At 61.5% G+C, this 115,343-nt stretch carries 97 protein-coding genes and 3 tRNA genes (2 of these 100 cut by a window edge); 76 read left to right on the plus strand and 24 right to left on the minus strand.

What is annotated here, in order from left to right; translation table 11 throughout:
* The 3 genes in view from smc to ffh are tightly spaced (at most 10 nt apart) and all read left to right on the plus strand, a layout consistent with a single transcriptional unit that may run on beyond the window.
* On the plus strand, positions 1 to 1,732 hold the final stretch of the coding sequence (smc, locus tag KTF55_RS05695; RefSeq protein ID WP_217107859.1) for a chromosome segregation protein SMC. Its footprint begins 1,805 nt before the window's first position; only the last 1,732 of its 3,537 coding nucleotides appear in the window; its start codon lies beyond the left edge, outside the window; the stop codon is at positions 1,730 to 1,732.
* A complete protein-coding gene (ftsY, locus tag KTF55_RS05700) occupies positions 1,732 to 2,649 on the plus strand; it encodes a signal recognition particle-docking protein FtsY (protein ID WP_117769597.1) in 918 nt (305 codons plus the stop codon). The genes smc and ftsY overlap by 1 nt, the downstream gene beginning before the upstream one ends.
* Before the next feature lie 10 nt (positions 2,650 to 2,659).
* Entirely contained in the window at positions 2,660 to 4,135 is a 1,476-nt protein-coding gene (ffh, locus tag KTF55_RS05705; protein ID WP_217107860.1) for a signal recognition particle protein, read from the plus strand.
* A gap of 120 nt (positions 4,136 to 4,255) precedes the next feature.
* Here ffh and KTF55_RS05710 read toward each other — a convergent pair whose 3' ends face one another.
* On the minus strand, positions 4,256 to 5,020 hold the full coding sequence (locus KTF55_RS05710) for a DUF134 domain-containing protein (protein WP_217107861.1): 765 nt from the start codon (positions 5,018 to 5,020) through the stop codon (positions 4,256 to 4,258).
* A 166-nt stretch (positions 5,021 to 5,186) separates the two neighbouring features.
* Between KTF55_RS05710 and thyA the strand changes: the two genes are divergently transcribed.
* The 4 genes from thyA (at position 5,187) to KTF55_RS05730 (ending at position 9,065) form a co-directional block, all read left to right on the plus strand.
* A complete protein-coding gene (gene thyA / locus KTF55_RS05715; protein WP_217107862.1) occupies positions 5,187 to 6,035 on the plus strand; it encodes a thymidylate synthase in 849 nt (282 codons plus the stop codon).
* Between the two features lie 9 nt (positions 6,036 to 6,044).
* Positions 6,045 to 6,563: a dihydrofolate reductase gene (locus tag KTF55_RS05720; RefSeq protein WP_217107863.1), complete on the plus strand. Its 519-nt coding sequence runs from the start codon at positions 6,045 to 6,047 to the stop codon at positions 6,561 to 6,563.
* Between the two features lie 109 nt (positions 6,564 to 6,672).
* Positions 6,673 to 7,587, plus strand: a complete 915-nt coding sequence (locus KTF55_RS05725; protein WP_055286414.1) for an RNA methyltransferase — start codon at positions 6,673 to 6,675, stop codon at positions 7,585 to 7,587.
* Between the two features lie 125 nt (positions 7,588 to 7,712).
* A complete protein-coding gene (locus KTF55_RS05730; RefSeq protein WP_217107864.1) occupies positions 7,713 to 9,065 on the plus strand; it encodes an MATE family efflux transporter in 1,353 nt (450 codons plus the stop codon).
* Positions 9,066 to 9,147: 82 nt separating this feature from the next.
* Here the strand turns inward: KTF55_RS05730 and KTF55_RS05735 are convergent, their stop codons facing one another.
* On the minus strand, positions 9,148 to 9,633 hold the full coding sequence (locus KTF55_RS05735) for a cob(I)yrinic acid a,c-diamide adenosyltransferase (RefSeq protein ID WP_217107865.1): 486 nt from the start codon (positions 9,631 to 9,633) through the stop codon (positions 9,148 to 9,150).
* A gap of 92 nt (positions 9,634 to 9,725) precedes the next feature.
* Here KTF55_RS05735 and ftsH point away from each other — a divergent pair, with 92 nt between their 5' ends.
* Positions 9,726 to 11,618, plus strand: coding sequence for an ATP-dependent zinc metalloprotease FtsH (gene ftsH, locus KTF55_RS05740; protein WP_195520463.1), 1,893 nt, complete (start codon positions 9,726 to 9,728; stop codon positions 11,616 to 11,618).
* 77 nt (positions 11,619 to 11,695) lie between these two features.
* The gene (locus tag KTF55_RS05745) at positions 11,696 to 12,151 is read left to right on the plus strand and encodes a DUF523 domain-containing protein (protein WP_217107866.1); all 456 of its coding nucleotides are present in this window, start codon (positions 11,696 to 11,698) and stop codon (positions 12,149 to 12,151) included.
* Between the two features lie 48 nt (positions 12,152 to 12,199).
* Here the strand turns inward: KTF55_RS05745 and KTF55_RS05750 are convergent, their stop codons facing one another.
* The gene (locus tag KTF55_RS05750) at positions 12,200 to 13,282 is read right to left on the minus strand and encodes an iron-containing alcohol dehydrogenase family protein (protein ID WP_217107867.1); all 1,083 of its coding nucleotides are present in this window, start codon (positions 13,280 to 13,282) and stop codon (positions 12,200 to 12,202) included.
* Positions 13,283 to 13,792: 510 nt separating this feature from the next.
* On the opposite strand from KTF55_RS05750, the gene ileS reads away from it, so the two are divergent.
* The 11 genes from ileS (at position 13,793) to KTF55_RS05805 (ending at position 26,387) form a co-directional block, all read left to right on the plus strand.
* Positions 13,793 to 16,570 carry an isoleucine--tRNA ligase gene (gene ileS, locus KTF55_RS05755; RefSeq protein WP_217107893.1) on the plus strand — a complete coding sequence of 926 codons (2,778 nt, stop codon included), beginning with the start codon at positions 13,793 to 13,795 and terminating at the stop codon, positions 16,568 to 16,570.
* Positions 16,571 to 17,015: 445 nt separating this feature from the next.
* The gene (lspA, locus tag KTF55_RS05760) at positions 17,016 to 17,543 is read left to right on the plus strand and encodes a signal peptidase II (RefSeq protein ID WP_367303217.1); all 528 of its coding nucleotides are present in this window, start codon (positions 17,016 to 17,018) and stop codon (positions 17,541 to 17,543) included.
* Positions 17,543 to 18,556 (plus strand): RluA family pseudouridine synthase, encoded by a 1,014-nt coding sequence (locus KTF55_RS05765; RefSeq protein WP_195234984.1) that lies wholly within the window; start codon positions 17,543 to 17,545, stop codon positions 18,554 to 18,556. Before lspA ends, KTF55_RS05765 begins: the two co-directional genes overlap by 1 nt.
* Positions 18,557 to 18,638: 82 nt before the next feature.
* Positions 18,639 to 19,934 carry a glycosyltransferase family 2 protein gene (locus KTF55_RS05770; protein ID WP_195234985.1) on the plus strand — a complete coding sequence of 432 codons (1,296 nt, stop codon included), beginning with the start codon at positions 18,639 to 18,641 and terminating at the stop codon, positions 19,932 to 19,934.
* A gap of 81 nt (positions 19,935 to 20,015) precedes the next feature.
* A complete protein-coding gene (locus KTF55_RS05775) occupies positions 20,016 to 20,438 on the plus strand; it encodes a prepilin peptidase (RefSeq protein WP_217107868.1) in 423 nt (140 codons plus the stop codon).
* A 31-nt stretch (positions 20,439 to 20,469) separates the two neighbouring features.
* Positions 20,470 to 21,717, plus strand: coding sequence for a deoxyguanosinetriphosphate triphosphohydrolase family protein (locus KTF55_RS05780; RefSeq protein WP_217107869.1), 1,248 nt, complete (start codon positions 20,470 to 20,472; stop codon positions 21,715 to 21,717).
* Between the two features lie 60 nt (positions 21,718 to 21,777).
* Positions 21,778 to 23,127 carry a replication-associated recombination protein A gene (locus KTF55_RS05785; protein WP_152068063.1) on the plus strand — a complete coding sequence of 450 codons (1,350 nt, stop codon included), beginning with the start codon at positions 21,778 to 21,780 and terminating at the stop codon, positions 23,125 to 23,127.
* 100 nt (positions 23,128 to 23,227) lie between these two features.
* Entirely contained in the window at positions 23,228 to 23,815 is a 588-nt protein-coding gene (locus KTF55_RS05790) for a hypothetical protein (protein WP_217107870.1), read from the plus strand.
* Complete coding sequence (locus KTF55_RS05795) at positions 23,808 to 24,185, plus strand: hypothetical protein (protein WP_022094590.1); 378 nt, start codon at positions 23,808 to 23,810, stop codon at positions 24,183 to 24,185. Before KTF55_RS05790 ends, KTF55_RS05795 begins: the two co-directional genes overlap by 8 nt.
* A 1-nt stretch (position 24,186) precedes the next feature.
* On the plus strand, positions 24,187 to 24,978 hold the full coding sequence (locus tag KTF55_RS05800; protein ID WP_022094589.1) for an RNA polymerase sigma factor SigF: 792 nt from the start codon (positions 24,187 to 24,189) through the stop codon (positions 24,976 to 24,978).
* Positions 24,975 to 26,387 (plus strand): AI-2E family transporter, encoded by a 1,413-nt coding sequence (locus KTF55_RS05805; protein ID WP_217107871.1) that lies wholly within the window; start codon positions 24,975 to 24,977, stop codon positions 26,385 to 26,387. The genes KTF55_RS05800 and KTF55_RS05805 overlap by 4 nt, the downstream gene beginning before the upstream one ends.
* 6 nt (positions 26,388 to 26,393) lie before the next feature.
* On the opposite strand, the gene KTF55_RS05810 is transcribed toward KTF55_RS05805, so the two are convergent.
* Positions 26,394 to 26,633: a hypothetical protein gene (locus KTF55_RS05810; RefSeq protein WP_118237448.1), complete on the minus strand. Its 240-nt coding sequence runs from the start codon at positions 26,631 to 26,633 to the stop codon at positions 26,394 to 26,396.
* Between the two features lie 194 nt (positions 26,634 to 26,827).
* Between KTF55_RS05810 and alaS the strand changes: the two genes are divergently transcribed.
* From alaS to KTF55_RS05880, 14 genes are all read left to right on the plus strand, one after another.
* Positions 26,828 to 29,485, plus strand: a complete 2,658-nt coding sequence (gene alaS, locus KTF55_RS05815; RefSeq protein ID WP_217107872.1) for an alanine--tRNA ligase — start codon at positions 26,828 to 26,830, stop codon at positions 29,483 to 29,485.
* Between the two features lie 17 nt (positions 29,486 to 29,502).
* Positions 29,503 to 29,931 carry a Holliday junction resolvase RuvX gene (gene ruvX / locus KTF55_RS05820; protein ID WP_035138185.1) on the plus strand — a complete coding sequence of 143 codons (429 nt, stop codon included), beginning with the start codon at positions 29,503 to 29,505 and terminating at the stop codon, positions 29,929 to 29,931.
* Positions 29,924 to 31,357 carry an endolytic transglycosylase MltG gene (gene mltG, locus KTF55_RS05825; RefSeq protein WP_226790719.1) on the plus strand — a complete coding sequence of 478 codons (1,434 nt, stop codon included), beginning with the start codon at positions 29,924 to 29,926 and terminating at the stop codon, positions 31,355 to 31,357. The genes ruvX and mltG overlap by 8 nt, the downstream gene beginning before the upstream one ends.
* Before the next feature lies 1 nt (position 31,358).
* A complete protein-coding gene (locus tag KTF55_RS05830; protein WP_117786909.1) occupies positions 31,359 to 31,856 on the plus strand; it encodes a YqeG family HAD IIIA-type phosphatase in 498 nt (165 codons plus the stop codon).
* An 8-nt stretch (positions 31,857 to 31,864) separates the two neighbouring features.
* Entirely contained in the window at positions 31,865 to 32,398 is a 534-nt protein-coding gene (locus KTF55_RS05835; RefSeq protein ID WP_217107873.1) for a shikimate kinase, read from the plus strand.
* On the plus strand, positions 32,395 to 33,504 hold the full coding sequence (locus KTF55_RS05840; RefSeq protein ID WP_217107874.1) for a hypothetical protein: 1,110 nt from the start codon (positions 32,395 to 32,397) through the stop codon (positions 33,502 to 33,504). The genes KTF55_RS05835 and KTF55_RS05840 overlap by 4 nt, the downstream gene beginning before the upstream one ends.
* Positions 33,505 to 33,636: 132 nt before the next feature.
* Positions 33,637 to 34,767 carry a Xaa-Pro peptidase family protein gene (locus KTF55_RS05845; protein WP_217107875.1) on the plus strand — a complete coding sequence of 377 codons (1,131 nt, stop codon included), beginning with the start codon at positions 33,637 to 33,639 and terminating at the stop codon, positions 34,765 to 34,767.
* A gap of 159 nt (positions 34,768 to 34,926) precedes the next feature.
* A complete protein-coding gene (gene efp / locus KTF55_RS05850) occupies positions 34,927 to 35,490 on the plus strand; it encodes an elongation factor P (RefSeq protein WP_006233983.1) in 564 nt (187 codons plus the stop codon).
* Positions 35,491 to 35,514: 24 nt separating this feature from the next.
* On the plus strand, positions 35,515 to 35,877 hold the full coding sequence (locus tag KTF55_RS05855) for an Asp23/Gls24 family envelope stress response protein (protein WP_006233982.1): 363 nt from the start codon (positions 35,515 to 35,517) through the stop codon (positions 35,875 to 35,877).
* Positions 35,878 to 35,880: 3 nt separating this feature from the next.
* Positions 35,881 to 36,465 carry a transcription antitermination factor NusB gene (nusB, locus tag KTF55_RS05860; protein WP_217107876.1) on the plus strand — a complete coding sequence of 195 codons (585 nt, stop codon included), beginning with the start codon at positions 35,881 to 35,883 and terminating at the stop codon, positions 36,463 to 36,465.
* Positions 36,466 to 36,467: 2 nt separating this feature from the next.
* Positions 36,468 to 36,707 carry an exodeoxyribonuclease VII small subunit gene (locus tag KTF55_RS05865; RefSeq protein WP_006233978.1) on the plus strand — a complete coding sequence of 80 codons (240 nt, stop codon included), beginning with the start codon at positions 36,468 to 36,470 and terminating at the stop codon, positions 36,705 to 36,707.
* 35 nt (positions 36,708 to 36,742) lie between these two features.
* On the plus strand, positions 36,743 to 37,546 hold the full coding sequence (locus tag KTF55_RS05870; RefSeq protein ID WP_217107896.1) for a TlyA family RNA methyltransferase: 804 nt from the start codon (positions 36,743 to 36,745) through the stop codon (positions 37,544 to 37,546).
* Entirely contained in the window at positions 37,543 to 38,403 is an 861-nt protein-coding gene (locus KTF55_RS05875; RefSeq protein ID WP_217107877.1) for an NAD(+)/NADH kinase, read from the plus strand. Before KTF55_RS05870 ends, KTF55_RS05875 begins: the two co-directional genes overlap by 4 nt.
* Positions 38,393 to 40,021, plus strand: coding sequence for a DNA repair protein RecN (locus KTF55_RS05880; RefSeq protein ID WP_217107878.1), 1,629 nt, complete (start codon positions 38,393 to 38,395; stop codon positions 40,019 to 40,021). Before KTF55_RS05875 ends, KTF55_RS05880 begins: the two co-directional genes overlap by 11 nt.
* Positions 40,022 to 40,080: 59 nt before the next feature.
* On the opposite strand, the gene KTF55_RS05885 is transcribed toward KTF55_RS05880, so the two are convergent.
* On the minus strand, positions 40,081 to 40,938 hold the full coding sequence (locus tag KTF55_RS05885; protein WP_226790721.1) for a MurR/RpiR family transcriptional regulator: 858 nt from the start codon (positions 40,936 to 40,938) through the stop codon (positions 40,081 to 40,083).
* A gap of 272 nt (positions 40,939 to 41,210) precedes the next feature.
* On the opposite strand from KTF55_RS05885, the gene KTF55_RS05890 reads away from it, so the two are divergent.
* The 10 genes from KTF55_RS05890 (at position 41,211) to KTF55_RS05935 (ending at position 52,041) form a co-directional block, all read left to right on the plus strand.
* A complete protein-coding gene (locus KTF55_RS05890; protein ID WP_217107879.1) occupies positions 41,211 to 43,214 on the plus strand; it encodes a fructose-specific PTS transporter subunit EIIC in 2,004 nt (667 codons plus the stop codon).
* A 548-nt stretch (positions 43,215 to 43,762) separates the two neighbouring features.
* Positions 43,763 to 44,026: an HPr family phosphocarrier protein gene (locus tag KTF55_RS05895; protein WP_022094575.1), complete on the plus strand. Its 264-nt coding sequence runs from the start codon at positions 43,763 to 43,765 to the stop codon at positions 44,024 to 44,026.
* A 133-nt stretch (positions 44,027 to 44,159) separates the two neighbouring features.
* Positions 44,160 to 45,863 carry a phosphoenolpyruvate--protein phosphotransferase gene (gene ptsP, locus KTF55_RS05900; RefSeq protein WP_035138206.1) on the plus strand — a complete coding sequence of 568 codons (1,704 nt, stop codon included), beginning with the start codon at positions 44,160 to 44,162 and terminating at the stop codon, positions 45,861 to 45,863.
* Between the two features lie 74 nt (positions 45,864 to 45,937).
* Positions 45,938 to 46,870: a 1-phosphofructokinase family hexose kinase gene (locus tag KTF55_RS05905; RefSeq protein WP_006233969.1), complete on the plus strand. Its 933-nt coding sequence runs from the start codon at positions 45,938 to 45,940 to the stop codon at positions 46,868 to 46,870.
* A gap of 189 nt (positions 46,871 to 47,059) precedes the next feature.
* Positions 47,060 to 47,992, plus strand: a complete 933-nt coding sequence (locus KTF55_RS05910) for a 1-phosphofructokinase family hexose kinase (protein ID WP_217107880.1) — start codon at positions 47,060 to 47,062, stop codon at positions 47,990 to 47,992.
* Positions 47,993 to 48,157: 165 nt separating this feature from the next.
* A complete protein-coding gene (locus KTF55_RS05915) occupies positions 48,158 to 49,552 on the plus strand; it encodes a CCA tRNA nucleotidyltransferase (protein ID WP_217107881.1) in 1,395 nt (464 codons plus the stop codon).
* Positions 49,553 to 49,679: 127 nt separating this feature from the next.
* Positions 49,680 to 49,756 (plus strand) — tRNA-Glu (locus KTF55_RS05920).
* A gap of 22 nt (positions 49,757 to 49,778) precedes the next feature.
* Positions 49,779 to 49,855 (plus strand) — tRNA-Glu (locus KTF55_RS05925).
* Between the two features lie 150 nt (positions 49,856 to 50,005).
* Positions 50,006 to 51,313 (plus strand): lysylphosphatidylglycerol synthase transmembrane domain-containing protein, encoded by a 1,308-nt coding sequence (locus tag KTF55_RS05930; RefSeq protein ID WP_217108446.1) that lies wholly within the window; start codon positions 50,006 to 50,008, stop codon positions 51,311 to 51,313.
* A gap of 116 nt (positions 51,314 to 51,429) precedes the next feature.
* Positions 51,430 to 52,041 (plus strand): TetR/AcrR family transcriptional regulator, encoded by a 612-nt coding sequence (locus tag KTF55_RS05935; RefSeq protein WP_217108445.1) that lies wholly within the window; start codon positions 51,430 to 51,432, stop codon positions 52,039 to 52,041.
* Between the two features lie 188 nt (positions 52,042 to 52,229).
* Here KTF55_RS05935 and KTF55_RS05940 read toward each other — a convergent pair whose 3' ends face one another.
* The 6 genes from KTF55_RS05940 to KTF55_RS05965 form a co-directional block, all read right to left on the minus strand.
* Positions 52,230 to 53,663 carry a radical SAM protein gene (locus KTF55_RS05940; RefSeq protein WP_217108444.1) on the minus strand — a complete coding sequence of 478 codons (1,434 nt, stop codon included), beginning with the start codon at positions 53,661 to 53,663 and terminating at the stop codon, positions 52,230 to 52,232.
* 188 nt (positions 53,664 to 53,851) lie between these two features.
* Positions 53,852 to 55,054 carry an ABC transporter ATP-binding protein gene (locus KTF55_RS05945; protein WP_226790735.1) on the minus strand — a complete coding sequence of 401 codons (1,203 nt, stop codon included), beginning with the start codon at positions 55,052 to 55,054 and terminating at the stop codon, positions 53,852 to 53,854.
* A 12-nt stretch (positions 55,055 to 55,066) separates the two neighbouring features.
* The gene (locus KTF55_RS05950; protein WP_217108442.1) at positions 55,067 to 56,089 is read right to left on the minus strand and encodes an iron ABC transporter permease; all 1,023 of its coding nucleotides are present in this window, start codon (positions 56,087 to 56,089) and stop codon (positions 55,067 to 55,069) included.
* A 22-nt stretch (positions 56,090 to 56,111) separates the two neighbouring features.
* Positions 56,112 to 57,683, minus strand: coding sequence for an ABC transporter substrate-binding protein (locus tag KTF55_RS05955; RefSeq protein WP_217108441.1), 1,572 nt, complete (start codon positions 57,681 to 57,683; stop codon positions 56,112 to 56,114).
* 4 nt (positions 57,684 to 57,687) lie between these two features.
* Complete coding sequence (locus KTF55_RS05960) at positions 57,688 to 58,221, minus strand: hypothetical protein (RefSeq protein ID WP_217108440.1); 534 nt, start codon at positions 58,219 to 58,221, stop codon at positions 57,688 to 57,690.
* Positions 58,222 to 58,365: 144 nt separating this feature from the next.
* Positions 58,366 to 59,292: a sirohydrochlorin cobaltochelatase gene (locus KTF55_RS05965; RefSeq protein ID WP_022094564.1), complete on the minus strand. Its 927-nt coding sequence runs from the start codon at positions 59,290 to 59,292 to the stop codon at positions 58,366 to 58,368.
* A gap of 458 nt (positions 59,293 to 59,750) precedes the next feature.
* On the opposite strand from KTF55_RS05965, the gene cobM reads away from it, so the two are divergent.
* From cobM to cobK, 17 genes are read left to right on the plus strand one after another with little or no spacing between them, the layout of a single operon-like run.
* The gene (cobM, locus tag KTF55_RS05970; RefSeq protein ID WP_217108439.1) at positions 59,751 to 60,542 is read left to right on the plus strand and encodes a precorrin-4 C(11)-methyltransferase; all 792 of its coding nucleotides are present in this window, start codon (positions 59,751 to 59,753) and stop codon (positions 60,540 to 60,542) included.
* A gap of 1 nt (position 60,543) precedes the next feature.
* Positions 60,544 to 61,728, plus strand: a complete 1,185-nt coding sequence (gene cbiD, locus KTF55_RS05975) for a cobalt-precorrin-5B (C(1))-methyltransferase CbiD (RefSeq protein ID WP_217108438.1) — start codon at positions 60,544 to 60,546, stop codon at positions 61,726 to 61,728.
* Positions 61,721 to 61,954, plus strand: a complete 234-nt coding sequence (locus KTF55_RS05980; protein ID WP_217108437.1) for a hypothetical protein — start codon at positions 61,721 to 61,723, stop codon at positions 61,952 to 61,954. The genes cbiD and KTF55_RS05980 overlap by 8 nt, the downstream gene beginning before the upstream one ends.
* Positions 61,955 to 63,088 (plus strand): cobalt-precorrin 5A hydrolase, encoded by a 1,134-nt coding sequence (locus KTF55_RS05985; protein ID WP_217108436.1) that lies wholly within the window; start codon positions 61,955 to 61,957, stop codon positions 63,086 to 63,088. It abuts the gene before it with no gap.
* Positions 63,088 to 63,831, plus strand: coding sequence for a precorrin-3B C(17)-methyltransferase (gene cobJ, locus KTF55_RS05990; protein WP_217108435.1), 744 nt, complete (start codon positions 63,088 to 63,090; stop codon positions 63,829 to 63,831). Before KTF55_RS05985 ends, cobJ begins: the two co-directional genes overlap by 1 nt.
* A complete protein-coding gene (gene cbiE, locus KTF55_RS05995) occupies positions 63,819 to 65,066 on the plus strand; it encodes a precorrin-6y C5,15-methyltransferase (decarboxylating) subunit CbiE (RefSeq protein WP_217108434.1) in 1,248 nt (415 codons plus the stop codon). The genes cobJ and cbiE overlap by 13 nt, the downstream gene beginning before the upstream one ends.
* On the plus strand, positions 65,063 to 66,445 hold the full coding sequence (locus KTF55_RS06000) for a cobyrinate a,c-diamide synthase (protein ID WP_226790734.1): 1,383 nt from the start codon (positions 65,063 to 65,065) through the stop codon (positions 66,443 to 66,445). The genes cbiE and KTF55_RS06000 overlap by 4 nt, the downstream gene beginning before the upstream one ends.
* Positions 66,438 to 67,580, plus strand: coding sequence for a nicotinate-nucleotide--dimethylbenzimidazole phosphoribosyltransferase (gene cobT, locus KTF55_RS06005; RefSeq protein ID WP_217108433.1), 1,143 nt, complete (start codon positions 66,438 to 66,440; stop codon positions 67,578 to 67,580). The genes KTF55_RS06000 and cobT overlap by 8 nt, the downstream gene beginning before the upstream one ends.
* Before the next feature lie 2 nt (positions 67,581 to 67,582).
* Positions 67,583 to 68,125, plus strand: a complete 543-nt coding sequence (locus tag KTF55_RS06010; RefSeq protein WP_217108537.1) for a bifunctional adenosylcobinamide kinase/adenosylcobinamide-phosphate guanylyltransferase — start codon at positions 67,583 to 67,585, stop codon at positions 68,123 to 68,125.
* Positions 68,122 to 68,889: an adenosylcobinamide-GDP ribazoletransferase gene (gene cobS, locus KTF55_RS06015; protein ID WP_217108431.1), complete on the plus strand. Its 768-nt coding sequence runs from the start codon at positions 68,122 to 68,124 to the stop codon at positions 68,887 to 68,889. The genes KTF55_RS06010 and cobS overlap by 4 nt, the downstream gene beginning before the upstream one ends.
* Before the next feature lie 41 nt (positions 68,890 to 68,930).
* A complete protein-coding gene (locus KTF55_RS06020; protein ID WP_371814744.1) occupies positions 68,931 to 69,887 on the plus strand; it encodes a histidine phosphatase family protein in 957 nt (318 codons plus the stop codon).
* Positions 69,887 to 70,861 (plus strand): adenosylcobinamide-phosphate synthase CbiB, encoded by a 975-nt coding sequence (cbiB, locus tag KTF55_RS06025; RefSeq protein WP_217108429.1) that lies wholly within the window; start codon positions 69,887 to 69,889, stop codon positions 70,859 to 70,861. Before KTF55_RS06020 ends, cbiB begins: the two co-directional genes overlap by 1 nt.
* A complete protein-coding gene (locus tag KTF55_RS06030) occupies positions 70,858 to 72,081 on the plus strand; it encodes a histidinol-phosphate transaminase (protein ID WP_217108428.1) in 1,224 nt (407 codons plus the stop codon). The genes cbiB and KTF55_RS06030 overlap by 4 nt, the downstream gene beginning before the upstream one ends.
* The gene (locus KTF55_RS06035) at positions 72,074 to 73,573 is read left to right on the plus strand and encodes a cobyric acid synthase (RefSeq protein ID WP_226790730.1); all 1,500 of its coding nucleotides are present in this window, start codon (positions 72,074 to 72,076) and stop codon (positions 73,571 to 73,573) included. Before KTF55_RS06030 ends, KTF55_RS06035 begins: the two co-directional genes overlap by 8 nt.
* On the plus strand, positions 73,570 to 74,085 hold the full coding sequence (locus tag KTF55_RS06040; RefSeq protein WP_217108426.1) for a cob(I)yrinic acid a,c-diamide adenosyltransferase: 516 nt from the start codon (positions 73,570 to 73,572) through the stop codon (positions 74,083 to 74,085). Before KTF55_RS06035 ends, KTF55_RS06040 begins: the two co-directional genes overlap by 4 nt.
* Positions 74,086 to 74,727 carry a precorrin-8X methylmutase gene (locus KTF55_RS06045; RefSeq protein WP_015538672.1) on the plus strand — a complete coding sequence of 214 codons (642 nt, stop codon included), beginning with the start codon at positions 74,086 to 74,088 and terminating at the stop codon, positions 74,725 to 74,727.
* Entirely contained in the window at positions 74,724 to 75,497 is a 774-nt protein-coding gene (cobK, locus tag KTF55_RS06050) for a precorrin-6A reductase (RefSeq protein WP_217108425.1), read from the plus strand. Before KTF55_RS06045 ends, cobK begins: the two co-directional genes overlap by 4 nt.
* 211 nt (positions 75,498 to 75,708) lie before the next feature.
* Here cobK and KTF55_RS06055 read toward each other — a convergent pair whose 3' ends face one another.
* The 6 genes from KTF55_RS06055 to metK all read right to left on the minus strand — a co-directional run bounded on the left by KTF55_RS06055 (position 75,709) and on the right by metK (position 84,358).
* Positions 75,709 to 76,923: an ABC transporter permease gene (locus tag KTF55_RS06055; RefSeq protein ID WP_217108424.1), complete on the minus strand. Its 1,215-nt coding sequence runs from the start codon at positions 76,921 to 76,923 to the stop codon at positions 75,709 to 75,711.
* A complete protein-coding gene (locus tag KTF55_RS06060; protein WP_217108423.1) occupies positions 76,920 to 77,693 on the minus strand; it encodes an ABC transporter ATP-binding protein in 774 nt (257 codons plus the stop codon). Before KTF55_RS06060 ends, KTF55_RS06055 begins: the two co-directional genes overlap by 4 nt.
* Entirely contained in the window at positions 77,693 to 79,126 is a 1,434-nt protein-coding gene (locus KTF55_RS06065; protein WP_217108422.1) for an efflux RND transporter periplasmic adaptor subunit, read from the minus strand. The genes KTF55_RS06060 and KTF55_RS06065 overlap by 1 nt, the downstream gene beginning before the upstream one ends.
* A gap of 132 nt (positions 79,127 to 79,258) precedes the next feature.
* Positions 79,259 to 80,974, minus strand: coding sequence for a L,D-transpeptidase (locus KTF55_RS06070; protein WP_217108421.1), 1,716 nt, complete (start codon positions 80,972 to 80,974; stop codon positions 79,259 to 79,261).
* Positions 80,975 to 81,123: 149 nt separating this feature from the next.
* Positions 81,124 to 82,731 carry an L-serine ammonia-lyase, iron-sulfur-dependent, subunit alpha gene (gene sdaAA / locus KTF55_RS06075; RefSeq protein ID WP_217108420.1) on the minus strand — a complete coding sequence of 536 codons (1,608 nt, stop codon included), beginning with the start codon at positions 82,729 to 82,731 and terminating at the stop codon, positions 81,124 to 81,126.
* Between the two features lie 346 nt (positions 82,732 to 83,077).
* Positions 83,078 to 84,358, minus strand: coding sequence for a methionine adenosyltransferase (gene metK / locus KTF55_RS06080; RefSeq protein ID WP_217108419.1), 1,281 nt, complete (start codon positions 84,356 to 84,358; stop codon positions 83,078 to 83,080).
* Between the two features lie 221 nt (positions 84,359 to 84,579).
* Between metK and gltX the strand changes: the two genes are divergently transcribed.
* From gltX to KTF55_RS06105, 5 genes are all read left to right on the plus strand, one after another.
* Positions 84,580 to 86,055 (plus strand): glutamate--tRNA ligase, encoded by a 1,476-nt coding sequence (gene gltX / locus KTF55_RS06085; RefSeq protein ID WP_217108418.1) that lies wholly within the window; start codon positions 84,580 to 84,582, stop codon positions 86,053 to 86,055.
* Positions 86,056 to 86,194: 139 nt separating this feature from the next.
* Positions 86,195 to 88,648, plus strand: a complete 2,454-nt coding sequence (priA, locus tag KTF55_RS06090) for a primosomal protein N' (protein ID WP_217108417.1) — start codon at positions 86,195 to 86,197, stop codon at positions 88,646 to 88,648.
* Positions 88,649 to 88,666: 18 nt separating this feature from the next.
* A complete protein-coding gene (def, locus tag KTF55_RS06095; protein WP_117767144.1) occupies positions 88,667 to 89,203 on the plus strand; it encodes a peptide deformylase in 537 nt (178 codons plus the stop codon).
* 321 nt (positions 89,204 to 89,524) lie between these two features.
* Positions 89,525 to 90,445 (plus strand): methionyl-tRNA formyltransferase, encoded by a 921-nt coding sequence (gene fmt / locus KTF55_RS06100; protein WP_217108416.1) that lies wholly within the window; start codon positions 89,525 to 89,527, stop codon positions 90,443 to 90,445.
* Positions 90,442 to 91,842 carry an RsmB/NOP family class I SAM-dependent RNA methyltransferase gene (locus tag KTF55_RS06105; RefSeq protein WP_217108415.1) on the plus strand — a complete coding sequence of 467 codons (1,401 nt, stop codon included), beginning with the start codon at positions 90,442 to 90,444 and terminating at the stop codon, positions 91,840 to 91,842. The genes fmt and KTF55_RS06105 overlap by 4 nt, the downstream gene beginning before the upstream one ends.
* Positions 91,843 to 91,983: 141 nt before the next feature.
* On the opposite strand, the gene KTF55_RS06110 is transcribed toward KTF55_RS06105, so the two are convergent.
* From KTF55_RS06110 to glgB, 7 genes are all read right to left on the minus strand, one after another.
* Positions 91,984 to 92,220, minus strand: a complete 237-nt coding sequence (locus tag KTF55_RS06110) for an FmdB family zinc ribbon protein (protein ID WP_117797916.1) — start codon at positions 92,218 to 92,220, stop codon at positions 91,984 to 91,986.
* An 88-nt stretch (positions 92,221 to 92,308) separates the two neighbouring features.
* Positions 92,309 to 95,605, minus strand: a complete 3,297-nt coding sequence (locus KTF55_RS06115; RefSeq protein WP_217108414.1) for a 4-alpha-glucanotransferase — start codon at positions 95,603 to 95,605, stop codon at positions 92,309 to 92,311.
* A 430-nt stretch (positions 95,606 to 96,035) separates the two neighbouring features.
* Positions 96,036 to 98,378, minus strand: a complete 2,343-nt coding sequence (glgA, locus tag KTF55_RS10090; RefSeq protein ID WP_217108413.1) for a glycogen synthase GlgA — start codon at positions 98,376 to 98,378, stop codon at positions 96,036 to 96,038.
* Positions 98,379 to 98,468: 90 nt separating this feature from the next.
* Positions 98,469 to 99,596, minus strand: coding sequence for a glucose-1-phosphate adenylyltransferase subunit GlgD (gene glgD / locus KTF55_RS06125; RefSeq protein ID WP_117654712.1), 1,128 nt, complete (start codon positions 99,594 to 99,596; stop codon positions 98,469 to 98,471).
* A gap of 4 nt (positions 99,597 to 99,600) precedes the next feature.
* Complete coding sequence (locus tag KTF55_RS06130; RefSeq protein WP_035138263.1) at positions 99,601 to 100,749, minus strand: glucose-1-phosphate adenylyltransferase; 1,149 nt, start codon at positions 100,747 to 100,749, stop codon at positions 99,601 to 99,603.
* 104 nt (positions 100,750 to 100,853) lie between these two features.
* The gene (locus tag KTF55_RS06135; RefSeq protein ID WP_217108412.1) at positions 100,854 to 103,280 is read right to left on the minus strand and encodes a glycogen/starch/alpha-glucan phosphorylase; all 2,427 of its coding nucleotides are present in this window, start codon (positions 103,278 to 103,280) and stop codon (positions 100,854 to 100,856) included.
* Positions 103,281 to 103,374: 94 nt separating this feature from the next.
* Positions 103,375 to 105,651: a 1,4-alpha-glucan branching protein GlgB gene (gene glgB, locus KTF55_RS06140; RefSeq protein WP_217108449.1), complete on the minus strand. Its 2,277-nt coding sequence runs from the start codon at positions 105,649 to 105,651 to the stop codon at positions 103,375 to 103,377.
* A 331-nt stretch (positions 105,652 to 105,982) separates the two neighbouring features.
* On the opposite strand from glgB, the gene KTF55_RS06145 reads away from it, so the two are divergent.
* The 10 genes from KTF55_RS06145 to KTF55_RS06190 form a co-directional block, all read left to right on the plus strand.
* Entirely contained in the window at positions 105,983 to 106,672 is a 690-nt protein-coding gene (locus KTF55_RS06145; RefSeq protein WP_217108411.1) for an HAD family phosphatase, read from the plus strand.
* Between the two features lie 27 nt (positions 106,673 to 106,699).
* Positions 106,700 to 107,323: a thiamine diphosphokinase gene (locus tag KTF55_RS06150; RefSeq protein ID WP_371814745.1), complete on the plus strand. Its 624-nt coding sequence runs from the start codon at positions 106,700 to 106,702 to the stop codon at positions 107,321 to 107,323.
* Positions 107,324 to 107,394: 71 nt separating this feature from the next.
* Positions 107,395 to 107,470 (plus strand) — tRNA-Ala (locus tag KTF55_RS06155).
* An 800-nt stretch (positions 107,471 to 108,270) separates the two neighbouring features.
* A complete protein-coding gene (gene loaP, locus KTF55_RS06160) occupies positions 108,271 to 108,819 on the plus strand; it encodes an antiterminator LoaP (RefSeq protein WP_226790727.1) in 549 nt (182 codons plus the stop codon).
* 62 nt (positions 108,820 to 108,881) lie between these two features.
* Entirely contained in the window at positions 108,882 to 109,631 is a 750-nt protein-coding gene (locus KTF55_RS06165; RefSeq protein ID WP_226790725.1) for a sugar transferase, read from the plus strand.
* Positions 109,631 to 110,797: a beta 1-4 rhamnosyltransferase Cps2T gene (gene cps2T / locus KTF55_RS06170; RefSeq protein WP_217108408.1), complete on the plus strand. Its 1,167-nt coding sequence runs from the start codon at positions 109,631 to 109,633 to the stop codon at positions 110,795 to 110,797. Before KTF55_RS06165 ends, cps2T begins: the two co-directional genes overlap by 1 nt.
* Before the next feature lie 3 nt (positions 110,798 to 110,800).
* Positions 110,801 to 111,700, plus strand: a complete 900-nt coding sequence (gene rfbA / locus KTF55_RS06175; protein ID WP_217108407.1) for a glucose-1-phosphate thymidylyltransferase RfbA — start codon at positions 110,801 to 110,803, stop codon at positions 111,698 to 111,700.
* 11 nt (positions 111,701 to 111,711) lie between these two features.
* The gene (rfbB, locus tag KTF55_RS06180) at positions 111,712 to 112,731 is read left to right on the plus strand and encodes a dTDP-glucose 4,6-dehydratase (protein ID WP_217108539.1); all 1,020 of its coding nucleotides are present in this window, start codon (positions 111,712 to 111,714) and stop codon (positions 112,729 to 112,731) included.
* 123 nt (positions 112,732 to 112,854) lie between these two features.
* The gene (locus KTF55_RS06185; RefSeq protein WP_217108540.1) at positions 112,855 to 114,336 is read left to right on the plus strand and encodes a sugar nucleotide-binding protein; all 1,482 of its coding nucleotides are present in this window, start codon (positions 112,855 to 112,857) and stop codon (positions 114,334 to 114,336) included.
* Positions 114,333 to 115,343, plus strand: the 5' portion of a protein-coding gene (locus KTF55_RS06190; protein ID WP_148346688.1) for a glycosyltransferase. It continues 102 nt past the right edge of the window; only the first 1,011 of its 1,113 coding nucleotides appear in the window; the start codon lies at positions 114,333 to 114,335; the stop codon falls past the right edge of the window. Before KTF55_RS06185 ends, KTF55_RS06190 begins: the two co-directional genes overlap by 4 nt.

Below are 115,343 nucleotides of genomic sequence, written 5' to 3' on the forward strand. Positions count from 1 at the left end.
GCGCGCAGGCTACGGACCCGTCGTCGAGGCGCTGCTCGGCGGCTATTACGTAGTGGACGATCTTTCTGCCGCGCTTTCGGCGCCGGTCGTTGACGGCGTGACTTACGTGACCCCCGATGGCGCCCGCGTCGCCTGCGGCGGCCTGGTGCGTGTGGGCCTCGATGCCGGCGAGGCGTCGGGTGCTCTGGAGCGTAAGCGTCGCATTCGCGAGCTGGAGGGGCTTGAGCCCGATTTGGCCGCTGTGTTTGAGCATGTGTCGGATCAGGTCGTCGAGGCCAATGCGGCCGTTGAGGAAGCGCGTGCCGCTGAGGGCGATGTCGCCGGTGAGATTGCCCGTCTTGAGGGCGAGCGCCGCTCGCTGCTTTCCGAGATCGGCCGCTTGGAGCAAAGCGCCAACAATGCCGAGGTCGAGCGCGTGCGCATCTCCAAGCGCCGCGAGCAGGCCGCCGAAGCCGTTCGCGCTGCGCGCCCGCGGGTTGATGAGCTCACCCGTTCGCGTGACGAGGCCCGCGCGCAGGCAAGCGATCTGGGCTTGCAGATTGCCGAGGCCAACGACGAACTTGACCGCGTTCGCCGTGACGATTCCGAGGCCGCCGGTAAGCTCGCCGATGCCAAGGTGCGCCTGGCCCAGACGAGCGAGCGCCTGCGTTCGCTGAAGGGCCGCGTGCCCGACCTTGAGCATCGTCTTGAGGGCATCGACCGTCGTATCCGCGGAACACGCCAGGCCTCGCGCTCGCTCGAATTGCTGCGCCTGCGCGTCGATCCCATGCACGAACGCTATTCGGCCCTGCTGGAGCGCGCGTCGGATTGGGCCTCGCGTCTGCGTGACCAGGCTTCGCTCGAGGAGGCTGACTCGGCCTCGCTTAAGAAGACCATTGAGGACGCCAAGGCCGAGGTCTCCCGCGCCAAGGAGCGGGTCGATGCCGCCACCGCGACGCAAAACGAGTTCAAGGTCGCTCGCGGCAAGCTTGAGGTGCAGGTAGAGGCGGCTATCAAGGCCATTACCGCCGATGGCACCACGGTGCTCGAGGAGGCGCTCATGCTTCCTGCGCCCACCGACCGTGACGCTGCCGAGCGTGAGCTCAACCAGCTCGTGCGCCAGATCAACAACCTGGGCCCTGTGAACCAGGTTGCCATGGAGGAGTACGAGCAGCTCAAGCGCCGCGCCGATTACATCGAGGAGCAGCTGGCCGATCTGGAGAGCGCGCGCAAGGCGCTCACCAAGATCACCGTGGCCATTGACCGTAAGATGCGCAAGGCCTTCCTGGTGACCTTCGAGAAGGTCGATGCGAACTTCCGCGAGATCTTCGCCATGCTGTTTCCGGGTGGCCAGGCACATCTGGAGATGACCGACCCTGAGCATCCGGCCGAGACGGGCATCGAGGTCGTGGCGCAGCCGCGTGGCAAGCGCATCACCAAGATGATGCTCATGTCGGGCGGCGAGAAGAGCCTGACGGCGCTCGCCTTGCTCTTTGCTGTCTATCGCACGCGTACGGTGCCGTTCTATGTGCTGGACGAGGTCGAGGCGGCGCTCGATGACGCCAACCTGTCCAAGCTCATCGGCGCACTCGACGTGTTGCGTTCCGATACGCAGCTCTTGGTTATCTCGCATCAGCGCCGTACTATGGAGGACGCTGACGTCCTCTACGGCGTCTCGATGCAAGCCGACGGCGTCAGTCGCGTCGTCTCGCAAAAACTCGATCGCGAAACCGGAAAGGTCGTGAATGCATAATGGGATTCTTCGATGCTCTCTCGCGCGGACTTGAGCGCAGCCGCGAGGCCCTCAACGAGGTCTTCTACTTTGGCGGCGAGGTCGACGAGGATTTTTGGGAGGACCTAGAGGACACCCTCGTCATGGGTGACATGGGTGCCGAGGTCGCGATCCAGGTGTCCGATGACCTGCGCGATGCCGCGGCCAAGAAGAACCTTAAGACCGCCCCGCAGCTCCGTCGCGCCCTGGCCGAGCAGCTCGAGCAGCATTTTGTGCCCGTCGAGCGCGATCCGTTCGCCGACACGCCGAGTTGCGTGCTGTTTGTGGGCATTAACGGTGCCGGCAAGACCACGACGGTCGGCAAGATCGCGAGCGCCATGTCTGCCCGCGGCAAGAACGTCGTGATCGGCTCAGCCGACACCTTCCGCGCCGCCGCCATTGAGCAGCTCGATGTGTGGGGCCAGCGCGCCGGCGTTCCCGTCATCAAGCGCGACCGCGGCTCCGACCCGGCGAGCGTTTGCTACGACGTGCTCGACGAGGCCGACAAGCGCGGCAGCGACCTGGTGCTTATCGACACCGCCGGTCGTCTGCACACGAGCCCCGAGCTCATGCGCGAGCTTGCCAAGGTGGTCAACGTGACGCGTAAGCGCGCCGCCAATATGGCCGCCGGCCCCATGCCCGTCTCGGTCGTCCTCGTAATCGATGCCGCAACAGGCCAAAACGGCCTGAACCAGGCGCTCGAGTTTAACGAGGCGCTGGGCCTGGACGGTATTATCATGACAAAGCTCGACGGCACGGCAAAGGGCGGTATCGCCATGGCCGTGGCCGAGAAGCTCAAGCTTCCCATCCTGCGCATCGGCGTGGGCGAGCAGGTCGATGACCTGCAGGAGTTTAATGCCAAAGATTTCTGCCGCGCCCTGGTGGGCGAGTCCAATTAAGGAGTGACTAGTGTTTGATTCCCTGAGCGATCGCCTCAACGACACATTTGACCGCCTGCGCGGCAAGGGCAAGCTGACCGAGGCCGATATCACCTCGGCCATGCGCGACATTCGCATGGCGCTGCTCGAGGCCGACGTCAACTTCAAGGTCGTCAAGGAGTTCGTCGCCAAGACCAAGGAGCGCTGCATGACCGCCGAGGTCATGGAGTCGCTGTCGCCGGCGCAAAACGTCGTCAAGATCGTGCTCGATGAGCTCACCGATATGCTCGGTTCCACCGAGAGCAAGCTCGTCTTTAGCAACCGCATCCCCAATGTCATCATGCTCGTGGGCCTGCAGGGCTCCGGTAAGACCACGGCGGCCGTAAAGCTGGCATACCTGCTCAAGAAGCAGGGTCGCTCGCCGCTGCTCGCCGCGTGCGACGTCTATCGTCCCGCCGCTGCCGACCAGCTTGCCACGCTCGGTGGCGAGATCGGCGTGCCGGTCTTCCGCGGTGACGGCGCGCACCCGGTCGATATCGCCAAGGGCGCCATCCAGGAGGCCGTTGACCACCTGCGCGACGTGGTCATCGTCGATACCGCCGGTCGCCTGCAGATCGACGAGCAGATGATGCAGGAGGCCGTGGACATCAAGAAGGCCGTCAAGCCCGATCAGGTGCTGATGGTTGTCGATGCCATGACCGGTCAGGATATCGTCAACGTCGTCTCGACCTTCGCCGAGCGCACCGACTTTGACGGCGTGATCATCTCCAAGCTCGACGGCGATGCCCGTGGCGGCGGCGCGCTTTCCGTGCGCCAGGTGACCGGCAAGCCCATCAAGTTCGTGAGCATGGGCGAGAAGCCCGATTCGCTGGAGCCGTTCTATCCCGATCGTATGGCCAAGCGCATTCTTGGCATGGGCGACGTTGTCGGCATTATCGAGAAGGCCCAGGAGGCGGCCGACGCCGAGCAGCTCGAGGCTGCCGAGCGCATGCTGCGCGAGGGCTTCACCATGAACGACATGCTCGATCAGATGAAAGCCGTCAAGAAGATGGGCGGCATGAAGGGGATCCTGGGCATGCTCCCCGGTGGCCAGCGTGCACTCAACCAGATGGGCGGCAACCTGGACGAGGGCATCTTCGATAAGAACGAGGCCATCATCATGTCGATGACCAAGGAGGAGCGCCTGCGTCCCTCCATCATCAACGGTCAGCGCCGCGCGCGTATCGCCAAGGGCGCCGGCGTAACCCCCACCGAGGTCAACAGCCTTATGAAGCAGTGGGGCGAGATGAATAAGATGATGGGCCGCATGCGCACGATGGCCAATCAGGCACAGGCCGGCGGTAAAAAAGGCAAAAAGGGAAAGAAGGGCAAGAGGATGCGCATGCCCAATATCCCTGGCCTGGACGCTATGGGTCTGGGCGGCATGGGCGGCCTTGGTACGGGCGGTCCCAAGTCCGATATGGAGCTGCTGCGCCAGATGGAAGCGCAGATGCGTAATAAGAAATAGGGCTGTAATTCCAGCTTGATATGGCAAAGGCCACTCGGAAGCTACCGGGTGGCCTTTGTTGTTGGCTATGATTGTTGGGCTGCGTTTAGCGTCGTGCCCTGAGCTCGCGGTGCCGTGCCGTTAGTGGCAGCCGCAGCCCTCGTGGCCCTCGTGCCCGTGATGGCCGTGACAGCTGCAGGCCTCGCCATGTTCGTGGGCGTGGTCGTGGTCATGGCCGTGGCAGCCGCACGTGGCCTCGCCGTTCTGTGCGAGCGTGCCGGCGATAAGGGCCTCGACGCAAGCGTCGCAGCTGCCCTGGGTACCTGCGTATACCGTGATGCCGGCTTGGGCAAGCGCGTTGATGGCGCCACCGCCGATACCGCCGCAGATGAGCGTGTCCACGCCGCCGTTGGCGAGCAGGCCCGCAAGGGCACCGTGGCCGGTGCCGCCGGTGCCCACGACCTGCTCGTTGAGCACCTTGCCGTCCTGAATGTCGTAGATCTTGAACTGCTCGCTGCGGCCAAAGTGCATAAAGATGTTGCCGTTGTCGTACGTGGTTGCCACCCTCATGGTGCCGACCTCCTTTGCTGGCCATGCGGCCGTTGTCGTGGAAATGGGGGAGTACGCGATGTTGCCGCCTTCGATGACGAGCGCTCGTCCGTTGACCAGCGCGTTTGCCACCTTACGATGCGCGCGGCTGCAGATTGCCGCTACCGTGGCGCGGGCAATGCCCATGTGCTGGGCGACGGCCTCCTGATTGAGGCCCTCCAGGTCACACAGCCGCAGGACTTCGAGCTCGTCGACCGTCATATCGATGGCGTCTCCGCTGGCAAGGCCGTCGGGGGTAAAGCCGCGGTATTCGGGGATGATCCCAACACGGCGCAGTTTTTCGCGTCTTCCTGCCATACGTGCTCCTTATCTGTCATATGTCAACAATAGGATAGCGAACGTGCAGATTTGCGCAAGGAATTTCTGGCATATGTCAGAAAATGAGGGCTTGTGTTTGGGCTGTGGGGCCGCGTGCGCCTGGGCTACAATGAATCTCGCTTGTAGGCAACTGACAGGAGGGTCAATGAGCAAGGCTGATCAACAGTTTGTAGCCATGTGCCGCGATATTCTGGACCATGGCACCACCACCGAGGGCCAAAAGGTCCGCCCGGTGTGGGAGGACGGCACCCCTGCCTATACCATTAAAAACTTTGGTGTCACGGCACGCTACGACCTGCGTGAGGAGTTTCCGGCGCTTACCCTGCGTCGTACGGCCCTCAAATCTGCCATGGATGAGATCCTATGGATTTATCAAAAGAAGTCCAATAACGTGCATGATCTCAACAGCCACATTTGGGATGAGTGGGCCGACGAGACCGGCTCCATCGGCAAGGCCTACGGGTATCAGATTGGGCAGAAGAGCCATTATGCCGAGGGTGACTTCGATCAGATGGACCGTGTGCTGTACGACCTTAAGCACACGCCGTACAGCCGCCGCATTATGACGAATACCTACGTGTTTAGCGACCTGTCCGAGATGCACCTGTATCCGTGCGCCTACAGCGTGACGTATAACGTGACGCAGCGCCCGCAGGATGATAAACCGACGCTCAACATGATTCTCAACCAGCGCAGCCAGGATATTTTGGCTGCGAACAACTGGAATGTGTGCCAGTATGCCATTTTGCTGATGATGGTTGCGCAGTCGGTCGATATGATCGCTGGCGAGCTGCTGCATGTGATTGCCGATGCTCACATTTACGACCGTCATGTCGATATCGTCCGTGATCTTATCGAGCGTCCGCAGTTTGCCGCGCCTAAGGTAACGCTTAACCCCGATGTACATGACTTCTATGCGTTTACGACCGATGATCTGATCGTCGAGGGCTATGAGCACGGCCCGCAGGTCAAGAACATCCCCATTGCGGTGTAGGTGACGCGCATGACGTGTAAGCTTTCCGCCATTGTCGCCGTGTGTGACGATTGGGGCATTGGGTGCGAGGGTGACATGGTCGTGTCCAATCGCGCCGACATGCGTCATTTTGTGGCGTGCACCAAAGGCTGCCCGGTCATTATGGGACGCAAGACGCTGCTGAGTTTTCCCGGCGGGCGTCCGCTCAAGAACCGTCGTAATATCGTGCTCACGCGCGATGAGGACTTTGCTGCCGAGGGCGTCGACGTGGTGCATAGCGTCGACGAAGCGCTCACCGCGGTAGCCGATGAGCCCGTTGCGTGGGTGATCGGTGGCGGCGAGGTGTATCGGCAGTTTTTGCCGTATTGCGCCGAGGCCGAGGTTACGCATGACCATTGCGTGCATGACGTGGATACGTACTTTCCCGATCTGGATGCCGATCCCGCGTGGGAGATTGCGCGGCGTGGCGGTGTTGCCACGATTGCCTCGGGCGAGGGCGACGAGGGTGTCGATTATGAGTTCGTAACGTATCGTCGCGTTGAGGCGTAAATCGTCCGGCGTGAACGGTATCATCGGATTATTTGAATGCATGGGGCGGCGCTTAGCGTCGCCTCGTTTGGTATAGATGCGCTGTAAAGAAAGGTGCGGGCTGGCTGCTATGACTGATGCCGTTGAGGTGCTGCGAATCGATTCGCTCGAGGACGAGCGGCTTGATGCCTACGTGCGACTGACCGAGCGTGAGCTGCGCTGCGTGCTGGAGCCGCAGAAGGGCATTTTTATCGCCGAGAGTGCCAAGGTCATCGAACGTGCGGTTCGCGCCGGATACGAGCCGGTGAGCTTTCTTTTGGGCGAGCGCTGGCTCGACCAGATGATGCCGCTGTTTGAGCGCCTGGCGGTACGCGAGGGCGCGGGTCCGGTTCCCGTGTTCGTGGCCTCGATGGAGCTCATGGAGCGGCTGACGGGCTTTAACGTGACGCGCGGTGCGCTCGCGGCATTCCGTCGTCCACGCCAGATTCCGGTTGATGAGTTCTTGGGCGGCGTCGTCGAGGCAGCGGGGGAGCGCCCGGTGCGCGTGTGCGTGCTCGAGGGCATTGTCGACCATACCAACGTCGGCGCGATTTTCCGCTCGGCGGCTGCGCTTAACGTCGATGGTATTTTGGTGAGCCCCACTTGCTGTGACCCGCTGTACCGTCGCTCGGCCCGCGTGAGCATGGGCACGGTGTTCCAGGTGCCCTGGACGCGCATTGGCAGCGAGGCGCGCGTATGGCCGCATGATGGGCTGGCGGCGCTGCACGATGCCGGCTTTTCGTGTGCCGCCATGGCGTTGACGGATGATTCGGTGTCGCTGGACGATCCCGCACTGCAGGAAATTGACCGTCTGGCAATCTTTATGGGCACCGAGGGTGCTGGCTTGGGCGCCAAGACTATTGCGGGCTGCGACCGCGCCGTGCGTATTCCAATGGCGCATGGGGTCGATTCGCTCAACGTGGCCGCGGCAAGTGCTGTCGCCTTTTGGCAGCTGTGCCCGCATGTGAGCAACGAATACCACTATCAGCCGGGTTTGTATCACTAGACAGATATTTCGCACCGGGCTCTGGTTCGGGGTGTTTCGGCCGATGCCGGTCGGTGCTAAGCTGGTATTGGTTTTGGTCTTAAATTGCCGTTTTGTTGTTTGATATACGCTGGTGGGGAGGGCGTGTGGCTAAGAAGTCTACGGCTATCGATGTAACGCAGGGTGTCATTTGGCAGCAGCTGCTTTCGCTGTGCGTTCCCATCTTCTTTAGCTCGTTTTTTCAGCAGGCTTACACGCTTATCGGTACCTATATCGTCGGCCAGTTTGGCGGCAAGCTCGCGCTGGGTGGCATTCAGGCCACGATGGTGCTTACGGAGCTCTGCATCGGCTTTTGCGTCGGTGTGGGTGCTGGCTGTGCGGTCATTACGGGTCAGTTTTTTGGCCAGCACGATGACGACCGCCTGAGCCGATCGGTCCATACGGCCATGACGCTCGCGCTGGTGGGCGGCATTGTCATTTCCATTCTGGGCATGGTGTTTGTCGAGCCGATGCTTGTGTTGATGAATACGCCGCATGAGCTGCTGGCCGAGGGTGTGGCGTATGCCCGTTGCTACTTTGCCGCCATGTTTGCAGCGCTGCTGCTCAATATGGGGACGGCGTTGTTGCGCGCCGTGGGCGACACGCGCGGTCCGGCGGTCATTATTGCCTCCGGCTGCTTCGTCAATGTGGCATTCGACATTCTTTTTGTCGCCGTGCTGCACATGGAAGCGCTGGGCTGCGGCATCGCGGTGGCGCTGACTATCTGCACCAATGCCACGATGATTGTGATCCGCATGATGCGCGCTCCGGGAGCGTGGCGTCTTTCGCTCTCAAAGCTCGGTATTGACCCCGGTATCTGCAAGAGCATGCTTTCGTGCGGTTTGCCGCTGGGCGTTCAGTCTGCGGCGTATTCGATCTCCAACGTTTTGATTCAAGTGTCGGTCAACTCGTTTGGAGCCGATGTCACGACCGCTTGGGGCCTTTCCGGCCGCCTGGACGGCATTATCTGGATGGTGACTGAGGCACTCGGCGTGTCGATCACCACGTTCTCGGCGCAGAACTTTGGTGCGCGCAATTACGATCGCATGCGCAAGGGCTACCATACGTCGCTCGTGCTTTCATTTGTACTTATCGGCGGCCTGTCTGCCGTGCTGCTGGTGTTTTCGGGCCCGCTTTCGCGTTTGTTTATCGACGATGCCGCGATTTCGACCTACACCACGACGATTCTTCATTTCATCGCGCCGTTTTACGCGATTTTCTCGATTATCGAAAACGCGTCCGGCTCCATCCGTGGCGCTGGCGTGAGCTTCCAGCCTATGATGCTCACGATCTTCGGCACGGTCGTGCTCCGCGTGGCGTGGGTGTTCGCGATTATGCCGCTCGACCCCTCGCTCGAGCATCTGCTGCTGGTCTACCCCGTAACCTGGGTAATCACCGCCACGATGTTCACCGTCTACCATCACAGCGGCAACTGGCTAGGCCGCGCCACCGCCAAATGAACCCTTGGGGACAGAGGAAAACGGATCATTGCTCTCCGTGTTGATGTCGATGATCTGTTTGCCTCCGTCACCTTCGGATCAATTAGTATTCGATGCCTTGGCGGGCTAGGAGGCCTTCGTCGAAGTAGTGTTTGACGGGGCGCATTTCGGTTACTAGGTCGGCAAGGTCGGCGAGGGGCAGCAAGCCGCGGCCGGTGAGCACGAGCTCCGTGGTGGTCGGTTTCATCGCAATCAACGTTTCGACATCTTCGCGCGTCACAAAGCTCCGTCGCATGGCTTCTCCTAGCTCATCCAAGATCAGCACGTCGACCTGGCTAATCTGCTCGCGCGCCAGCTCCATGATCTGTGCGGCACAGGCTTCGGGCGTGTCGCGGTCGGCTTGTACGATGCGTAGCCCCAATCGAGGTGCTGCGTCATGTTCGGCGCAGTGCAGCTTCTTGGCAAACTGAAGCATGAGCACGTTAAGTCCATAGCCCGTGGCGCGCAGCGCGAGTCCCAGCGCAGCCGTCGTCTTGCCCTTGCCGTCGCCCGTATAGATTTGAACCTTGCCGACTTCCAGTGATGCCATCTCTGTCCTTTCGTGCCCGGCGTCGGTTTATCGCCGTCCGGGTTGGGTATTCTAGAAAACATTATCAACCCCAGTAGATGGAGTTCAAGCAGATGGAGATGGATGACAACAAACGTAGACGGAATATGATCCTCTACGTGCTCATCGCCTTCGTCGTCTACCTCGTGCTCTCGACCGTTCTGTTCCCCAACATCGGTCACACGCAGCAGATTACGAAGACCGATTACTCGACGTTTGTCAAAGCGCTCGATAAGAAGAGTGTCGACAAGGTCGAGTACAACACGGACGATTACACCATTTATTACACCAAGAAGGGCGAGGACGAGAACATCGCCTATAAGACGACCGGTGTGCCGAATGATGCGGGCTTTACCGATCGCGTGCTTGAGTCTGGCGCTTCGCTGGAGTCGGTCGTTCCCGATAAAAACTCGGGTTTGATGACCTACTACCTGCTCACTCTCATTCTTCCCATGGCGATTTTCTTCCTCATCGGTTGGTGGCTTAACCGCCGCATGAAGAAGGCTATGGGCGATGACGGCCCGTCGATGAACTTTGGTGGCGGCGGTTTTGGCGGCGGCGGACTGGGTAAGTCCGGCGCGCGCGTGATCGCCTCCAAGGACGTGGGCGTGACCTTTAAGGACGTCGCCGGCCAGGAAGAGGCCAAGGAGTCTCTCAAGGAGGTCGTCGACTTTCTGGAGAAGCCGCAGCGCTACGAGGAGATCGGCGCCAAGCTGCCGCGCGGTGCTCTCCTTGTTGGCCCTCCGGGTACCGGTAAGACCCTGCTTGCCAAGGCTGTTGCCGGCGAGGCCGGTGTTCCGTTCTTTAGCATTTCGGGCTCTGAGTTCGTTGAGATGTTTGTTGGTCGCGGCGCTGCAAAGGTTCGTGACCTGTTTAAGCAGGCCAAGGAAAAGGCCCCGTGTATCGTCTTTATCGATGAGATCGATACCATCGGTAAGAAGCGCGATGGCGGCGGCTTTAGCGGCAACGACGAGCGCGAGCAGACGCTCAATCAGTTGCTGACCGAGATGGATGGCTTCGATAACCACAAGGGTATCGTTGTCCTTGCCGCAACCAACCGCCCCGACAGTCTCGATCCCGCTCTACTGCGCCCCGGTCGTTTTGACCGCCGCATCCCCGTCGAGTTGCCCGATCTGACCGGCCGTAAGAACATCCTCGAGCTCCACGCCAAGAGTGTGAAGACCGAGCCGCCGATCGATCTGACCGCGATTGCCCGTGCCACGCCCGGTGCCTCGGGCGCCGACCTGGCCAATATCATCAACGAGGGCGCCCTGCGCGCCGTTCGCGAAGGTCGCAAGCGTGCAACCCAGGACGACTTCGAGGAGTCGGTGGAGGTCGTTATTGCCGGTCAACAGCGTAAGTCCACGGTGCTTTCCGACCACGAGAAGCAGGTCGTTTCCTACCATGAGATCGGCCATGCCATTGTTGCCGCTCGCCAGAAGGGCTCTGCGCCTGTCACGAAGATCACCATCGTGCCACGCACGAGCGGTGCTCTGGGCTACACCATGCAGGTCGAGGAGGATGAGCGCTTCCTGACCACACGCCAGGAGGTCCTGGACAAGCTCGCCGTCTACTGCGGTGGCCGTGCGGCCGAGGAGCTCATCTTTGGTGAGATGACGACTGGCGCCGCCAACGATATCGAGCAGGCCACCAAGCTCGCCCGCAACATGGTGACGCGCTTTGGTATGTCCGACGAGTTTGGCATGATGGCGCTCGGTACCGTCCAGAATGCGTACCTCAACCAGGATACGTCGCTCACCTGCGCCCCCGGTACGGCCGAGCGCGTGGACGCGATTGTCGCCAAGCTGATCGAGGATGCGCACGACCGCGCCCTGCAGATCCTGAAGGAGAACAAGTTCAAGCTCCACGAGCTGGCTCGTTATCTGTACAAGAAGGAGACGATCACGGGCGAGGAGTTCATGAATCTCCTCACGCGCGAAAATCCGCTGATGCCGAAGCAGCAGTAATACTAGTTGCGCAGTGTCAATCGCCCCATTTGAGTTTCTATCTCAAATGGGGCGTTTTGTTTGTGGGAGGGATATGTATGAAGATCGTGGTGAGTGCCTGCTTGATGGGCGAGAGCTGCAAATATAACGGGCTCGATAACTACCATCGCGAACTGGTCGAAGCGTGCGAACGTACGGGGACCGAGGTCCTGTTGGTGTGCCCTGAGGTCTTTGGCGGTCTGCCCACACCGCGCAAGCCGTCCGAGATTGTGAACGGAGAGGTTCGTACCTGCGAGGGCATATCGGTCGATCGCGAATTTCGCCTGGGTGCCCAACGAGCGCTCGATATGTGCGAGCAGGCGGGCGGGCCGGAAGAGATCGCCGCGTGCATCCTGCAGGACCGTAGTCCCTCGTGCGGCGCGGGTCGCATCTACGACGGAACATTCAGCGGCGCCCCTACGGCGGGCAACGGCGTCTTCGTTGATTTACTGCTCCGCCACGGTTATCGCGTGATCCCGGCTAGCGAGTTCGACCCCAGCATGCTGGAGCAATAAAAAACCACCACAAAGGTACTGCTCCCTTGTGGTGGTTTTGGGTTAGAGCTAGAGGGTGTGGCCGTAGGCGTTGGCAGCTTTGATGGCGGCGGCGAATTTTTCGTCGGTGAAGGGCTCGGGGTTTCCCTGCTTCCACTCGTTGGTGGCGTGCGCGTATTCGCACAGGGCCGGGATATCTGCCTCGGTAAGGCCAACCTGCTCAAGCGTTACGGGCAGCCCCATCTGCTTGTTAAAGGCGGCGTAGCGCTCAAGGTTCTCGGTATCGCCCGTATAGGCAAACAGTACCAGCACGCCCAGGCTCACGACCTCGCCATGCAGGTAGGTGCCCTCACGCGGAATGCTGCAGGTGGCGTTGTAGAACGCGTGCGCCACGCTCGAGTTGTAGTAATAATCGTTCTGGTTGGTCAGGTTCGAGACATAGCCCGTGTTGACAACGATGTCGAGCGCGATCTGCTTGACGGCCTCGCTCGACAGATTCTGGCGCACATCCTCAAGACCCTGCACACCATAGGTAAACAGCGGCTCGGAGCAAGTGTGGGCGAGTGCCAGGCCAAGACCGGCGGTGTGCTCCAGGTTGCCGGCGCTCGTGGCGTATTCGACCTCGGGCTGCTTAGACAGGGCATCGCCCACGCCGGCCCAGAAGTACTCTGCCGGTGCCTCGGCGATGATCTTGGGGTTGATGAAGATGTGCGCCGGTCGGTTGGGGTACGAATAGCCCTCGAGCGAGCCATCGTCATTGTAGACAACGGCAATGGCGGTCGCGGCCGAGCAGTTGGAGCAAATCGTCGGTACGGTAAAGACGATCTTCTTGAGCTCGATGGCCGCCGTCTTCACAGTGTCGAGTGCCTTGCCGCCGCCACATGCGATGAGCACGTCGGCTTCCTGGCAGGCAGGGGAGTTCACGACCTTGGCGATATTGGCACGCGTACTGTTGGTGCCATAGACGCGCGTCTCCAGGACCTCGACATCGGTACCTTCAAGTGCCGCCTCGATTCCCGGCAGCGCCGCAGCCAGGGCTCGCTTGCCGCCAATGATGGCGACCTTGGTCGCTCCGTACTCGGCCAGTGCGGCGGGCAGCTCGGTAAAGCAATCCTCGCCAACGGTATAATCACTCATTCCAATCGTGCGCATGGCAACCTTCTTTCTTTCGATAAAGTGCTTTCAGGTATTTTGCTCCTAGAGAAGGTCCACAGCCGCGAGAAATTTCGAACGTATAAAACCAGTGTTGAGGGTTTTTCGCCGGCGCGGAACGTGCTAGCATACTCCGCATAAGCGTTGATGGGGACGAGTAGTCGGCCGTCCGCATGTTACAGAGAGCGGGGAGCGCTGAGAACCCGTGCATGCGACCGATGAAAATCACCCCGGAGCTGCGGTCCCAACGGACGCGTCGCACAGGCTCGTCCTAGTAGATATCGCCGAGATGGTCGTCGATACAGGCCAGCCGAGTAACGGATGCGAGCGCGCGAATACGCGGGCGAGGGCATCTAAGCTGGGTGGTTAAACGAAGAGCTTTTGCGGGCGTACAGTCCGTTTTGTGGCGCTTCGTCCCAGCTTGTAGGGACGGGCGCTTTTTTGGTGCCCAGCGGGCGTGCGCGCCCATGACATGAAAGGGGTACCGTGGCAAACGAGTACAAGCAGACGATGAATCTGCCCAAGACCGGTTTTCCCATGCGTGCCGGTCTTTCCAAGTCCGAGCCCAAGCGACTCAAGGACTGGCAGGACAACAAGGTCTACGAGCAGGTTCTGAAGAAGAACGAGGGTCACAAGAAGTTCGTGCTGCACGACGGCCCTCCGTACGCCAACGGCCCGATCCACATCGGCCACGCCATGAACAAGATCTCCAAGGACATGATCAACCGTTACTGGATGATGCAGGGCTATGAGGTTCCATATGTCCCCGGTTGGGATTGCCATGGCCAGCCGATCGAGCATAAGGTCGAGGAGAAGCTCGGCACCGAGAAGTTCAACCAGACCTCCACGGCTAAGATCCGCGAGCTTTGCAACAAGTTCGCTGTCGAGAACATCGAGCTGCAGAAGGCCGGCTTCCGTCGCCTGGGCGTGCTCGGCGATTGGGACAACCCCTATCTGACGCTCTATCACCAGCATGACGCCGCCGACATCGAGGTTTTCAAGGCCATGTTCGACAAGGGCATGATCTATCGCGGTCACAAGCCCGTTCACTGGTGCAAGCACTGCCATACCGCACTTGCTGAGGCCGAGATTGAGTACTCCGACGAGACGAGCCCGTCCATCTTCGTGCGCTTTGAGATGACCTCCAAGCCCGCCGGCCTCGAGAACTTCGACGGCCCGGTTGACTTTATCATCTGGACGACCACGCCGTGGACCATCCCCTCCGACCAGGCAGTTTCTCTCAAGCCCGGTGCCGCCTACGTCGCCGTTGAGCACGACGGCCGCGCCGAGGTCATGCTCGAGGACCTAGCTCCCAAGTGCTGCGAGGAGTTTGGCTGGGAGTACACCCCGGTTGTGGTCGACGGCAAGCCCTATGTGGTTCCCGCCGAGACCTTCCACCACATCCACTACAAGCAGCCGATCTTTGACGGCGTTGAGGGCGTGGCGCTGCTGGCCGATTACGTCGGTGTCGATGACGGTACCGGTATTGTCCACAACTCGCCCGGCCACGGCGTCGACGACTACTTTGCCTGCCTCAAGGAGGGCATCACCGACATCTGCATGCCGGTCGATGACGACGGCAAGTTCTACACCGGTGAGGAGTTTGGCACCGGTGGCCCCTTCAGCGGCATGGATACCGACGAGGCCAACCCGCATATCATCGAGTTCCTGCGCGAGCGCGGCACCCTGGTCCTCGAGAAGAAGATCACGCACAGCTATCCGCACTGCTGGCGCTGCAAGCACCCGGTGCTCTTCCGTGCTACCGACCAGTGGTTCGTCTCGATGGACAAGACGGGTCTGCGTGAGCAGGCTGGCAAGGAGGTCCGCGAGAACGTCAAGTGGTATCCGGCCCATGCCGCCAACCGCATTGGCGCCATGGTCGAGCAGCGTCCCGACTGGTGCATCAGCCGCCAGCGCAACTGGGGCGTGCCTATCCCTAGCTACACTTGCGCCGACTGCGGCGAGAAGGTCATGAACGACGCCACGCTCGACGCCGTCATCAAGCTCTTCCACGAGAAGGGCTCCGACGCCTGGTTCACCGACGCTCCCGAGAGCTACCTGGGCGAGGCCTGCGTCTGCCCCAAGTGCGGTGGCCATCACCTCAAGGCCGATAAGGACATCCTCGACGTGTGGTGGGACTCCGGCGTATCTTGGAAGGCCGTCTGCGAGTATCGCCCTGAGCTGGAGTATCCGGCGGACGTGTATCTTGAGGGCTCCGACCAGCACCGTGGTTGGTTCCAGAGCTCGCTGCTCACCTCGGTGGGCGCCAACGGCCATGCCCCGTACAAGGCGGTCGTCTCGCAGGGCTTCACCCTCGACGGCCAGGGCCGCAAGATGTCCAAGTCGCTCGGCAACGTCATCGACCCCAACAAGGTCTGCGACGAGATGGGCGCCGACATCATTCGTCTGTGGGTTGCATCCGTCGATACCAGCTCCGACGTGTCCATCGACCACGAGATCCTTGCTCGTACGTCCGATGCCTACCGTCGTTTCCGCAACACGCTGCGCTTCCTGCTCTCCGAGCTCGAGGGTCAGTTTGAGCCCGAGACCGACGGCGTCGCCTTTGTCGACTTGTTGCCGCTCGACAAGCTCATGGTTGCCCGTCTGACCCAGGTCCAGGCCGAGGTCGACGACGCCTATGCCAGCTACGAGTTCCCGCGCGCCTACCGTGCGCTCTACGACTTTGTGGTTACCGAGCTTTCCAACGTGTATCTCGACGCCCTAAAGGATCGTCTGTACTGTGACAAGCCCGGCTCGCTCGAGCGCCGCAGCGCCCAGACCGTGCTGGCCGAGCTCTTCTCGATGCTCATGCGCGATCTGCAGCCGATCCTGTCCTACACCGTCGACGAGGCCATGGCCTATGCGCCTGCCGGCTGCGTCGACCACCAGAAGTATGCCGCGCTGCTCGATTGGTACAAGTCGCCCATCACGGTCGACGAGGCCAACGAGTTTGAGGGCGTGCTCGAGGCTTCGCTCGAGCTCCGTAGCGCCGTGACCAAGGCCCTTGAGGATGCCCGTTCTGCCGGCACCTTCACCAAGAGCCAGCAGGTCCGCGTCAAGGCGGTCGTTCCTGCCGAGATGTATGCGCTGCTGACCGGCGACAAGGCCGTCGACCTGGCCGAGTTCTACATCGTCTCCGATGTTGAGCTGACCCAGGGCGAGGAGCTCTCCGTTGCCATTGAGGCTGCCGAGGGCGAGTGCTGCGACCGTTGCTGGAACTATCGCACCACCGTCGGCGAGTACAACGGCCACGCGCATATCTGCAAGCGCTGCGCCGATGCTTTGTAGGTTACGGCGTTCGTAGAACGCCGTAACCTACCGACGCTGCAAACGCCCCTAAGCGGCAATCTGACGTTCAATCGTCGGTCGCGTACCAAAGTACGCTTCCCTCCTCTTTCACGTCACCTTGCTCGCTTAGGGACGTTTTCGCTGTTGGTGACGATAACGCGGCGTTTCCATTGCTGGAGCTAGAGGCTTTCTTTCGACTTGCGTTTTTAGTCGAAAGCTATTAAGCGACATTCCGTTATTCGGAATGTCGCTTTCGTTTTTAGCTGGTTATTTCGCTTGCGTTGGTGGATATGTCGTGCGTTCTGCGTATGGCAATATAAGATAGTTCTTTGTATTAAACGTAATTCGATGTTCTTGAGGGTAGGGGATTGATTTGGGTCGTGCTGGGGATATGACGCCGCCTTTGCGTTGGCGGTTGGGTGTTGCTGGTGGGGTGGCGCTGGCTGTGTTGCTTGTTGACCAGCTGACCAAGCTTGCGGTTCGTGCCGTGGGCGACGCTTTGCATGTGACCGTTATCCCCGGTGTTATCGACTTTATGTTTGTCCGCAATATCGGAGCCGCCTTTAGCATGGGCGAGGGTCATGGCGTCACTTTCGCTGTGTTGGCGCTTGCGGTCATTGTCGCCATTGCCGTGTACTTGCTCCGTGCATCCCAGCTCGCCCATCTTGAGGTCGTGGGCATGGCGATGGTTGCGGGCGGTGCTATTGGCAACGCTATCGATCGTTTGGCCTTTGGCTTCGTGACCGATTTTATTGCCACCACCTTCATCGACTTCCCCGTCTTCAATGTGGCCGATATCGGCATTACCTTGGGCGTCGTGCTCGCCCTCTTCGGATACATGTTCTTGAGCCCCGCGGCCCGTGAGGTCGACGCGACCGCTGAGCTTAACGCCCGTGACGAGGCCCGCGCCAAGCGCAAGGCCCAGCAACGCGGGGAGCGTGCCCGCAAAATTCGCGAAAGGAACGAGCGCTAATGGCCGACATCCATATTCTTGTTGCCGACGATGCCGCCGGTCAGCGTCTTGACGCTTATCTGGGCGCCAATGACGGCTGTCCTACGCGTTCTGCCTGTGCGCATCTGATCGAGGGCGGCGCCGTCGCTGTCAATGGCGAGACCTGCCTGTCCAAAAAGTACGCCGTGCGAGCCGGCGACCGTATTTCGGTCGATTTGCCCGAGCCGCACGATCCCACCGATGTGATTCCCGAGGCCATCCCGCTCGACATTCGCTATGAGGACGATTATCTCATTGTGCTCTCCAAGCAGCGCGGCCTGGTGTGCCATCCTGCGCATGGTCATGAGAGCGGTACGCTCGCGAATGCCCTGGTCTATCACTGCGGTATCGACCATCTGGGCACCGTGCAGGGTGAGGACCGACCCGGCATCGTGCATCGCCTGGATCGCGATACCTCGGGCCTTATGCTCGCGGCAAAAGACGACGACACCCAGCGCGCGCTTCAAAATCTTATCCGCACGCGCACGCTCGATCGTCGCTATATCACGCTTGTCCACGGGCACATCGCCATGGACGAGGGCACCATCAATACCGGTATTGCCCGTTCCACGCGCGACCGCGTCAAGATGGCGGTTTCGGACGACCCCTTTGCCCGTCAGGCCATTACGACCTTCAAGGTGCTCGAGCGCTTTGATTCCACGCGTTTCGACGACGGCTACACGCTTGTCGAGTGCCACCTGTTTACCGGCAGAACGCACCAGATTCGTGTGCACATGCGCCATATCAACCACGCCTGCGTGGGCGATCCGCTCTACGGCAAGTGCGATGCGCGTGCCGATCAGGGTCTGACCAGGCAGTTCCTTCATTCCTGGCGCGTGGCGTTCGACCATCCCGTGACGGGGGAGCGCATTGAGTGCCGCGACGAGTTGCCCTGGGATCTCGCTGCGGTTCTTGACGATTTGGCTCCGCGCTCGCTCGGTCGCACTGCCGCCGGTGACGAAATCGTCTCTCAGCTCGGTCTGCTCGAAGCCTAGCCAGTATTAGGTGGTTTCTTGAACTCGGTAAGCCTGCGGTAAGATATACGGTTGTTTACGTAACGCGTTCTCGGGAGCCTGCATGCTCGCCTTTTTACAAACCAACACACCCATCGTGGTCTTCAACCAGATTGTCGTCACGCTGCTCACGGTCTGCTTTCTGTACCAGGTGGTCTTCTTTGTCATTGGCGCTCTTCGTGGCGAGGTCGCGCCTCCCAAGGCCAAAAAACTCCATCGTTATGCTTTCTTTATCGCGGCGCATAACGAGGAGGCCGTGATCGCCAACCTTGTTCGCTCCATCAAGGACCAGGATTATCCGTCCGAGCTTATCGAGGTCTTCGTGGTTGCCGACGCCTGCACCGACAACACCGCACAGCTCGCGCGCGAGGCAGGTGCCATTGTTTACGAGCGCAATGATCTTGCCCGTAAGGGTAAGAGCTGGGTCATGGACTTTGGCTTCGACCGCATCCTTAACGAGTATCCCGACACGTTTGAAGGCTACTTTATCTTCGATGCCGATAACGTTATCTCCCGCGATTACGTGTCCAAGATGAACGATGCCTTTGACCAGGGATTCCATGTGGTCACGAGCTATCGCAACTCCAAGAATTTTGGCAGCTCGTGGATCTCGGCAGCTAATGCTACTTGGTACCTGCGCGAGGCGCGCTTTCTCAACAACGCGCGTAATATCTGTAAGACGTCTTGCGCCGTCTCGGGTTCGGGCTACCTCATCTCCGCCAGTGTTATTGAGGGCATGCACGGCTGGCAGTTCCACACGCTGACCGAGGACATTCAGTTCACTACGTTCTGCGCTATTCACGGTATTCGCATTGGCTATGCGCCGGCGGAGTTCTTTGACGAGCAACCCGTGACGTTCAAGGCATCCTGGAAGCAGCGTATGCGCTGGACCAAGGGCTTTTACCAGGTGTTCTTTACCTACGGCAAGCATCTGGTCAAGTCGACGTTCCGCTATCATCGCTTTGCCGCCTACGACATGTTCATGACGATCGCCCCGGGTATGCTGCTATCGCTGATCTCGATGCTCGCTAATGCGACGTTCTTGATTGTGGGTGGCCTTTCGCATGGTTTCTTGGCTACCGAAGTCGAGATGCAGGCGTGCGCCGCTTCGCTCATTATGACCTTCGCCATGATGTATCAGACCTTCTTTATCCTGGCGCTGCTCACGACTATCTTTGAGTACAAGCACATTCACTGCGCGCAAAAGTGGCGTCTGGTGACTAACCTGTTTACCTTCCCGATCTTTATGTTCAGCTATATCCCCATCACGGTGGCCGCGCTGTTCCTGAAGGTCGACTGGGTTCCTACCCAGCATGCCGTAAACGTCACCCTCGACGAGGTCATGCAAGGCGCCAAATAACCACCACCAAAACCACCGCAAAGGGGACAGGCACCTTTGTGGTGGTTTTTGCTTTTGCGATGCAGCTCGAGGAGGTACTCGATGTTTTATATCCCGTTTTGGATTTGCATCTTTGCCGGCGCGGCGATTGATGCCCGTCAGCGACGTTTTCCCAATGAACTTGCCGGTGCGTGTGCGGTGACGGCGTTAGTGGGCGTTTGGCTCGACAAAGGCGTTAACACAGCGCTTGACCACGCGGGTCTTGCCGTCATTGTGTATCTTGCTCTCGTGCTGACTGAGTCCCTCTGGCGTCGTCTTCGCCAAATCCCGGGCATCGGCATGGGGGATGCCAAGGCGCTCTTCGCGCTTTGCACGCTCGACCCTATGGGTGGCGTCGTGGCATTTGCCGTCGCACTCCTGGCTCTGGCCCTTTCCTGCCTCTTCACAAAATCGCGCTCCCTGCCATTGCTCCCGTTTTTAGTGCCGATTTTTGCCATAATCGAGGTCGTGGGCTGCACTTTGTAACCGATTGCGCATCCTTCTTAAGGAGCATGCCATGGAATCTAATCAAGAAACGGCCGTCATTAAGGCGCGCATGGACCGTATTCCCTCAGCGTTGTCGCCCGAGCTTGTCGAGCGCATTGCCGCCGATCGTGCTTCGGGCTATGTCAACCCGTATCGTTGCAACGATGATCAGGTCATTCGTCGTATTGATCGCACTACCGACAAAGGCACGCTTATGCGTCCGGCGTTTATGCGCGATACCGAAAAGATACTTCATCTTCCGGCTTACACCCGGTATGCGGGCAAAACGCAGGTCTTTAGCTTTCGTAGCAATGACGATCTGTCACGCCGCGGTTTGCACGTGCAGCTTGTCTCGCGCATTGCGCGCGATATCGGTCGCGCCCTGGGGCTCAATTGCGATCTGATCGAGGCGATTGGCCTGGGCCACGACTTGGGACACACGCCTTTCGGCCATTCCGGCGAGCGCTTCCTCAACGATATCTATCATGAGCGTACGGGGCGTTATTTTTTCCATAACGTGCAGTCGGTTCGCGTGCTCGACGCGTTGTATGGCCGCAACGTGTCGCTCCAGACGCTCGACGGCGTGCTATGCCATAACGGCGAGTACGAGCAGCGTGTGTTTGAGCTCTCGGACATGGGCTCCTTTGACCAGTTTGACCAGACGGTTGAGGATTGCATTGCCACGGGCTATAGCGCAATTGAGCATCTGCGTCCCATGACGCTCGAGGGCTGCGTCGTTCGCATCTCGGATATTCTTGCCTACGTCGGTCGTGACCGTCAGGATGCGATCGCGGCGGGCCTGCTGTCACCCGACGCTTTTGATGATGGCCGGGGCGGTGCCTACAACAGCTGGATCCTTACGCACGCTTCCATCGATATCGTGGAGCATAGCTATGGTAAGCCGCGCATCGAGATGAGCGAGGACCTGTTTGAGGAGATCCGCCGGGCCAAGCGCGAGAACTACGAGAAGATCTATAGCAAGGGCGGTATCGAAGGCGACTCCGAGGCGGAGCTGCGCGAAGCCTTCGAAAAGCTTTACGACCGTTGCCTGCAGGATATAAACGAAGGTGACGAGTCCTCGTATATCTTTAAACACCACATTTCTCGCATCGAGCAGCAGCTTTCCTACTACGATCGCGCCTATGCCTGGCAGGACGACAAGGATCAAGCCGTGGTGGATTATATCGCGAGCATGACGGACGGTTATTTCTGCGAACTGACGAGCAAGCTGTTCCCGGGTCTAAAGTTTCCGCATCGTACCTATATTAACGAACGGTAGTTCGTATTAATTCGGTATACTGTTAGTGGAAAACGTATTTGATTAATACACGGGATGGCTATGGACGACCTTTTTTCTGCTTCGACGCGCGAGCGTTCCTTTCAGAATGCGCCGCTTGCGGTGCGCATGCGCCCCAATTCGCTCGACGAGTACGTGGGCCAGCAAAAGGCCGTCGGTAAGGGTTCATGGCTGCGTGCCGCGATCGAGCACGACGTGCTTTCGAGCGTGATTCTGTACGGGCCTGCCGGTACGGGCAAGACGACGCTGGCCCACATTATCGCCAACCATACCAAGAGCGAGTTTGTCGAGGTCAGCGCCGTCACGGGTACCGTGAAGGACCTGCGTCGTGTAATTGATGAGGCCAAGACGCGCCTGAATACGTACGACCGCCGCACCATTCTATTCATCGATGAGATTCACCGCTTCTCTAAGTCGCAGCAGGATGCCTTGCTGCATGCAGTTGAGAACCGTACCGTCATTATGATTGGCGCTACGACAGAGAACCCGTACTTCGAGGTCAACTCGGCACTGCTCTCACGTGGTCGCGTCGTGGAGCTTGAGCATCTGAAGGATGAGGATATCGCCACGCTTATTGAACGTGCGCTTGAGGCACCGCAGGGTTTGAACGGTAAGTTCTCGGCCGATGAGGATACGGTCAAGACCATTTGCACGCTGGCAGCGGGTGACGCTCGCTCGGCGCTCACGACGCTTGAGCTTGCGAGCGAGATTGCCGTCACGCGTCCCGATACCGAGGGAACGCCAGCGCCTGCGGCGGGGGAGCGCTATCCCATCACCGTGGATGACGTGAAGATCGCCAACCCGCGTCGCGGCTTTACGTATGACAAAAACGGCGACATGCACTACGACATCATCAGTGCGTTTATTAAGTCTATGCGCGGTAGCGACCCCGATGCCACGATCTATTGGCTCGCGCGCATGATCGATGCTGGGGAGGATCCTAAGTTTATCGCTCGCCGCATTATGATTCACGCTTCTGAGGATGTTGGCAACGCCGACCCGCAGGCGCTTTTGGTGGCGCATGCTGCCTTTAAATCTGCTGAAGTTATTGGCTATCCTGAATGTCGCATTAACCTTGCACAAGCTGCGCTCTATGTGTGCTTGGCGCCCAAGTCCAATGCGTGCGAGGCCTCGATCGATGCGGCGCTAGCCGATATCCACAGCAGTGGTCTTCGCGAGGTGCCCAGCTACCTGCGCGATCGCCATCGCCCGGGCAGCGATGAATACGGTGTGTATAAGTATCCGCACGATTATCCCGAAGGCTGGGTCGATCAGCGCTATTTGCCCGAAGGCTTGGAACGCGGTGCATTTTGGCAGCCTGCCGGCCGCGGTTGGGAAGAATGGCGCGTAGAGCAAAGTGAACGCGACCGCAGCGGGAATGCACCGAAGTAGCTGCTGATAATTTTGTCCCACGTTGCTGCTCATGGCATGTTCGGTCCCCTTTGGGGTACCATGGAAACCGTCTGTATTTCGATTCCTTCGGGAGGCTTGTATGAGTCCCATTCAAATCGCCCTGCTGCTGCTCGCCGTTGCCGGTGTGTGGGCTGTTATCGAGCTCGCGCTCACGCTGCGAAAGACCCGCACCGTCGTTGATTCGCTCGATAAGACCGTGAGCGACCTTAACAACACCATCGCCGAGGCGCAGCCGGTGGTAGCAAAGCTCGATGGCGCTGTCGATGAGCTCACCCCCGCGTTGGCTCAGGTTGAGCCGCTCCTCAAGTCGAGCAAGACCGCCGTCGACGCCCTTACCTCCAATCTCGTAGAGGTCGAAGCTGTGGTTCGCGATATTTCCGAGGTTACGGGCAGCGTGGCCGAGGCAAGCAACGCTGTGTCGAGCGTGACAGATTCTGCGGCCGGCGCCGTGCAGAAGCTCTTCAATAAGGTGAAGGCTCCTGCAGCCGACGCCGATCGCAAGCTCGCCGCTGCCGCTGCGGAGGCCGAGCTGCCTACCGAGCGCGTCCTAATTGGCGAGGACGAGGCTGCCGCGGGCGACGATGATGGTCAGAAGTCTGTATCCAAGCCGGCTCAGTATTACACCTACACGCCCGCCGAGACCTCTGAGGAGTCCTGCGATGAGTAGCGAAGCAACTTGCCCCATTACGCTGACCGTTGCCGGCGACCCGCGTCTGGCGCGCCTTGTGCGCATGACGGCGGCAAATGTCGGTGCGCTCTGCTCCATGTCCGTCGATCGCATCGAGGACATTCGTATGGCTGCCGAGGAAGCATTTATTTTCGGCTGCACGGCTGTTGATTCCGATGACATCTCGATCAAATTCGATGTCGACGAATCTCACGTTGGCATGACCTTTACCTTTGGCGACCAGGCCACCGTCGACGAGGATGACCAGGCCGCTGTGTATGCCGAGCTCATTTTGGCGAGCGTGTGCGACTCCTACGAAAAGACTGCGGCGCCCCTGACGCTTTCCCTCGACCTCAAGGCGGATATCTAATATGACCGAACGTTCCCGGAGCGGTAAGACCGCTTGGGACAAGGAGAAAACCCGCGAGCTGTTTCGTCGCTATAAAGAGACCGGTGACCCGGACGCACGCGAGCAGCTCGTCATGTCCCACATGAACCTGGTAAGGTTTCTTGCCAACAAGTTTAAGAACCGCGGCGAGCCGCTCGATGACCTGATGCAGGTTGGTTATTTGGGCCTGCTCAAGGCTATCGATCGCTTTGACCCTGAGCGCGGACTCGAGTTCACCACGTTTGCCACGCCTACCATCTTGGGCGAGATCAAGCGTCACTTCCGCGACAAGGGCTGGAGCGTGCGCGTGCCCCGTCGCTTGCAGGAGCTCTCGGCCAAGGTCAACCAGGCTACCGATAAGCTCACCAACGAGCTACAGCGCTCGCCTAAGGTTGAGGAAATCGCTGAGTACTTGGACGTGACGGTCGATGAGGTGCTGGAGGCCATGGAATCGTCTTCGGCCTATACCTCGGTGCCTATCGAGGCTCCTGGTGCGTCCGATTCGGACGATGCCCCCTCGATTCTCGACCGTTACGCCGACGACGACAACGAGCTCGACTTTACCGATGACCGCCTAGTGATCGAGGAAGCCATCCGTGATTTCTCGCCGCGCGAGCGCGAGGTGATTGAGCTGCGCTTTGTGAAGGGCATGACCCAGATCGAGATCGCCAAGAAGCTGGGTATTTCTCAGGTACAGGTTTCGCGTCTGCTGCGCCGCACGCTTAAGAAGATTCAGGACAAGATCGACCCCGACGGAGTGATGATTCGTTCATGAGTGAGCACCCCCAGCAAACCGATCGCGTGCTGCGCGACACCCGCATTCTGACGCTGCGCATTTGGGCTGTTGTCGGCTGCATTGTTATTGCTGCTGTCATCTTTAACCTTATGGGCATCCTGGCACCGGTTATTGAGTTTCTTGCCGTCGGCTCCATCATTGCTTTTGTGATGTCCCCGATCACCAACTGGCTCGAGCACCATGGCGTGAATCGCGGCATCGGTTCGCTTATCGCGCTTATTGTTGTTGTTGCCGTGCTCGTCGGTGTCGTTTGCATCTTGTCGCCGATTCTCTTTGGTCAGATCATGGAAGTCCTGAGCCGCCTGCCCGAGCAGCTTCGTGTTGCGGGTGGCGATCTCAATGAGATGATCTCGCATGCCAAGACGCTCAACAACACGCCGCTCAAGGAGTATTTGGACGATAATCTTTCGTCCCTGGTTACCGTGGCATCGAAGTATGTGTCTCAGATTGCTGCCGAGCTTGGTCGCGGTGTGTTCCCGCTCATCACCAATACGGCCTCGCAGTTGTTCGTGATCTTCCTTGGTCTGGTGCTTGCCTACTGGATGGCCTGCGACTACCCTCGCATGCATCACGAGATTTGCACCATCATCGGTCAGGAGAAGGAGACCTCGTACCGCTTTATGGTCGCCATCCTTTCTCGCTCTGTCGGCGGCTACATGCGCGGTATGGTCGTGACGTCCATCTGCGGTGGTTTCCTCGCCTTTATCGGTTTTTTGATCATCGGTCATCCGTATGCGGCGCTCATGGCTATCTTTACCGGCATCATGCATTTGGTTCCGGTCGTCGGTCCCTGGGTGAGCGCAGCAATCGCCACGGTACTCGGCTTCATGTTCAGTCCCATGTTGGCGTTATGGACGCTCATCGTGACGATGGTCGCGCAAAACGTCACCGATAACGTGATTTCGCCTAAGGTTATGCAGAGCTCGGTGCAGGTGCATCCCATCATGAGCCTCACGGCGCTCGTTATTGGCTCGGCACTCATGGGCCCCATCGGCATGATTATTGCCATCCCGCTATGTGCGGCCCTCAAGGGTATCTTCGTGTACTACTTCGAGAATGAGACCGGCCGCCAGCTTGTGGCCTATGACGGCGCCGTGTTTAAGGGCACACCGTACCGCGATGTCGATGGCAACCCGGTCGCCGCCTACGACGCGCTCGGCGACGACACCTTCATCTACGAGTCCGAGCTCATCGGCAACGAGACCGCGCCCGAGGCCCAGGCCATGCCCAAACCCGAGCTCGATAATCCCTGGATGAAGCTCTCGGGCCTTCAGCCCGATGCTACGGGCTTTTTCAAGAATCCCTTCGCCAAAGACGACGATTTCAATATGAACGACGAAACCAAAACCGGCATCGACGGCTCCATGGACGATTCGGATTCCAAATAGGCACCGCTAGCGTTTCTTGAAGTTGTAAATGACAAGAAACGCGAGCAAAGCGATTGATAAGGGGCCGGCTACATAGAAAAAGAGAACGTCAATTGCGCGTAGAGTGTAATAAGCTTTATCGCCGGACATTACTGCATACAATACGTAGCCAAATGCTGGTTGGTTTGCGTACCAGCAGGAGAAAGCCAAAAGCGCTAAAAGTGCTACAACCAGAAGTGCATTCAGGACAAATCGTTTGCTTTTCATCGATCGCTCCTTCCGGGTGAATCTTATATGTAATTCTACAGTAGCCTTTTTCAAAGCATCGCATACTCCTAAATAACGTGCACTTTCGCTGTAGGGTCGGCTTTATGTCGGCCCTCTTTTTTGCACTTGCGCGGCGGGATGGTAATATCGTTACGTTTGAACTGTTTCGATGTGAAACCGAGGAGATTCCCTCTATGAGTGCTGACTACCCGTCAATGACTACGGCCGAGATCCGCTCCAAGTTCCTCAACTTCTTTGAGGAGCGCGGTCTTAAGCTCTATCCTTCTTCGTCCCTTGTTCCCGACGACCCCTCGCTGCTGCTTGCCAACGCCGGCATGAACCAGTTTAAGGAGTACTACCAGGGCAAGAAGACCATGAAGGAGATCGGCGCGATCTCCTGCCAGAAGTGCGTCCGCACCAACGACATCGACTGTATCGGCGAGGACGGCCGTCACCTGTCGTTCTTCGAGATGCTCGGTGACTTCTCCTTTGGCGGCGTCTCCAAGCAGCAGGCTTGCGCTTGGGCCTTCGAGCTCATCACCAAGGAGTTCAAGCTGCCGCTCGATCGCCTGTACTTTACCGTCTTTACCGAGGACGACGAGACCCACGACGTGTGGCGTTCTCTGGGCGTTGCCGAGGACCACATCTCCCGCCTGGGCGAGGACGACAACTTCTGGGCCGCCGGCCCCACCGGCCCCTGCGGTCCCTGCTCCGAGATCTACTTTGACATGGGCGAGGAGGTCGGTTGCGGCAGCCCCGACTGCAAGCCCGGCTGCGACTGCGACCGCTTCCTTGAGTTCTGGAACCTCGTGTTTACCCAGTACGACCGCCAGGAGGACGGCTCCATGCCGGAGCTGCCGCACCGCAACCTCGATACGGGCATGGGCCTTGAGCGCATGGCCGCCATCATGCAGCACAAGACCGCCAATTACGACGGCGACTTGATGCAGCATCTCATCAAGCTGGGCGAGGAGATCAGCGGCAAGACCTATGACGCCGACGATTACTCCGGTGCCAGCCGATCTCTTCGCATCATCGCCGACCACTCCCGTGCCGTCGACTTTATGATTTCGGATGGCATCCTCCCCGGTAACGAGGGTCGCGAGTACGTCCTTCGCCGCCTGCTCCGCCGCGCCGTGTTCCACGGTCGCCTGCTGGGCATCGAGGGCGCCTTCCTGACCAAGTTTATCGACGAGGTCAACGCTCAGATGGGCGAGGCCTATCCTGAGCTGCTCAAGAACGTCGCGCTCGTCAAGGGTATCGTCGCCTCCGAGGAGGAGCGCTTCTCCACGACGCTCGACAACGGTCGCGTCTACCTGGATGAGGCCCTGGCAGCGCTTGCCGAGGGTGCTGTGCTTCCGGGCGTTGTTGCCTTTAAGCTGCACGACACCTTTGGTTTCCCCATCGACCTGACCGTCGAGATCGCCGGCACCGCTGGCCACGATGTCGATATGGACGGCTTCACTGCCTGCATGGAGGACCAGAAGGCCCGCGCCCGCGCCAATGCCAAAGGCGACGCCTGGGGCAGCTTCAACGACGTTTGGGTCGAGCTTTCCGACAAGGTTGCCGCGACTGAGTTCGACGGCTATGACAACGATGTGATCGAGGGCGCCAAGGTTGTTGCCATCGTGCGCAACGGTGAGTCCGTCGAGTCCGCTGCCGCCGGCGAGGACGTCGAGGTCGTTCTCGACCGCACTCCGTTCTATGCCGAGATGGGTGGCCAGCAGGGCGATGCCGGCGAGCTTTCCGCCGAGGGCGTTTCGCTGACCGTTTCCGATACCAAGAACCACAACGGCCTGTATGCTCACGTCGCCCACGTTGCCGAGGGCACGCTGGCCGTCGGTGCTACCGTGACCGCCGCGCTCGACGCCGAGCGCCGTGGCTTCCTGCGCCGCAACCACACCGCCACGCACCTGCTCGACGCCGCCCTTAAGCAGGTCCTGGGCGAGCACGTCTCCCAGGCCGGCTCGCTGGTGACGCCCGAGCACCTGCGCTTTGACTTTACGCACTTCGAGGCCCTGTCCTCCGAGCAGCTCAAGGCTGTCGAGGACCTGGTCAACCAGCAGATCTTCGCTTCCAAGCCGGTCGTGACCCGTGTCATGGGCATCGACGAGGCTAAGGCTGCCGGCGCTGTCGCCCTGTTTGGCGAGAAGTATGGCGACGTCGTCCGCGTTGTCTCCGTGGGCGCCGAGGACCAGCCGTTCTCCCGCGAACTCTGCGGTGGCACACACGCTGCCAACACCGCCGAGATCGGCCTGTTCAAGATCATTTCCGAGTCCTCCACGGGCTCCAATGTCCGCCGTATCGAGGCCGTGACCTCTAAGGGTGCCCTCGACTATATGGCCGACCGCCTGGCACTCGTTGACGCCGCTGCTACTGCGCTCAAGTGCCGCGTGGATGAGGTTCCCGCTCGCGTGGAGAACCTGCAGGCCGAGCTGCGCGAGACGTCCAATAAGCTCAAGAAGGCTCTGACCGGTGGCTCCTCCGATGCGATCTCCAGCGCCATCGAGGGCGCCGTCGAGCTCGACGGCTATAAGCTCGTCGTTGCTGAGCTCCAGGGCCTTGAGGCTGCCGACCTGCGCAACGTATGGGATACCGTGCATCAGAAGGTCGCCGGCCCTGTTGCTTGTGTCGTCGCCAGCGTGACTGAGAAGGGCACTCCGGCCCTGCTCGCTGCCGGCTCCGATGACGCCGTCAAGGCCGGTTTCCACGCCGGTAACGTGATCAAGCAGATCGCGGGTCTGGTCGACGGTCGCGGTGGCGGTCGTCCCAACATGGCCCAGGCCGGTGGCAAGTATGCTGCCGGCATCGCCGATGCCCTCGCGGCCGCTAAGACCGCGCTCGGCGCCTAAGAATCTAAGAAGTCGCTGTGGTTGCGCTCGCGCTGGACATAGGGGAGACCAGGATTGGCATCGCCGTCTCGAGCCGTGATGGCAAGATGGCGATGCCTGTCAAGGTGCTTCCGGCTGCCGAGGTCACCGGTATGGCCAAGACGTTCCGCTACCTGGTTGAGGACTATGAGCCCGACATCCTGGTAAGCGGACGTCCCCTGACCATGGCCGGTGAGCCCGGCCCTCAGGCCGAGCGCGTTGCCGCTGTGGCGCAAAAGATTGCCGACGAGCTCGATCTTCCGTTGGAGTTTGAGGACGAGCGTCTGTCCTCGCAAGAGGCCAAGCGTATCCTGCGCGAGCAGGGACTCAACGAAAAGCAGATGAGGGGCAAGATCGACATGATTGCCGCCAGCCTGTTTTTGCAGACGTGGCTCGATCGTAAAAACGAGGAGGTTTCGCATGCCTAGTGCTTCCGATCCGCGCCAGTCGAATCGTACACAGCAGCCGGCGTCGCGCCCTGCCCAGCCTGGCCAGCGTCCGGCACAGCCGACGCAGCGCGCAGCTCAGCCTGCCGCGCGCCCGGCGCAGTCCTTCTCTCGTTCGGCCCAACCTGTTCAACGGACGGGTCAGCAGCCTTCTGCTCGTTCGGTTCAGCATTCGGCTTCTCACGCGTCTCAGCAGCCCACTGCTCGTACGGCCCAGCCTGCAGGCGGCACCCGCTTTAAGCAGCAGGCACCTACCCAGCGAACGCAGGCCCCCCAATCGCATTCGCATCACGCTCGTGGTTCGCATGGCGTTGCTCCGGCGACCCGCTCGAGCTACAACACGCATGCTCGTCGCGGTGCTCAAAAGAAAAGCTCCCCGGTGCCTATGATTATCGGTGGCGTTGTTGCCGTGCTTGCGCTTGTCGCGATCGTTTTCTTTGTCGTGCCAGCCGTCAAGGGCTTCTTTGGCGGTGAGGGTGCGAAAGTCGTTGCAGGCCAGCAGGTTACTATCACGATTCCCGATGGTGCCTCGGGTGACAGCATCGCTTCGATTCTCTCCGAGAACCATATCGTAGAAAATCCCAAGGATTACTATGCGGCGGTCAAAAAGCTCAACGCGGATATGTCGCTCAAGCCCGGCACCTACTCGTTCACCACGCTCATGGACGCGACCAAGGTCGTTCAGCAGCTCATGGAAGGCCCCAACGCGGGCTCCAATGCGCTGACTATCCCTGAGGGCCTGACGGTCGATCAAGTCGCCGACCGTGTGGCCCAGGCCTACGACAGCATCTCTAAGGAAGACTTCCTCAACCAGGCCAAGGCCTCCAACTACGTGGACGACTATAGCTTCCTTAAGGGCGCCGCTAACGACTCGCTCGAGGGTTTCTTGTTCCCCAAGACCTATTCGTTGGGTGATTCGCCGACGGCCGATGGCGTGATTCGCGCTATGCTCGATCAGTTTAAGACCGAGTACAAGTCGCTTGACTTTGCGAGCTGCGAAGCCAAGATCAAGGAACGCTATGGCGTGGAGATGTCCGACTACGACATCGTCAACTTGGCCTCTATCGTTGAGCGCGAGGGCCTCAACGCCGACCAGCGCGCGCACGTGGCCTCGGTCTTCTACAACCGCCTTGCCGGCAAGCTCGATGGCCTGCGCTATCTCAACAGCGATGCGACCATGATGTATGTCACCGGTGGCGAGGTTACCGCCGACGACCTGCAGAGCGATAGTCCGTATAACACCTATAAGCATGAGGGCCTGCCGCCCACGCCCATCTGCTCTCCGTCGCTCGAGGCGCTCAAGGCCACCCTTGAGCCGACCGACTCTGATGACCTGTATTTCTACATTACGCAGGACGAGGAGTACTTCTCGCAAACCTACGAAGAGCATCAACAGTCTTGGAATTAGCATGAGGATTTTTAGCCCCAAACGTTACGTTGCCTCGGTCGATCGCATCGACCTTAATACCCTGTGGGCCGACGGCAAACGCGCCATTCTGCTCGATCGCGATAACACCTTGGTGCCGCGCGACACCGAGCAGGTTCCCGCCGCGGTTTCCGCTTGGCTCGACGCCGCCCGCGCCAAAGGTTTTAAGCTGTGCATGGTGTCCAACAACTGGCATCGCGACCAGGTCATGAGCTCTGCACGCGAGCTGGGACTCGAGGCCATTAGCCACGCCATGAAGCCGGCGCCGTTTGCCCTCAAGGCGGGTCTTAAGCGCCTCGGCGCCACGGCCGACGAGGCGGTGCTGATCGGTGATCAGCTCTACACTGACGTGTGGAGCGGCAACTTCGCCGGCGTCGATACCATCCTGGTAAAGCCGCAGGCGACGCAGGACCTGTGGTATACGCAGATCTTCCGTATCTTTGAGCGCCGGGCCCTGCGCGACCTTCCCTGCGAGGAATAGGTCTCGTCATGTCCCAGCACACCAAACACGGCTGCGACCATATCTTCTTTATCGGCTTTTTGGGCGCGGGCAAATCGACGCTCGCGCGCAACGTCGGCACTATGTTCAAGCGGCGTTTTATCGATACCGACCGACTGGTCGTGCGCCGTTGCGGTAAGTCGGTAACCGAGATTTTTGAGACCGAGGGCGAGGATCGTTTTCGTGAGCTCGAGACCTCGGCGCTCCGTTCGCTCCAAAGCGAGCGCAGCCTGTTGGTTTCGTGCGGGGGCGGCATTGTCGAGACGCCGGTGAATATTGAGCTGATGCACGAAATGGGTACGTGCGTGTACCTCGAGGTCGACTTTGAGGATTCGATTCGCCAGATTCGTCGGTCCGACACGCGCCCCGATTTCCGTTCGCCCGAGCATGCCGCGCGCCTGTTTGAGCATCGCCGTCCGCTGTATCGCCAAGCCGCCGACCTTACCCTTGATATTCGCAACAAGTCCTTCGAGGACGTTTCCTACCTTTGTGCCGAGATGCTTTTGGAGCGTGGGCTGCTATGATTCGCCGTCAACTGATCAATTTCCAAAACCGCAGTGTCGATGTCCGCGTCGGATTGGGCGCGTTCGATGAGCTGTCGCGCATGTTTTCCTCGGCTGTGGGCAAGCCTAAGCGCGCGATGGTGGTTTGGAACGACGCCACATCTGAGCGCTTTGGCGAGGTTGTTGAGCATGCGCTCGTCGACGCCGGCTTTGCTGTGTCGCTGCTCGTCCTCGATGTTTCGCCTGCCGGTGCTACGCTGGCCGATGCCGATACCGTCTTTGGCGCCCTTTCGGCTAACGGCATTACCTGCGACGATCTCGTTGTCGCTGTCGGCGACACAGCGACCTGCTCGGTTGTTAGCTGGTGCGCCAACCAGTGGTGCGGCCGAACCGAGTGCGCGCTGCTTCCGACGACCTTCGATGCCATGCTCACGGTCGCGACGGCCATGAAGCCGCTCGTCGCCTCGTCGGCCAATGCGCTTCCCGCCATCTCGTTCCGTCCCGAACCGGGCTTGGTCGTGTGTGACCTCGACCTTGTTCGCGAGGCGGACCCCGAGGACCTCAAGCTCGGCTATGTGGTACTTGTTGGCACCATGCTTTCGAGCAGCAAGTCCCGCTGGAATCAGTTTACCGAGACCGTCCCCGAGATTCTCGCGGGCGAGGAGGTCGCGCTCGTCAATGCCGTTCAATGGTCTCAGACTGCCCGTAAGGACGTACTGATGGCCACGAACCCGAGCGCCCGCCATGCGCTCGATTTTGGCAAGACGGGGGAGCGCACCCTGCGCGTCTGCTTGGGCGATGCCGCTTCGCAGGTCCCTGCCTACCAGCTGTTGTCCGAGGGCATGCGCTTTGAGGCGCGCCTTGCCCACGACGCCTGCGACTTCGATATCGATTACGTTTTTGAGGTCGATGACTGCCTGGAGGACTTTGGTATCGAGGAGCTTGCCTTCGATCTGGAGCCTGCCGCATATATCGAGGAGTTCCGCAGACAGCAGTTTGTCCGCTCGAACCGCAGCATGTTGCCGCTGCCCGCGGCGCTCGGCGCCATTCGCCTAACGAGCGTCGAGGACGAGGTTCTTGAGCGCCATGCTCATGCCTACTTGGCTTCTCGCAAAGAACTTCTCTAAGATTTATTGACTTCCATCGTCTTTCGTATCATTTTGAGGGACGGGTTTTCAATCGGTTGCGGATCGCGTGCGAATCCGCCTTTCGATCGAGGCCCGTCCCGCTTTAATGAGGACAACAAGAAAGGAATCTGCATGTCTGAGTTTGCTGCCGGTCCTGCCGGTCGTATCGAGCGTGTCCGTGCCCTGATGGCCGAGCGCGGCTACGACGCCATCGTCGTGCGCGACGAGGCCAACCTCCGTTGGCTCACGGGCGTGAAGGGCGTCTTCGACTACACCTTCGAGTTCCCGCACGCCGCGTTTATTACGGCCGATCAGTGCCTGTTCCACACCGACTCGCGCTATCTCAACAGCTTTGAGGAGAACACGCCCGCCGGCAGCCCCTGGGTCTACGACATGGACGAGGGCACCATCCCCGGTTGGGTCGCCGGCAAGATCGCGGCTAACAAGTGCCGTGTCTGCGCCGTCGAGGACGACATGCAGATTAACTTCTACCAGGGTATCCAGCGTGGTCTGGAGGATCGCTCCGTCGCCTGCATGTTGCCGTTGATGCACGACGACATCCGCAAGATGCGCGCCATCAAGGATGCCGAGGAGATCGAGCTCATGCGCCACGCACAGTCGATCACCGACGCCGCCTTCCAGCACATGCTCGGCTATATTAAGCCCGGTATGACCGAGAAGCAGGTTCGCAACGAGCTCGAGAACTTTATGTTCGCCAACGGCGCCGACAGCCTTGCCTTCGGCTCCATCGTGGCGAGCGGTCCCAACACCGCCAACCCGCATGCCGTCCCGAGCGACCGTGTCATCGAGAAGGGCGATTTCGTTCTCATGGATTACGGCGCGGGCTACTGCGATTATCGTTCCGACATGACGCGCACCGTCGTGATGGGCGAGCCTACCCAGGAGCAGCTCGACCTGTACGCGCTCGTGCGCCGTACGCACGAGGAGTGCGTCGCCGCCATCCATCCGGGCGTCGAGGGCAACGACATTTTCAAGCTTTCCAAGAAGATCATCGGCGATGCCGGCTATGGCGATTACTACAACCATGGCCTGGGCCACGGCGTGGGCATCGACATCCATGAGCTGCCCAACTTCAACCGTAGCAAGAACATCATTGAGGTCGGCTCGGTTATTACCATGGAGCCCGGCGTCTACCTGCCCGGTGTGGGCGGCGTGCGCCTGGAGGACTACGGCGTGGTCACCGAGAACGGCTACGAGCCCTTCACCAAGACCCCGCACGACCTGCACGTCATCGACTGCTAGCCCATTTCGATAGATTTTTGGGGCGGGGCGTCCGGAGCAATTCGGACGCCCCGCGTTCTCTTTTTATGCGCTCGCTGCAGGCGCCGTCTGCAAGTGTATAATTTCGGTCGTATGTAATTTGGACGCTTGTGCGTTCTGCCCATAACAAGAAAGGTCGCTATGCCTACCATTTCTACCGCCGACTTCAAGAACGGCCTCGGTCTCCGCATTAAGGACAAGGTCTACACCATCGTCGAGTTCCAGCATGTCAAGCCGGGCAAGGGCGGCGCGTTTGTGCGCTACAAGACCCGCGACATCAAGAGCGGCCGCGTCGTCGAGAACACCTGCAACGCCGGCACCAAGTTCGAGAGCGTCATGCTCACCACCCGTGAGTTCCAGTACCTCTACAACGATGGCACCGACTACATCTTCATGGACAACGAGTCCTATGAGCAGGTTCCCGTTCCCGAGGACATGGTGGGCGAGAACTCCAAGTGGCTGCGCGAGAACGACATCTGCCAGCTGCTCTTCGCCGACGATGAGCTCATGGGCGTGACTCCGCCGATGTTCATCGAGACCACCATCGTCCAGACCGACCCGGGCTTTAAGGGCGACACCGTCCAGGGTTCCACCAAGCCGGCCACGATCGACACCGGCGCTGTCATCCAGGTCCCCATGTACCTCAACGAGGGCGAGGTCATCAAGGTTGACACCCGCGACGGCAAGTTCGTCTCCCGCGTCTAGCAACCAACTCTTCTAGGAGGACTCATGCCCCAGGAAATCAAGATTGACGGCATCGGCATTTCGCCCGATGTTCTGACCGCCATCGTCTCGCGCGCCGTGTCGGATGTCGAGGGCATCGCCTCCGTTGGCGTCAAGGACCTTGCCACCAACCTTGTCTCCATGATGCTTTCGTCCAAGGCCCCGGCTTCCGAGCCGGCGGTCGAGGCCGAGGTCGTTGGCGACAAGCTCGCACTCACCGTGCGTGTCGTGGTGTTCTTTGGCTATCCGTTCAAGAAACTCGCCGAGGCCGTTCGCGCCGCCGTGGTCGCCGCCATCGATGCTCAGGTGGGCGTCGAGGTCGAGCGCGTTGACGTTTGCATCGACGGTCTCGTTTTCCCCAAGGAGTAACCTTTGAGCCTTAAGGTTTATCGCGGGCGTACGCTTGCCCGCAGTCAGGCGCTGCAGCTGCTGTTCCAGGCCGAGGCCACGGACAGCCCGCTCGAGCGCGTCCTCGAGGGTGATTTCCTGATCTCGAAGAGTCCCCTCGATCCCTATGCGCTGGAGCTGTGCCGCGGTGCCTATGAGCATATCGATCGCATCGACTGCGCTCTGCGCTCCGTTGCCAAGAACTGGGATCTTATGCGCATGCCCGGCGCCGACCGCAATCTGCTGCGTATCGCCGTTTACGAGATGCGTTTCCTCACCGACGAGGAGGTCTCGGACGCCATCGTAATCAACGAGGCCGTCGAGCTTGCCAAGGCCTATGGCACCGACCAGTCCGCGTCGTTCGTCAACGGCGTGCTGGGCAAGATCGCTCGCAGCGAGGAGCTGCCGGGCGAGGACCTGTACCAAGAGCTGCTGGCCGAAGATCGCGCTCGCGAGGAGGCCCAGGCTGCCGAGGCTGCCGCCAAGGTTGCGGTTGCCCAGGCTGAGGCCGGCGTGCTGGCCGAGGATGCGGACGCCGCCGAGGCTGTTGTCGACTCCGTCGAGGAGTAGCTATGCCAGAGGGTTCCGTCCGCAACTTCGACGAGATCTCGGACCGCTTGGACCAGATCATCGCTACCGTTCGTTCCAAGGATACCTCCTTGGAACGTTCGCTCGATTTGTTTGACGAAGCGATAGAGCTGGGCTCCCGCGCGGTCGATATGGTCGACAAGTTTGAGCTTACGCCGCGTGAGGCCGACAAGCTCGAGCAGGAATATGATGAGGATGCGGCAAACGAATCCCAGGATAGCTAGGCCGCATCTCCGGATACGAATGGTTGATGGCATTCATGAAACGCGTGCGTCTTGATGACGAACTGATTTCACAGGGCATCTGCGCCGATCGCGCGGATGCCCTTCGCACTCTTATGGCCGGCTTGGTCTCGAGTGGCGGTGAGCGCTTGACTTCGCCGGGTCTTAAGGTGATGCCTGGGCTGCCGCTGCACGTGAAGGGGCGCATTCCCTATGTTGGCCGCGGCGGTCTTAAGCTCGAAGGCGCGCTTGATGCGTTTGGTATCAATCCGACGGGCCTTGCCTGTTTGGATGTGGGCTGCTCTACCGGGGGTTTTACCGATTGCCTGCTCAAGCGCGGAGCTGCGACCGTTGTCTCTGTGGACGTGGGTCGCGCCCAGTTCGATTGGTCGTTGCGTCAGGACGATCGCGTGACGCTGCATGAGCGCACAAACGTGACGCAGCTGCCTGAGCTTGGCTATGCCGGCGCCATCGACCTGGCTGTGTGTGATGTCTCGTTTACCAGCATCGCGAACATTATCGATGCGGTACTGGCGTGCCTGGTGCCTACGGGTGCATTCTGCACGCTCGTAAAGCCGCAGTTTGAAGCTCCGGCGGCGCTGGTGGGCGAGGGCGGCATTGTGACCGATCCCACCGTGCGCCGCGATACACTCGTTGCGGCAGTTGAACTCTTTGCTGCCAAGGGGCTGTTCCCGGTCGATGTGTGCGTGTCACCCATTCATGGTGCCAAGGGCAACGTTGAGTTTTTCCTGTACGGCATGAGGTGTGCCCCCGGCGGACGTACCGACGATGAGCTGCAATCCCAGGTATCGGTTTTGAGCGAGAAAGCTGCAACGCTATGAAGGTCTTTCTGGTTCCCAATTACTACAAGCAAGAGGCGGTCGAGAGCGGCCTGATACTCGAGCTTTGGCTGACGCGCCAGGGCTATGAGGTCGCATGGGCTGCCGACCAGCGATCGAAGATTCAAAGCACGCCTGATATTGACGGCTCCGATCTGGTCATTACGCTCGGCGGTGACGGTACGTTGCTGCGCGCTGCCCGCATCCTCAACCATCGCGAGATTCCTATCCTCGGTCTTTCCTATGGTCACCTGGGCTTTTTAACTGCTGCGAGTCCCGAGGAGCGCGACATTCTGCAGGTCGTAAGCGACGCCCTGTCCGGCGAGCTTCATGTGAGCCGTCGCGCCACCATCGCTGCGGATATCGTGTCCGTGCGCGAAGACGGTACGAAGGATGTCGTGCGCACGTTCGCCCTCAACGACATGGCGCTTACCCGAGGTCCGCTGTCCGATATGGTCGAGTTCGACATCACGGTGTCGGGCCACCATATCGACCGACTGCGTGGCGACGGTGTGGTCGTGTCCACGGCGACTGGTTCTACGGGTTACGCGCTCAGCGCCGGTGGCCCCATCGTGAGCCCCGATTACACGGGCATGGTCTGCGTGCCCATCGCTCCACATACCATTCAGGCTCGCGCTTTCTTGACTTCGCCGAGTGATGTCGTTGAGATCTTTATGTCCGATGATCGCCCGAGCGTGCCGGCTATCGCCATCGACGGACAGTTTATTACCTGCGATGGCACGGTCGAGAGCGTGGCTGTGCGTCGCGGGCCCGGAGATGTGCTGCTGCTCGATTATGGCCCCGAGAGCTTCTATAACTCGGTGAGCCGCGTATTCTACGGAGTCCGTCATGATCGATGAGCTGCAGGTTTCTAACATTGCACTCATTCGCGAGGCGACGCTGGTGCCGAGTGCCGGCCTGACTGTCCTGACTGGCGAGACCGGTGCCGGCAAGACCGCGCTGCTCTCGGCCCTCAAGCTTATTTTGGGCGAGCGTGCGGATTCGTCGACGGTGCGCGAGGGCGAGGCACTGGCGAGCGTCGAGGCGCGACTCTTCGACGGGCCGCACGACACGGAGGGGTTCACCGTACAGCGCAGCCTTTCTGCCGAGGGCCGCAGCCGCGTGAAGATTGACGGTCGCATCGCCAGTGTGCGCGAGCTTTCGGAGCGCGTTGGCGTGATGATGGATCTGTGCGGCCAACACGAGCATCAGCGCTTGCTCGACCCGGCGCATCACGTTGCGATGGTCGATGCCTGGGCGGGACGCTCTGCGCTCGAGGCGCTGGATGCGTACCGCGCCTGCTTTAAGGCATCGCGTGCTGCCGCCAAGGAGGTTCGACGTGTCGAAGAGGCCTCGCGTGCGCAGGGGAGCCGCGTCGAGGAGGCGCGCTTTGCCCTCGAGCGCATCGGCGAGGTCGACCCCAAGCCGGGCGAGTATGAGGAACTCGAGGAACTGCTGCCGCGCTCCGAACATGCCGAGGTACTGGTTGCCACGGCCAATGATGCCCATGCATCGCTTGCCTCCGAAGGGGGAGCGCTCGATGCCGTGAACAGCGCCGTGGCAGAGCTTTCCCGTATGGCTACCGTCGATCGCAAACTGGGCGACATTGCCGATGCGCTTTCGGATGCCTGCATCTCCCTTGAGGATTGCGCGAACGAGCTTCGTGCCTATCGCGATGGCGTCGCCTTCGACCCGCGCGAGCTCGCTCGCATGCGTGAGCGGTATTCCGACCTCAAGGGCCTGTTGCGTCAGTGGGGTCCCACCATGGACGATGTTTTTGCTATGCGCGATCGCTCGCAAGAGCTGCTGTCCCTGGTCGATGATGGCGATGAGCAGATCAAAAAGGCGCGTGAGGCACTCGGGAGCGCTGAGCGCGAGTTGTTTGCCGCTGCCAAGGCACTTAAGCGCGCTCGCAATACGGCGGCCCCGCGCTTCTGCCACGAGGTTGGCCGCCAGATGGCGCGCTTGGAGATGGGTAGTGCCGAGCTCGTCTGGGAGTCGCGCGATCTTCCCCGTGCTGAGTGGACGCCCGTTGGTCCTTCGAGCTACGAGCTGCTATACCGCAGCGGTGCCGGCTTGACGCCACGTCCCCTTCGCCGCATTGCGTCGGGCGGCGAGCTCAGCCGCGTCATGCTGGCAAGCAAGGTTGTCCTCGGTAACGCGGACGGTGTTGATACGTTGGTGTTTGACGAGGTCGATGCTGGTGTCGGTGGCTCCACGGCGCGTGCACTTGCGGGCGTGCTGACAGATCTCGCCGCTACGCATCAGGTGATTGTCGTAACCCACTTGGCGCAGGTTGCCGTCATGGCCGACAAGCATTATGTCGTCAGCAAGGAACCGGGCGATGTTCCCCAGACGCATTTGGACGAGGTAACCGGCGAAGCGCGTATCGCCGAGATCGCCCGCATGTTGAGCGGCGATCAGTCCGAGGCAAGCTTAGCGCATGCCAAGCAGATGCTCGAAGAAGCTCGAGGTTAGGTCGTATCAGCGGTGTTGGTGGGACAAAATAGACTGAAATTTTTGTCCCACTACGCGTTTTACTCAACGACCTTATCCGGCTGGATGAGCTCCTCGTAGTAGCTGATATGCTCACGCGCGTCTTCAATCTCGGGCAGCAGGAAGTTGTAGATGACTTCGATGATCATCGTGGCGCTGATCTTAGAGAACGCAAAGTCGCCCGTCGTCAGCAGCGCTTCGTGGTTGACGGTATTAAAGGTGTAGTCTGCCAGACGCGCGAGCGGGGATTTGCTGTCGCTGCTGATGACGACTACGGTTGCGCCGCAGTTGCGAGCCGCTTTTGCCATGCGATTCAGTCGGCGCGATTTGCCGGAGTTTGAGATTAGCACGATGACGTCACCCGGGCGTAACGTGAGCGCAAAGCCGATTGATGTCTCGCTAATGGTGCTCGCCATGCAGCGCAGGCCCAGCTGCGAAAACTTAAACGTCGCATCGAGCGCGACCGCGTTCGTATTGCCCACAGCCGCAAACTCAATAACCCCTGCATGCTTAAGGGCATGCACAACAGCCGCCAGCGTATCGTGGTCGATTCCGTCGATGGTCGCATTAAGCTCGCTCACCTTGGCAGCCAGGATGTTCTTGAGGCTCTGCTCCATATTGTCGAGCGAGACCTCGTCGGTCAGGCCCTCGTTGCGCTGGCTTTCCAAATCCCTCGCCAACGAAAACTGAAAGCTGCGGAAGCTGCCAAACCCAAGCTTGCGGCAGAAGCGCGAAACGGTCGCCTCGGACGTGGCAGCGGCGCGTGAGAGCTGAGCCGCCGTGAGGCGTGGAGCCTCGGACTGGTGCTCCAATATATAGTCGACAATGCGCTGCTCGGACTCGCTGTATCCCTGGTGGGTGCTAATGAGGGAAAGTGCGCTCTTGCTACTATCGGTCATGGATGGCTCCTGGTTGGCATGAAAATCTAATTTGATTTGCAATGCCATAGTATACGGGCATTTTCAATTACAAGATACACCTTGCCGTTTCAAGTGTTGATGGTAAACTTTCACTTACCGTTTACGGTTATGAAAGAACCTTTCACCGGAGAATTGCACCTTGTCTCTTCTCACGCGGACGGTAGGTTGGTATCTTTCAGTTGTGGAAAAATGCGCATCGAAGCGCGTGTAGGGGAGCGCCCGCGGGCGCTGTACTCAAGAAGGAGGGACACATGGCTAAGTTTGACATCATCGCCGCGACCGGTTGCCCGACCGGCATTGCGCACACCTTCATGGCGAAGGAGGCGCTGGAGAAGGCAGCTGCCGAGCGCGGTCTGACCATTAAGGTCGAGACTCATGGCCAGGTCGGTGTCGAGAACGAGCTCACCAAGAGTGAGATCGCTGGTGCCAAGGCCGTCGTCGTCGCAGCCGACAAGGATGTCCAGGCTGAGCGTTTCGCCGGTAAGCCCATGGTTTCCGTTGGTGTTTCCAAGGCCCTGTCCGTTGAGGCCGCCGGTAAGCTGATTGACCGCGCGCTCGCCGCCAAGGGCGACAGCACGGTTGCAGCCGCTGCCGATGTCGAGGACGAGGTCGAGGAGAAGGAGTCCATCGGCCACATCATCTACAAGCACCTCATGAACGGCGTCAGCCACATGCTGGTCTTCGTCGTTGCCGGTGGTGTTCTGACCGCCATTTCGTTCCTGTGGGGCATTACGTCCTTCGATTCGACGGCGTCTGACTACAACAGCTTTGCTGCGATGCTCAAGATCATCGGCGGCATCGCCATGAACCTCATGGTTCCGGTGCTTTCCGCCTACATCGCCGAGTCCATCGGCAAGCGCCCGGCGCTCGTCCCCGGCTTTGTTGCCGGCATGATCGCCATCCAGGGCCTGCCTGTTAACGCCGAGACCGGCATGATCGACGCCGGTGGCGCCGGCGTGGGCTTCGGCTTCCTGGGCGGCATCGTCGGTGGCTTCCTCGCCGGTTATGTCATCCTGCTGCTCGAGAAGGTCTTTGCCGGTCTGCCCAAGAACCTGGACGGCCTCAAGGCTATCTTCCTGTACCCGCTGTTCTCGACGGCTATCGTCGGCCTGGTCATGCTCGGCATTTCCGGCCCCATGGCTGCCATCAACACCGCCATGATGGACTTCCTCAAGGGCCTGTCCGCCTCTGGCGCCGTTGTCCTGGGTCTTGCTATCGGCTGCATGTGCGCCTTTGACATGGGTGGCCCGGTCAACAAGGCTGCTTATGTCACCGGTACCGCTATGCTCACCGAGGCTCTGGCCGCCGGTGTTGGCACCGATACCTACAACTTCGGCACCAACTTCATGGCTGCCGTCTCCGCCGCCTGCATCGTTCCGCCGTTGATCACCACCTTCGCCGTCGTTGTCGGCAAGAAGTACTTCAGCCAGGAGGATCACGACGCCGGTGTCGTCAACCTCATCCTTGGTTGCACCCACATCACCGAGGGCGCCATTCCGTTCATGACCAAGAACATCTGGCCCGTCATGCCCATCATGATGCTCGGTTCCTCTATCGCTTCGATCCTGACCATTATGTTCAACGTTCACGATCCGGCGCCCCACGGTGGCTTCCTGGTCCTGCCCGTTGTCGAGAACGGTCCGCTGTGGGTCCTCGCTATCCTCATCGGCGCCGTGATCGGTGGCATCCTGTTCGTGGCCTTCAAGAAGTACGACTTCGAGAAGAACCATAAGGCCGCTCCTGCAGCCAAGCCGGTTGAGGCCCCCAAGGCCGCTGCCGTCGAGGCCCCCAAGGCCGAGGCTTCCGACTTCGTGAAGGTCGAGAACGTCTTTGTCGCCGAGGACTTCGCTTCTCGTGACGAGGCCTTGAGCTTTGTTTCCAACCAGGCCGTCAAGGCCGGTATCGCCGGCGACGCCGACGCCGTTATGAACGCCTTCCTGGCCCGCGAGGCCGAGGGCACCACGGGCATGATGGAGGGCTTCGCTATTCCGCATGCCAAGTCCGACGCCATCACCGAGGCTGCCGTCATCGTCGTCAAGGACGACTCTGGCGTGACCGGTTGGGACACCATGGACGGCGCTCCCGTCAACGTTGCCATTGCCCTGCTCATCCCGGGCGCTCAGGCTGGCACCACGCACCTCAAGATCCTGTCCAAGGTCGCCGAGGCGCTCATGGACGAGGACTTCCGTGCCACCGTCAAGGGTTCCACCGACGCCGCCGAGATCGCCAAGACGATCAACGCCCGCCTGGTCTAATCCAGCAATACGCGAATACCATCGCCCTCTGCACAAAAGGCGAGGACTCCACTAGGAGCCCCCGCCTTTTTTCTATCCCTCCCATAAGTTGCGGTGAAATAGGGACTGTTTAAACGATTCAACCCCAAATTCAGTCCCTATTTCACCGCAACTTATAAAAGGGCATAGAGGGGGCTGCCTATCGAGTCTTTGTCGCGAACAGTTCATCAGCCAGAATTCTTTTCAGCCGATATTACTCTGGATCGACCGAGTTTCCGCAGCTTGCTCGCCCACAGGGGGCCGGGCGCGGCCTGCGAGATTTATCGCGAGTTCCGCACGAGCCGAAGAGCACTTAATGTGCTCTTCGTGCGAGCAGGACTGTAGAGCAGGAAATCTCACTGGCCACGCCCGGCCCCCTGTGGGCGAGCAAGCGGACGACAAACACATCTGTCCAACAATTCGTGCGAAACATAATGAAAAACAGTTTGATGTGAGTTAATATAAACAACGTCGTGAATCTGACTCCTGCCACATGCTTGACAGGGGTTAAACACAAAAAGGAGTCAACTATGGTTTCTGAGAAGGCTACTCTCGTTAATCCTCAGGGTCTGCACATGCGTCCGGCTGGTCTGTTCGCCTCCACCATGGGCAAGTATGCCTGTGACGTGACGGTCGTTACCCCCGAGAAGGAGGTTAACGGCAAGTCCCCGATGGCCCTCATGGCTGCTGGTATCCCCTGCGGTACCGAGGTCGAGGTCAAGTGCGACGGCGCCGACGAGGCCGAGGCTCTGGCTGCTGCCATCGAGCTCATCAAGAGCGGTCTTGGCGAGTAGAACTCAAACGGGTCGCATGTTGAACAACTAAGTTCATATTTGGGGGCGCAGTGACCTGTTGTAAGGTAACTGCGCTCTTTTGTCATGGATATGGCAAAACGCTTTATCACATGACACGGAGAGAGGAATGGGAATGTATCAGGGAGTCAACGCTTCCGAGGGAATCGGTATCGGCACCGTCATGGTCGCCGTCGATCCCGACTTGACGTTTGAGCCGCACGAGGTTGCTGATTCGGCAGCAGAGAAGGAGCGCTATCAGTCCGCTCTTTCGGTCTTCTGTGAGAAGACCCAGGCTCAGGCCGACCACATGAAGGAGACGGTGGGCGAGGCCGAGGCCGAGATCATGAGCGGACACATTGTCCTGGCTCAGGACCCGGGCATGACCGACGCCATCAACGCCGCCATTGACGGCGGTACCTGCGCCGAGCAGGCGCTCATGGACACCTCGACCATGTTCGAGAACATGTTCCTGTCCATGGACGACGAGATGTTCCGTCTGCGCGCGGCCGACATCGCCGACATCCGCACCGGTATTCTGGCCGAGCTGCTGGGCAAGGAGGTCGTTGACCTCTCCGTCCTGCCCGAGAACACCGTCGTTGTCGTGCACGACCTCACGCCGTCCATGACCGCCACGATCGATAAGGCCCACGTTGCCGGTATCGTCACCGAGACCGGTGGCCGCACGTCGCACTCCGCGATCATTGCGCGCGCCCTCGAGATCCCGGCTGTCCTTTCGGTTTCCAACAGCTGCACCGCGCTGCGCAACGGTATGACCGTTGTCGTCGACGGTGGCAAGGGTATCGTCGAGGCCGATCCCGACGAGGAGACGCTCGCTGCCTACACCGCCAAGGCCGAGGCCTTCGCTGCCGAGAAGGCAGCCCTCGAGGCCTTCCGTGGCAAGCCGTCCGTGACTGCCGATGGCATCAAGAAGATCATCGCCTGCAACATCGGTAACCCCGATGACGTGCCCAACGCGCTCGATCACGACGCCGAGGCTATCGGTCTGTTCCGCTCCGAGTTCCTGTTCATGGACTCCGCTGAGCTTCCTTCCGAGGAGGAGCAGTTCAACGCCTACCGTAAGGTCGCCAGCGCGCTCAAGGGTGCTCCTGTCATCATCCGTACGCTCGATGTGGGTGGCGACAAGGAGATTCCGTATCTGCACATGGTCAAGGAAGACAACCCCTTCATGGGCTTCCGCGCTGTGCGTTACTGCCTGGCCAATCCCGACCAGTACAAGGTCCAGCTCCGCGCTCTGCTGCGCGCTAGCGCCTTCGGTGACGTCAAGATCATGATCCCGCTCGTCACCTGCGTCGAGGAGGTCTTGGCTGTCAAGGAGCTCGTCGAGCAGTGCAAGGCCGAGCTGACCGAAGAGGGTCGCAAGTTCAACGAGAACATCGAGGTCGGCATCATGGTCGAGACGCCCGCCGCTTCGCTGCTCGCAGACCGTCTGGCCGAGGTCGCCGACTTCTTCTCCATCGGCACCAACGACCTGATCGGCTACACCATGTGCGCCGACCGTGGCAACGACACCATCTCCAACCTGTACCAGGTTTACTATCCCGCCGTGCTCCGCTCGCTCAAGAACATCATCGAGAGCGGCGTGAAGGCCGGCATCATGGTCGGTATGTGCGGCGAGGCCGCTGCCGATCCGCTGCTCGAGCCGCTGCTGATCAGCTGGGGCCTGGAGGAGTTCTCGATGAGCGCTCCGTCGATCCTGCGCGCCCGCAAGACCATCAGCCAGTGGACCAAGGCCGAGTGCGACGAGCTCGCCGAGAAGGCGCTCGCCTGCAACACCGCCGCCGAGGTCAAGGCACTGCTCGAGTCCGCAGCTCGCTAATTTGGTATCAGAGGTACCCGCGTGGTTGGAATGGGCCGGCCACGCGGCCCTCACATATACAGGGGGTACTGTAAATGTTCTACACGCTAACCGCTAACCCGGCTGTCGACATGACGGTTTCGAGCTCTCCGCTCGAGCCCGACGAGAACGTCCGCACCGGCTCGGCCAGCTACACGGCTAACGGCAAGGGCCTCGACGTGTCCTTCGCCTTTAAGAAGATGGGCGTCGACACCGTCGCGCTCGGCTTCTTCGCCGGCTTCACGGGCAAGTTTATCGTCGAGGAGGTCATGAACCTGGGTTGCCTGTGCCGCCCGGTCTGGACCGACGGTATCACGCGCATCAACACCTACGTCAACGATGGCCAGCACGAGTACGGCATCCTGAACCCCGGCGCCCCGATCACGCCGCAGCACCAGGAGGAGCTCTACAACATCCTGGACACCGCGGGCGATCTTGAGTGCCTGATTGTCTCCGGCTCCGTGCCTCCCAAAGCTACGCCCGACTTCCTGGCTCAGGTCATGGAGCACGCTCAGGCTCGTGGCGCTGACGTCGTCCTGGACCTGTCCTCCGACAAGCTCAAGGAGCTCGCTCACAAGAAGCCGCTGCTCATCAAGCCGAACCATCACGAGATGAAGGCCATCTTCGGCGTGCCGGTCGATACCGACGACGAGGTTCGCGTTGCCATGAAGATGGCTCACGACGCTGGCGTTCAGAACGTGCTGCTCACCCGCGGTAGCCGCGGCGACGCTTACTTCTCCAACGGCGAGGACATCTGGTACGCCAAGCGTGAGTTCAACATCAAGCTGGTTTCTTCCGTCTGCGCCGGCGACTGCACCCTCGCTGCGTTCCTGCACAAGTGGTACAGGGATCGCGACAACGTCGAGGAGGCCATGAAGCTCGCTATGGCCACCGGCGCCAACGTTGCCGAGTCCGTCGGCATTGGCGACTTTGGTCACGTCGACGAGTACAGCAAGCGCGTTGCTGTCCGCAAGCTCGATCGTCAGTAATCGGAACGCGACATATTCGTGCGCATGCGGCGCCCCGGTTTCGGCCGGGGCGCCTTTTTTGTTCCGCCATGGGGGAGAGGTGTCCTGCCGTACTTCATCGCTTCCACACCGTTCACCGAGTTGTCCTAGCCATTTGTCTATGCGTGGAATATACTTTCATTAACACGTTGCTTCGTGAAAGGAACATTCATGATTTACACGCTCACTGCAAATCCCGCCATTGATTACAACATCGCCTGTGACGGCCTTGACGCCAATACCGTCACGCGTACCCGCAATGCCGTCTACACGCCCAACGGCAAGGGCCTCAACGTCTCGTTTACGCTTGACCACTATGGTGTCGACACCACGATCCTGGGTTTCTTCGCCGGCTTCTCGGGCGAGTTTATCGTCAAGGGCGCCGAGGCCCTGGGCGTGCCCGTCAAGCCCGTGTGGACCGACGGCATCACGCGCGTCAACGTGTTCCTCAATGCCGGCCCCGACACCGAGTACAACATGGTCAACGCCGGTGCCGCTATCAACGAGGCCAACGAGCAGGAGATGTTTGAGCTCATCGATTCACTCGATGACATGACCTGTCTGGTCATCAGCGGCTCGCTGCCTCCCAACACTTCCGAGGGATTCCTGGCCGAGGTCCTGCGTCGCGTCAAGGCCAAGGGGGCCGAGTTCGTCCTCGATATCTCGAGCCATCAGCTGGCAGACCTCATTGCCATGGAGCCGCTGCTGATCAAGCCCAATGACGATGAGCTGCTCGACATCTTTGGCATTAAGGTGAGCGGTGGCGACGACGAGTCCGTCAAGGGCGCGATGGCCGAGCTGCACGCCAAGGGCGCCAAGAACGTGCTGCTGACCCTTGGTGGCGCCGGTGCGTACTTCTCCAACGGCGAGCACATCTGGTTTGCCAAACGCACCTTCGACGTCAAGCTGCTGTCGACGGTGTGCGCCGGCGATTCCTCGCTGGCTGCCTTCCTGTCCGTATGGCACGACGCCCCCGAGCGCGTCGAGGATGCCCTGCGCCTTTCGATGGCTACCGGCGCCAACGTGGTCGAGTGCCCGGGCCTGGGCGACTTTGCCAAGGTCGAGGAGTATAAGAAGGGCATCGCTATCCGCGAGGTCTGCTAACTCCGGCCTAAAGCTTGAGTATTTCGAGTGGTTCGCATCCGTCTTGGCAACAGGACGGATGCGTTTTTGTTTATCGGACTTGCGTGTGCAGGGGAGGCTGTTTCTTGCTAGACTTCTTGCAGATGCAATCGACAACCAATTTGATAGCCGCAGGAGGCCACAGGTATGTGCAATGTTTCGCTCAACGGTACGCACCCGACCGATGCCTCCCTGCGAGTGCTGCGTGCGCTCGAGGCGGCTGGTCTTGAGGCTTGGTACGTGGGCGGTTGGGTGCGCGACGCCCTGATGGGGTGCTCCAGCCACGATGTTGATATGTGCTGTAGCGGCCTGTGGCAAGAGTCCAAGGCGGCGCTCGAGGCCGCTGATATTGCGGTCGTGGAGTCGGGCATTAAATTTGGCGGAATCACGGCTATTTCCGATGGCGAGCGTATCGAGGTCACCACGTACCGTCTGGATGGCTTCTATACCGATGGGCGCCATCCTCAGAGCGTCGAGCGCGCCGCCTCGCTCGAGGACGATCTGGCGCGCCGCGACTTTACCGTCAACGCCATGGCCTGGCATCCCGAGCGCGGGCTTGTCGACCGCTACGACGGCCAGGGTGACTTGGAGTGCAAGCTGATTCGCGCTGTCGGCGATCCCAAGCGTCGCTTTAACGAGGACGCCCTGCGCATGCTGCGCGCGGTGCGCTTTGCCTGCCGCCTGGACTTTATGATTGAGCCCGAGACCAAGCGTGCGCTTGCCGAGTGCGCGCCGCTGCTCGATGCCGTAGCGCGCGAGCGTGTGGGTATTGAGCTCGAGGGCATTCTTTCGACCGGTCACGGGGGAGACGCCATGTTGCGCTACCCTGAGCTCATCTGCGCCGCTGTGCCCGAGTTGGCAGCGGGTCGCGGGTTTGATCAGCGAAGTGTCTACCATGCGTTTAACGTCTACGAGCATATCGCCCGTGTGCTGACGGTGGCAGGGGAGCTGGCGCTGTGCGACGGCGTCGCGCCATCGTCGAGCCTTATGTGGGCGGCGTTTTTGCACGATGTCTCCAAGCCCGAGTGCTTTACGGTCGATCACGCCGGCAGCGGACACTTCTACGGTCATCCCGAGCTCGGCGCCAAGAAAGCGCGCGTCATTATGGATCGCCTGGCTCTCTCGCACGACCTGGTGCGCGACGTGTGCCTGCTCATCAAATATCACGACAAACCGCTGCGTCCCGAGCGATCCTGCCTGCTCAATATGATGTGCGCGCTTTCTGGCGAGGGCGTCGACACGGCCCGTCTGATTGACGAGCTCATGGACCTTAAGCGTGCTGACACGCTCGGCAAGGCCCCGTCGTGCTTCTATTACGTTGAGACGATTGAGGAGATGCGCGCGATGGCGCACGAGCTGCTGAAGGCAGGGGAGCCCTATACGCTCAAGATGCTCGCCATCAACGGCGGCGACCTGATCCGTGCCGGAGTCAAGCCTGGGCCGGAACTGGGTCAGCTTCTCAACTCCGCCCTCGACGCCGTGATCGAAGACAACATTCCCAACGATCGCGAAGCTCTTTTGGTCCATCTCAACTTGAATTAGCTACCCAGTTTACCTGCGTGTTCCATAACCTGCCGACAATTTTTCGGCAATTTGGAATTTCTTCTTGCGCTGACGTTTTTTGTCCCGTAATATATTTCCTCGCAGCACGGCAGTGCAGATGTCATGTGGCCCGTTCGTCTAGCGGTTTAGGACGCCGCCCTCTCAAGGCGGAGATCACCAGTTCGAATCTGGTACGGGCTACCACTTCTTTTCTGCTGATTTCTATGGCCCGTTCGTCTAGCGGTTTAGGACGCCGCCCTCTCAAGGCGGAGATCACCAGTTCGAATCTGGTACGGGCTACCACGCATCTGATACCCGGACTTCCCATGGAAGTCCGGGTTTTTTGTTATCAAACAACCGTCTGCAATTCCCGTTTGAACCAGAGCTTTGCGTTCTGTCTATGGCCCTTACGGGTACAATATCCAAGATATTTTGATTGTTAGAAGGAGTCTCATGACGGAGTCCTCTCAGCATACGTCTAAGCCCCAGGTCGAGGTTGAGGCCTCGGGCGGAGATGACAATAAGAGTGCACGCCGCGGCGCCATCTTTATCGGCGTCGTGCTGGTTGGTTATATCGTCTATCTGGTGGTAACCGGGCAGATGGGACAGTTTTGGGCCGCTATGTCGAGCGTCCAGGCGTCTTGGCTCGTTGTCGCGTGTCTTTGCATGTTCATGTATCTGTTCTTTGGCATTGTGGCCTATGCGATCGCTGTCTGGCTCGACCCCAATTCACCCGTCGGCATCCGCGACCTGATCTCGGTCGAGGCGAGTGGCATCTTCTTTGGCAACCTGACGCCCATGATGATGGGCTCGACTCCTGCCCAGATCTACCGCCTGACCAAGGCGGGCCAAAATGTCGGCGAGGCTGGCGCCACGCAGTTCACGCGCTTTATCGTGTACCAGTTTGGCCTCGTTGCCTGGGGCGCTATCCTACTGCTTGCTCGCATGCCGTTTTTTGCCGAGCGCTATGGCGACATGACGCTGCTGTGCGTCTTTAGCTTTGGCGGGCACTGCTGCATCTTGCTGGGCATCTTCGCCGTCGCGCTCATGCCTAAGACCGTCACGCGCGTCGCCCATTGCATCATCAATTGGCTCGAGCGCATAGGTGTCTCGGCCACTAAGATCGAGGGATGGCGCACGTTTGTCGACGGCGAGATCTACTCCTTCTCCGAGAAGTTCAAGCTTTCGGCCGGACATTTTTCTTCCATGCTGCTCACCGTGTTTATCACCATGCTGCAGCTTGCGTTTTTCTATCTGGTTCCGTATTTCCTGATGCTTGCTTTTGGCCACCACGAGGTCGACTTTTTTTCGGTCATGGCCGCGAGCGCCTTTGTCCAGCTGCTGAGCTCTGCGGTTCCCTTGCCCGGTGGAACTGGTGGCGCTGAGGGCGGCTTTGCATTGTTCTTGGGTCATTTCTTTGGGTCGGCTTCGACCGCCGGCTATCTGCTGTGGCGCCTCATTACGTTTATTGCGCCGACCATTTTGGCTGCGCCCCTGCTGGGCCTTAAGAGCGCCCACAACGAGAGCATCCATGCGCGCTGGGATCGCGTGATGCGCAAACTCGGCCGCACGTCTCAGACGCCCTCTGCGCCCACTAAGCCGCACCCCACGAATGCTGTTACCGTTGACCCCAAGAAGCACGCTCAGAAGGCTTCTGGGGTCGCTAAGCCGGCTCATAAAACCTATGTGCGCCAGACAGGCGACGGTATTCGCGTATCTCCGTCGGCACTCAATAAGAAGAAGCACCCTAAGTCGAAGTAGGGTAGTCGTGCGTTCTTCATGATGCGGGGCATATTTGTGCTGTATGGGGGATAATCCTCTTACGTAGATTATCTCTCATCTGTTGATGAATGCCCTCTTATCGAAGGGACACGCCCATGGCAACCAGCAAACCGCGTCTTGACCGCCGCATCGTTCGCAGCCGCAATGCCATCCTTTCCGCTTTCGAGCGCCTGCTCATGGAAAAGCCGTTGGCAGACATTACGGTGAGTGCCATCGCGCGCGAGGCCAATGTCGACCGCAAGACCTTTTACGTTCACTTTGGTACGGTTGACGGCCTGCTCGATGCCATTGCCGTCGATGTTGTGGAGATGATTGTCGACTCGGTCGAGAAAACGCTTGCTTCCATGGACGGCGACACCAACGAGCGCGCCCTTGGCGCGGCGGCGACCTTCTTTAAAACCGTTAACGAGGCGCTGTGCAACAACCTCGTGCTCAATCGTCAGTTGATCGAGAACATTTCGCTCGATGATTTTATGGCTCGTCTTCGTGCACCGCTCGAGCACGAGATTGCCGAGCGCGATCTGCTGCCCCAAGGTCTCAAGGACGAGATGTTCGACTACTATCTGGCGTTTTTGCTGTCAGGTATTATCGGTATCTATCGCACGTGGGCGCTGTCTGACGGCTCGGTTCCTATTGAGCGCGTCTCTGAGGTCGCCAACGACCTGACTCTCAACGGCCTGTCGAGTCTGGAATCTCGCTTCGAATAGCATCGATAATTCAACAACTTAAAGAAGTTGCGGTGGAATAGGGATTGTTTTGGTTATTGGAAGGCCGATCTAGTCCCTATTTCACCGCAACTTAGTAAAACTGTTTTGATGGTAAGGCGGAGCAGCCTCGAAGATGAGCCTCGAGACTGCTCCGCTTCATTTCTGAGCGTTTGCCGTGTAGAACAGCATTAATCGCCGTTTTTGAGCGTGCGGCCCTGCTTTTCGAACTTGTGCATGTCGCTATCGGCCATGCCCTGCGACTTGTCCTCGTGACGCTTGGCGTATAACGGATCTTCGGAGTCGTTCCAGATGCGGTCGGCGACAGGTGACCATGCCTCGGCGGCAGCCTGGGTCTTTTCGCGCAGTTGCTCGGGTGACTCCTTCTCGATTAGGTCGGTGCTCATTGCGCCACTCTCGGCGATCAGTTTGGGCAGCACGTCGGGATTCTCGAGCATGGGGCATGGCTTGAGGTAGTTGTCGTTGAACGGCATGTTCTCGTAGTACTTCATAAAGAGGGGAGAGCGCAGCGCGTCGAGTAAGCTCACATCGTGGATGTTGGCGTTTGAGTAGTGGATGAACACGCACGGCTCCACGTCTCCGGCGGCGTTGATGTGCAGGTAGCGGCGGCCGCCGGCGATACATCCGCCTACAAACTCGCCGTCGTTTTGGAAGTCGAGCGTAAACAGCGGCTTCTTCTCACGCATTTCGCGGATAAAGTGATACATGTGCTCGCGCTGCTCGGGCGTGGGCATGAGCTCGGAGGTTGCATTGCGGCCAACCGGCATAAAGTGGAAGTACCAGCAGAAGAGTGCTCCCTCGCCGATCATCCAGTCCATGTTCTCCTCGGTAGCAACCGTATCGGCATTGGCGCTGGTCCAACAGGTGGAGATACCAAATGGCAAGTCGCGCTCGCGCAGGAGTTTCATTGCGTGCTCGATCTTTGCGTAGGTACCCTTGCCGCGACGGGCGTCGGTGGTGTGCTCATTGCCCTCGGCGCTGATGGCGGGGACAAAATTACCTACGCGAATCATATCGTCGCAGAAGGCCTCGTCGATCAGCGTGGAGTTGGTAAAGCAGAGAAACACGCAGTCCTGATGTTTTTCGCAAATTCTGATCAGGTCGTGCTTGCGGACGAGCGGCTCGCCGCCGGTATAGATGTAGATATGCGTACCGAGCTCTTTGCCCTGCGTAACGATAGAGTCGATGTCTTCGAACGAGAGATTCTGCTTGTAGCCGTACTCAGCGGCCCAGCAGCCCGTGCAATGCAGGTTGCAGGCGCTCGTGGGATCGAGCAGGATGGCCCACGGAACGTTGCACTGGTACTTTTCGCGGTTCTTTTCCTGCTCTGGCCAAGCAAGCAGGTTGGCGTCGACAATGAGGGTCTTAAGCAGCTTGGTTCGCATCTGGGGATTAAGGCTGAACACACGCATGATCAGATCATACCAATTGCCGCGGCTCTTGATGACATTGGTGAATGCCTCTCGCTGTACAGGAAATACGCGATTGGGGACCAGCTTGTTCACGAGGTCCATGATTTTGTCGATGTTTTCTTGCGGGTTGTCGTCGAGATAATCGATGAGCTTGTTAAGCGCTGCACGCTCTGCTGACTGTGTAAGCGACATGGGTATATCCTTTCACGTGTGCTTAATGTGTGATAATACCCACTTGTAGATTAAACGAAGTCTAAAGATTTGTAATGTGTCTATTCAACGAATCAATTTAATTTGGGGTGAAGCGTTATACGCCGACACCTTCTAAGTTGCGGTGAAATAGTGTCAGATGGGGATGCGGACGATTTCTTGGGCCGCGCCTAGGCGTATCCATTGGAATCCTCCGATGCGCCTTCGCACGCTCGCATGACCTCGATACCATGCGAGCGTGCGAACTCGACGAGCTCTGCGTTGCGGGCGTTTATGGTGCCGAAGGCGGCGGGGCACACGATAAGGCGTGCGCAGTGGACGAGGAGCTCTTTGGCGCGGGCTATGGTTTTATCCCCGATTGGCTCGAAGGCGCGCTCGGCCACGCATTCCGTCGCTAGGTCGCGCGCGAGCTCGCAGTCGATGTCCCCTTCGTGCAGAACGCCCGCGTAGAACGCCTTGCCCTGCCGGATGAGCTGGCGAAACACAGCCGACCCCGTACCTGCGCCGGCGATGACGAACGTGTGCGCATCGCCGTGTGGGCGCCCAATTTCCACGCTGCCGAAGCTCTCGTTGAAGGTGCCATGTTGAAGGCCGTAGAGCTCGCCAATCGTCTCGCGCGTGAATATGTCCTCGGGTGCGCCGGCGCGGAAGACCCGGCCGTCCTTCACGCAAATCACCTTGTCGGCGCTTTTCTGCGCGAGCTCGAGTTCGTGGATGGACATGATGACAGCCACATTCCGCGATTTCGAAAGGTGGCGAAGTATTCGCAGCAGGTCGATCTGGTAGCGGATATCGAGATACGACGTGGGCTCGTCGAGCACGAGCACACGCGGATCCTGCGCGATGGCTCGTGCGAGCATGACGCGCTGGCGTTGCCCGTCGCTTATCTGCATGAAGTCGCGCTCGGCGAGCTCTTCCACATGTGCGGTTTTCATGGCCTCGTCGACCCGACTATGGTCGTCGGGCGAGAGTGTGCCCATTCGCCCGGTGTAGGGATGCCTTCCCGCCTCTACGATATCGCGGCAGGTGAGGAGCTCGGTCCGGGGTCGATCTGTCAGCATAACGGCAAGGTTCCTTGCGAACTCCGCCGTCTTCCATCGGGAAATCTCCCGCCCGTCGAGCTCGACCGCGCCGGCAAGCGGTACCAGATGGCGTGTGATGGTTTTCAAGATGGTCGACTTGCCCGAGCCGTTCGGCCCGATGAGCGCCACGACGTCGCCCGCGCGAACCTCCAGCTCGACGCCTTCGACTACGACCTTCTTGTCGTAGCCCGCCGACAGGTCGCTTATGCGGAAAAGCGGCGCTCCGTCAGCCTGCGTTTTTACCGGGGTTTCGAGGTTCGACTCCCCTCCGAGCGTTTTGGGCCGCGGCACGAATTCCCCCATCTACCTCACCCGCTTCTTCAGCATGAGCGCGATAACCACCGGCGCACCGAAGATGGCGGTGACGGCGCTGATGGAAAGCTCGACGGGAGAGAACAGCGTGCGCGCGATCAAATCGCAACCCGCGCAGAAGATGGCGCCTCCCAAGAAGCACGCAGGAATCACGCGGATGGGCTTCGACGACTTCAGCGCCGACTTCACGAGATGCGGAACCGCGATGCCTACGAACGACACCGGACCAGCGAACGCGGTCACGCAGGCGGAGAGCATGCTCGCTAGAAGGACGAGCACCACGCGGAAGCGTGCGACGTTCACGCCGACGCTTTTCGCGTAGGCTTCTCCCAGCTGGAAGGCGGAAAGGGGCTTCGATATCGCGAATACGCATGCGCTCACGGTGATCACCACGACCGCGATGACCGCGATGTCGTCCCAGCTCGAACCCGAGAAGCTACCCAAAGACCAGTTGTGCAGGTTCACGATGGACTGGTCGTCGGCGAAGGCGATGAGAAAGTTCGTCGCCGCCGAGCAGATGTATCCCACCATGACGCCCGCCACGATGAGCATGGCCATGGAACTTATGCGCCGTGCGATGAGGAGCACGAAGCCGATGGTGATAAGCGATCCCAGAAACGCTGCGGCCACCATGGCCGGCGAGGACATGGCCTGGTTCGCGCCCAGAAGCACGATCATCGTAAGCGCGACGACGAACTTTGCGCCCGAGGAGACGCCCAAGATGAACGGGTCGGCGATGGGGTTGTTGAAAAACGTCTGCAGCAGGAACCCGGAGAGCGAAAGTGCCCCGCCGAGAAGCACGGCTGAAAGCACGCGCGGCAGGCGAATCTCCCAGATGACTTGGCTTTCCATGGAATTGGCCTCGCCGCCCGAAAGGATGCCGGGGATGTGGTCTGCGGGCACAAGCACACTCCCGATGCACAGGTTGGCCCCGACGAGCACGATGAGGGCAACAGCGAGCAGCGCCGTCACGACGCGACACCGCGCGGCACGCCCCGATTCGTCGTATGTCATGGAAAGCCGGCTTCTCATGACGCTAGCCAAGCTTCCTCAGATAATGGAAGTCGCTCGCGTCATCGCCGGTGAACGCCCCGTGCAGCTCGTCGATAATGTCGGCGGTAGAAGTCATCTGCTGGTACATGTCGGCGCATGTGACCCAGACGTTGCCGTTCTTCACGGCTTTGAACTGCGACAATAGCGCGCTTTTGCTTACGAAGTCGTTCAAGGTGGCAACCGATTCGTCGATGGTGCCGTTGTAGACGATGATGTCGGCATCCTTCGCCGTCTCGTAGAAGCGCTCCATTTCGAGCGTTACTGACGAACCTGACGTCGACGCCGTCTGCGCGTCATCGAGCGCGTAGTTGCCGCCTGCAAGCTCGATCATCTGCGCCACGTAGTCGCCCGCCCGCCGCGTGACGGCGGCCCCGTTCGAGTTAATGTAGAAATACGCCACGGTTTTACCTGACGACGCGAGCCCCGACGTTTGCTCGACGCGGGCCTTCTGCTCGTTGAACAGGTGTGCGGCCTCGTCTTCCTTGTCGAACAGGACGCCGAAAAGCTTAATCCACTCGACGCGCCCGAGTGCTTCGGGCTCGCTCGACGACTGTTCGGTGAGCACGACGAGCCCGAGCTTCTGCAGCTTTTCCTTCACATCGGGCGTGTGGTTGATCATGGTGTTCTCGATGGCGAGCGTGCAGCCCGAGGCCGATATTCGCTCGTAGTCGGGCGCGCTGTACTTGCCGCCGTAGGCGATCGCCCCACTTTCGAGCGCGCTTTTGAAGCCCGCGACCGAGCAATCGTCGGCCTTCGTGCCCGACATGAGGATGTTGTCGTTCGCATCGAGCGCGTCGACCAGGCACATCGTCGCCGACGACACGAGGTACACCTTGTTGGCGGGACGCCTTATTACCGCGATGTCGGAGCTCAACCCATCAGGTACCTTCGCATCTTGCGGTACCACGAGGAAGCGCTCCCCGTTCGAAATGCAAATAAGCCGCAGGCCGCCTTCGAACTCGTCGACAGTGAAGTGCTTGGCGTATTCTAGCTGAAGCGTCCCCGTCGGCTCCCAGCCGCAGCCCAAATCTGCGTTGTGGAAGTCGGCCGCGGCGCTTGAAGCCGTTCCCGCAGGGGAGCCGCCGCTTGCATCGTCGCCCGATTTCTCCTTCATGGTGGATGAGTCGAAGTGGATCGTGTAGTCGATGGTGTGCGGCGTCGACATGGCGACGGTCTCGGCCGACACGGCCATGTCCTCGTCGAGCGTGACGGGTATCTCGAACGTGGAGCTGCCGTCGTCGTTTACGGGCGCGTAGTCCACGCCGTTGACGGTCATCTTGTCGTAGTTCGAACTCGACCAGGTGATGGTCGCGGTGTAGGTGTCGCCATCCTTCACAATTGTGGTGGGTGAGGCGATGCTTGCGCGCCCTGACCCGCCGGAAAGCGAGACGCTCACAGTGTATTCCTGAGAGCCTGCCGTGCCACCGGTCGCGTTCGGGCTCGCACTGCACCCCGCGAAAGGAAGCGCGAGCAGGGCGACGAGAATGCAGGCGATCACGCGCACCGCGATGCTGCGACGCTTCCTGCTTTCCCCCTTGGGAAGAATCGACCGCATGGTGTTACTTCAGTGCGTCGGCGCGCAGATCGACGCCGGCGGATTTGAACACGAGCGTGCGGTCGTACCACCGCTCTTTTCTAATACTCCACGCGGCACAGGCGGTGTCCTCGTCGAGCGCTTCGACGGGCACGTCGTAGGTGTACTTGCCTTCCGCGTTTTCCGCATAGGGGATGAAGTCGGCCTCGCTCGCGGCGGCAGCCTCGTCGCCCGTGCCCATGAAGAGCTTGCCGTAGCCCGTGCCGGAAAGTGTCATCACGCAGTGCATGGAGCCGTTTTCCACGATGAGCTGGGCGTCCACAATCCTGAACATGCTCGAGCTGGAATCTACGGTGATCGGATAGGTGCCGTCGGCCACCTTGTCGGCGGTGATGGGGGCAGCGCTTGCGCCCTCGGGCGCATCGGCCACCTGTTCGGTCTTTTCCTGGGAATCGGCATCGCTTGCCTTTGCGCTGTCGATTGAATTTCCGCCGCAGCCGGCGAGCGAGAACGCGAAAAGCGCCGCCGACAGGGCGAAGGCGAGGGTTTTCTTCAACATGGAGGGGTTCCTTTCAATCGCTTCGACCGCCCGCGCCGTGCGGTGGGCGGGCGGGATGCGAATGCAACGGGCATGCGCCGTCAGTCGGGGAAGGCGCATGCCCGTTGCACGGGGACGCGACCGGCGCCCCCGTGCGCGGCGAGTTTACAGCTTGGCGATGGCGTCGTCCACGTGCGAGACGTAGATGTCGTCGACCGCGACGTTCTGTCCCAGACCCTGGAGCAGGCACGTCACTTCGAAGCCGGCGGCCACGAACTTCGCAGCCCAGCTGTCGGGGTCGGTCTCGTCTGCCATGTCGTTGTTCGCGTGGTCGCCCGCGACCACCATGAACGGCGCGAGCACGGCCTTCTTGTAGCCTGCGGCGCTCGCGGCGGCGATAACATCCTCGCAGGTCGGTTCAGCCTCGACGGTGCCGACGAAGAACTGCGTCAAGCCCTCGTTCTTAAACACTTCCTGCATCTTGGCATAGTCGGCGTTGGAATCGGCTTCGGTGCCGTGGCCCATGAGGCACAGCGCCGTCTTGCCGTCGTCGAAGGACGCCATGTTCTCCTTTATGGCTGCGGCCACCTTCTTGTAGTCGTCGTCGGAGGTGAGCAGCGGGTCGCCGAGCGAGATTTTGTCGAACTTGTCGGCGTACTTGTCGAGCTCGTCTTTCACGTCGGTGTATTCCAGGCCACCCATGAGATGCGTCGGCTGCACGACGATTTCCTTCACGCCGTCTTCCACGCAGCGGTCGAGCGCCTCGGTCATGTTGTCGATCGTGATGCCGTCGCGCTTCTTCAGCTTGTCGATGATGATCTGCGCGGTGAAGGCGCGGCGGATGTCGTAGTCCTGCCAGTACTTCTCGCGGATAGCGTCTTCGATGGCGCCGATGGTGATGTGGCGCGAGTCGTTGTAGCTCGTGCCGAAGCTCGTGACGAGGATGACCGGCTTCACGGCCTTCTCCTTTTCACTCGATTTCTCGGAACTCGCGGAGGTGTTGGAGCAGCCCGCGAGCGCGACTCCGGCGAGCGCGACGGCTCCGGTTGCTGCGGCGCCCATGAAGCCGCGGCGTGACATCTGGTCGGACATGGTTTTTCCTTTCCTCGGTTTGCCGGTCCACCGGCGACAGTTGCTTGTCGGCACAAGCGAAAGAAAAGCGCACCCCTCGGGGTTCACAAGGAGCTAACGCCACGGCGATGCCGTGAGGAAAAGGCGAAGCAGTCTGGCTTGGGGCGCGAGGCGGTTCGCCCGTGCGTCCTATACAGTAATGTCCCTTGCCCAGGATTCCCACCTGGTTCCCTCCGCAAGCCAGCGCGGGCTGTGCGGGCGCCGCGCCGGTCATTTCCTTTTATCCGATTGTCATATGCTCGTTGCCGAATCTTTTACTATGATAGTGGGCACTTGTGAACGTGTCAAAGCCAGGGCGGGCGGCATTGCGCCTCCTGCCTGCGTATTTGCGCCGATTGCCGCCGCAGGCGCCGTGTTTTGCCCGCTGCGCGAATGGCGGCGTAAACGGTTGCGATGAGAAACGGGAAGGGAAGGCTCGGATGATTCATATCGTTGGCGCAGGCTCGGGCGCCGCCGACCTTATCACGCTGCGCGGGGCGCGCCTTCTGCGCGCGGCCGACGTGGTCGTTTGGGCGGGAAGCCTTGTGAACCCCGAGCTGCTCGCTGAGTGCAAGGAATCCTGCATCGTCTACGACAGCGCGCACATGACCTTGGAGGAAGTGCTCGACGTGATGTGCGCGGCAGATGCGCGGGGCGAGGAAGTGGTGCGCCTGCACACGGGCGACCCGTGCCTGTACGGCGCCATCCAGGAGCAGATGGACGCGCTCGACGCGCGCGGCGTGGACTACGAGGTGGTGCCCGGCGTGTCGAGCTTTTGCGGTGCCGCGGCGGCGCTTCGCCAGGAATACACGCTGCCGGGAATCAGCCAGTCGGTCGTGATCACGCGGCTTTCCGGACGTACCCCCATGCCCGCGGGCGAGGGCATGCGCACCATGGCGGAAAGCGGCTCGACTATGGTCATCTTCCTGAGCTCGGGTATGCTCGCCGAGCTTTCCGCCGAGCTTTTGGCCGCGGGCCGCAGCTCCGACGAGCCGGCGGCGCTCGTGTACAAGGCGACCTGGCCTGAGGAGCGCGTGGTGCGCTGCACAGTGGGCACGCTCGCCGATGCGGGCGCGCGAGAGGGCATCGACCGCACGGCGCTCGTGGTGGTGGGCCGCGTACTCGGAGCTCGCGGCGGGCTTGCGCACGACGGCGTGCAAGCGGAGTCGTACGAGCGCAGCAAGCTTTACGACCCTTCGTTTGCCACGGGGTATCGGAAGGCGAGCAGCTAGCGTGGCCTTCGAGCACTACATATATACCGGGACGACCCGCCTGCGCTGCGGCTACACGACGGGGAGCTGTGCCGCGCTCGCGGCGAAGGCCGCCTGCGAGATGCTCTTGTCACGAAAGCCCGCCGGCCGCGTGTCGATCGTCACGCCCGGCGGGCTGCCCGTCGAGACGGACGTGGTCGACGCATTTATCGGCGAGGGGTGCGCCCAGTGTGCCGTGCGAAAGGACGCAGGCGACGATGCCGATGTGACCGACGGCGTGCTCGTGTACGCGCGCGTGGAACATGCGGGGTCGGGCACCGGCGCTGCGGGCAGCAAGGACGTGCCCACGCGCGAATCGGAAGTTTCCGTCGATGGCGGCGTGGGCGTGGGGCGCGTGACGTTGCCCGGGCTCGAGCAGCCGGTGGGGTCGGCCGCCATCAACGCGACGCCGCGCGCGATGATCACTTCGGCGGTGCGCGAGGTGTGCGCCGCGCACGGCTTTTCTGGAAATATTGCTGTGACGATTTCGGTACCCGAGGGCGTTTCCCTTGCCGAAAAGACCTTCAATCCGCACCTGGGGATAGAGGGCGGCATCTCCATCCTGGGCACGACGGGCATCGTCGAGCCGCGCAGCCTCGCTGCCTTGCGCGACAGCATCGAGCTCGAGATCCGGCAGCATGCGGCTATGGGGCGGCGCGGAGTTGTGCTCACGCCCGGCAACTACGGCGGGCAGTTCATCTCGGGGCATTTCCACCTAAACGGTGCGCCGGTGGTCTTCATCTCCAACTTTGTGGGCGATGCGATTGATTGCTGCGTTCGCGAGGGATTCACCAATGTCCTTCTTGTGGGACACATCGGCAAGCTGGTGAAGGTCGCGGGCGGCATCATGGACACCCATTCGCGTACCGCCGACTGCCGCGCGGAGATTCTGGCCGCCCACGCGGCCTTGGCCGGCGCGGGCGCGAAGACTGTGCGCGAGATCATGTCGTCGGTCACGACCACGGCGGCGCTCGAGGTAATCGAGGCCGCCGGCGTGGGGGACGCTGCACGCGCCTCGCTCGCTGCGGCAATCGAGGACAGGTTGCGCCGTCGCGCGGCGGGCGCATGCGACATCGCCGCGGTCGTGTTCGACGCCGAGCGCCGCGAGCTTTTCCGCACGTCGGGCGCCGATGCAGTTATCGGGGAATTGGGGGCGACGTATGAGTAAAGGCGTTCTGTACGGGGTGCGTCGCGCAATCGGCTGGTCGGGGACGAAGGTGGTCATGAAGGCGCGCCGCTCGCTTGCGGACACGAAGCGCATCCTTTGCGAGGAGGGCGCCTTCGACGGCGCCGAGCTCGTAGAGGATTGTGGGCTTCCGGGTGAGCGCGTGTACCGCTCGCTCGACGATGTGCCCGATCGGGGCAGCTACTTCTCGACGATGGTGGTGCGCTAGATGAGGGTTTCCTGCATAGCGTTCACCGAGAGGGGATATGCGTTTGCGGAGCGCGCCGCACGCGCGCTTTCCGATTGCGCGCAGACAGGTGAAGATGACCCTGGCTGGGACGTTTCCGTTTCGCGCGGGTTCGGCGAGGGGAAGGCAGACCTGCGCGCATGGACGGCGCTCGCGTGGGAAGCGTCGGACGCGCTTCTGTTCGTGGGCGCGGCGGGCATCGCCGTGCGGGCGATCGCGCCGCATGTCGCCTCGAAGACAAACGATCCCGCGGTTGTGGCGATCGATGAGGCGGGGCGCTTTGCTGTCCCGCTTTTGTCGGGGCATTTGGGCGGTGCGAACGAGCTTGCGCAAACTGTGGCACGCGCGGCAGGAGCCATCCCCGTCATCACCACGGCGACCGACGTCCGCGGCGTGTGGGCGGTGGATACGTGGGCGCGCTGTGCGGGGCTCGCCGTTTCGAATCCCGAGGCCATCAAGCGAGTGTCGGCGCGGCTGCTTTCGGGCGGGCGCGTGGCGCTCTATTCCGACATGCCGATTTCGGGACAGCCGCCTGAGGGGGTTGACATTGCGTCCGACCGCGCTCGGGCCGATATCGTCGTGTCGCCGTTTGCTGGCGCGAATGCAGGTGCGTCCGTTCGCGCGGCGGAGACAACGGGCAAGGTCGTGCCCGCCGGTGAGACGGGGAAGCCGGCGGGCGTGCGGGCGCAGGCGCCTGCGCCCGAGCCGCTTCGCCTTGTCGTGCCCTGCATCGTTGCGGGCATTGGGTGCCGTCGCGGTGCGTGCGCCGAAGCGATCGAGGAGGCGTTTCTTCTCGCGTGCGGGCAGGCGGGTATCTCGCCTTCGGCCGTGCGCGAGGCGGCGACGATCGACGTGAAGGCGCACGAGGAGGGTCTGCTCGCCTTCTGCCGCGCGCGCAATATCCCGCTCGCGACGTATTCCGCAGAGGAGTTGTCGCAGGTCGAAGGCAGCGTTTCGCCATCTGATTTCGTGCGCGCGACGGTGGGGGTCGACAACGTGTGCGAGCGCGCGGCGCTCGCGGACGGGGGCAAACTTATCTTCCCGAAGCTCGCTCACGGCGGCGTGACCGTCGCGTTTTCCAAGGTAACTATCGAACTTTCGTTTAAGGAGCGGTGATGGGAAAGCTCTTCGTGGTGGGGATCGGCCCGGGCGGCCCCGACGGCATGACGATTGCGGCTCGGCGCGCGCTCGAGACGGCCGACATCGTTGTGGGGTACACGAAATACGTGGAGCTCGCGCTCGCCGCCGTGCCCGACGCGGCGCATCTCGCGACGCCGATGATGCACGAGGTCGAACGGTGCCGCCTGGCGCTTTCGCGCGCGCAGAGCGGAGAAGCCGTGGCGCTCGTGTGCAGCGGTGACGCGGGCGTGTATGGCATGGCGAGCCCCGTGCTGGAGCTTGCGGAGGACTACCCCGATGTAGACGTGGAAGTTATCGCCGGGGCCACCGCGGCTCAGAGCGGGTCGGCGGTGCTCGGCGCCCCGCTTGCCCACGACTTCGCGGTCGTGTCGCTCTCCGACCTTCTCACGCCGTGGGAGGTCATCGAGCGCAGGCTCGCCGCCGTGGCGAGCGCCGACTTCTGCATCTGTTTGTACAACCCGCGCAGCAGAAAGCGCGCCGACAGGCTCTCGCGCGCGGCAAAGATTATGCTCGAATGGAAGGCCCCCGACACGCTCTGCGGCTGGGTACGCAACATCGGGCGCGAGGGGCAGCAGTCGGGCATGTGCAGGCTCTCCGAGCTGGGGGAGTTCGACGCCGACATGTTCACCACCGTGTTCGTCGGCAACGCGGACACGAAGCGCGTGGGCGGCCGTATGGTCACGCCGCGCGGGTATCGGGAGATTCCATGCGAAAGGTAACGATCATCGGGGCGGGCCCCGGAAACCCCGACTTGCTCTCGCGCGCGGCGCTCGACGCGATCGACATCGCCGACGTGGTCATCGGCGCTCATCGCGCGCTTGCCGGCATCGACGTGCCGCCCGACGTGGTGAGATGCGAGCTCGTGAAGACGGCGGACATCGTTGCCGAGCTCACCGATGCGGCGTCGTGGCAGCGCGCCGTGGTCGTGATGACGGGCGATGTGGGGCTGTTCAGCGGCGCACGCCGCCTGGTGGAGGCGCTCTCCGGCGACGCGCAGGTGGACGTGCGCGTCATTCCCGGCATAAGCTCAGCGTCGTATCTCGCCGCGCGCCTCGCGCGTCCATGGCAGGATTGGCGCTTCGCGAGCGCTCACGGCGTGGCGTGCGACATCGCGGCCGAGGCCGAGCGCGCAGGTGAGCTCTTCCTCGTCACGTCGGGCGGGGAAGACCCCTCGCGGCTTTCGGGCGTGCTTGTGCAGGCGGGCTTCGGGGACGCGCGCGTGACGGTGGCCGAGCGCCTGTCGTACCCCGACGAGCGCATCACCTGCGCGACCGCAAGTGAAATTGCAGGTCAGACGTTCGACGACTTGAACGTGATGCTTATCGAGTTCGCAGGCGGCGCCGCGAGCTCCCGCTGGCCGTACGCTTCCTCGGGCATTCCCGACGAGCTCTTCATCCGCGGCGACGTTCCCATGACCAAGCAGGAGGTGCGCGCCGTCGCGCTCGCGAAGCTGCGCCTTACCGCAACCGACACCGTGTGGGACGTCGGCGCCGGCACGGGGAGCGTGTCGATCGAGGCGGCGCTCGTGGCGCGAGCGGGGTCGGTATGGGCGGTCGAGCGCAACGCGACCGGCGTTCGGCTCATCCGAGAGAACGCGGATGCATTCGGGTGCGGTAACGTGCATGCGGTCCCCGGTGTCGCACCCGAAGCGCTTGCGAAACTGCCCGTCCCCGACGCCGTGTTCGTCGGCGGGAGCGCGGGCGAGCTTCCCTCCATCGTGGAGGCGGCGCTCGAGAAGAACTCGCAGGTTCGCCTGTGCGTGCCATGCGTCACCGTTGAGACGCTCACCGAGGCGTGCACGCTCCTCTCGGGTTCGCGCTTTAAGGGGTTCGAGGCGTGCCAGGTGTCGGCCGCCCGCGCCGAGGCTGTAGGCTCGCACCATCTTATGAAGGCGCAAAACCCCGTGTTCCTCGTCAGTGCGCGTGGTGCAGGTGGGGAAGGCGGCGTCCGGTGAGCACGACCATCCCGCGCTTCATGGTCGCTGCGCCCTCGAGCGGGAGCGGCAAGACGGTCGTTACGTGCGCGCTCCTGCGCGCGCTCGCGCACCGCGGCCTCGCATGCGCGGCCTTCAAATGCGGCCCCGACTACATTGACCCGCTCTTTCATCGCCGCGTCGTGGGTGCGCGCTCGGGCAACTTAGACGGCTTCTTCACCGACGCCCCGACGCTGCGCGCCCTGCTCGCACGCGGCGCTGCGGGCGCGGATGTCGCGGTGCTCGAGGGGGTCATGGGCTTCTACGACGGCATGGCGCCCGGCGTGGCCGATGCGAGCAGCTACCAGGTTGCGCGAGACACGGAAACGCCGGTCGTTTTAGTGGTGAACGGGCGCGGGGCGTCTTTATCGCTCGCCGCCGTAATCCGCGGCATCGCCGAGTTCCTGCCTTGTGCGAACGTGCGCGGCGTCGTGCTGAACAAGACGAGCGCCGCTGCCTGCGCCTACGCGAAGCCTGCGATCGAGAAGCACACGGGCGTCGCGGTTTTGGGTAATATCCCCGCCGACGAGGCGTTCTCGCTCGAAAGCCGGCATCTGGGGCTTGTGACCGCCGACGAAGTCAAGCAGCTCTCCGCGCGCATCGACAAGATGGCCGAGCTGGTGGAAAAGAGCGTCGACGTCGACCGCTTGCTCGAAATAGCGGCGACGGCACCCGATATCCGCGAGGATCCTTACCGGTTGGAGCCGATCGCGGGAGCGCGGCCCATCATCGCCGTCGCGCGTGACGAGGCATTCTCGTTCTACTACGAGGAAAACCTGCGCGCGCTCGAGGACCTGGGTTGCGAGCTGGCCTTTTTCAGCCCCCTGTGTGATAGCGAGTTGCCCCTGGGGACAAGCGCCCTCTATCTGGGGGGCGGCTACCCGGAGCTCCATGTACGGCAGCTCTCCGAGAACGCACCGATGCGCGAGGCGGTGCGGCGCGCGGTGGAATCCGGCATGCCGACGGTCGCCGAATGCGGTGGGTTTCTGTATCTGCAGCGCGAAATCGCCGATAGCGAGGGGCGGCGCTGGCCTGTTGCGGGCGCTCTTGAGGGCGCAAGCGAGAACGGGGGAAGGCTGTCCCATTTCGGGTACGTGGAGCTCACTTCCCAACGCGACGGGCTCTACGGGCCGCGCGGCACACGCATCCGCGCGCACGAGTTCCACTACTGGCAGTCCACCTGCCCGGGCGGCGACTTCTGGGCGCAGAAGCCCCGGCGCGACAAGGGCTGGCCGTGCATGACGACCACCCCGTCCCTGGTTGAGGGCTTCCCGCATGTGTACTATCCTGCGAACCCCGACGTTGCACGCGCGTTCGCGTCTGCCGCAGCGTCGTTTGCAGAGAGGAGACGGCATGGCTGAAGCAACCGAAACCGCGCTTGCCTGCATCCGCGAGGAAGTCGAGCGCGCGTTCTCGTCGGCGCCGGGCGCCGTGCTCGAAGCCGCTCTCTCCCGGATCGCGCCCGCAGACGAGTGCGCCCGCGCCGCCGCGTACGCCGCGTGGGACTCCATCGCGCACCCCTTGGGGGGATTGGGCGACTTTGAAGACGCCGTCGCGTGTATCGCCGCAGCTCAGGGGAGCGCCGAGGTTGCCGAGTTTCCCCGTGCGCTCGCGGTATTCTTCTCCGACAACGGGGTCGTTGCCGAAGGCGTGTCGCAAAGCGGGCAAGACGTGACGCGAGCCGTCGCGCGCAACATGTGCGAGGGGGCCACGAGCGCCTGTCGCATGGCGGCGTTCGCGGGTGCCGAGGTCGTGCCCGTCGACGTGGGTATGGCCCGGGGCATAGAAGACGCGCGCATGGTGCGCGCGAACGTACGGCGGGGGAGCGGCAACATCGCGCGCGGCTCCGCTATGTCTCGCGATGAGGCCGTGCGCGCGATCGATGTCGGAATCGCCGTCGCGTGCGGGCTTGTCCGCGCCGGCGTGCGCCTTCTCGCCGCGGGCGAGATGGGCATCGGCAACACGACCACCTCGGCGGCGGTGGCCGCAGTGCTCATCCGGGCGGACGCGCGGAGCCTCGTCGGGCGCGGCGCGGGGCTCTCGGACGCCTCGCTCGCGCGCAAGCGCGACGTGGTCGAGCGCGCTATCGACGCGAACTCGCCCGATCCTGCCGACCCGATCGACGTGCTCTCGAAGGTGGGCGGCTTCGACATCGCGGCGATGTGCGGCTTCTACCTGGGGGCCGCGGCCTCGAAGGCGCCGGCGCTCCTCGACGGGGTCATATCCTGCACGGCGGCCCTGTGCGCGGCGCGCCTGTGCCCCAACGCCTTGGGCTACCTCGTGGGCACCCACGCATCAAGCGAACCCGCAAGCCAGGAGCTCCTTCGCGAGCTCGGCATAAAGGCACCCCTCGACGCAGGCATGCACTTGGGCGAGGGCGCGGGCGCCATGGCGTATCTGCCCCTTCTTGATTCGGCGCTGCGCGTGTACCGGGATGGGAAGACGTTCACGGCGACTGGCATGGCTGCTTACGAGCATTTCGAGGCCGGGAAATGACGGTGACGTTCGTTATCGGCGCCGCCGCGAGCGGCAAGAGCGCCTATGCCGAGTCCCTGTGCCTCGGACACGACGGCCCCCGCGTGTACCTGGCAACGATGGAGCCCTTCGGGGAAGAGGGCACCCGCCGTATCGCGCGCCATCGGGCGATGCGCGAGGGCAAGTGTTTTTCCACCCTCGAGCGCACGCGTGACGTGGGCACTGCAGTGCCCGGGCTTCCGCGCGGCTGCACGCTTCTTTTGGAGGACGTGGGCAACCTGGTTGCGAACGAGCTTTTCGCGGAAGGCGGCTTGTCCCCACGTGACCCCGGCGCTGCGGCGCTCGAGGTGCTCGGAGGCATCGAACGGCTCGCTCAGGCCGCTGCGTATACGGTGGTGGTCTCCGTCGACGTGTTCGCCGATGGGATGCGCTACGATGAGGGGACCGAGGCATGGAGGCGCGCGCTCGCGCGCGTGAACGCGGGCGTGGCGGCGCTGGCCGACCGCGCAGTCGAAGTGGTATGCGGGATTCCCGTGTGGATGAAAGGCGAAGGACCTACAAGGTGAAGATAGCAGAGGCAATCTGCGCGGCGTTCGGAACGTTCTCGCGCATCCCCGTCCCGAAATCGGCCTGGACCGATTTCGGATCAACCCATGCGCTTGCCGCGTTTCCCCTGGTGGGCGTTGCGGAAGGCTTCCTCATGACGTCGTGGGGGCACGTGGCGAACCTGCTCGGCGTGCCCGCGACCATCGTCGCGGCCGTGCTCGTGGCGTTGCCTGTGGCGGTGACGGGAGGCATCCACCTAGACGGGCTCTGCGACACCTCCGATGCGCTTGCAAGTTGGGCCCCGCGCGAGCGAAAGCTCGAGATCATGCACGACCCGCGGGCGGGCGCCTTCGGGGTTATCGGTGTTGTCGTGTACCTTATTCTGCAGTTTTCCCTGTTCACCGCGCTGCCGCTTACGACGGGGGCGTTCCTCGCGCTTCTGTGCTCGCTCGTGTTCTCCCGCGCGCTTTCGGGGCTCGCCGTGGAATGCTGGCCTGCCGCGCGGGCGGACGGTATGGCCGCGGGGCTCTCGCCTTCGAAGAAGCGCGCGGCGATCGTCGTGCCGCTTTGCGCTTTCGCTGCGGCTTCGGCTGCAGGGATGGTCGCGTGCGCTCGGGCCGTCGGCGCCCTTATGGCGGTGGCGGGGCTTTTGGCGCTCGCGTGGTACCGCCATGTTGCCCTGTCCCGCTTCGGCGGGGTGACGGGGGATTTGGCCGGATGGTTTCTGCAATGGGCCGAGCTCGCGATGCTTGCCATGCTGGTGGCGGGGGGCATGCTCCTATGAGGCTCGTGGTAGGTGGCGTGCATTCGGGGAAGAGGACCTTCGTGCGCGAAAAGCTCGGGTTCGCGGCGGACGATTTCGTCGACGCGGCGCAGCTTGCGGAGGGCGGCGTGCCCGCGGCTTTTGCCGGTCGCGTCGCGTACCGTGCTGAGGAACTCGTACGCGCGCTCGACATTGATCTGGCGCTCGAGCGGCTGATCGGCTTCGACGCAGTGATTCTGTCCTTGGTCGGCTCTGGGGTCGTCCCTATGCATGCGGAAGACGCCCAATGGCGCGAGCGCGCGGGGCGCCTGGGATGCGCGCTCGCTGCGCGCGCCGACGTCGTCGTGCGCATGACGTGCGGGATTCCCCAGGTCATCAAAGGAAACCTTGCCGATGCGCCTCGAGGGACGCAGGGCGCGGGCGCGCCTTTGGAAGTCGTCTTCGTGCGCCATGGTGCCACGGCGGGCACGGAAGACCATCGCTACAGCGGGGCGGGCACCGACGAGCCCCTGTCGAGCGCGGGCGAGCGCGCTTTGCGCGATCTCGCGTGCGATCGTGACGTGTTCCGTGTTATCACAAGCGGCATGGCCCGCACCGACCAGACGGCGCGCATCCTCTTCCCGAACGCTGAGCTTATGGCGTGCCCCGGTCTGCGCGAGATGGATTTCGGCGACTTCGAGGGGCGAAGCGCCGCCGAGCTTAAAGAGGATGCGCGCTACCGCGCCTGGGTAGACTCCTGGTGCGAGGCGCGCTGCCCGCATGGCGAGGGCAAGAGCGATTTCACCCGCCGCGTCGTCGCGGCGTTTCGGGAGGCGTGCAAATCGGAACGCGCCCAGGGGAGTGGGCGCGCCGTCTTCGTCGTTCACGCGGGTACCGTGAAAGCGCTACTCTCCGAGCTAGCTGTCCCGAAAATGGGATACTTCGACGTTCATACCGAGCCGGGCGGCGCATGGGCCGCCACCTGGGATGGGCGCTGCCTTCGCGACGTTTGCCCCGCTTCGGGGGGCGATGCCCGGTGATGACGATTTTTGCCGTCGCCGCCGGGTTCGCGGCCGACCTTGCCTTCGGCGACCCGCGCTGGCTTCCCCATCCCGTTGTCGCCATGGGGCGCGCGATCACGTGGGCCGAAGGCCGCCTGCGGGGCGCATTCCCGCAAACGTCCGCGGGCACGCGTGCCGCAGGGCTTGTGCTCGCCGTGGCGCTTCCGCTTGCGTGTGGGCTTTTGACCTGGGGTATCCTACACCTTTGCGGAATGGTTCACTCCGGCTTGCGCTTCGTGGCCGAGGCATGGGCGAGCTATCAGATTCTCGCAGCATGCGAGCTGCGCCGCCAGAGCCTGGCCGTGGCCCGCGCGTTCTCGAAGGGCGGCCTTGTCGCGGCGCGTGAAGCTGTCGGGCTCATCGTGGGACGCGACACGTCTGTTCTCGACGAGCAGGGCGTCGCGCGCGCCGCCGTGGAAACGGTGGCGGAGAACGCGAGCGACGGCGTCATCGCGCCGCTTTTCTACCTTATGATCGGGGGTGCGCCCTTGGGCATGGCGTACAAGGCGGTGAACACGCTCGACAGCATGGTGGGCTACAAAAACGAGCGCTACATCGACTTCGGCTGCGCCTCGGCGCGCCTCGACGATGCGGTGAACTGGATTCCCTCGCGCTTATCGGCCCTGTTCATGATCGCCATGTGCCCGATCGTCGGGCTTGACGCGCGCGGGGCGGCGCGCATCTGGCGCCGCGACAGGCGTCGCCATGCGAGCCCGAACGCGGCGCAGACCGAGTCAGCGTGCGCGGGCGCGCTCGGGCTGCGCCTGGCAGGGCCCGCGGTGTATTTCGGCAAGCTCGTTGAGAAACCGACGATAGGCGACGCGTCCCGTGAAATCGAGTGGGGCGACATCGCCCGGGCGACGAGGCTCATGCTCGCCGCGTCCGTATGCGCGCTCGTCGTCTTCGGCGCCGCGCGCGCGGCGGTCGTGCTCGCCGTGGGGGCGATGGCATGAGGGAAGACCACGCCGCGTCCCGGGCTGCGGGGGGAATCCTGCGCGCCCGTGCGCATGGGGGCAGCTCGCAATCGCTCGGCATCGCTTGCGAAGGGGGCGCCTCCGACCTCATTGACTTCTCGGTGAACGTGAATCCGGCAGGCCCCTCGCCGCGCGCCGTCGCCGCAGCTTGCAAGGCGCTTTCTCGAATCGACGCCTACCCCGATAGGGAAAGCCTCGCCCTCGTTCGCGCCCTAGCGCGTGCCCAGGGCATTCCCGAAGATACTATCGTCTGCGGCGCGGGCGCGTCCGACATCATCTGGCGGCTCGCCGCGGCGATGCGCCCGAAACGCATCGTCGTGTGCGCGCCGACGTTCTCTGAATATGCGGAGGCGGCATCGTACTACGGCGCATGCGTGCAGGAGTTCCCGCTCTCCGAAGCGGACGACTTCGACGTGCCCGCCTCCTTCGCCCGCGCGATCGAGGGGCCGGGAGACGTGGCGTACCTCTGCAATCCGAACAACCCGACGGGGCGCCTCGTCGACCCCAGCGTGATCGATGCCGCGGCTTGCCGCTGCGAGCAGGTGGGCGCGCTGCTCGTCGTGGACGAGTGCTTCCTCGGATTTGCGCCCGACGCCCGCGAAAGGAGCGTGGCCGCATGCGCCGCGTGTTCGCGCCATGTGGCCGTGCTCTCCGCGTTCACCAAGCTCTACGGAATGGCGGGGTTGCGGTTGGGATATCTGATCAGCGGAAACGCCCAACTCATCGAGGGGATTCGCCGGGCGGGGCAGGCGTGGCCCGTCTCCTCGGTCGCCGAGGCCGCGGGCATCGCCGCCCTGGAAGACGTCGAATACGTCTCGCGCACGCGCGATGTATTGGCGGGCGAGCGAGCGTGGCTTTCCCACGAGCTCTCCTCGCTCGGGCTTTCCGTCGTGCCGTCGGATGCGAACTTCCTTTTAGTCCGCACGCCGGCGAAAGACATCCCCGAGCGCCTGTATAAACAGGGGGTTTTGGTCCGCACGTGCGACTCGTTTTCGGTACTGTCCCGTTTCTGGTGCCGCGTCGCGGTGCGCACGCGCAAGGAGAATGCCCGGCTTGCGATGGCCTTCAGCCGCGCGCTTCGGGTGGAAGGTGCATCGGGCGAAGCCGAACCCGACGAACGGGGCGGCGCTTCTTGCAGCGGCGCTATGGCGGGCGCGGATGGCCGAGGCTCAGCGAAGGAGGTCGATACCCGTGGGTAGGGCGAAGCCCATCATGATCCAGGGCACCATGTCGAACGCGGGGAAGAGCCTGCTTGCGGCGGGGCTGTGCCGTGTGCTTTCGCAGGACGGCCTGCGTGTGGCTCCCTTCAAGAGCCAGAACATGGCGCTCAACAGCGGTGTCACGGCCGACGGGCTCGAGATGGGGCGTGCCCAGATCATGCAGGCCGAGGCGTGCGGCATCGCGCCCGACGTGCGCATGAACCCCATCCTGCTCAAGCCCGAAAGCGACCACCGAAGCCAGCTCATCGTGGCCGGCAAGGCGCAGGGAGCCTTCGCTGCGAGGGACTACTTCGCGCGAAAGAAGGCGCTCATGCCGCAGATTTTGGAGGCGTTCGATTCGCTCGCGGAGGAAAACGACGTCATCGTCATCGAGGGCGCCGGCAGCCCCGCCGAAATCAACCTTTCCGAAAACGACATCGTCAACATGGGGCTCGCGCGCGCCGTGTCCTCCCCCGTGCTGCTCGTGGGCGACATCGACCCAGGCGGGGTGTTTGCCCAGCTCTACGGCACGGTCGCGCTCTTTGCGCCCGAGGATCGCGCGCTTTTGCGGGGGCTTGTGGTGAACAAGTTCCGCGGCGATGTGGAAATCCTGCGCCCGGGTTTGGCCCCGCTGGAGAAGATGTGCGGGGTTCCCGTCGTGGGGGTCGTGCCGTATCTTACGCTCGACCTGGACGACGAGGACTCGCTTGCGCCGCGCCTATCTGCCCGCGAGGCGCGCGGCGTCATCGACGTCGCCGTCGTGCGCCTTCCGCATCTGTCGAACTTCACCGACTTCGACCCGCTTTCGCGCGTGCCCGGCGTGGGCGTGCGCTACGTTTCCTCGACGACCGATCTGGGCCGACCCGACCTGGTGGTGCTTCCCGGCTCGAAGACCACGCTCGACGACGCGCGCTGGCTTGTGGCTAGCGGCATCGGAGCCTGTGTACGCGCTCTTTCGGGCGCGGGCACGCCGGTGCTCGGCATATGCGGAGGTTACCAGCTTTTGGGAGACGAGCTTTCCGACCCGCACGGCAGGGAAGGCGCTGGCACCGCGCGCGGGCTCGGGCTCATCCCTGCAAGTACGGTGTTCAAGGAGGAAAAGCGCCTCGCCCAGTCGGAGCTGCGCATTACGGGCGCCCAAGGCGCGTTCTCGGTGTGGAACGGCATGACGGCGCGCGGGTACGAGATTCACGACGGCGAAACGTCCGTCTCCTGCGCCCCTGCGGGCACGATTGGCGGCAAACCAGAAGGCGCGGCCTGCGGAAACGTGTTCGGAACCTATCTCCACGGCCTGTTCGACGAACCGGGGGTGGCACTCGCCCTCGCGCGCTCGCTTGCGCGCATGCGCGGCCTGCCCGAGAGCGTCGTGGGTGCTGAGGGCGCGGTGTCCGCGGCCGATCACCGTGCGCGCGAGTTCGACCGCCTGGCCGACTCCGTGCGCGGGGCGCTCGACATGGAGTATGTCTACCGCATTATCGAGGAGGGCGTATGATCCACGTGTATCATGGCGACGGCAAAGGCAAGACCACGGCGGCGATGGGGCTCGCCCTTCGCATGCTCGCCGCAGGCCGCCGCGTCGTCGTTGTGCAGTTCCTGAAAGACGGCGAAAGCGGGGAGGCGCGCCTGCTCTCCGAGCATTTCGGCGTGCCCGTGTTCGCGGGGAAGGCGTCGGACAAGTTTACCTGGTCCATGACGTCGGAAGAACTTGCCGCGACGCGCGAGTTGCACGATGGGAACCTCGCTTCTGCGCTCGCCGAGCTCGAGGGCGCGCAGGAGGGGCTGCTCGTGCTCGACGAGGCGCTCGACGCGCTTTCGAAGGGGCTTGTCGACGAGGCGCTCGTGGACCGCGCGCTCGATATGTCCGCGCGCGGCGTCGAAGTAGCGCTCACCGGGCGCGCGCCTTCCCGCAAGATCGTGGAGAAGGCCGACTACATAACCGAGATGCGGTGCGAGAAACACCCCTACGAGCAGGGGATATGTGCACGGGAAGGAGTGGAGTACTAGATGGATTCCAAGGAGATGGCGCCCGGCGACATCGAGCGGCGCAGCTTTGAAATCATCACCGAAGAGCTCGGCGGCCGCACGTTCCCGCCGCTCGAAGAGCCCGTCGTGAAGCGCGTCATCCACACCACTGCCGACTTCTCGTACGCCGATTCCCTCGTGTTCACCCATGACGCCGCGCACTGTGCGCTCGACGCACTGCGCGCAGGGGCCACGGTGCTCACCGACACGAACATGGCGCTCGCGGGCATAAGCAAGCCCGCGCTTGCGAAGCTCGGCTGCAAGGCCGTGTGCTACATGGCTGACCCTGATGTCGCCGCGGCTGCGCGCGCCGCGGGCACGACTCGCGCCGTTGCGAGCATGGACAAAGCTTGCGGCATCGAGGGTCCGCTCATCGTGGCCGTCGGTAACGCTCCCACAGCACTTCTGCGCCTCGCCGAGCTCATGGACGCGGGGAAGATCGCGCCCGCGCTCGTCGTTGGGGTGCCGGTCGGGTTTGTGAACGTGGTCGAGGCGAAAGAGGAGCTACTCGCGCGACGCGTGCCGGCCATCGTCGCGAGGGGTCGCAAGGGCGGATCGACCGTGGCGGCCGCTATTATGAACGCGCTTCTCTACCAGATCACGCGCCCAGGCGGCCCGAAGTGACGGCGCCCGCATCCGCACCGGCGCTGCGCATCTTCGCCGGCACCACCGAGGGCCGCCTTCTGTGCGAATGGGCGAGCGGGGCGGGCATCCCCGCCCATGCCTACGCGGCAACCGAGTACGGAGGCGAGCTTTTGGGCGAGCTTCCGGGCATCGAGGTACATGCGGGCAGGCTCAACGAGGCCGACATGGAGCGCGAGCTTTCCGGCGCGCGCATCGTCGTCGACGCCACGCACCCCTTCGCTACGCTCGCAAGCGGCAACATCCGAGCCGCTTCGCTCGCCGTGGGTGCACGATGCCTGCGCCTTGCGCGCCCGGTCGAGGCGCTGCCCAAAGGCGTCGTGTCGGTCGCGTCGATCGCCTGCGCGGCGCGCTTTCTCTCCGAGAACCCGGGTCGCGCGCTTCTCACGACGGGGAGCAAGGAGCTTGCTCCCTACACGCGCGTCGCCGATTTCGCGGAGCGCTTCTTCGTGCGTGTGCTCCCGCTGCCCGGTGCTATAACGAAGTGCATCGACGCGGGGTTTTCGCCGTCGCACGTCATCGGCATGCAGGGGCCCTTCACCCGCGAGCTCAACGAGGCGATGCTTCGGCAGGTGGGCGCCCAGTGGCTTGTGACCAAGGACTCGGGAACCGTAGGCGGCACGGCCGAGAAGATCGCCTCCGCGCGCGACGTGGGAGCGCGCTGTATTGTGGTCGCCCGTCCCGCCGAGGGAGGCGGGGCTCTTTCGCTTCGGGAAGTGGAAGACGCGCTCTTACGGGAGTTCGCACGCTAGGCGCTCGCCGCGCCTGCGCGCACTCCCGCCCGCGAGGAGGAGCGCCTCGAGCAAGCTCGAACCGTACAAGACCGTCATCCGCCAAAAGCTCGAGGACGACGCCCGGAACTGGCGTAAGCAGCCCTTCAATAAGTTGCGGTGAAATAGTGTCTTTTTTTGCTGCTAGATAGCATATCCAGTCCCTAATTCACCGCAACTTTTTGGTGGTGGCTTACTGGTAGCGAAGGCACTCCACCGGGTCGAGCTTTGCCGCGCGGCGAGCGGGGTAGAAGCCAAAGATTACGCCGATGCCGACGGAGACGCCGAAGGCCAGCAGTACCGTGGCGATTGAAAAGCTCGGCGTGATTTGCCCGCTGGCACCGAGCTCGCTGAGAACCCCTGATCCTGCGGCAAACATCGCGAGGCCCCAGGCCAGCAGATAGCCAATCAGGACACCCAGCAGGCCACCGGTGACGCACAGTGCCGAGGACTCGGCCAAAAACTGCGCGGTGATATCGCGACGACTGGCGCCCAGGGCACGGCGAATACCGATCTCGCGGATGCGCTCGGTCACGTTGGTGAGCATCATATTCATAATGCCGATACCGCCGACAAGCAGCGAGATGCTGGCGACAGCACCCATGATAAGCGAGAACGCGCCCATAAAGGAGTTGAGTGCATCGATGGCGCTTTTCATGGAGGTCGCCGATACACTGTCGTACTCATCATCCTCCGCGATGCCCTTCATCGCGCGCACCTTGGACTCGATAGTCTTGCAGAGCTCATCCATGTCCGTGCCCTCGGCGGCAAGTGCCGTCACGCTGGGGAATGAAGGGTTCTCGTCGCCAAACAGCCCGGAGATGGTTTCGCGTGGCATATACAGCGTGAGCGAGCCCATGGAGTCGCTGCCGCCATCAATCACGCCTACAATCTGCACCTCGCCGTTGGACACCTTGATGGTTTTCCCCAGCGCATCCTGTTCGTTGCCGTAAAGCTGATCGGCGCCGCCGCGGCTGATGAGCGCCACGCGCGAGCCTGATTGGGACTCGGCCTGGGAATAGGTTCGCCCCGCAACGAGCTTGCTGGCCCCCACGGCGTCGAGCATGTCGCTATCGACACCCTGTGCCATGACGGTATAGCTTTTATCGCCGGTCTTGTACTCGGTATACGCGCTGTCGACAATGCCGATCTGCTCTATCTGCGGCACCAGTTTTTGAAGCTTCTCGATGTCCGACTCGGTGAGTTCTTGCGACGAATAGATTTGCACCATGCGTGCCGCATTGAGGCCCAGGCTGTTGACCAAACTGTTTTGGATGCCGCCGATGAGCGAAGTCATGGCGATAACCGAGGCGATGCCAATGACGATGCCCAGGATGGTGAGCAGGCTGCGGCCCTTGTTGGCCTCGAGCGAGTGAAGGGCTTCCTGGATGAGATCGCGGGCGCTCATGCCACCACTCCTTTCGGCGGGTTGGCGGAGGCGGAAATCATGGGCAGGCTATCTACGGCGCTGCGTAGGGTCTTCGGTGCATGTGGAATATACGCGCCGTCATGGATGCGGCCGTCGCGGATGGTCACGGCGCGGTCGGCTTCGGCGGTGATGCCGGGGTCGTGTGTGATGAGCACGATGGTCTTGCCGCGCTCCTGAAGCTTGTGGAATGTTTCCATGACGAGCACTCCGGTTGCGGAGTCCAGGTTTCCCGTCGGCTCGTCGGCCAGAATGATGGGCGGGTCATTGACGAGGGCTCGCGCGATTGCGACGCGCTGCATCTGTCCGCCCGAGAGCTCTGATATGCGGTGGTCCCAGTGGTCGACCGGCAGCGTGACGGCCTGCAGCGCGTGCACGGCGCGCATTTCGCGCTGGCTACGGGGCACATTGGTGTAGGCCAGCGGCAGCATGACGTTTTCGATAACCGACAGGCGCGGCAGCAGGTTGAAGCTCTGAAAGACAAAGCCAATGCTCAGGCCGCGGACTTCGGTGAGCTCGTCATCGTCAAGCTCGGCCACGTTGAGCCCTTGCAGGTAGTAGTCGCCCGCCGTCGGCTTATCCAGGCAGCCTAGGATGTTCATGAGCGTTGATTTGCCCGAGCCCGAGGGGCCAGTGATAGCGACGAATTCGCCGGGATTTACCGCCAGGCTCACGTTGTGCAGGATGTGGGCGCAACCCGCCTCGCTCTCAAAGATGCGGTGCACGTTGCGGATGTCGATAACGGGACGCATTACATGTCCTCATCGGCAGACATACTGCCCGAATCCGCGCTGTAGCCGCCGTCAGCCGTTGCGTCCGCTCCGGTGTCCATGACGAGCGTGTCGCCATCGCGCAGCTTGGTAACCGTTACGTTGGGGTTGATCTCGTTGCCCTGGTCGTCGCGCTTGACCTGTGTCTTGCCGACTACGGCTTCGTTGTCGTTTTGCGTCACGACGGTCACCTTGACGCGGCGCGTTTCCTTGCCTTCGTCATCGGTTGCCACGTTGACGTAATAGTGTTCGCCGTCTTCGGTCATGAGCGCCATCGTCGGCACCATCACCACGTCGTCGAGCTGCTCGGTCACCACCGATACCTCGGCCGTCATGCCCGGCTTCAGGCGCGCGTCGGGCGCCTCGATGAGGATGTCGACGTTAAAGGTCACGCTGCCGCCGCCGTTGGCGGCGTCGGAGTTTGCCACCGACGCGATAGCCGTGACGGTGCCCTGGCTCACGATATCGGGAAACGCGGGATACGTGACGTTGGCGCTCTGCCCAACGGCGATCTTGGCGATGTCCTTTTCGCCCACCTGCACGGTCACCTTCATCTTGGATAGGTCGGCGATCTGCATGCACTGCTTGCCGCCGCTCGTATCGCTTTCGCCCATGATCATGCCGCCTGTTACCGTGGCGCCCACCTTGGCGTTGAGCTCCACGATGCTACCCGAGCTCGGGGCCGTGACCGTGCGACTGGCGGCCTTGGCGTTCGCCTGGTCTAGGTTTGCCTGGGCCGAAGCGAGGCTGCGCTGCGCGGCCGATACGGCGTTCGTGTCCACTGATGCAGCGGAGACGCCAGCCGCTGCGGAAGCTCCATCGACGTCCGTCGTTGGGGTGGCCTGCGCGACAGCGGCGGCTTTCTGCGCGTTGGTGAGGTCTTCCTGGGCGGCTGCAACTGCACGCTGCGCCTCGGCAACGTTGCGATCGAGCTCGTCGTTTTTAATGGTCATAAGCACGTCGCCCTCGCTGACGGATTGGCCTGCCTGCACGTTGATCGAATCGACCGTGCCGTCGACAGAAGGGGAGACCACTGAGGATGAAATGGGTTTGAGCTGGCCTTTCGCCTCGACCGTTGTGCTAAACGTGCCCTCGGTCACCATGTCGGTCACAGGCCCGCTAGCGCCCTGTGGCCGCGCATTGATAACCAGGGTTGCGACAATGGCAATGAGCGCGATGGCACCCACGACGCCGGCGGCAATACCGCGTCGGATGAGCTTTTTGCGCCGACGCTCGGCACGCTTTGCCTTGAGCTTTGCATAGGCTTCTTCATCGGAAATCTCGGCCGTATCGTTCGTGCGTTCGCTCTGCTTGTCGGCATGTACGTTTTTAATCAGAGGAATCGTTTCGGTGGCACCTTCGGGCGTGTACTCGGCATCATCCGGGCCTGGGGTGATGGTGGGGACATTCGGCATAGCGTCTCCTTTATAGAAAGTTCCTCAATAAGTATATGCGCCCGTCGCGTAAGGCGGGCGCATATGGCGGATTCTTTCGGAACTGTTAGATTGGTCGCAGCAGCTCCACGTTGTGGGAATGCGCGCGTTGCACTACGAGTGGACAACCACGCACAGGCCGACTTTGATGCAGTCGTGAAGTGCCTTTGCATCGGCCAGGCGCAGGTTGATGCAACCGTGGCTGCCGCACCACTTGTACGATTCGGCGTTATCGAAACTCGAATCGTTTTGCCAGGTGGCGTCGTGGAATCCGACCATATTGCCCTCGAACGGCATCCAATAGCTGACCGGGCTCTCGTATTTGGGCTTGCCGGTCTCGGGGTCCTTGGCACCGATAAGCTTGCTGGCGCCATTGTTGCTGTTGATCTGCCATACGCCCTCGGGGGTGGCGTCCTCTCCCGGCTTGCCAGAAATAAAGTTGGCCTCCCAAACGATATTACCGTTCTCGTCATAGTAGCGCGCGTGCTGCTCGGACAGATCGACATCGACGTATGCCTTCCAGTCGGGCTCTCCCTTTGCGGTAAAGGTGTCGGCTTTCTGGGAGTATTTGATCTCGATTTCGCCGGTCTGCTTGTTGTTAATGGCATCCTCGACCTGCTTTGCGAGCGAGCTGCTGTCGATGGACCAACCAAAGTCGCCGCCTTCGACGGCGCACTGCTTGCCATCGGCGCGCGTCCACCAGCGAGTGGAGCCCACGGTATTGAAGCCGTTGGCGAGCTCGGCTGCCCAGCTGCTGATCTGCGACGTATCGAGCGTGGGGTTGGCGGGATCGGCAAAGCTGATCCACTGCAACACGGAGCTGCCATCAACCTTGCCGGCATCCTCGCCGTTGAGCTTGAGGGTCACGTTGACGCCCAGGAAGTTGTTGGCGGCATCGCATGCAGCCTGAATCTGATCATCGGTCAGCGTTCCATTGAGCGGCTCATAGGCATCGTTGCCGAGCTTGGAAAGATCTACGGTCTCGGCCAGCGAGGCAAGCTCGAGCTCGGCATACTTAATGACATGCTCGCGGTTGAGTTTTTCGTTGGAGCGCGCCTTCTCGACGGTAAACTTGCCGGCCTGCTCGTCATAGGAGCTATTGGCCTCGAACGCGCCCGAACGGCCCTCGTTAAACTCGTCGATGGCGGCGCCCAAATCCTTCTCAAACTGCTTTTGGTCAAAGGTGTCGGAGAGCATGGACAGGTCGACGTCTTGTTCAAGATCGACTTCGTTGGAGCTAGCGGTTGTTTTGGTCTTGCCGCTTAAGGATTCCGCAAGGCGGACCGGCCATACAAAGGCTTCGTTGTGGCTGATAATATCTTTTGCGGCAGCTTCGCCGTCGACGATGGGCTCATCGGACTCGGGCTGATAGGTCCAGCTAAAGTCATCGCCTGTCACGGTGAGCTTATAGTGCTTCCATGCCGAGTTGACCTTGGTGGCGGCAGACGAAGCGTTGGAGAACGAGACGTCGACGCCGGCGATGGTGGTGTTGGGGTAGGCTACCTGCGAAAACGCTACGACGCCTACGATATAGACAATGACGATAAGACCCAGGACGACAAAGAGCGTCGTCTTTTTGCCCGACTTATTGTTCTCGACGGGTTTGCGTGCGGGGCCGCGATCGCCTCGAGCGTGCGTGGGGGGCTGCTTGGGCGCATTGCCGTTTGCCTGGCGCTGCTGACGTTGCTGGTTCGGGCGTTGCGATGTGTTTGTCGCACCACGCTGTTGACCGTGGCTCGGCGCGATAGGACGCGGCGACTGAACGCCGCCGGTGTGCCTGCTCGGCTGCTGCGGATCGGGAATCAGTTGAGTTCGATCGTTTTGCGACATCGTATGCATATCCTTCGAATTTCGCCTCGTGGCTCATCGTGTTTTTACTGGGCTTGCATTATAGCGATTACCCAGTTGTTTGTGGTATGGAAACGGTGGCATTCAAAAGAGGTGGGACATTTGTCCCACCTTTGAGTCATTCTTTGCCGTTATCCGCACACGCCGCATTTTGCACAGACCGAAAGTGCGGCCGGAGCCTGCGCGATGCCGCCCTTTGCCGTCTCGCGCAGTGTGGCCGGCAACGCGTGGCCCACCGAGAGCATGACATGTGCCATCTGGTCAAACGGCACCAGGCTCTTAATGCCGGCGAGGGCGAGTTGTGCCGAGCTAAAGGCCGCTGCTACGCCGATGGCGTTGCGGTTTTGGCAGGGCACCTCCACGAGGCCACCGACGGGGTCGCAAACGAGGCCCAGCAGATTGCTCAGCGCGATGGAACTGGCGTCGAGCGCCTGCTCGGGCGTGCCGCCAAGCATCTGCACCAGCGCGGCGGCAGCCATGGCGGCCGCACTTCCGACCTCGGCCTGGCAGCCGCCCTCGGCGCCGGCAACGCAGGCGCTTGTGGTGAGGTTGAGGCCGATGGCGGCGGCGCAGTAGAGCGCGTCCATGACCTGCTCGTCGTCGAGCTGCAGGTGGTCGGCGAGCGCCAGCACGCAGCCGGGTACGACGCCTGCGGAGCCTGCCGTGGGGGCAGCGACGATCACACCCATCGTGGCTGAGCGCTCGAGCACGGCCATGGCGCGGGCCACGGCGTCGGTCTGGACGGCGCCCATCAGGCTTGTGCTCAGATCGTTTCGGCCGGTGGCATCGACGAGCTTTGCCTCGCCGCCGATGAGGCCGCCGAGCGAGCGCTGCGGATTGACGATGGTGGCTGTGGTCTCTTCGCGCATGACGTCGAGTACGCGGCGCATGGCGGCGATGGCGTGTGCCTCGCCGGTCAGACGTGCCTCGCGTACGGCCATGACGGCGCCGATGTTGAGCCCCAGTTCCTCGCACGCATCGAGCAGCTGCTCGCCGTCGTCGAAGATCTCCTTGGCCGAGACGCCTGGGGAGAGCGACGAGGCCGAACCGGGGAGCTCGATAAAGGTCGCGTAATCGACATTGTCGAGCTTGCGTAGCATGGGGATAACGGTGTCGTCGGGCGCGCCGTCGGTCTCAAAGACGGAGTAGGCCTGGCCGCCCACTTCGGTGCGGTAGGTGCGGCAGAAGGCGATGTTCACATGGGCGTAGGCGAGCAGGTTGGTGAGCGCTGCGAGCACGCCGGGGACGTCCTGGTGCGCCACGAAGAGCGTGGAATACATGCCCGAGATGTCGACGCCGACGCCGTTGATGCGGCTGATGCGCATCTTGCCGCCGCCCAGGCTCTCGCCACGGACCTGCGCCGCGGCGCCCGTGGCGTCAACCATGTCGATGTCGACGGTGTTGGGGTGGATGGAGGCGTCGTCGCCCTTAATTTCAAAGTGATAGTCGAGGCCCTGCTCGCGTGCGAGGTCGAAGGCCTGCTTGATGTTCTCGTCATCGGTGTCGAGGCCCAGAATGCCCGCGACGAGCGCACGGTCGGTGCCGTGGCCGCGGTAGGTGTGGGCGAAGGAGTTCCACAGACCAAAGGTAACCTTGGTGATGCGGCCTTCCAGCAGGCTGGCGGCAACTTGGGCGCAGCGCAGGGCGCCGGCGGTGTGCGATGAACTGGGGCCGACCATGACGGGGCCCAAGATCTCGAATGCCGAGGTCGTAGCTAGTGTTTGCGGCTTGCCTGCCATGGCTGCTCCTTTGCCTTGTCTCGTCGTCCCGAGGGGCGGGGCATACTTTGTCCCGCCGTTCCGAGGGCTTTAGTATTTGGTCGCCTGCTCGGACAGTCCTGCTCGCACGGAGGCCACATTAAGTGGCCTCCGGCTCGTGCGGAACTCGCGATCGACCAAATACTAAAGCCCTCGGAACTTAGGATACATGGTTGGAGTGCCCGTGCTGCAAAATTCATTAGCTAGTGACGCAGCGTAGGCTCATATCGAAACATCTTCACTACCGGATTAATAAAAAAAGAAGTACCGCTTGGGGGCGGTACTTCTTTTGAAAGCGCGTGCGAGTTGTGACCTTGGTGGTTCCCAATTACAGGCCGCAGGCTGCTTTGAGTTCTTCGACTCGGTCGGGTTTTTCCCAGGTGAAGTCGGCGTCTTCGCGGCCGAAGTGACCGTAGGCTGCCGTCTTTTCGTAGATGGGGCGACGCAGGTCTAGGTCGCGGATGATTGCGCCCGGGCGCAGGTCGAAGGTCTTCTCTACGGCTTCAACGATCTTGTCCTCGGCAACATGTGCGGTACCGAAGGTGTCGACCATGATTGAGAGGGGCTTGGAAACGCCGATGGCGTAGGCAAGCTCGACTTCGCAGCGGTCGGCCAGACCGGCGGCGACCACGTTCTTGGCGACCCAGCGCGCGGCATACGCGGCGGAACGGTCGACCTTGGTGCAGTCCTTGCCGCTAAAGGCGCCACCGCCGTGACGGCCGTAGCCGCCGTAGGTGTCGACGATGATCTTGCGGCCGGTGAGGCCCGTGTCGCCCATGGGGCCGCCCACGACAAAGCGACCGGTGGGGTTCACGTAGATGTCCGCGTTGTCCCACGGCATGTTCTCGGCGGCCATGACCGGGGTGATGACGTGCTCGATGAGGTCAGCCTTGATCTTGCCCATGTCTTCGATCTCGGCGGCGTGCTGCGTGGAGATGACGATGGTCGTGACCTCGACGGGCTTGCCTTCCTCGTAGCGCACGGTGACCTGGGTCTTGCCGTCGGGGCGCAGGTAGGCCAGGGTGCCGTCGTGGCGCACAGCGGACAGGCGCTCGGCCAGGCGGCTTGCCAGGTAGTGCGGCATGGGCATGAGGGTCTTGGTCTCGTTGGAGGCGTAACCGAACATCATGCCCTGGTCGCCGGCACCGATCAGGTCGATCGGGTCGGTGGTAGCGCCGGTCTGGGTCTCGAAGGACTCGTCGACGCCCTGGGCGATATCGGGCGACTGCTCGTGGATGAGGCTCATGACGCCGCAGGTGTCGCAGTCAAAGCCAAACTTGGCGCGGTTGTAGCCAATGCGGCGGATAACGCCGCGGGCGATTTCCTGTACGTCGACGTAGGCCTGGGTGCGAATCTCGCCGGCGACGATGACGGTGCCGGTGGTCACGAGGGTCTCGCAGGCGCAGCGGACGTTCTCCACGTTGGCAGGCACGCCGTTGGGGGCGATGTAGCCCTGCTCCTGGAGCTCTATTTCTTTGGCGAGGATTGCGTCGAGGACGGCGTCACTGATCTGGTCAGCGATCTTATCGGGATGACCTTCGGTCACCGACTCCGACGTAAAAACAAAGGACCCGTGTTGGGGTGGGATGGAACGAAGTTCTTCTGACATGATTGTCCTTTCAAAAAACGTGTCCCGGCGACCGTTACCATTCCGCCGGGCTCTCTATGCAAGGGCACATCATAGCGCGTAAATCAAACATTCACACCCTTTCCGCACCTACTCATTGGGGACAGACTTAAATGAGTGGGTCGGTGCCCTTTGTGCGGAGGTTGCTTTGATGCTTTATACTGATGAGGTTAGACATCCATCCTGCAATCGAGGAGATTTCCATGGCATCAGACGTTCGCGTCCGCTTTGCACCCTCACCGACGGGCAAGCTGCACATCGGCGGCGCCCGCACCGCTATCTATAACTGGGCTTTCGCCCGTGCTAACGGCGGCACGTTCATCCTGCGCATCGACGACACCGACCCCACCCGCTCCACCGACGAGAACACGCAGATCATCCTGCGCGCCATGCGTTGGCTGGGCCTGGACTGGGACGAGGGTCCCGAGGTGGGCGGCGACTTTGGCCCCTACGCCCAGACCGAGCGCCTGGACCTGTACAAGCAGGCCGCCCAGAAGCTTTGGGACGAGGGCAAGGCCTATCCCTGCTTCTGCACCAAGGAGCAGCTCGACGCCGATCGCAAGGCCGCGCAGGAGCGCAAGGACCCCTTCCAGGGCTATCAGCGCCGTTGCCGTGATCTTGATCCCGAGGAGGCCCGCCGCCGCATCGAGGCCGGCGAGCCCTACGTCCTGCGCATCAAGGTGCCCGAGGACCGCGGTGACGTCGTCATCCACGACGCTGTCCACGGCGAGGTAACCTTCGACGCCAAGGAGCTCGATGACTTTGTCATCTTCCGCTCCGACGGCACGCCCACGTACAACTTCGCGACCGTCGTCGACGACGCCATGATGAAGATCACCCACGTCATCCGCGGCGACGACCACCTCTCCAACACCCCGCGCCAGGTCATGGTCTACGAGGCCCTCGGCGCGCCCGTGCCCACGTTCGCCCACATCTCCATGATCTTGGGTGCCGACGGCAAAAAGCTTTCCAAGCGCCACGGTGCAACCTCGGTGGAGGAATACCGCGACGCCGGTTACCTGTCCGATGCCTTTGTCAACTATCTGGCGCTGCTCGGCTGGTCGCTCGACGGCGAGACCACGATCATCCCGCGCGATGTCCTGGCCAGCAAGTTCTCGCTCGACCGCATCTCCAAGAACCCGGCGACCTTCGACCCCAAGAAGCTCGATTGGGTCAACGCCGAGTACATCAACGGCATGTCCGATGCTCAGTTTGCCGACGAGATCATGGTCCCCGAGCTGCACGAGGCGGGTCTCATCGAGGGCAACGTCGAGTACGGCGAGGACTGGATTGACGCGCTTGCCGCCATCGTCAAGCCGCGCACCAAGATGCCGGCCGACGCCGTGACCGTTGCCGCCCCCATCTTCGCTACGGCCGAGACGCTCGAGTATGATGAGAAATCCGTCAACAAGGGCCTGGCCAAGGAAGGCATGGGTGCCATTCTGGATGTCGCCAAGGCCGCGCTCGAGGGCGTGGACGAGTGGACCGCCGAGGCCATCGACGCTGCGCTTGAGCCGCTGCCCGAGCAGATGGACCTCAAGAAGCGCGTGGTGTTCCAGGCCGTGCGCGTCGCCGTCTGCGGCAACATGGTGAGCCCCCCGCTGGGCGAGACCATGGCGCTCGTCGGCCGCGACGACTGCCTGGCACGCATCGACCGCGCCCGCACGATGGCGCTATAGTAGACGCGTAAACGCATGTATCCGAGCCCCGTTCCCCCGAGCGGGGCTCTTGTTTCTGTACCGATGAGTGGGTTGCTGGGACAAAATAATCAGTAGAGTTTGTCCCACCCCTTTCAGGTCCGTTCGTTAGAGGTGGTGTATGGCTCAACAACTGTCGCTGTTTGGTTCGCCGGAACCGGAGGAAGCTCCGGTGAAGCCCAAGCCTGCCGCTGCCTCGGCTCAGTCTAAGCCTGCGCCCGAGCCCCCTGCCGCCTACGCGAGCGTGGTCCTCGACATCCCCACCCGTGCGCTGTCGGAACCGTTTGCTTACGGCATCCCCGAGTCCCTTGCCAACGAGGTCCAGATCGGATCCACGGTCCTGGTCCACTTTGGTAACCGTGCCGCCGCGGGCTATGTCGTTGACATTGCGCCTGATTTGGGCGATCTGCCGGGCAACAACGCCCTCGACCCCGTGCGCATCAAGCCCATCGAGGCCATCCTCAGCAAACCGCTCTTTACCGCCGAAGCCGCCCGCATCGCACGTTGGATGAGCCGCGAGTATGTCGCGACGCTTTCCGAGTGCCTGCGCCTGTTCTTGCCTCCGGGTGGCGGCCCCCGTGTGGTCAAGGGCGACGACGGTGTGTGGACGGTTGAACGTCCCGCCGTCAAGCCTATCCAAAACCGCTGGGTCATGCTCACGCCCGAGGGCTTCGACTATACGCCGCCCAAGACCGCGGTCCGCCAGCGCCAACTCATCGAGGCGCTCCAGTGTGGTCCTGTCACGACGCGCGACCTCAACCTTCTCTATAACAGTATGTCGGCGACCATCAAGGCTCTCGAAAAACGCGGCGTCGTGGTGGTGGAGGAGCGCCGTGCCTGGCGTGGCTGCAGCGAGCAGACCACGCTGTCCTCGGCGAGCGGCAAGGCCCCGATGGCACTCACCAACGGTCAGCGACAGGCCCTCGCGCAGATTGAGCGCGCACGCCTTGACGCTCACGGCGACGTGGTCCTAGTCGATGGCGTCACTGGATCCGGCAAAACCGAGGTCTACCTTTCCGCTATCGAGCGCGTGCTCGCGGCCGGCCGCTCAGCCTGCGTACTGGTGCCCGAGATATCGCTGACAGCCCAGACCGTCGGCCGCTTCCGCTCGCGCTTTGGCGAGACGGTCGCCGTGTTCCATTCGCGGCTTTCGGCCGGCGAGCGCCTGGACCAGTGGGATATGGTTGCCAGCGGTGCGGCCCGCGTGGTCGTCGGCGCTCGCTCGGCGCTCTTTTGCCCGCTCAGCGACTTGGGCCTCATCATCATCGACGAGGAGCACGAGACCAGTTACAAGCAGGGCTCCAGTCCGCGCTACCACGCGCGCGAGGTGGCGGCCGAGATGGCGCGGCGCTATCGCTGCCCACTCGTGCTGGGCTCCGCAACGCCCTCGGCCGAGGCCCTCGACCGCTGCCGCCGCGGCACGTACGGCGGCGCCACCTGGACGCGCGTCGAGATGCCCGAACGCCCGGGGCACGCGGTCCTGCCCACGGTTCGCATTGCCGACCTGCGCCGCGAGTTTTCGCACGGCAGCCGCTCAATGTTCTCTAAACCGCTGATGGAAGGCCTGGAGCGCGTTGTAGAGCGGCGCGAGAAGGCCGTGCTGCTGCATAACCGCCGCGGCTTTGCGCCGTTCCTGATGTGCCGCGAGTGCGGCTGCGTCCCCACCTGCAACCACTGCTCCACCGCCCTTACGTATCACGAGCGCACGCACACGCTGCAATGTCACACATGCGGATCCTCCTGGCGCGTGCAGCCGTATCCCGCGCCCACGAGTCGTTGCCCCAAATGTGGTAGTCGCTACCTTGCAAAAATGGGTCTGGGCACGCAGCAGATCGAGGACGCGCTGCACCAGATGCTGCCCGAGGACGTCGCCATCATCCGCATGGATGCCGATTCCACGCGCGGCAAGGATGCGCACAAAAAGCTGCTAGAGCAGTTCGATGCGGCCGATTGCGCCGTGTTGCTGGGCACCCAAATGATCGCCAAGGGTCTCGACTTTCCCGAGGTCACGCTCGTGGGCGTGGTCAATGCCGACTTCGCCCTCAAGCTGCCGGACTTCCGCGCAGGGGAGCGTGCCTACGATCTGCTGGAACAGGTGGCGGGCCGTGCCGGTCGCGGCGATCTTCCCGGTGAGGTGATCATCCAGACCTACCTGCCCGAGGATCCGGTCATTCGTGCCGTCGCTGAGCACGACCGTTCGATCTTTACCGACTACGATCTGGACCAGCGCCGCGACGCGCTGTACCCGCCGTTTGTTCGCCTGGTCAACATCTTGGTGTGGTCGGCAAACCGAGACGACGCGCAGGACTACATTGGGCGCATTGCAAAGCTTCTTAAGCGCCGCTGGCATGCCGCCGCGCCCGACTTTTTGCGGGCGGGGAGCGCCGTGCCCCAGGTGCTGGGCCCGGCTTCGTGTGTAATCGAGAGAGCCAAGGACCGTTACCGCTTCCATCTGCTTGTGAAGTCGCCTGTGGGGTACCATGTCTCTGATGATGTCGACGCCTGCCTCAAAGAGGTGGGCTCTGTGCGCGGCGTGAGCGTGAGCGTTGACGTCGATGCCTATGATTTGATGTAACAACCCGAAAGGATGGCCATGGAAGCCAACGGAATCGTACTGTCGCCCGACCCCCGCCTGCGTCAGGAGTGCGCCGTGATCGAGGAGATCACCCCGGCGATCGAGGCGCTTGCCGAGAAGATGAAGAAGATGATGTTCGACAACGGCGGTTGCGGCCTGGCTGCTCCGCAGATCGGCGAGCTTATTCAGCTCGTCACCATCGACTGCGACTACAGCGACAAGAACGACTACGACCCGTACGTGCTCATCAACCCTGTCATTGTTGAGCAGAGCGACCATCTGGTGCCGTTTAGCGAGGGCTGCCTGTCCATCCCTGGCATTAGCTGCGAGATCGAGCGTCCCGACCATGTCGTCGTCGAGGCGTACGACTTGGACGCAAACCTGATTCGCTATGAGGCTTCGGGCGACCTGTTCTGCGTGTGTCTGCAGCACGAGATCGATCACCTGCACGGCAACACCATGTTCGAGCGACTGAAGCCGATGCAGAGGCTCAAGGCGGTCAAGGAGTACCAGGACGCCCTGGCCCGCGGCGCTCGACCGGGCGAGACGGAGTAGTTTTGTCCGTCCCCGGGGTGCCCGCCTATATCATCCCGTGCTCAAACATTCTCGCTGCGCTGCGAAACTGCGCGCGGGACGATATAGGCGGGCGCCCCGGGGACTACGTTGACGCTGCTTGTCTCGCCCGGGTGCCGTCTGGCCAGGGAGGGGCGTCTTCGCTGATAGGTGCTTTGTTGGGAGGGCTGCTTTTATGCGGCTCTTTCTTTGTTTTTGGGTATATTTGTTTCAGTTGAACTATTCTTGCGGCTGGGCGCGCTTGCGACCAAGAACGCTTTTTTGTAGCCGTCTCGGCTCGTTATTGAGAGGAGACTAACTTTTATGCGTATTGTGTTTATGGGTACGCCTGATTTTGCTGTGCCTTCGCTGACTTCGCTTGTTGAGGCTGGGAATGAGATTGCGCTTGTTGTTACTCGTCCTGATGCTGTTCGTGGTCGTGGTAAGAAGCTAGGGCCGTCTCCTGTTAAGGCTAAGGCACTGGAGCTGGGGTTGCCGGTCATTGAGGCTAATCGTATGACGCCCGAGGTTGTTGAGGCGCTCCAGGCTGCCCAGGCTGATATTTTCTGTGTGGCAGCCTATGGTTGCATTTTGCCCGATGAGGTGCTGCATATGGCGCCGCTTGGTATTGTGAATGTTCATGCTTCGCTACTGCCTCGTTGGCGTGGCGCTGCTCCCATTCAGCGTGCGATTCTCGCTGGTGATGAGGTTGCCGGCGTTTCCATTATGCGCATTGGACATGGCGTGGATACTGGTGCTTATTGTGCTCAGGCTTCCACGTCGGTTGCCGGTAAGCATGCTGAGGCGCTGACCATGGAGCTTGCTGAACTTGGCGGCAAATTGCTTGCCGATATGCTTCCCTCGCTTTCCGATGGCTCGGCTGTTTGGACTGAGCAGGATGAGTCGCTCGTCACTCATGCTGCCAAGATCTCCAAGCAGGAGATGCGTCTGGATCCGCAGATGGCGGCGCTTGATTGCGTGCGCCATGTGCTTGCTTCGTCCGATACCGCGCCTGCCCGTTGCGTGATTGCCGGCAAGACTGTGCGTGTGCTCGATGCTGCGGCGGCTGATGTGTCGCTTGGCGAGGGTCAGGTTCTCGTTCAGGCTAAGCGTGTTTACCTTGGCCTTTCCGATGGCTCGGTTGAGTTGCTCGAGGTTAAGCCTGATGGCAAGCGTGCTATGGCCGCTTCTGCCTGGGCCGCCGGCCTGCAGTGCGCCGATCTTTCGTGGGGTGTTTTATCATGAGCAAGCTGTCTCCCGCGCGCAAGCTTGCGCTCGATGTACTGATGGAGGCCGATCGCCGCGGCATGTATGCGCGCGACGTGCTGTCCTCTCGCGCATCGGCCAAGGCTATTGACCAGCGCGATTCCGCTTTTGCCGCCCGCTTGGCGCTGGGCGTGGCCGCCACGCAGGGTATTTTGGACGAGCTGCTCGATCAGTTTCTCGATAAACCCAAAAAGGTTGCGCCGCGCGTTCGCATGGCGCTTCGTATCTCGGCCTTCGAGATGCTCTACCTGCATACGCCGGGCCGCGTTGCCGTGAGCCAGGGTGTTGAGCTGGTGCGCAGTGGTGCTAAGTCTGCTGCGGGCCTGGCAAACGCGGTGCTGCACAAGGTTGCGGACAATGTTGAGGACTTTGCTACTGCGTCCGATGTGGATGAGTCTGAGCGACGCTTGGTTCGTCTGTCGCGCCTGATGGGTCTTCCGCGCTGGCTATGCGCTCGCATTATGGCGTCGTTTGATACTCCAGAGGGTGCGCTCGGCTTCGCCGGCAATCTGGCGCCCGCGCCGCTCGCTTTGCACGAGAACGCCTTTGCAACCAAACCTGATCCGTACCTATCGCAGCTTGTGGCGCCTGTGTTCCCTGGCTGTCATGCTCCGGTCGATGCTCAGGTTACGGTTGCGTCGGGCGTATTTGAGCGTGCTGCTGCCGTGGCCTCGGACCTTAACGCCCAGCTTATCGCCACAGCTGCCACGCGCCCTGGTAGCTGCCTTGAGATTGGTGCCGGCCGTGGCACCAAGACCTATGTGATGATGTGCCAGGCCAAGCGTGCGGGCTATGAGCGTCAGCATACGGCGCTCGATCTGCATGATCGCAAGTGCGATCTGAATCTCGCTCGTCTGCATAAGGCCGGTATTCAGGGCGTTCGCACGGTTTCGGGTGATGCCTGCGAGCTTAATGAGGTGCTCACATCGTTTGATGCCATGCTTGGCGAGCCGGTTAAGTTCGACACGGTCTTTATCGATGCGCCGTGCTCTGGCACCGGAACCATGCGCCGTCATCCTGAGATACCGTGGCGCCTGACCGAAAAAGATGTGACGGTTGAGCTGCCCAAACTGCAGCTTACGATGCTCAAAGAGGCTGCTGCGCGCGTGGCTGCCGGCGGCGAGCTCATCTATGCGACGTGCTCGGTTTTCGACGAGGAGAACACGCAGGTCGTGGATGCCTTCCTGGCTTCTCCCGAGGGCGCCGGCTTTACCGTGGCGCCGTTTTCCGAGGCACAGATTCTGCAACTCCCCGAGTTCGATCAGGCCAAGAAGCTCGTCTCCGTCCGCCAAAACGACCGAGGACTTTTCCAAAGCGTGCCGGTAAACGCCGACTCCTACGACGGCCACTTCTGCGCCAGACTAGTCCGCAAGTAACTACTAAGTTGCGGTGAAATAGGGATTGAATAGCGGCATCCACCCACCAAACAGTCCTTGTTTCACCGCAACTCATAGAGATGCCTGGGTAGTTAAAGAATCAGCCCCGCGATTGGTGTCGGTCGCGGGGCTGTTTGGTTTCTAGTGGCTGTGCGGGCAGTTGGCGCAGCAACCGCTCGTGGCGCTTGTGCTGGAGCCGCCGCTTCGCTGGTCGGTGTTGTAGAAGCCGCTGCCCTCAAATTTAATACCGCTGGCCGAGAACGTCTTGGCGGCCGGAGCGCCGCAGTTGGGGCACACGACCTCGGGGGTCTCGGACATGGGATGCTCAACCTCAAACACGTTGCCGCAGCTCGTGCACTTGTAATCGTAGCGCGCCATAATACTTCCTTTTCAGCACAAAGCGGGCAGATTACTCTGCCCGCAAAAATTCAAACGTCTGTAACTGTACCCTATATCGGGCGTTTTATCACGCTTCGTCCCAGAATCTATGCGTGTTGCGCAGGAGCTGTGCGGTTTTGCCCTCAGCGGCCGCAACGTCGGCCTCGTCAGCCTGCCAGGTCCAGTTGCCCGTGGCCACGCCCGGTACGTTCATGCGCGCGTCGTCGCCCAGCCCCAGGACATCCTGCAGCGGCATCATCACCAGGGGAGCGTCGCTTGCCAGCGCGTCGCTCATCAGCTTGGCCGCCACCTCAACACCGCTTGGTTCATCGCCGCCCGCAAAGGAACGCGTGCTCCAACCGGCCAATGTCGACGTATCGTGCGTCGAGGTGTACAGGATCTTGCCCGGCGTGGGGTGCACGCCGTTGCGGACGTCGTAGTCGCTAAACTCCAGCACGTCCATGCCGGGAAAGCCGCAGGTCGAAGCCATGGCGCGAACGCCGGGCGTCAGGTAGCCCAGGTCCTCGGCAATAAAGTTGAGCGGCCCCAACTCGTCATAGGCGGTCTGGAAAAGGTCCTTGCCCGGGCCTGCCAGCCAACGCCCGTCGGCGCAGGCCTTACCTGCGGGAATGCTAAAGTAGCTGTGGAAGCCCAGGAAGTGATCCAGGCGCACGCGGTCGTAGAGCGAGAACGCACGACGTAGGCGATCCATCCACCAGCGGTAGCCGTTCTGCTTCATGTGGTCCCAGCGGAACGTCGGGTTGCCCCACACCTGGCCCTCGGGCGCAAAGTTGTCGGGCGGCGCACCGGAGATCTCGATTGCCTTACCGGTATCGGACAGCCAGAAGTTCTCGGGTTCGCTCCACGCATCTGCCGAATCGTCGGACACGTACATAGGAATATCGCCGATGACCTCGATGCCCTTCTTGTGCGCATAGTTCATAAGCTCGCACCAAGCCAGGTCAAAGCGGTACTGCATGTACGCCTGAAGCTCGGCCTCGTCGTGGAAACGCTTGTCGTCAATCAAGTGCTCGTTGTAGCGCGCAACATCTGCCGGCCAATCGTGGCGCGATTCGCCCTCAAAGTACTTTTTGACGGCCATATAGACGCAGTACTTCTCGAGCCAATCGGCATTGCGATGTTTAAACGCGGTGTACAGCGGATCGGCATCCTCGCCGCCGTGGGCCTTCCAGGTCTCAAAGTCGGCGGCTAGCTCCTTGTGGCTTTCGGGCAGCAGGTCGATATTGCCTGCAAAGGCCGAAGGACCGGCGTAAGGGGAGCGAAAGAAGTCCGTCGGGTTGACAGGCAGGACCTGCCAGTAGCGCATGCCCATAGCGGCCATATGGTCGATAAAACGACGCGTGGGCGCGCCGATCGTGCCGGGCTTACCGTCGTCGGTCGGCACCGATGTGATATGGCACACAACGCCCGCACCGTAATCGAGCGGCTCCTGCAGACGCTGCTCGGCGTGGTGATAGATGATCGACGATCCCAGCGGATACAGGTCGAGCGTGACGGTGCCATTGTGAATCTCGCACTCGTGACCGCTAATCACATCGCTCGCACATTCGTCGAGCGCCGGAATCGTCACGCGGTGTGAATTGCGCAGGCTCCGGTTGATGATAACCGTAGCGGCCTCGCCATCCTTGCCCGTGCGGTTGTATGCCAGCACCTCGTCGTTGAGCGCGAAGGCCTTGATCTCGCCGTCGATCATAAACGGCAGTGCGCGGCGTACGGCGGAGGCGTTTTTGACAATAGCCAGCGTGTCGAAGTCGTGCAGTTGGTCCTTGGTCGGCAGGGTGCGGCGGTTACCCGGATCGGTAAGGCCCTCAAGGCCGTACTCGTCGCCATAGTAAATCGATGGCACACCGGGGAACGTCATCTGCATGAGCGTTGCGAGCCAAAAACGGCTCTTGGCCAGGCCCATCGAGTTCTCGTCCAGACGCCATTTGCTGCGCTCGCACTCGGGCAGCTGCGACTCATCGGGGCCGCCGCCGAGCACCGAGATAATGCGCGGACGGTCGTGGCTCGAAAGCAGATTAAGTGCGCAGGACAGGGCCTCACGGGGATAGTTCTCGCGCAGGGTTTCGATATCCTCGGCTGCCTGGTAGGCGTTCTTGTAGCCCATCAAAAAGCCGATGACCATGTCGCGGAAGGGATAATCCATGGCCGAGTCCAGCTCGGAGCCTTGCAGATAGCGGCGCAGATGGCCGTAGCTGATCTTGTTGGAGGCGTCTTCCCAGACTTCGCCGAGCAACAGTGCATCAGGCTTCTCGGCGAGCACGGCCTTTTTGATCTCGGCCAGGAAGTCATCGGAAAGCTCGTCGGCCACGTCTAGGCGCCAGCCATGAGCGCCGGCACGTAGCCATTTACGGATCACGCCGTCCTTGCCCAGGAGCCGCTCGCGTACCAGCTCAGAGCTCTCATTGATGGCGGGCATATTGCCCACGCCCCACCAGCAGTCGTATGAGCCGTCCTCGTGGAAATAAAACGCATCGCGCCATGGAGAATCCTCGCTCTGCCACGCGCCCACGCCGGGGTAGTTGCCGTAGCGGTTGAAATAGATCGAGTCATCGCCCGTGTGGTTGAAGACGCCATCCAGAATGATGGAGATGCCCAGCTTCTCGGCCGCCTGGCACAGCTCGGTAAAGTCCTGCTCGGTGCCCAGGATCGGGTCGATCTTGGTGTAGTCGGCCGTGTCGTAGCGGTGGTTGCTCGCGGCTTCAAAAATGGGGTTGAGGTAGATGGCTGTAAAGCCCAGCTCGGCGATGCGAGGCAGGTCTTCCTGGATGCCCTTGAGCGACCCGCCGTAGAAGTCCCAGGTTTTGATGGAGCCGTCTTCGGCGCGCTCGTACACGGGCGGCTCGTTCCAGTCCTCGACCATGCGGCGCTGGATTCCGTTGCGTGGTTTTTCGACCTCGGCCAGCGTGCGCTCGCGCCAGTGCTCGTCGCGGGCGTAGCGATCGGGGAAGATCTGGTAGACCATGCCCTGCTCGTACCAAGCGGGACGGTTCTCGCGGTGCTTGTAGACGGTAATCTGGAAGGACGGGACCTCGGCGTAGTCGTAGGTTACGCCCTCGCCGCCGGTACGGCCCTGCGGTGCTCCCAGACGAACCTCGGGCTGGCCCTCGATATTGCAGATAAAGCTGTACCAGATAAGACAGGGCTCGGTGCACTTAAGCTCTACAGTAAATATGCCGTCGCCCTCGTGCGTCATGGGATACCGAGACTCACCGATCTCGTCAACCCAGGTACGCAGCGTAAGCGTTGCTTGGTTGGGATCGGCATCCTCTAGAATCACGGAGAGCGAAAGGGTAGTTCCTGTGGTCACAGCGCCAAACGGAGTGCGAAACTGCGGCAGACGGCTGTTGTGTATCAATCTCATAGTACGGTCCAGTTCAATAGAATCATGGCCTGCTGGTCATGGGCTTTACGCACAAGATGTAAGTATATCTGTTGTACACAGGCTGTATAAACAACATCCGTTTACCATCGGCGAACGGTTGTCCTAGATAATCGTTTTACCATGCAAATTATCGCGATATTCAAAACCGCCTATACCGATACTATTTGTAGCCAAACAAAAGTGCTTCGGTTTACTACGGCAAATTGAATGATCTAACCACAGCCATTTTGGTGATATTAAAACCGCAGGTAGAAGCGTTGTCAATTTCGAAGATTGCTCGTCGTGGTCGGCCGGAGCCATTTTGTCGTAGTAAACCGGCCCTCTTTTTAATATAGAAGTTCAACCAAGAAGAGGGCGCCTGATTGGGGCGCCCTCTTTTGCGTTGAGGATTAAGTTTTAATCGTCCGGATTAGTGGCGCTTTCGGGTGGCCGTTGCCTTGCGGACAGAGGTCTTCTTGGTCGGAGCCTTTTCCTCAGTGGGAGCGGCGGGGGAGACTGGGGCCTCCTTGGCGGGCTCGGGCTTGGCCTTTACCTCGGCCTTGGGCTCCTCTTTGGCGGCAGCGGGCTTTGCCTCGGATGCCTTCGGTGCTGGCTTGGCCTTTACTGCGGGCTTGTCCTCGGCCTTGGCCTCTGCCTTGGGAGCAGCGGCCTTGGTCGTGGACTTCTTGGCCGTCGTCGTTGTGCGCTTGCGCGTGGTGCTCTTGGCGGCGGGCTTGGCCTCGACGGTTGTCTCCGCCTTGGGCTCGGCGGCTGCCTCCTCGACCTTGACGGCGGGCTTTGCGGCAGCCTTCGGAGCGGCCTTGGTCGCAGTAGCCTTAGCGGCCGTCGACTTCGTTGCCGTGGTCTTCTTGGCTGCCGTTGCCTTCTTGGCGGTTGTGGTCGTCTTCTTGGCAGCGGTCTTGGCCGGAGCCTTTGCCGCGGGCTTAGCCTCGGCGGTGGCGGTCTCGGCCTTTACCTCGGGAACGACCTCGGCTTCGGCGGCCTTCTTGGCAGCGGCGGTCGTGCGCTTGCGCGTGGTCGTTGCCTTGGCAGCCGTGGTTTTAGTCGCGGCGGCCTTGGTCGTCGTAACCTTCTTGGCGGTCGTCTTACGGGCCGTGGTCTTCTTAGCTGCGGGCTTTGCAGCGGGCTTGACCTCGGCCTCTGCCTCAGGAGCAACCTCAGCCTTCACCTCGGGCTTGGCCTTTGCGGGCTCAGCCTCAACCGGCTTCTCCTCGGCCTTGGGCTCCTCAGCGGCCACCGGCTCAGCAACAGCCTCAGGCTCGTCGACAACAGTCGCCGGCCTCTCAATCTCCGGGTGCATAAAGAAGTACAGGTCCAGATACTTGTCGGCCGAACGCGTCCAGCTAAAGTCCTGGCTCATGGCCTGCGTGACTAGCTGGTTCCAGGCATCGCGGTTGTCCCAGAACAGGCGTGCTGCGCGGAACACCGCGTCGCCCATCTCGTCGCCGTTAAAGTTGGTAAACGAGAAGCCCGTGCCCTCGCCGGTAAACTCGTTGTACGGCTGCACGGTGTCCTTCAGGCCACCGGTCTCGCGCACGATGGGCAGGGTGCCGTAGCGCATGGCGATGATCTGCGACAGGCCGCAGGGCTCAAATTTCGAAGGCATCAGGAATATATCGGCGGCAGCGTACATGCGCTGCGACAGCGCGGGGTCAAACTCGATGCGCGCGGCCATGGTGCCGGGGTACTTGTCCTGGAAGTAGCGCAGACCGTCCTCGTAGTCGCGGTCGCCGGTGCCCAGCACGGCCACCTGTACGCCGCCGGACAGGATGCGGTCGAGCGCGTACATGACCAGGTCCAGGCCCTTCTGACGCGTCAGGCGCGTGACCATCACCATGAGCGGACGGTCGTCGCGAACCTCGAGCCCCAGCTCTTCCTGCAGTTTGGCCTTGCACACGGCCTTGCCGGAACGGTCATCAACCGTGTAGTTGGCGGCAATGCGCTTGTCGGTTGCCGGGTCAAAGGCCGCCACGTCAATGCCGTTGAGGATGCCCTGCAGCGCATAGGAGCGCTCGCGCAGCACGCCGTCCAGGCCCTCGCCAAACTCGGGTGTCTGGATCTCGTTGGCATAGGTGGGGCTCACCGTAGTGATGGCGTCGGCATAGCGCAGGGCGCCCAGCATGTAGTTGATGCTGCAGGCGTCGCAACGCAGCTGCGAGGCGGCCGCGGGAATGTGCGCCACGCCCAGGATGTCCTCCATCACGGTGTCGCTAAACTGGCCCTGGAACGCCACGTTGTGGATAGAGAACACGGTCTTGACGCGGTCGTACAGCGGCAGGCCCTGGTAGAACTCGCGCAAGAACACGGGCGCCAGTGCCGTCTGCCAGTCGTTGCAGTGCAGGATGTCGCACTCAAAACCGGCCGGCAGGTGCTGCAGGCTCTCGGTGATGGCCTTGGAGAAGAACGCAAAGCGCTCGCCGTCGTCAAAGAAGCCGTACGGATAGTCGCGCGCAAAGTAGCGCTCGTTGTCGATGAACATATAGGTGACGCCGTCGTGCTCGAGCTTCTCGAGACCGCAGTACTCGTTGCGCCAGCCCAGGCTCACGTAAAAGTCGGAGAAGTGCTCCATCTGCGCCTTGTACTCGTCCTTGATGGTGGCGTACTTGGGCACCATGACGATGACCTCGGCGCCGGCGCGCACAAGCGCCGCGGGCAGCGAGCCCGCCACGTCGCCCAGGCCACCGGTCTTTACAAACGGTGCGCACTCGGCCGAGGCAAACACGATCTGCATCTTTTTGCTGGAATCTGCCATATTGTCTCCCATGTTGCAATTCGAGAATAGCCGCCTGGCGCTAACCGGGCGGCTATTCTACATGTTACGAGCGATGTTGCGGTGCCAACGTTAACGTACGATGGTGGTGTCGGAAGTTAACGGAGCCTTGCCCAGCACCAGGATGTTCTCGGGCGTGCCGCGAAGCTCGGTGTTGGTGGGGACCACGTTGTTCTTGTCCAGGATGGCGTTCTCAACGCGGGCGCCGCTCTTGATGATGCAGCTCTGGTTGATGATCGAGTTGGTCACCGAAGCGCCTTCCTCGACCACGACGCCGCGCGACAGGATCGAGTTGCGCACGGTGCCCTTGATGATGCAGCCGGCCGAGATGATCGAGTTGCAGGCGTGGCTGCCGGTCGCATAGCGCGAAGGCGGCACGTCGTGAGCCTTGGTCAGGATCGGGCGCTCGGGGTCAAAGAGCTGGTCGGCCACGGTCTGGTCGAGCAGGTCCATGCTGCGGCGATACAGCGACTTCTCACTAAACACGCCCACGACCTCGCCCTTGTACTCGTAGCTGCACACGTCGATGTTACCAAAGTCGCCCTGGAGTGCCTCGAGCAGGTCCAGATAGTCGGCGGCCTGGTAGTGGTCGATGATCTCGAGCAGCGTCTCGCGGTTGACGATGCAGCAGTCCATAGACGCGTTGTCGCCGTACACGACGCCGGCGCTCACGCCCGTCAGACGACCGTTCTCGTTAATCTCGAGCTTGGTCTCGTCATCGACGTTGCGCGTGGCCTTGCAGTACACCACGGTCATCTGAGCGCCGGAGTTCTCGTGCGCCTCGATGATGGTGTTGAGGTCCATGTTAAAGATGATGTTGGTGCCCATCATCACAACATAGGGCATGTCCGAGCGCTGGAACAGCGTCTTGTTAGAGATGATGTCGCGCAGCAGGAAGCGCATGCCGCCCTTGGTGGTGCCATACGCGTTGCCGGGCACCATGAACAGGCCGCCCTTCTTGCGGTCCAGGCCCCAGTCCTTGCCCGAGCCCACGTGGTCGATCAGCGAGCGGTAGTTACCCGGCATGACGACGCCGACAGTCTTAATGCCGGCATTCATCATGTTGGACAGCGGGAAGTCGATCAGGCGGTAGCGGCCCAAAAACGGAACGGACGCGATGGGGCGATCCTTGAGCAGCACGCTGCCGTAGGTCGAAGAGTAGTTAGCGGTGATATAACCGATGGCCTTGCGATTGATCATCGGATCATTCCCCCTTCCCGATAACGACGTCATTTCCAACGACGGCCGTATCCTTGGTGGTATCGACAGAGCCGAGCTTCACGCCCTCTTCGACCGTGGAGTTCTCGCCCAAAATAGCGCGGCAGATGTGCGCGCCGCTCTTAACGTGCGCACCCGGCAGCAGCACGGAGTCCTCGACCACGGCGCGCTCCTCGATGATGACATCGGTCGAAAGGATCGAGTGGCGAGCGGTGCCGTAGATCTTGCAGCCGTTGGAGACCAAGCAGTCGTCCAGACGGCCGTCCGGGCCAATGTAGTGCGGCGGACGCGTGGTGATGTTGGACATGATGGGGAAGTTCTTGTCGAACAGATCGAACTCGGGGTTGTTACCCAGCAGGTCCATCGAGGTCTCATGGAAGCTGGCGATGGTGCCGACGTCCTTCCAGAAGCCGTGGAACTCGTAGCTGTACAGGCGCTTGTTCTCACCGAGCAGCTTGGGGATGATGTCCTTGCCAAAGTCGTGGCTCGAGCGCTGGTCCAGAGCGTCCTCCTCGAGCGCCTCGATCAGCACGTCGGCCGAGAAGATGTAGATGCCCATGGACGCGAGGTTCGAATCGGGCTTCTCGGGCTTCTCGGTGAACTTGGTGATGCGGCCGTCTTCGGGGTCGGTGGTCAGGATGCCAAAGCGGCTGGCCTCCTCCCACGGCACGGGCATAACGCTCACCGTGAGGTCGGCGTTGTTCTCAATGTGCGTCTTGAGCATCTTGCGGTAGTCCATGCGATACAGGTGATCGCCCGAAAGAATCAGGACGTACTTGGGGTCGTTGGCCTTGATGTAGTCGAGGTTCTGCGTAATGGCGTCGGCCGTGCCCGCATACCAGGCGCCGCCGGTCTGCGTCTCGTACGGCGGCAGGATCGACACACCGCCGTCGCGGCTGTCCAGATCCCACGCCTCGCCGGAGCCCACGTAGGCATGCAGCAGGTAGGGACGGTACTGCGTCAGAACGCCCACCGTGTCGATGCCCGAGTTGGAGCAGTTGGACAGCGAAAAGTCGATAATGCGGAACTTGCCACCAAAGCTAACCGCCGGCTTGGCGATCTTTTGGGTGAGTGCCCCCAATCGGCTGCCCTGTCCTCCTGCGAGGAGCATCGCGATGCATTCTTTCTTACTCATCGATTTCTCCTTCTGTCATCGATGTTCCTAACCCATTAGCGACGGGCGCGGCGCACTGTCACGCCCGTCGAGTAATGCCGTGCGGCAAAGGGAGCTCGCGCGCTTTATGCGTGCCAGATCTCGTCGCGATACTCGCGAATGGTGCGGTCGGACGAGAACCAGCCACTCGAGGCGGTGTTGAGCAGGGCCTTGCGGTTCCAGGTCTCCTGGTCGCCGTAGCTGCCCGTGAGGTTCTCCCATGCATCCACGTAGCTACGGAAGTCAGCCATGACCAGGTCGGGGTCGTTGTTGTTCATGAGCTCGTTGTAGATGCTCTCGAAGTTGCCCGAAAGACCCGCAAACGTGTTGTCCTTGAGCTCGTCCATCACGCGGCCCAGACGCTCGCGGTCGCCGTTGAGGGTATCCCACGCAAAGTAGTTGTTGGATGCCCAGAGCTGCTCGACCTCGGGAGCGGTCAGGCCAAAGATGGCCTCGTTCTCACGGCCGGCCAGGTCGGCGATCTCGATGTTGGCGCCGTCGAGGGTGCCCAGCGTAATGGCGCCGTTCATCATGAGCTTCATGTTGGACGTGCCCGAGGCCTCCTTGCCGGCCGTGGAAATCTGCTCCGAGATCTCGGCGGCGGGGTAGATGAGCTGGGCGTTGCTCACGCGGAAGTTGGGTATAAAGCAGACCTTCATGACCTCGTTCACACGGGCATCGTTGTTGATGACGTCGGCGACGGAGTTAATGAGGCGGATGGTCTCCTTGGCAAAGGTGTAGCTCGAGGCAGCCTTGCCGCTAAAGATGAAGGTCGTCGGCGTCACGTGGAAGTTGGGATCGGCGATGCGGCGGTTGTAGATGTCCATCACCTTCATGATGTTCATGAGCTGGCGCTTATAGGCGTGGAAGCGCTTTACCTGGACATCGAAGACGGTGTTGGGGTCGATAACCAGACCGGTCTCGGCCTTGACGTAGGCGGCCAGGCGCTCCTTGTTAGCGCGCTTGGAGGCACCCACGGCCTTCAGGAACTCGGTGTCGTCCTTAAACTCCTTGAGCTTCTCCAGCTCAAAGGCGTCTTTGAGCCAGCCATCGCCAATGGCCTCGGTCACGAGCTTGGCATAGGTGGGGTTGGCCTCGGCAAAGAAGCGACGGTGCGAGATGCCGTTGGTCTTGTTGTTGAACTTCTCGGGCGTCAGGGCATAGAAATCCTTGAGCACGATGTTCTTGATGATGTCGGAGTGGATCTTGGCCACGCCGTTGACGCTATGGCTGCAGATCACGGACAGGTTGGCCATGCGAATCTCGCCGTCCCACAGGATGGCGGTCTGACGCAGACGCTCCTGCCAGCCCTCCTGCGTGGTGTCGAACGACTCGTGCCAACGACGGCTGATCTCATCGATGATCTGGTACACGCGGGGGAGGAGCTTGGAGAACGTGCCGATGGGCCACTTCTCCAGAGCCTCGGGCAGGATGGTGTGGTTGGTGTAGCTCACGACCTGCGTCACGATGTTCCAGGCGTCATCCCACTCGAGCTTCTTCTCGTCGATGAGGATGCGCATGAGCTCGGGGCCGCACATGGCGGGGTGGGTATCGTTGGTGTGGATGGCCACAAACTGCGGCAGCAGCTCCCAGTTAGCGCCGTGCTCCTTCTCAAAGGTGTCGAGCAGGCTGTAGATGCCGGCCGAGACAAACAGGTACTCCTGCTTCAGGCGCAGCAGACGGCCGTGTTCGCCGGCGTCATTGGGGTAGAGGATGGCGCTGATGGCCTCGGCCTCGGCGCGCTCGGCATCGGCCAGGGCATAGTCCCCGCGGTTGAAGGCCTCCAGATCGAAGTGTTCCTCGACCGGCTCGGCGGCCCAGACGCGCAGCTTGTTGACGGTCTCGCCGGCATAACCCACAATGGGGATGTCATAAGGGACGGCCAGGATGTCCTGCGTGTCCACCGTGCGGTAGAACGTGCGGCCGTTCTCCTCAAAGCCCTCAACATGGCCACCAAACTTAATGGTCACGGCCTTGTCCTGACGACGAACCTCCCAGGGATAGCCGTGGGTGAGCCACTCGTCGGTGGCCTCAACCTGGCTGCCGTTGACGATCTCCTGCTTAAACAGGCCGTAGCGGTAGCGCATGCCGTTGCCGTAGCCGGCAATGCCCTCGGCTGCCATGGAATCCAAGAAGCACGCGGCCAGACGACCCAGGCCACCGTTGCCCAGGGCCGGATCGGGCTCCTGGTTCTCGATGACGGACAGGTCAAAGCCCATGTCGTCGAGCGCCTCGGCGACCATGTCGCGCACGCCAAAGTTGAGCAGGTAGTTGTCGAGCAGTCGGCCGATCAAAAACTCGATCGAGAAGTAGTACACGCGCTTCTTGCTCTCGGCGGTCACACGGGCGTCACTCTTGGTGGCAACGGTGCGCGCCTTCTCGGCCACGAGCTTGGCCAGGGCGTTAAAGCGGTCGAGGTCGCTGGCGGCCTCGGCGCTCTTGCCGCTGATGCTCATGACGGCATCGCGATAGAGCTCGGTAAACTCCTGCTTGTTGTCGAAGATCTTATTCATACGTTCCTTTCCCCCGGGGATGTTTCTCCCGGAACGGTTATGACTTGTATCCTACGCCTCGTCGGGGCGGGTAATTACAGCTGTAACGGTTTTGTTACGCATCCTTGGCAGACGGCTTAACAGAAGCAGACTTGGTCTTGGTAGCGGCCTTTTTGGCAGCCGGTTTCTTGGCTGCGGCCTTAGCAGCGGGCTTTGCGGCAGCCTTGGCCTTGGCCTTGGTCGTCGTGGCCTTCGCCTTAGCCGGAGCCTTCTTGGCAGCCGCAGGCTTAGGCTTCACCGAGGACGTGCGCTTTTTGGGCGCAGCCTTGGGCTCCTCGACCACGGGCGGCTTATAGCTGCTGGGACCGCGGCGCTTAAGCACCACGCCTGCCAGGCCTGGAACCTTGATCTCGATGGAGTCCATCTGCCCGTTCCAGGGATAGGGCTCGCTCGAGCAGGTGTAGGGTTCCTCGCCGGCATAGCCGCTGCCACCGAACTCGGGACGGTCGGAATCGAAGATGACCTCCCAGTCGCCCTCGCGCGGCACGCCCACGCGGAAGCTCTCGTAGCTCGCCGGGTCAAAGTTGATCAGAATCACCAGATCGTCGTCGATGTCCTCGCCCTGGCGCACAAAGCTCACGATGGACTGCTTGGAGTTGTCCGCATCGATCCAGGTAAAGCCGTCGTCGGTGTAGCCGCGCTCGTACAGGGCGGGCTCGGCGGTGTACAGGTGGTTGAGCGCCTTGATAAACGCCTGATGATGACGGTGGGTCTCATACTCCTCGGTCAGGAACCACTGTAGGGATTCGTAGTAGCGCCACTCAATAAACTGGCCGATCTCGTTGCCCATAAAGTTGAGCTTGGCGCCGGGGTGCGTCATCTGGTAGAAGGCGAGCGTGCGCAGGCCGGCAAACTGGCGCCACCAGTCGCCCGGCATGCGGCCGATCAGCGAGCACTTGCCGTGCACGACCTCATCGTGGCTCAGCGGGCAAATAAAGTTCTCGGTAAAGGCGTACATGATGGAGAACGTGAGCAGCCCGTGGTTGCCGGGGCGCCACGGAAAATCGGTCTGCATGTAGTGCAGGGTATCGTTCATCCAGCCCATGTCCCACTTGTAGTGGAAGCCCAGACCGCCGTCCTGCGGCGGGTAGGTCACGAGCGGCCACGCGGTGGACTCCTCGGCCATCATCATCACGTCAGGGAAGTGGGCCTCCACGGCGCAGTTGACCTGGCGGATAAACGCGCTGGCATCCAGGTCCTCCTCGGTTCCGTACTTGTTGAACTTCTTTTGGCCGGGATCGTCGATGCCAAAGTTGAGGTACAGCATGCTGGACACGCCATCCATGCGGATGCCGTCAACGTGGAAGTTCTCGAGCCAGTACAGCACGTTGGAGACCAGGAAGGAGCGGACCTCGCCGCGGGCGAAGTCAAACTTGTGCGTGCCCCAGTTGGGGTGAATCTCGTGCTCAAACAGCATGTGGCCGTTAAAGGTGGCAAGGCCGTGGGAGTCGGCGCAAAAACCGCCGGGCACCCAGTCCATGATCACGCCGATGCCTGCCTCGTGGCATGCATCGATAAAGTGCATGAGTTGCTGCGGGTCGCCATAGCGCGAAGTGGCGGCATAATAGCCGGTCGTCTGGTAGCCCCAGGAGCCATCGAAGGGATGCTCCATGAGCGGCATGACCTCGATATGCGTATAGCCCATGTCGCGCACGTAGTCCACGAGCTCCACCGACAGGTCGTCGTAGGTGTAAAACTCGCCGCGCTGCGCGGGGAAGGGATCCATGGGGCCGGGATAGTTGCCATACTCGTCCGGCTCGCCCTGCGGCGCGTCGCCGTGGCGCTTCCACGAGCCAATATGCACCTCGTAGATGTTAAGGGGCTGCGACATGTGGTTGTGGCCGGCGCGGCGCTTGAGCCATGCGGCGTCGTTCCATTTGTAGCCATCGAGGGTCCACAGCACGCTAGCGGTACCCGGAGGGCACTCGGCCTTGAAGGCGTACGGATCGGCCTTGTACAGTTTTTCGCCCTCGTTGGTCTCGATTAAATATTTATAGAGCTGGCCTTGTTCTGCGCCAGGAATAAAGCCTTCCCAAATAGCACTCGTATGCACGGGCACCAGCGGGTTGGCTTCTTCATCCCAGTCGTTAAATTCGCCAATGACATGCACGCTCTTTACATCGGGCGCCCAAACGCAAAAGCGCCAGCCGCGCGTACGGTTCTGCGTGTCGGGGTGCGCGCCCATCTTTTCCCAGCTGCGCTCCCACGTGCCGATGCCAAATAGATAGACATCGTCCTTGGTGAGCTCCGGTGCGTGCGGGGCGGCTTTACGGGTTGCGGGCTTTTTAGCCGTTGGCTTTAGCTTTGTATCGCTCACGTTTGATCCCATCATGACGCGGCAGCGTGTTGCCTTGGTGACTAGATGCGAAAGGTCCAAGGCTGCACGAATCGAAGGGACGGCGATAGTTCTATGATTCGTTCCACCTCGCGTGCTCGGTGGAACTTTCGGCAGAAACTACGATAACACCTGTACGTTACTTTTATGAAGGAAAGTGGTTTTTGGGCGGCGTTTAATCGGTAAGCGCCATGTTTAGACCACTGGCAGAATTGCGATGGTAAAACTCTTGACAGTTTTACCAATAAGGGTTTTTTGATTGTTGGTTTGACGTTTGGTAAAACGTTTTTAGCAGGTTGTTTACCATTTGACATCGAAAGGTACATTTATGTCCCAGACCGCCGCTCCCAATGTCGCTTTTATTTTCGATTGCGACGGCACGCTGGTTAATAGCACCCACGTTTGGGCCTATGCCCAGCCCGAGTTATTGCACCGCCACGGAGTTGACGTGACGGTCGACGATTTTGCCCAGTTTGAGCATTTGTCGCTCGAGGACGAGTGCCAGGCCTACCACGACACCTGGGGCATTGGAGCGAATGGCGAGGAGCTGTATCGCGAGCTGAGCGACATCCTGATCGATGGGTACTCCAAGGTGCCGCCGCGTGAGGGGCTCCTGGCATTTTTGGAGCAGACGAAGGCGGCGGGCATTGCCTTGTGCGTTGCCACGTCCACGCCGGCCGAGCTGGTTAAGTCTGCGCTTGCGGGCGCCGGGCTCGACGCGTACATGGAGTTTGTTACCACGACGGGCGAGGCAGGACGCTCCAAACAGTTCCCCGACGTATACGAGCTGGCGCTGCGCCGCCTAGAAGAGCGCCACGGGCACAAGTTTGAGCGCGCGTGGGTGTTTGAGGACGCCGTCTTTGGCCTAAAGAGTTCTGGGGTCGCCGGCTTTAAGCGTGTAGGTATTTATGACCCGCACGGCCGCATGAAGCGCGACGATGTGCGCGCCAACTGCGATATCTTTATCGACAGCTACGAGGAGCTGGATCTGGCCCGCCTGCTTGCGTTTGAGGGATAGGCGAGAGCTGTGGCTTGTAAGGTATTAGTGGTTTGCGGCTCGCCCTTGGTGGCGAGCGCGGATCTGTTGCGTAGGCTAGTAGGGGAGTGCGACCACGTTGTCGCCGTGGACCGCGGTCTCGACGCGCTGCTGGGCGCCGGCCTGGGCTGCGACGTGTATGTGGGGGATGCCGATACGGTGAGCGACGTAGGCCGTGCGTTGGTCGATGCCGCCGAAGCCTTTGAGGTAGAGCGCCACGACCCGTACAAGGACTATACCGATTTAGCACTGGCCCTCGATTCCGTCCGTCGTCGCTGGCCGGGTGCTGAAGTGGTAGCGACCTGCGCCACCGGCGGCCGTCCGGATATGGCGCTTTCCGTACTGGGCCTGCTCGCGGGCTACGAGGACGCCCCAGTTTGGATTGCCGAGGACGAAGTAACGGCCCGCATCCTGCACGGAGGCGAATCCTGGACTATTGAAGGCGCCGAAGGCAAGACGTTCTCCATCATCGCCGTTGCCCCCAACACCGAGGTAAGCGAACACGGCCTAGAATGGGGGCTAGACCACAGTCCCTTGGGCCTGCTAGCCGACACGGGCATCAGCAATGTCGTCAGGAGTACGGCCAAGATCCAAGTCCACACCGGCACCGCCATCGCTTACTTATATCAATAGGCATTTGGAGTCTGACCCAAAAAAAGTCCTTGCACGTCGCGTCAACTTCCCCTATAGTATCTTCTCGTCACGGGGGCGTAGCTCAGCTGGGAGAGCGCTTGACTGGCAGTCAAGAGGTCAGGGGTTCGATTCCCCTCGTCTCCACCATCGTGAATGCAAAGGCCTTCGGTATTCCGGAGGCTTTTTTTTCATGCCAAAACACCACGGGCCACAAACCCATACCCACATCAACAAAAAGTTGCACAATTTATTTCCCATGTCTGTACATAGTTTGTTATCCAAACGCAATTACCAGTGCAGCTCGCTGCACCAGCTGGGCTTCAGGAACGCTCCCAATTATTGCCAGCACCCCAATAACCTGCGCCAACGTGAACAACTTCCCAAAACAACCCCCTTTAGCACGTCAAATGAACGATATGTTGTCCAACGCAGCCCAAATCAGTTTCACTAACAGTTTCACTAACATCTTGTGCTAGGATACCTAGCGTTACATGAGTTCAACTGTGCTCGCGGCTCCAGCAAGTCACAAAGCGCAGGGTCGATCAGCATCCGGCCGTAACGGCGGTGCCAGAAACACCACGAGCTCCAATATCGATTGCCATGCGCGATTTTGCACTTGGTTTTGCGGGCATTTAAAAGTTCGCATCGTGTAGTGCATCAAGTTGCTACGGCAAACCTAAGCAGTCTTCAGCTGTTTGCGTGCGGTCCAGTTTTGTTCCCGCTTGACTGGATTGCACGCAGCCAGCTGGGGTCGCGTTCTTTTATGCGATACACGTCCGCGACTCTAGCAACTGCACTCATACATACCGTTCACGGTGGGGCAGAGCCACGTGCTTGTCTGACTGGGCTCAGGGTTTGAATATGGAGCGCCTTCGCGCATGAGCGCCCTGGCGAAGCCATACCCAAACCCCGTGAGCCACACGTAAGACGACAAGGGGGTGGTGCTCGTGTGGTATGTGATCCAGGTCATTAACGGTCGCGAAGATGTAATGCGCGAGCGCATCGAGCGCATGGTGCCGGCGAGCGCCATGCAGGAGCTCTTTTATCCCCAATTTCAAACCGAGATTAAAGTACACGGCGAATGGGTCAATACGACCAAGCCGCTCTTTCCCGGTTATCTTATCTGCGATACGGCAGATCCCCGTACCGTGCAACAGTATCTGCTGCGTATGGACGACTTTGCCCGGGTGCTTTCCCAGGACGGTCAGTTTGTGCCGCTGGCAAAAGAAGAGGTCCAGCTTATTGGCGGCTTTACGCATAGGGGAGACCGCGTAGTGCCCATGAGCGAGGCCCTAAAAGACGGTGACCAGGTCATAGTGACGGCAGGTCCACTGTTGGGCCACGAAGGCCTTATCAAAACCATTAACAGACGCAACAGCACTGCTTATTTGGAGCTCGACCTTTGCGGTCGACGCGTAACTACGCGCGTTGGCCTTGCCGTGCTTTCGGCCGAGCAGCGCGTCATGCGCAACCTTAAAAAGGCGATGCCTAGTTGAAGGCGATCGCTACACAGATCAGGGAGGATCCCCGACCCGGGGACGAAGTCTTGGAAGAAAACGTGTCGGATAAAACTCAATATGCAATGGATGCGCCAGCGGGTGCAGCGTTGATTGCTCAGGCTATGGACCGGCGTGAGGGAGACGGCCGCTACAAGGCCATGCAATCCATCATGGACTGGGACCGCTCTCGCCTGGCCTATAGGGCCGTGAAGCGCGCCTTTGACGTCGTGTTCAGCGGCTGCGTGCTGGCCGTCATCGCCGTTCCCAGCCTTGTGCTTGCCGCGGCCATCCGCCTTGAGAGCGAGGGCAACCCCTTCTACAGCCAGATCCGCGTGGGCCAGACCCACCGCGATGGCAGCCTGTCCACCTTCCGCATGTGGAAGTTCCGCTCCATGTACAAGGACGCCGACGAGCGCCTGGCAGATCTCAAGGAGCAGAACGAGATCGCCGGTGCCATGTTCAAGATGAAGGAGGACCCGCGCGTTACCAGGATCGGCAAGTTCATCCGCAAGCACTCCATCGACGAGTTCCCGCAGTTCCTGAACGTGTTCCTGGGGCAGATGTCCGTCGTGGGTCCGCGCCCGCCGCTACCGAACGAGGTGGCGGAGTACACGGAGTACGACCTGCAGCGTTTGGCCGTGAAGCCCGGCATCACCGGGCTCTGGCAGGTCACAGAGCGCAATTCTGCCAGTTTCGACGGCATGGTCCGCCGGGATCTCGAGTACATAGCAAAACGCGGAATCGTCATGGACCTAAAGATCGTCCTCCTCACGGTTCTGGAGGTCTTCAACGGGAGCGATGCGTACTAATGCAGCATGTTTTCATCATCGGATCCAAGGGAATTCCGGCAAACTACGGCGGCTACGAGACGTTCGTGGAGAAACTGACCGAGAATCAGGTTTCGCCTGACCTCAAGTACCACGTGGCGTGCGCTGTGGACTCCGCCGAGGAGGTCGGCGAGTTCGAGCACAACGGAGCGCATTGCTTCAAGGTACTACGCAGGCCCGTCGGAGCCGCTAGGGCGATCTTCTACGATATAGACGCCCTCAAGTGGTGCACCGCCTATATCGAGAATAACCGTGTCGAGCACCCCATCGTCTACGTGCTGGCCTGTCGCATCGGACCGTTTTTCGGAAAGTACGTAAAGAGGATCCACGCCCTTGGTGGCAAGGTCTTCGTGAACCCCGACGGCCACGAGTGGAAGCGCGCCAAGTGGAGCGCGCCCGTCCGCAGGTACTGGAAAGTCTCGGAGCGCGGGATGGTCAAGCACGCCGACCTGATGGTGTGCGACTCCAAGAACATCGAGAAGTACATTCGAGGGGAGTATGCCGACCTGCACCCCGAGACGACCTTCATCGCCTACGGGGCCGACATCAGGCACTCAGCGCTCGCGGACGACGACCCCAAGTTCACTGGATGGCTCTCCGAGAAGGGCCTCGAGCCCTTCGGCTACTACCTGGTCGTGGGACGCTTCGTGCCCGAGAACAACTACGAGACCATGATCCGGGAGTTCATGGCTTCCGGCTCCAAGCGGGATTTCGCGCTCGTGACGGGAGTGGACGACTCCTTCCTCGCGGAGCTCGAGCGGAAGACGCACTTCAAGTCCGACCCACGCATCAAGTTCGTCGGGACCGTCTACGACCAGGAGCTCCTGAAGAAGATCCGTGAACAGGCTTACGGCTACTTCCACGGCCATGAGGTCGGGGGTACCAATCCGAGCCTCCTGGAGGCGCTGGCGTCCACGCGCCTCAACCTCCTTCTCGACGTCGGTTTCAACCGCGAGGTCGCTGAGGACTCGGCCCTGTATTGGAGCAAGGAATCCGGAGACTTGGCTGAACTTATCAATAGCGCCGACGTGATGGATTGGAAGTCGATCGAGGAGCTCGATACGGCATCGACCTCCGTTATCCGCGACCGGTATTCGTGGCGGTCCATCACCGACAGCTACGAAGACCTTTTCCTCGGAAGGAGATAACCAGTGAAAGGCATCATCCTCGCAGGCGGGTCCGGCACGCGCCTGTACCCGCTCACGCTCGTGACCTCCAAGCAGCTGCTGCCGGTCTACGACAAGCCCATGATCTACTACCCGCTGTCCACCCTCATGCTTGCGGGCATCCGGGACATCCTGGTCATCTCCACCCCGACGGACCTGCCCAACTTCGAGCGCCTGCTCGGGGACGGCTCGCGCTACGGCGTGAACCTCACCTACGCCGAGCAGCCCTCGCCGGACGGCCTGGCGCAGGCCTTCACCATCGGCGAGGAGTTCATCGACGGCGAGCCGTGCGCCCTGGTGCTCGGCGACAACATCTTCTACGGCAACGGCCTGTCGCGTCACCTGACGCGCGCCGTGCAGAACGCAGAGTCGGGCCGCGCCACGGTCTTCGGCTACCACGTGGACGACCCCGAGCGCTTCGGCGTCGTGGAGTTCGACCGCGAGGGGAGGGCCGTCTCCATCGAGGAGAAGCCCGCCGAGCCCAAGAGCTCCTACGCCGTCACCGGCCTGTACTTCTACCCGGGCGACGTGGCCGCCAAGGCGCACGAGGTCAAGCCGTCCGCGCGCGGCGAGCTCGAGATCACCACGCTCAACCAGATGTACCTGGAGGAGGGGACGCTGTCCGTCGTCACCCTGGGCCGCGGCTACGCGTGGCTGGACACCGGCACCATGGAGAGCCTGCACGAGGCCGCGGAGTTCGTCCGCGCCGTGGAGCACTCCCAGGACCTTCCTGTGTCCGTCCCCGAGGAGATCGCCTGGGAGAACGGCTGGATCACGACCGCCGGGCTCGAGGAGGCCGCGAAGGCCTACGGCAAGTCGGTCTACGGCCGGCACCTGAAGAAGGTCGCCGCCGGCGAGATCGTCAACAGCCCGCGCGAGTACTAGGAGGAACCCTCATGTCTGAGATCTTTGAACCCAGGAACATCATCGTCACGGGCGGCTGCGGCTTCATCGGCAGCAACTTCGTGCACTACGTGGTGGACAACCACCCGGGCGTACATGTCACCGTCCTGGACAAGCTGACCTACGCCGGCAACCCCGAGAACATCGCGGGGCTGCCCTCCGACCGCGTGGAGCTCGTCGTCGGCGACATCTGCGACGCCGCGCTGCTGGACCGCATCGTCCCGGGCCACGACGCCATCGTGCACTACGCCGCGGAGTCCCACAACGACAACTCCATCTCGGACCCCGAGCCCTTCCTGCGCACCAACGTCGAGGGCACCTTCCGCCTGCTGGAGGCCGTGAGGAAATACGGCGTCCGCTACCACCACGTCTCCACCGACGAGGTCTACGGCGACCTGGCGCTCGACGACCCGGCCAAGTTCACCGAGGAGACGCCCTACAAGCCGTCCTCTCCCTATAGCTCGACCAAGGCCAGCTCCGACATGCTCGTGCGCGCCTGGACCCGCACCTACGGCCTACGGACAACGATCTCCAACTGCTCCAACAACTACGGCCCCTACCAGCACGTGGAGAAGTTCATCCCCAGGCAGATCACCAACATCATCGACGGCGTGCGCCCCAAGCTCTACGGGAAGGGCGAGAACGTCCGCGACTGGATCCACACCGAGGACCACTCCTCGGCCGTCTGGGACATCCTCACCAAGGGCCGCATGGGGGAGACCTACCTCATCGGCGCCGACGGCGAGAAGAACAACATCACGGTCCTGCGCATGATCCTCACGGCCATGGGCCGCGACCCCGAGGACTTCGACTGGGTCGCCGACCGCCCCGGCCACGACCGCCGCTACGCCATCGACAGCACCAAGCTGCAGCGCGAGCTCGGCTGGAGGCCGGCGCACACCGACTTCGCCGAGGGCCTGAAGGCCACCATCGACTGGTACGTCGCCAACGAGTCCTGGTGGCGCCCGGCCAAGGAGGCCACCGAGGCGCGCTACCGCGCACAGGGCCAGTAAGGCCGCATCCCGGCGAACCGCACCGCGGGGCGCCCGCGCGGGGCCGCAGGGCATGGGGATGATCCTGCGTCCCCGCGCGGGCGCCCCCGGTTATCCAACCTCATCGATAGGAGCTTTTCCCACATGGCAGACATCGCATTCGAGAAGGACCTCTCCGTCGCCGAGACCGGCATCGAGGGCCTCAAGGTCGTCGACCTCGCCGTCCACGGCGACTCGCGCGGCTGGTTCAAGGAGAACTGGCAGCGCGCCAAGATGTGCGCCCTGGGCATCCCGGACCTCCGCGTCGTCCAGAACAACGTCTCCTACAACGACAGCCGCGGCGTCACGCGCGGCATCCACGCCGAGCCCTGGGACAAGTTCATCTCCGTGGCCCGCGGCTCGGTCTTCGGCGCATGGGTCGACCTGCGCGAGGGCAGCGCCACCTACGGGAAGGTCTACACGACCGTGCTCGACCCGAGCAAGGCCATCTACGTCCCGCGCGGCGTGGGCAACAGCTTCCAGGCGCTCGAGGACGGCACCGCCTACACGTACCTGGTTGACGCCCACTGGTCGCTCGAGCTGAAGAGGACCTACACCTTCGTGAACCTCGCCGACCCGGAGCTCAACATCCAGTGGCCGATCCCGCTGGATCAGGCCACCGTCTCCGAGGCCGACCTCAACCACCCGATGCTCAGGGACGTCGTCCCCATGGCGCCGAAGCGCACCCTCGTCACCGGCTGCAACGGCCAGCTGGGCCGCGCGGTGCGCGCACTCGCCGAGGAGCGCGGCGTGGCGAAGGACTTCGACTTCTGCGACATCGACACCTTCGACATGTCCGACCCGGAGGCCTATTCGCAGTACGACTGGTCGCTCTACGGCGCCGTCATCAACTGCGGCGCCTACACGGCCGTGGATAAAGCCGAGACCCCCGAGGGCCGCGTTGTCGCCTGGAAGGCCAACGCGACCGGCCCGGCGCTTCTCGCCCGCACCTGCGCCGGGCACGGGATCACGCTCGTCCACGTGTCCTCCGACTACGTCTTCGACGGCACGGCCGAGGTCCACGACGAGGACGAGCCGTTCAGCCCGCTGTCCGTCTACGGCCAGACCAAGGCCGCCGGCGACATCGCCGTGGCCGGCTGCCCGCGCCACTACATCATGCGCAGCTCCTGGGTCATCGGCGAGGGGCACAACTTCGTCAAGACCATGAGGGGGCTGTCCGACCGCGTCGCCGACCCGGACGACAAGCTGGAGCAGGTCACGGTCGTCGACGACCAGCTGGGCCGCCTGACCTTCACGCGCGACATGGCCGAGGCCATCTTCCACGTGCTGGGGGCGAAGGCCCCCTACGGCACCTACGGCTGCACCGGCGCGGGCGCCGTGAAGTCCTGGGCGGACATCGCACGCGCCGTCTTCGAGGCCGCCAACGGCAACGGGGACAGGGTCGTGCCGGTGTCGACCGCCGACTACTACGCGAATGCTGCCGGCCCCGTCGCCCCGCGCCCGGTCCACTCCGCGCTCGACCTGTCCAAGCTCCAGTCGGTCGGCTTCCACATGCCCGACTGGGAGGAAGAGCTCGAAGAATACCTGTTTGGCTCTTCTGAAAAAGCAAATATGGAGCAGCTGTGAAAGTACTGATGCAGACCCGCCAAAACGTTTTTGATCTAGCGGGCGGTGACACGACACAACTTGTAAAGACGAAGGAGGCCCTTGAATCAAAGGGTATTGATGTCGACCTGTCCTTGGACTTGCGACCCGATGTTTCTGGATACGATGTGGTCCACTTGTTCAACCTCACGCGGGTCCAGGAAACTTTCATCCAGTCGAAAAACGCCAAGGAGGCCGGAAAGCCTGTCGTGCTCTCCACGATTTACTGGCCGACTGACAGCTTCGAAAAAAGCGCAGCAAACGGCCTGAGAGGTTTTTTGGGAAAACATCTTAGCGTCGATGGAATGGAGCGCCTCAAGGCCTTCGGAAAGTACGTCTTGCGCGGGGAGCGCAGCGAGGGTGCACGCTACCTTATGACACATAGCTTCCAAAAGATGCAGCTCGAGATATTGGACAACTGCGATGTGTTCCTGCCGAATGCAAAGACCGAGATGGACCAGATAGCGGCTCATCTCGGTTTTCGCACCGACAACTATGTGGTCGTCCCCAACGCCGTCGACGTCGCGAGCATTAAGGCCGCGAAAGAGGTTGAATCAACAGGATACGAGCGATTCAGTGGATGGATTGTTTGCATCGGCCGCATCGACATTCGCAAGAACCAGCTCAACCTAATCAAGGCGGTGGAGGGGTCGGATTACAAGGTCGTCTTTGTGGGAAAGAAGTCTCCCGGGCATATCGAGTATGCGAACAAGGTTGTGTCGGAGATAGAAGCCAATCCGAACATGGAATGGATCGAGCAAATTCCCAACGAAGACATCTACAAGCTGTGCCGCGAGTGCCGTGTGAGCGTGTTGCCTAGTTGGTTCGAGACGCCGGGCCTCGTGAGTCTGGAGGCAGCCGCTATGGGGTGCAATATCGTGGTATCTCCCAAAGGAACGACGCGGGATTATTTCGGTGACAGCGCGTTTTATTGCGATGTCAGCAGCCCTTCCTCCATCAGGGCTGCGCTGGATGAGGCTTACGCCGTC

It is taken from the genome of Collinsella sp. MSK.8.10, assembly GCF_019041915.1.
GTDB lineage: Bacteria > Actinomycetota > Coriobacteriia > Coriobacteriales > Coriobacteriaceae > Collinsella.

Coding starts and splice junctions, on each gene's coding strand:
- ftsY (WP_117769597.1), top strand. CDS start 1,732: ATGGGATTCTTCGATGCTCTCTCGCGCGGACTTGAGCGCAGCCGCGAG.
- KTF55_RS05710 (WP_217107861.1), bottom strand. CDS start 5,020: ATGGCAGGAAGACGCGAAAAACTGCGCCGTGTTGGGATCATCCCCGAA.
- thyA (WP_217107862.1), top strand. CDS start 5,187: ATGAGCAAGGCTGATCAACAGTTTGTAGCCATGTGCCGCGATATTCTG.
- KTF55_RS05720 (WP_217107863.1), top strand. CDS start 6,045: ATGACGTGTAAGCTTTCCGCCATTGTCGCCGTGTGTGACGATTGGGGC.
- KTF55_RS05725 (WP_055286414.1), top strand. CDS start 6,673: ATGACTGATGCCGTTGAGGTGCTGCGAATCGATTCGCTCGAGGACGAG.
- KTF55_RS05735 (WP_217107865.1), bottom strand. CDS start 9,633: ATGGCATCACTGGAAGTCGGCAAGGTTCAAATCTATACGGGCGACGGC.
- ftsH (WP_195520463.1), top strand. CDS start 9,726: ATGGAGATGGATGACAACAAACGTAGACGGAATATGATCCTCTACGTG.
- KTF55_RS05745 (WP_217107866.1), top strand. CDS start 11,696: ATGAAGATCGTGGTGAGTGCCTGCTTGATGGGCGAGAGCTGCAAATAT.
- KTF55_RS05750 (WP_217107867.1), bottom strand. CDS start 13,282: ATGCGCACGATTGGAATGAGTGATTATACCGTTGGCGAGGATTGCTTT.
- ileS (WP_217107893.1), top strand. CDS start 13,793: ATGAATCTGCCCAAGACCGGTTTTCCCATGCGTGCCGGTCTTTCCAAG.
- KTF55_RS05765 (WP_195234984.1), top strand. CDS start 17,543: ATGGCCGACATCCATATTCTTGTTGCCGACGATGCCGCCGGTCAGCGT.
- KTF55_RS05770 (WP_195234985.1), top strand. CDS start 18,639: ATGCTCGCCTTTTTACAAACCAACACACCCATCGTGGTCTTCAACCAG.
- KTF55_RS05775 (WP_217107868.1), top strand. CDS start 20,016: ATGTTTTATATCCCGTTTTGGATTTGCATCTTTGCCGGCGCGGCGATT.
- KTF55_RS05780 (WP_217107869.1), top strand. CDS start 20,470: ATGGAATCTAATCAAGAAACGGCCGTCATTAAGGCGCGCATGGACCGT.
- KTF55_RS05785 (WP_152068063.1), top strand. CDS start 21,778: ATGGACGACCTTTTTTCTGCTTCGACGCGCGAGCGTTCCTTTCAGAAT.
- KTF55_RS05790 (WP_217107870.1), top strand. CDS start 23,228: ATGAGTCCCATTCAAATCGCCCTGCTGCTGCTCGCCGTTGCCGGTGTG.
- KTF55_RS05795 (WP_022094590.1), top strand. CDS start 23,808: ATGAGTAGCGAAGCAACTTGCCCCATTACGCTGACCGTTGCCGGCGAC.
- KTF55_RS05800 (WP_022094589.1), top strand. CDS start 24,187: ATGACCGAACGTTCCCGGAGCGGTAAGACCGCTTGGGACAAGGAGAAA.
- KTF55_RS05805 (WP_217107871.1), top strand. CDS start 24,975: ATGAGTGAGCACCCCCAGCAAACCGATCGCGTGCTGCGCGACACCCGC.
- KTF55_RS05810 (WP_118237448.1), bottom strand. CDS start 26,633: ATGAAAAGCAAACGATTTGTCCTGAATGCACTTCTGGTTGTAGCACTT.
- alaS (WP_217107872.1), top strand. CDS start 26,828: ATGAGTGCTGACTACCCGTCAATGACTACGGCCGAGATCCGCTCCAAG.
- mltG (WP_226790719.1), top strand. CDS start 29,924: ATGCCTAGTGCTTCCGATCCGCGCCAGTCGAATCGTACACAGCAGCCG.
- KTF55_RS05830 (WP_117786909.1), top strand. CDS start 31,359: ATGAGGATTTTTAGCCCCAAACGTTACGTTGCCTCGGTCGATCGCATC.
- KTF55_RS05835 (WP_217107873.1), top strand. CDS start 31,865: ATGTCCCAGCACACCAAACACGGCTGCGACCATATCTTCTTTATCGGC.
- KTF55_RS05840 (WP_217107874.1), top strand. CDS start 32,395: ATGATTCGCCGTCAACTGATCAATTTCCAAAACCGCAGTGTCGATGTC.
- KTF55_RS05845 (WP_217107875.1), top strand. CDS start 33,637: ATGTCTGAGTTTGCTGCCGGTCCTGCCGGTCGTATCGAGCGTGTCCGT.
- efp (WP_006233983.1), top strand. CDS start 34,927: ATGCCTACCATTTCTACCGCCGACTTCAAGAACGGCCTCGGTCTCCGC.
- KTF55_RS05855 (WP_006233982.1), top strand. CDS start 35,515: ATGCCCCAGGAAATCAAGATTGACGGCATCGGCATTTCGCCCGATGTT.
- KTF55_RS05865 (WP_006233978.1), top strand. CDS start 36,468: ATGCCAGAGGGTTCCGTCCGCAACTTCGACGAGATCTCGGACCGCTTG.
- KTF55_RS05870 (WP_217107896.1), top strand. CDS start 36,743: ATGAAACGCGTGCGTCTTGATGACGAACTGATTTCACAGGGCATCTGC.
- KTF55_RS05875 (WP_217107877.1), top strand. CDS start 37,543: ATGAAGGTCTTTCTGGTTCCCAATTACTACAAGCAAGAGGCGGTCGAG.
- KTF55_RS05880 (WP_217107878.1), top strand. CDS start 38,393: ATGATCGATGAGCTGCAGGTTTCTAACATTGCACTCATTCGCGAGGCG.
- KTF55_RS05885 (WP_226790721.1), bottom strand. CDS start 40,938: ATGACCGATAGTAGCAAGAGCGCACTTTCCCTCATTAGCACCCACCAG.
- KTF55_RS05890 (WP_217107879.1), top strand. CDS start 41,211: ATGGCTAAGTTTGACATCATCGCCGCGACCGGTTGCCCGACCGGCATT.
- KTF55_RS05895 (WP_022094575.1), top strand. CDS start 43,763: ATGGTTTCTGAGAAGGCTACTCTCGTTAATCCTCAGGGTCTGCACATG.
- ptsP (WP_035138206.1), top strand. CDS start 44,160: ATGTATCAGGGAGTCAACGCTTCCGAGGGAATCGGTATCGGCACCGTC.
- KTF55_RS05905 (WP_006233969.1), top strand. CDS start 45,938: ATGTTCTACACGCTAACCGCTAACCCGGCTGTCGACATGACGGTTTCG.
- KTF55_RS05910 (WP_217107880.1), top strand. CDS start 47,060: ATGATTTACACGCTCACTGCAAATCCCGCCATTGATTACAACATCGCC.
- KTF55_RS05915 (WP_217107881.1), top strand. CDS start 48,158: ATGTGCAATGTTTCGCTCAACGGTACGCACCCGACCGATGCCTCCCTG.
- KTF55_RS05930 (WP_217108446.1), top strand. CDS start 50,006: ATGACGGAGTCCTCTCAGCATACGTCTAAGCCCCAGGTCGAGGTTGAG.
- KTF55_RS05935 (WP_217108445.1), top strand. CDS start 51,430: ATGGCAACCAGCAAACCGCGTCTTGACCGCCGCATCGTTCGCAGCCGC.
- KTF55_RS05940 (WP_217108444.1), bottom strand. CDS start 53,663: ATGTCGCTTACACAGTCAGCAGAGCGTGCAGCGCTTAACAAGCTCATC.
- KTF55_RS05950 (WP_217108442.1), bottom strand. CDS start 56,089: ATGACATACGACGAATCGGGGCGTGCCGCGCGGTGTCGCGTCGTGACG.
- KTF55_RS05955 (WP_217108441.1), bottom strand. CDS start 57,683: ATGCGGTCGATTCTTCCCAAGGGGGAAAGCAGGAAGCGTCGCAGCATC.
- KTF55_RS05960 (WP_217108440.1), bottom strand. CDS start 58,221: ATGTTGAAGAAAACCCTCGCCTTCGCCCTGTCGGCGGCGCTTTTCGCG.
- KTF55_RS05965 (WP_022094564.1), bottom strand. CDS start 59,292: ATGTCCGACCAGATGTCACGCCGCGGCTTCATGGGCGCCGCAGCAACC.
- cobM (WP_217108439.1), top strand. CDS start 59,751: ATGATTCATATCGTTGGCGCAGGCTCGGGCGCCGCCGACCTTATCACG.
- KTF55_RS05980 (WP_217108437.1), top strand. CDS start 61,721: ATGAGTAAAGGCGTTCTGTACGGGGTGCGTCGCGCAATCGGCTGGTCG.
- KTF55_RS05985 (WP_217108436.1), top strand. CDS start 61,955: ATGAGGGTTTCCTGCATAGCGTTCACCGAGAGGGGATATGCGTTTGCG.
- cobJ (WP_217108435.1), top strand. CDS start 63,088: ATGGGAAAGCTCTTCGTGGTGGGGATCGGCCCGGGCGGCCCCGACGGC.
- cbiE (WP_217108434.1), top strand. CDS start 63,819: ATGCGAAAGGTAACGATCATCGGGGCGGGCCCCGGAAACCCCGACTTG.
- cobT (WP_217108433.1), top strand. CDS start 66,438: ATGGCTGAAGCAACCGAAACCGCGCTTGCCTGCATCCGCGAGGAAGTC.
- cbiB (WP_217108429.1), top strand. CDS start 69,887: ATGACGATTTTTGCCGTCGCCGCCGGGTTCGCGGCCGACCTTGCCTTC.
- KTF55_RS06030 (WP_217108428.1), top strand. CDS start 70,858: ATGAGGGAAGACCACGCCGCGTCCCGGGCTGCGGGGGGAATCCTGCGC.
- KTF55_RS06040 (WP_217108426.1), top strand. CDS start 73,570: ATGATCCACGTGTATCATGGCGACGGCAAAGGCAAGACCACGGCGGCG.
- KTF55_RS06045 (WP_015538672.1), top strand. CDS start 74,086: ATGGATTCCAAGGAGATGGCGCCCGGCGACATCGAGCGGCGCAGCTTT.
- KTF55_RS06055 (WP_217108424.1), bottom strand. CDS start 76,923: ATGAGCGCCCGCGATCTCATCCAGGAAGCCCTTCACTCGCTCGAGGCC.
- KTF55_RS06060 (WP_217108423.1), bottom strand. CDS start 77,693: ATGCGTCCCGTTATCGACATCCGCAACGTGCACCGCATCTTTGAGAGC.
- KTF55_RS06065 (WP_217108422.1), bottom strand. CDS start 79,126: ATGCCGAATGTCCCCACCATCACCCCAGGCCCGGATGATGCCGAGTAC.
- KTF55_RS06070 (WP_217108421.1), bottom strand. CDS start 80,974: ATGTCGCAAAACGATCGAACTCAACTGATTCCCGATCCGCAGCAGCCG.
- sdaAA (WP_217108420.1), bottom strand. CDS start 82,731: ATGGCAGGCAAGCCGCAAACACTAGCTACGACCTCGGCATTCGAGATC.
- metK (WP_217108419.1), bottom strand. CDS start 84,358: ATGTCAGAAGAACTTCGTTCCATCCCACCCCAACACGGGTCCTTTGTT.
- gltX (WP_217108418.1), top strand. CDS start 84,580: ATGGCATCAGACGTTCGCGTCCGCTTTGCACCCTCACCGACGGGCAAG.
- priA (WP_217108417.1), top strand. CDS start 86,195: ATGGCTCAACAACTGTCGCTGTTTGGTTCGCCGGAACCGGAGGAAGCT.
- def (WP_117767144.1), top strand. CDS start 88,667: ATGGAAGCCAACGGAATCGTACTGTCGCCCGACCCCCGCCTGCGTCAG.
- fmt (WP_217108416.1), top strand. CDS start 89,525: ATGCGTATTGTGTTTATGGGTACGCCTGATTTTGCTGTGCCTTCGCTG.
- KTF55_RS06105 (WP_217108415.1), top strand. CDS start 90,442: ATGAGCAAGCTGTCTCCCGCGCGCAAGCTTGCGCTCGATGTACTGATG.
- KTF55_RS06110 (WP_117797916.1), bottom strand. CDS start 92,220: ATGGCGCGCTACGATTACAAGTGCACGAGCTGCGGCAACGTGTTTGAG.
- KTF55_RS06115 (WP_217108414.1), bottom strand. CDS start 95,605: ATGAGATTGATACACAACAGCCGTCTGCCGCAGTTTCGCACTCCGTTT.
- glgA (WP_217108413.1), bottom strand. CDS start 98,378: ATGGCAGATTCCAGCAAAAAGATGCAGATCGTGTTTGCCTCGGCCGAG.
- glgD (WP_117654712.1), bottom strand. CDS start 99,596: ATGATCAATCGCAAGGCCATCGGTTATATCACCGCTAACTACTCTTCG.
- KTF55_RS06130 (WP_035138263.1), bottom strand. CDS start 100,749: ATGAGTAAGAAAGAATGCATCGCGATGCTCCTCGCAGGAGGACAGGGC.
- KTF55_RS06135 (WP_217108412.1), bottom strand. CDS start 103,280: ATGAATAAGATCTTCGACAACAAGCAGGAGTTTACCGAGCTCTATCGC.
- glgB (WP_217108449.1), bottom strand. CDS start 105,651: ATGATGGGATCAAACGTGAGCGATACAAAGCTAAAGCCAACGGCTAAA.
- KTF55_RS06145 (WP_217108411.1), top strand. CDS start 105,983: ATGTCCCAGACCGCCGCTCCCAATGTCGCTTTTATTTTCGATTGCGAC.
- cps2T (WP_217108408.1), top strand. CDS start 109,631: ATGCAGCATGTTTTCATCATCGGATCCAAGGGAATTCCGGCAAACTAC.
- rfbB (WP_217108539.1), top strand. CDS start 111,712: ATGTCTGAGATCTTTGAACCCAGGAACATCATCGTCACGGGCGGCTGC.
- KTF55_RS06185 (WP_217108540.1), top strand. CDS start 112,855: ATGGCAGACATCGCATTCGAGAAGGACCTCTCCGTCGCCGAGACCGGC.